This window comes from Geodermatophilus sp. SYSU D00815 (assembly GCF_054050035.1).
Window position 1 is genome coordinate 1 of the sequence record NZ_JBJGYO010000010.1, and the last position, 114,316, is coordinate 114,316.

Sequence of the window (114,316 nt, forward strand, 5' to 3'; positions counted from 1 at the left end):
CGGGCGCGCCGGGGGCCGGGGTGAAGATGCTTCCCCCCGGGGCCCCGCCGGGCGGGGCGGCGGCCCGCCCCGGGGGGGCCCCCCCCCCCCCCCCCCCCCCGCGGCAGGGCGGTGCCGATCGGCTCGCGGACGACGAGGTCGGCGAGGCCGTCGTAGGGCGTGGGCTGGGCGTTGACGACGACGATCCGGGCGCCCGACGCGGCGGCGACGTCGGTGAGGCCGGCCGCGGGGTGCACGGTGAGCGAGGTGCCGACGGTGAGGAAGACGTCGCAGTCACCGGCGGCGCGGGCGGCGGCCTCGACCACGTCGCCGTCCAGCGCCTGGCCGAAGCTGATCGTCGCCGACTTGAGGATGCCGCGGCAGGCCAGGCAGGCCGGGTCGGGCTCGCCCGCCTCGACGCGGTCCAGCGCGCTGCGCATCGACGTCCGGTCGCCGCAGGACAGGCAGCCGACCTCGTGCACCGTGCCGTGCAGCTCCACCACCTTCGCCGGGGACGACCCGGCCTCCTGGTGCAGCCCGTCGATGTTCTGGGTGAGCAGCGCCCGCAGCCGGCCCTGCCGCTCCAGGTCGACCAGCGCCGCGTGCCCGGCGTTCGGCACGGCGGACCACGCGGGGTGCCGCAGCCGCTCCTGCCAGGCCCGGCGGCGGATGCCGGGATCGGCCACGTAGTGCTGCAGGGTCGAGAGCTTCTCCGCCTCGGGGTCGCGGGTCCACACGCCCTGGGGGCCGCGGAAGTCGGGGATGCCGCTGTCGGTCGAGATGCCGGCCCCGCTCAGCACGGTGATCTGGCGAGCGGCGGTCAGCCAGGCGGGGACGTCGTCCACGCCCCCACCGTAGGAGGTGGCCACGAAGGGCCCCCTGGTCCGTGGCCGGCCTCCCGGGAGGTCGTGTCGCAGGTCACGGGTGACCGTCCTCCGGCCCGGAGCCGCGCCCTCGGGCCGGTGCTGGGATGATCGGGGGTGGCAATCAGCGCGAGAACAGTGCGCGTGGACCAGCGAGGGTGAGGCGCAAGCAGTGGCAGCCAGCAAGGACAGCTTCGGAGCGCGGTCGACGCTGAGCGTCGACGGGACCGACTACGACATCTACCGGCTCGACGCGGTGGAGGGCTCCGCGAAGCTGCCCTTCAGCCTGAAGGTCCTGCTCGAGAACCTCCTCCGCACCGAGGACGGCGCCGACATCACCGCCGACCACATCCGGGCCCTGGCGAACTGGGACCCGGAGGCCGAGCCGGACCAGGAGATCCAGTTCACCCCGGCCCGCGTGGTCATGCAGGACTTCACCGGCGTCCCCTGCATCGTCGACCTCGCCACGATGCGCGAGGCCATGGCCGAGATCGGCGGCGACCCGAACAAGATCAACCCGCTGGCGCCCGCCGAGCTGGTCATCGACCACTCGGTGATCGCCGACGTCTTCGGCACCCCCGACTCGTTCCAGCGCAACGTCGAGATCGAGTACCAGCGCAACGGCGAGCGCTACCAGTTCCTCCGCTGGGGCCAGGGCGCCTTCAACGACTTCAAGGTCGTCCCCCCGGGCATGGGCATCGTGCACCAGGTCAACATCGAGCACCTGGCCCGCGTGGTCTTCCCCCGGCAGGAGGGCGACCGCGTCGTCGCCTACCCCGACACCTGCGTCGGCACCGACTCGCACACCACGATGGTCAACGGCCTGGGCGTGCTGGGCTGGGGCGTCGGCGGCATCGAGGCCGAGGCCGCGATGCTCGGCCAGCCCGTCTCGATGCTCATCCCGCGGGTCGTCGGGTTCAAGCTCACCGGCGAGCTGCCGGAGGGCTCCACCGCCACCGACCTCGTGCTCACCATCACCGAGATGCTGCGCCAGCACGGCGTGGTCGGGAAGTTCGTCGAGTTCTACGGCGAGGGCGTCTCCGCCGTCCCGCTGGCCAACCGGGCCACGATCGGCAACATGAGCCCGGAGTTCGGCTCGACCGCGGCGATGTTCCCCATCGACGAGGAGACGATCGGCTACCTGGAGCTGACCGGCCGCTCGGCCGAGCAGGTGGCGCTGGTCGAGGCCTACGCCAAGGAGCAGGGCCTCTGGCACGACCCGTCGCGCGAGCCGGTGTTCTCCGAGTACCTGGAGCTCGACCTCGCCACCGTCGTCCCGTCGATCGCCGGCCCGAAGCGCCCGCAGGACCGCGTCGCCCTCTCCGACGCCAAGGCCTCGTTCCGGACGGCGCTGGGCGACTACGTGCAGGCGGACGTCACCGGCGGCGACGACCGCAAGCCCGGCGTCCCGCAGCAGGAGCAGCCCTACGGAGTGGAGTCGCTCACCGACGAGGCCTCGGCCGAGTCCTTCCCGGCCTCCGACCCGGTGAGCCCGTACAACCACGACGACCACGAGGAGGCCGGGCGGCCGCACCCGTTCCTGCCCGGCGAGGCGCTGCCCGACCGGCAGACCAAGCCGACCGCGGTGGTCCTCGAGGACGGCCGCGAGACCTTCGTCGACCACGGCCACGTGGTGATCGCCGCCATCACCTCCTGCACCAACACCTCCAACCCGCAGGTGATGATCGGCGCGGCGCTGCTGGCCAAGAAGGCCGTCGAGGCGGGGCTGGAGACCAAGCCCTGGGTCAAGACGACGCTCGCCCCCGGCTCGAAGGTGGTCACCGACTACTACGAGAAGGCCGGTCTGACGCCGTACCTGGAGAAGCTCGGCTTCTACCTGGTCGGCTACGGCTGCACCACCTGCATCGGCAACTCCGGCCCGCTGCCGGAGCCGGTGTCCGCGGCGGTCAACGAGGCCGACCTGGCGGTGGTCTCGGTGCTGTCCGGCAACCGCAACTTCGAGGGCCGGATCAACCCCGACGTCAAGATGAACTACCTGGCCAGCCCGCCGCTGGTGATCGCCTACGCGCTGGCCGGCTCGATGGACGTCGACATCACCTCCGAGCCGCTGGGCAAGGGCAAGGACGGGCAGGACGTCTTCCTGCGCGACATCTGGCCGTCGCCGCAGGAGGTCCAGGCGACGATCGACCAGGCCGTCTCCGCCGAGCAGTTCGGCCGCAGCTACGAGGACGTCTTCGCCGGCACCGAGCAGTGGCAGAACCTGCCCACGCCGACCGGTGACACCTTCTCCTGGGACGCGAACAGCACCTACGTGCGCAAGCCCCCGTACTTCGAGGGCATGCCGGAGACCCCGGCCCCGGTCGGCGACATCACCGGCGCCCGCACCCTCGCCGTCCTCGGCGACTCGGTGACCACCGACCACATCTCCCCGGCCGGCTCGATCAAGGCCGACAGCCCGGCCGGGAAGTACCTGCGCGAGCACGGCGTCGAGCGGCGGGACTTCAACTCCTACGGCTCCCGGCGCGGGAACCACGAGGTGATGATCCGCGGCACGTTCGCCAACATCCGGCTGCGCAACCAGCTGGTGCCCGGCACCGAGGGCGGCGTCACCAAGAACCACCTCACCGGCGAGACGACGACGATCTACGACGCGTCGGTCGCCTACGCCGAGGCCGGGATCCCGCTGGTGGTGCTGGCCGGCAAGGAGTACGGCTCCGGGTCCTCCCGCGACTGGGCGGCCAAGGGGACGGCGCTGCTCGGCGTCAAGGCGGTCATCGCCGAGAGCTACGAGCGGATCCACCGCTCCAACCTCATCGGCATGGGCGTGCTGCCGCTGCAGTTCCCCGAGGGCCAGAACCGGGAGTCGCTCGGCCTGACCGGCGACGAGGAGTTCTCCATCACCGGGATCACCGAGCTCAACGAGGGCCGGACCCCGAAGACGGTGAAGGTCAAGGCGGGCGACATCGAGTTCGACGCGCGCGTCCGGATCGACACCCCCGGCGAGGCGAACTACTACCGCAACGGCGGGATCATGCAGTACGTCCTCCGGTCGCTCCGGCAGGGCTGATCCCCGCGTGGACCTGGGCCTGGGCGGTCGCGGCTACCTGCTCACCGGCGCGAGCCGGGGGCTGGGGTTCGCGACCGCCCGGGCCCTGGTCGGCGACGGCGCGCGGGTGCTGGTCAGCTCCCGCAGCGCCGGCACGGTGGAGCGGGCCGTCGCCGAGCTCGGCGGCGCCCCGGCCGCGCACGGCGCGGTGGCCGACCTCGCCGAGCCCGCGGCGGTGCCGCGGCTGGTCGACGAGGCCCGGGAGCGGCTCGGCCGGCTCGACGGCGCGCTGATCTCGGTCGGCGGTCCGGCGCCGGGCACCGTCTTCCAGACCACGGCCGACCAGTGGCGGGACGCCTACGAGAGCGTGGTCCTCGGGCCGCTCGAGCTCGTCCGCGCGCTCGTCCCGCACCTCGGCGAGGGCGCGGCGCTCGGGTTCGTGCTCTCCACGTCGGTGCGCGAGCCGATCCCGCACCTGGCCGTCTCCAACGGCCTGCGCCCCGGCCTGGCCATGACGGCGAAGGCGCTGGCCGACGAGCTCGGACCGCGGGGGATCCGCGTGTTCGGGCTGCTGCCGGGGCGCATCGCCACCGACCGCATCACCGAGATCGACGAGGCCACGGGCGACCCCGAGGCCGCGTACCGGAGGTTCACGGCGGCCATCCCCCTGCGCCGCTACGGGCAGCCGGAGGAGTTCGGCCGCGTCGCCGCCTTCGCCCTCTCCCCCGCCGCCTCCTACCTGACCGGCGTGATGCTCCCCGTGGACGGCGGGATGCTGCGTTCGCCATGACGGGCCGCCGATGACGGCGCCGGTCCTCGTCGCCTGCGCGCACGGCACCCGCAGCCCCACCGGCCGCCGGCTGGTGGCCGAGCTCGCGCTGGCGGCGCGCACGCTGCGCCCCGGCCTGGTGACGACGGCGGCGTTCGTCGACGTCCAGCCACCGACGGTCGTGGACGTCGTCGCCTCCCTCGCCGCCGAGGACCGCCCGGCCGTCGTCGTCCCGCTGCTGCTCTCCGGCGGGTACCACGTGCACGTCGACATCGCCGGCGCGGTCGCCGCGCACCCGACCGCCGTCGCGGCCCGGCCGCTGGGCCCCGACGCGCGGCTGGTCGCCGTGCTGCACGACCGGCTGACCGCCGCCGGCGCCGACCCCGCCGACCCGGGCACCGCCGTCGTCCTGGCCGCCGCCGGGTCAAGTGACCCGCGGTCCGCTGCCGACGTCGAGCGCACCGCCGCGCTGCTGCAGGACCGGTGGGCGGGTCCGGTGACCACCGGCTTCGGGTCGGCCGCGCAGCCGCCGGTGCCCGAGGCCGTGGCCCGCGCCCGCCGGGCCGGCGCGGCGCGCGTGGTCGTGGCGGCGTACCTGCTGGCCCCCGGGCACTTCGCGGGCAGGCTGGCGGAGGCCGGCGCCGACGCGGTGACCGCTCCCCTGCTGCCCGACGAGCGGATCGCCGCCGTGCTGCTCGACCGCTACGACGCCGCGGTGGGCAGCAGCGCCCCGACGGCCGCCACGTAGGCCCGCGGGTCCACGTCGCCGAGCAGCAGCCGCTGCAGCAGGAACCCGAGGACCAGGGAGAACAGCGCCGCCCCGAGCAGCCGGGGATCGGCGTCGGCCGGCAGCCGGCCCGACCGCTGCGCCCGCCCGGCGACCTCGACGAAGTAGCCGCGCATGGTGCCGTACGCGGTGCTCGCGACCCGGCCCACCGACGGGTTGCGCAACGCCTCCGCCCACGCCTGGACCGCCACGCGCGTCATGTCGACCGGACCGGTCGAGGCGACGGTGGCGACGAGGTCGACCGCGGTGGCCACCGCCGCCGCCGGCTCGGGGTCGGCGTCCTCCTCGAGGAAGACCGCGAAGCGCTCGGCGGCACGGCCCAGCACGCGGTCGACGATCGCCTCGATCAGCTCGTCCTTGCTGCGGAAGTAGCGGTACACCGCACCGGCGGACAGGCCCGAGGCCGCGATGACGTCGGCCATGCCGGTCGCCTGGAACCCGTTGGCCGCGAAGCGCGCCGTCGCCGCGTCGAGGATCTGGTCGCGGCGGGCGGTCAGGTGGGCGTCGGTCACGCGAGGCATGCCGCCACTGTAAAACGAACGATCGTTCTTGACAGCACTCGCCCCCTGGAGGAAGGTGGCACGTACAGGAGAACGGTCGTTCGTTTTATCTTGAGGAGACGCCATGGACACGCCCTCCACCGGCCGGGACGCCGCCCGCCTGGTGCCGCTGATCGCCGGGATCGCCGTGCTCGTCGCGGTCGTGCTGACCGCCTTCGCCTGGCCCGCGGTGCGCTCCGCCCCGCGGGACCTGCCCGTGGCCGTGGCCGGGCCGGCACCGGCCGCCGAGCAGGTGACGGCCGCGCTCGACGAGGCGCAGCCCGGCGCCTTCGACGTCGAGGTGCTCGCCGACGAGGCGGCCGCCCGCGAGGCCATCGCCGACCGCGAGGTCTACGGCGCCGTCGTCGTCGGCCCCGACGGACCGCACCTGCTCGTCGCCTCGGCCGCCTCCCCCGTCGTGGCGCAGTCGCTGCGCCAGGTGGCGACCGGGCTGGGCGCCGCCACGGGTACCCAGGTGCCGGTCGAGGACGTCGTCCCCACGCCCGACGGCGACCCGCGCGGCGCGGGGCTGGCCGCGGCGGCCCTGCCGCTGGCGCTCGGCGGCGTCCTCACCGCCGGGCTCACGGCCCGCCTGGTGCGGCGCACCGGCACGCGCGTGGTGGCCGCCGTCGCCATGGCGCTGGCCGGGGGCATGGTGACGGCCACCGTGCTCGGCACCTGGCTGGGTGCCGTCGAGAGCGGCTGGTGGACGACGACCGGTGTGGTGGCGCTCGGCATGGCCGCCACGGCGCTGGTGCTGCTCGGGCTGGAGAAGCTGGCGGGCACGCCGGGGCTCGGCCTCGGCGCGGCCACCGTCGTCCTGCTGGGCAACCCGCTCTCCGGGCTGGCGAGCGCGCCGGAGCTGCTGCCCACCGGCTGGGGCACGCTGGGCCAGGTGCTGCCGCCGGGGGCCACCGGCACCCTGCTGCGCTCGGTGTCGTGGTTCGACGGCGCCGGCGCCGGCGCTCCCCTGCTGGTGCTCACCGGCTGGGTCGTCGCCGGGCTGCTGCTGCTGGGCGCGGGCGCGGCGGTGCAGCGCCGGCGCCGGCCGGTCCCGACGCCCGTGCGCGAGGCGGTCCCGGCCGCGGGGTGAACGCCGGCGCGCGGCCACGCGGGGCGGCGGGAGCCCCGTGCTTGACGGTTCAGGGAGCGGTCCGTACGCGCTCCGCCTGCGGGACGTGGCGGCACGCCCGGACGAGGGTCGTAGGACCTCACCCGTTTTCGTGGGTTCCCGCCCTCGCCGGGCGGTCGGAGGATTCCTGCCGTCGGGGGAGACGACGACCAGCCCGGGATGCCGAGATGGACGCCCACACCCCCGACGCGCGTGCTGCCTGGTCCCTCGACCGGCGGGACCTGCTGAAGCTGACCGCCTTCGGCGCCGCGGCCCTGACCCTGCCGCTCGTCGGGTCGGTCAGCGCGAAGCGCGCCTCCGAGATCGCCGAGAACCTCATCCCGCGGCCGTACACCCGGCGCTTCCGCTGGCCGGCCGCGGCTCAGTACACCGCGCTGCCCGACGGCCGGCGCCGCTACGTCCTGCAGCAGCGCCAGTTCGGCGTGCGGATCCTGGAGGGCGGCGTCACCACCCGGATGATCGGCTACAACGGCTCGTTCCCCGGGCCCACGATCGACGTCCCCCGCGGCCAGCCCGCCGTCGTCCGCCAGATCAACAACCTGGCCGGCACCTTCCTCGGGGACGTGCAGACCTCCACCCACCTGCACGGGGCGCCCTCGCTGCCGCAGTACGACGGGTACGCCAACGACCTGAGCTCCCCGGGGCAGTTCAAGGACTACCTCTACGACAACACCGAGGACGCCCGGACGATCTGGTACCACGACCACGCCGTGCACGTCACCGCCCGCAACGTCTACCACGGGCTCGCCGGGCTCTACGTGATCCGCGGCGAGTTCGACGCCCAGCTGCCGTCCGGGCCGTTCGACGTCCCCCTCGTCATCAGCGACGCGGCGTTCAAGTCGAACGGCGACCTGCTGTTCGACGACCGGGGCCACTCCGGGGTCATGGGCGACGTCATCCTGGTCAACGGCGTCGCCTGGCCGCGCCTGGAGGTGATGCGCCGCAAGTACCGCTTCCACATCCTCGGCGCCTCCACCGCCCGGGCCTACCGCCTCACGCTGACGCACGGGGCGACGTTCCAGGTGATCACCAACGACGGCGGGTTCCTCAGGGCCCCGGTGGAGGTGACCGAGCTGCCGGTCAGCATGGCGGAGCGGTACGGGGTGGTCGTCGACTTCTCCCGGGTCCCCCGCGGCACCCGTGTCGAGCTGCGCAACCTCGGCGTCGAGAACTCGATCGACTACGACCACACCGACAAGGTCATGGCCTTCGACGTCGTCGACAACACCAGCCCGGTGGCCGACCCGCCCCTGCCGACGACGCTGCCCTACGACACCACGCTGCTCAACGCCGATCCGGCGCTCGCGACCCGGACCCGCGACCTCCGCTTCGAGCGCGGCAACGGGGAGTGGCAGATCAACGCGACGACCTGGGCGCAGGTCGAGGGCACCGAGTTCCGCCGGACGCTCTTCGACCGGGACGGCCAGCCGGACACCGGCAACATCACGCCCGGCTCCTGGGAGATCTGGAAGCTGTCCAACCACTCCGGCGGCTGGTTCCACCCCATCCACCTGCACCTCGTCGACTTCCGGATCCTGGACCGCAACGGGAAACAGCCCGGCGCGTTCGAGGCCGGCCCCAAGGACGTCGTCTACCTCAAGGAGAACGAGGACATCCGCATCCTGGCGCGGTTCGGCGGGGACCCGCTCAACCGCACCGGCCGGTACATGATCCACTGCCACAACACCAGCCACGAGGACCACGACATGATGCACCAGTTCCGGGTCGGCCGGGACACGCCGGAGAACGACCCGCTGGGCGCGCCTCCGCAGCCGTGGCCGCCGACCTGACGCGTCGTCAGGCGGTCCAGCCGAGCAGCGCCTCCCCCGCGGCGAGGACGGCGTACCAGGTGGCGAACGCGACCACCGGCACCGCCGGCGTCCACCGGGAGCCGCGCAGCGCCAGCCGGGAGAGGTGGACGGCGAGCAGGAGCCACCACAGGCCGAGGACGACGACCGCCCACAGCGGGGCCACCAGCCCGGACGACAGGTAGAACACGCCGACGACGAGGTGGGCGGCGGCCGCCAGGCCGGCCACGACCCAGGTGCCGGTGGTCGGTCCGCTCATGCCGGGTCGGGGCCGGTCGCCGCGGGGCGGGCGGGGTCGGCCGACCACTGCGACCACGACCCCGGCCAGAGCGCCGCCTCGATGCCCGCCACGGCCAGGGCGGCCACCTCGTGGGCGGCCGTGACGCCCGAGCCGCAGTAGACGCCGACCGACCGGCCCGGCACGGCGCCGAGCGCGGCGAACCGCTCCCTCAGCGCGGGGGCGGGCAGCACGGTGCCGTCGTCGGCGAGGTTGCCGGTGGTGGGCGCGCTCACCGCGCCGGGGACGTGCCCGGCGCGGGGGTCGACCGGCTCGACCTCACCGCGGTAGCGCTCGGGGGCGCGGGCGTCGAGCAGCAGCCCGCCGGCCGCCGGCAGCGCGGCGGCCTCGTCGATGCCGAGCACCGGCATCCCGCCGCCGGCGAGCACCACGTCGCCGGGCTCGGGGACGACCTCGCCCTCCTCCACCGTCCCCCCGGCCCGCCGCCACGCGGCCAGCCCGCCGTCGAGCAGCCGCACGTCGGCCACCCCGCCCCAGCGCAGCAGCCACCACGCGCGGGCCGCCGCGGTGCCGCCGGAGTCGTCGTAGGCGACCACGCGGTCACCGGTGCGGACGCCCCACCGGCGGGCGGCCGACTGCAGCCGCTGCAGCGACGGCAGCGGGTGCCGCCCGGCCGCCGCCGACGGCGGGTCGGCCAGCTCGCGGTCGAGGTCGACGAAGACCGCGCCGGGCAGGTGGCCCGCCAGGTACCGCTCGTGCCCGCGGTCGTCGCCCAGCGCCCAGCGGACGTCGAGCAGCACCACGCGACCGGGCAGGGCCAGCAGCTGCCCGGGGGTGACCAGGACCGTCACTGCACCACCGGTGCGCTCCCGCGGGGCGCTCCGCTCACTGCGGCGCCAGCAGCCCGCGCAGCTCGGCCAGCAGCGCCTCGCGGGCCTCCGGGCGCTCGTGCCACGCCGCCGGCGTGCTCTGGAACAGCGAGATCTTCCAGCGCCCGGGTGCCTCCTCGACCGCCACGAGGGTGTGCACGGTGAGCAGCGCGGGGTCGAGGTCCCCACCGCCCGGCGGGATCATCCCGGCGTGGGCGTGCAGGACGGCGACGCCCTCGGCCATCGGCCGCACCGAGCGGATGAGCCCGACGTAGGCCGGGGTCTGGTGGGTGCCGAAGATCCGCCGGAGGTCGGAGGCGATGGTCAGCCGGCCGCTGTGGTGGCTGCCGTCGAACCCGATGATGTCGCCGTCGTCGGCGAACACCGCCGCGACCGCTGCGCCGCTGCGCCGGTTCCAACCGTCCAGCAACTGGACGTACAGCGTGCGGATGGCGGTGTCGTGCGGGTGGGCAGCGGTCAACTCGTGCTCCTCAGGAATGCAGGGACAGGAGTGACGCTAGTGGTCACGCGGCGTCGACCGTCTGCGGCTCTCCGCCGGTGAACTGGGTGCGGTACAGATCGGCGTAGCGGCCGCCGAGTGCCAGCAACTCCTCGTGCGTGCCCGACTCCGCGATGCGACCGTCGTCGACCACGAGGATGCGGTCGGCCTCGCGGATGGTGGACAGCCGGTGCGCGATCACCAGCGACGTGCGGCCCTCCAGCGCGGCGTCGAGCGCGTGCTGCACGGCCACCTCGCTCTCGCTGTCGAGGTGCGCGGTCGCCTCGTCGAGGATCACGATGCCCGGCGCCTTGAGCAGCACCCGCGCGATCGCCAGCCGCTGCTTCTCACCACCGGAGAGCCGGTAGCCGCGGTCGCCGACGACGGTGTCGAGACCGTCGGGCAGCGAGCGGACGAGCTCGCCGATGCGGGCGCCGGTGAGCGCCGCCCACAGCTGCTCCTCGGTGGCGTCGGGGCGGGCGTAGAGCAGGTTGGCGCGGATGGTGTCGTGGAACAGGTGCGCGTCCTGGCTCACCACGCCGATCGCGTCGCGCAGCGAGGCCAGCGTGGCCCGGCGGACGTCGAGGCCGCCCACCCGCACCGCGCCCCCGGTGACGTCGTACAGCCGCGGCACCAGGTTGGCGATCGTCGACTTGCCGGCGCCCGAGTGCCCGACCAGGGCCACCAGCTGGCCCGGCTCCACCCGGAACGAGACGTCGTGCAGCACCGCCGTCGGCCCGCCGTGCTCGGGCAGCGAGACCTCCTCGAGCGAGGCGAGCGAGACCTCGGCGCCGGAGGGGTAGCTGAAGGAGACCGAGTCGAACTCGATCGACCGGTCGTCGGCCGGGACGGCGACGGCGTCCGGCGCCTCGCGGATCATCGGCGGCAGGTCGAGCACCTCGAAGACGCGGTCGAAGCTGACCATCGCGCTCATGACGTCGACGCGGACGTTGGACAGCGCGGTCAGCGGCCCGTAGAGCCGCGAGAGCAGCAGCGCCAGGGCGACGACGTCACCGGGGCTGAGCGCGCCGTCGAAGGCGAGCCACCCGCCCAGGCCGTAGACCAGCGCGGTGGCCAGCGCCGCCACCAGGGTGAGGGCGGTGAAGAACGTGCGGCCGTACATCGCCGACAGGACGCCGATGTCGCGCACCCGCGCGGCCCGCCCGCGGAAGGACTCCGCCTCGACGTCGGGCCGGCCGAACAGCTTGACCAGCAGCGCGCCGGCGACGTTGAACCGCTCGGTCATCGTCGCGTTCATCGACGCGTTGAGCCCGTAGGACTCCCGGGTGATCTCCTGCAACCGCCGGCCGATCCGCCGGGCGGGCAGCACGAACAGCGGCACCATGACCAGCGACAGCAGGGTGATCTGCCACGACAGCGAGAACATGACACCGGCGGTGAGCACGAGGCCGATGGCGTTGGAGACGACGCCGGACAGCGTCGAGGTGAACGCCTGCTGCGCCCCGATCACGTCGTTGTTCAGCCGGCTGACCAGGGCACCGGTCTGGGTGCGCGTGAAGAACGCGACCGGCATGCGCTGGACGTGCTCGAAGACGCGGCTGCGCAGGTCGTAGATGACGCCCTCGCCGATGCGCGCGGAGTACCACCGCGTGGCCAGCGAGATCGCCGCGTCGAGCACCGCCAGGCCGGCGATGAACAGCGCGATGCGGACGACGTCGCCCGCGGTGCCGTCGAGCCGGGCGATGCGGTTGACGATGTCGCCGGCCAGCAGCGGGGTGAGGACGCCGATCACCGACGAGCCGACGACCAGCGCCAGGAAGAACGCCAGCTCGCGCCGGTAGGGCCTGGCCACCCCGAGAATGCGCTTGACGGTGCCCTTGGGCAGCTCGCGCGCGGTGACCGACGGATCGCGCCGGAACGACCGCATCGCCGCCATGGAGGTCATGGGACCGCTCATGTCCACGCTGCTCCCTCCTCGCGGGCCGACCCGGACGCCCGGCCAACACCGCGCGGCACCGGCGTGTTCCAGAGGAGCCTCTCAGCCCCCACCGACGAGAGCGGAGATCCGGCGCACCTGCGCCGCGCGCTCGGCGGCGTCCTGGGTCTCGTGGTCGTTGTGCACGGCCGACCGGATCAGCGCCGCCGTCTCCCGGCTGGCGCCCACCGGCGGCGCGAGCAGCGCCGCGACCAGGTCGCCGACGGCGGCGTCGAGCTCGGCGTTCGGCACGACGAGGTTCGCGACGCCGATCGCCCGCGCCTCGGTGGCGCCCACCGCGCGGCCGGTCAGGCACATCTCCAGCGCGCGCCCGTAGCCGACCAGGTCGACCAGGTTGCTCGTACCGGTGAGGTCGGGGACCAGCCCGAGCGTCACCTCGGGCAGCCGCAGCTGGGCGTCCTCGGCGAGGATCCGCAGGTCGCAGGCGAGGGCCAGCTGCGCGCCCGCGCCGATGGCGTGGCCCTGCACGGCGGCGACGGAGACGATGCCCGGCGAGCGCAGCCAGCGGAAGGCGCTCTGGTAGCCGCGGATGCGCTCCTGGGCGAGGTCGGCGGGCATGCCCGCCAGCTCGCCCAGCGTGCCGTCCCCCGCCCCGGGGCCGAACAGGCTGCGGTCCAGGCCCGCGGAGAACGCCCGCCCGGCACCGCGCACCACGACCACGCGGACGTCGTCGTCGACCCCGTCGGCCACCCGGCGCAGCGCCGCCCACGTCGCCGGCGTCTGGGCGTTGAGCCGGTCGGGGCGGTCGAGGGTGACGGTCAGGACGGGGCCGTCCCGCTCGGCGCGGACCCAACCCTCAGGACTCGTGTCGGTCACGGGCCCTTTCTAGTTCAGGCCTTCTTCGCACTCCGGTTCGCCCCACCGCGGCTGCGCAGGGTCGCCCCCGACTCCGACAGCAGCCGGTGCACGAAGCCGTACGACCGGTTCGTGGAGGTGGCCAGGGAACGGATGCTCTCGCCGCCGTCGTAGCGCTTGCGCAGCTCGTCGGCGAGCGACGTCCGGTCTCCCCCCGTGATCCGCTTGCCCTTGCCGAGGTCTGCCGTGTTCGAGTCGGCCATGACTCCCCTCCGTGTCGGCGCCGACCGATACCGGCACCCGGCCGGCCCGGTGGTGGCAGCTCGTCCCCTGGTCGCCGGAGCCCTGCTGCCCGGCGTCCCCGAAGCCATGATCACCCAGGAGCGGACCGACGGCGACCGGAAGGAGTGGTGCCGGCCGGAGACCGACGAAGGGTCACGCGAGCTCGACGAGGTCGGCGAGGTCCTCGCTCCAGGCGTCCTCGGTGCCGTCGGGCAGCAGGATCACCTTGTCCGGGGCGAGCGCCCGGACGGCGCCCTCGTCGTGGGTGACCAGCACGATCGCCCCGGTGTAGGTGCGCAGCGCCTGCAGCACCTGCTCGCGGCTGGCCGGGTCGAGGTTGTTGGTGGGCTCGTCGAGCAGCAGCACGTTGGCCCCGGAGACGACGAGCGTGGCCATGGCCAGCCGGGTCTTCTCGCCGCCGGAGAGCGTGCCGGCCCGCTGGTCGACCGCGTCGCCGGAGAAGAGGAACGCGCCGAGGATGCGCCGCAGCTCGGTGTCGGTGCTCTGCGGCGCCGCCGAGCGCATGACCTCCAGGAGGGTGCGGTCGAGGTCGAGGGTCTCGTGCTCCTGCGCGTAGTAGCCGATCCGCAGCCCGTGCCCGGGCTTCACCTCGCCGGTGTCGGGCGCCTCGGTGCCGGCGAGGATGCGCAGCAGCGTCGTCTTCCCGGCACCGTTCAGCCCCAGGACGACGACCCGCGTCCCCCGGTCGACGGCCAGGTCGACGTCGGTGAACACCTCGAGGGAGCCGTAGTTCTTCGACAGCCCCTCGGCCATGAGCGGCGTGCGGCCGCACGCCGCCGGGGTGGGGAACCGCAGCTTGGCCACCTTGTCCTGCACGCGGACCTCGGCCAGGCCGGCGGAGAGCCGCTCGACCCGCTTGTCCATGCTCTTGGCCGCGCGCGCCTTGGTGGCCTTGGCGCGCATCTTGTCCGCCTGCGCCGACAGCGCCTCGATCTTGCGCTCGGTGTTGGCCCGCTCCTGCCTGCGGCGGCGCTCGTCGGTCTCGCGCTGGTCGAGGTAGGCCTTCCAGCCGAGGTTGTAGACGTCGACCGCGGCCCGGTTGGCGTCGAGGTGCCACACCTTGTTGACCACCGCGTCGAGCAGCTCGACGTCGTGGCTGATCACGATCAGCCCGCCCTTGTGCGCGGCGAGGAAGCCCTTGAGCCAGGTGATCGAGTCGGCGTCGAGGTGGTTGGTCGGCTCGTCGAGCAGGAGCGTCTCGGCGTCGGAGAAGAGGATGCGGGCCAGCTCCACGCGGCGGCGCTGGCCGCCGGAGAGGGTGCGCAGGGGCTGGGCCAGCACGCGGTCGGGCAGGCCGAGCGCGGTGCAGATGCGGGCCGCCTCGCTCTCGGCCGCGTACCCGCCGAGCGCGGCGAACTGGTCCTCCAGGCGGCCGTAGCGGCGGACGGCGCGGTCGCGCTCGGCGTCGTCGGCGGGCTCGGCCATGGCGATCTGCGCCTTGACCATCTGGTGGCGGAGCACGTCGAGGCCGCGGCCGGAGAGCACCCGGTCGCTGGCGGTGATGTCGAGGTCGCCGCTGCGCGGGTCCTGGGGCAGGTAGCCGATCTCGCCGGTGACCTCCACCTTGCCCGCGTGCGGCAGCCGCTCGCCGGCGAGGGTGGTGAGCGTCGTCGTCTTGCCCGCGCCGTTGCGCCCGACCAGCCCGATGCGGTCGCCGGGCTGCACGCGGAGGTCCGCGTCGCTGATGAGGATGCGGGCGCCGGCGCGCAGCTCGAGGCCGGTCGTCGTGATCACTGATCCCAGGGTAGGCGCTCGCGGCGCGGAGCCCGACCGGATTTCCCGAGGCGTGGGGCGTGTCACCCGTCCGGTGTGGACAACGCTTCTGCGCAGGCCGCCGACCAGTCACCATGCGCGCATGCACCCGACCCCGGCGTTCCCCTGCCCGGTCTGCGGCACGCCCGCGGCCGGGCCGGCCGGCGCGCCCTGCCCCACCTGCGGGCTGCCGGCCGTGGGCCAGGCCGCGCTCGTCGTCGCCCGCATCGGCGCGACGCTGGCCGAGCTGACCCGCGACCGCGACGCGCTGGTCGCCACGCTGCGCGCGGCCGCGCCCGGCGCCGCGCCCGCGCCCGCACCGGCGCCCGCCCCGGTCGCTCCCCCGCCCCGGCGCGTGCACGCGCCGCTCCCACCACCGCCACCCTCACCGCCCCCCGGGCCGCCGCGCCGCCGGCTGAGCCCGCAGCAGGTGCTGCTCGGGCTCGGCGCGCTGCTGCTGGTCGCGGGCGCGCTCGCCTTCGTCGCGCTCGCCTGGACCCGGCTGGGCCTGGCGTTCCAGGCGACGGTGATGCTGGTGGTCACCGCGGCGACCTGCGGCGCGTCGGCGTGGACCGCCCGGCGCGGCCTGCGCGCCACCGAGGAGACGCTGGCCGCGGCCGGCACCGCGCTGCTCGCCGTCGACCTGGGTGCCGCCTACGCCAAGGGCCTGCTCGGCGTCGACGAGCTGCCGCTGCGTCTGTGGGCGGCGATCGGCTGCGGCGTCGTCGTCGCGGTGGCCGTCGGCCTGGGCCGGGCGACCCGCACCACCGCGGCGTGGCCGCTCGTCGCGCTGCTCGCCGCCCAGCCGGCGCCCTTCCTGCTCCTGCCGCCGGGCGCCCTCGACGGCCCGTCCGGGGTGGCGGTCGCCTTCGCGGTCGCCCTGCTCGACGTCGCGGTGCTCCTCCGGGTGCGGCGGCCGCTGGTCCCGGTCGCCGCGGTGCTCGCCCTGCTGGCGACGGCCGCGGGCGCCGTCGGCGCGATCGTCGTCGCGGAGTCGTCGGGACCGGCCGAGGCGTGGCCGGCGACGGCGGTGCTCGCCGCGGCGGCCCTCGGCGCGGTGCTGCTGCCGCGCCTCCCCGACGCCGGCGGGCTGCTCCCCTCCCCCGTCCTCGTCGCGGGCACCGGCGCGGCGGCGACCGGCCTCGCGCTGGCCGGGTCGCTGCACGGGTCGGGGCGGCCGGGCGCGGTGGTCGCCGCCGGGGTGGGGCTCGCGGCGCTGACCACCGCCGTCCCGCTGGCCCGCGTCCCGGTCGCGGCGGCGGGGCTCGCGGCCGGGGGCGCCGCCACCGCCGTCCTCGGCGCCGGGCACCTGGCCGCCGACGGCCGCTGGCTGCCGCTGGCGCTCGTCGTGCTGGCGGCCACCGCGCCCGCCGCGGTCGCCGCGGTCCTGCTGCCCCGCCTGCGGGTGGCGGCCGCGGGCGCCGCCGTCGCCGCGCCCGCCGGGGCCGTGCTCGTGGCGGTGCACGGCGAGCTGCTCGCGCCGCCGACCGGCGGCCTGCTGCTCGCGCTGGTCGCGGCGGCCGCGTTCGGCCTGGCCGCGCTGCGCGCGGGCGCGCCGGAGGAGGCCGCCCTCGCGGCCCCGGCCGGTGCCGCGGGGCTGCTGGCCGGCGCGGTCAGCACGACCGCCGGCGCCTGGGGGCAGGTGGGGCTGCAGCTGGCCGTCGTCGGCGCGGCGGCCGGCTGCTACGCGCTCGTGGCGCGGCGCGGCTGGATCGCGGTCGTCGCCGTGGCCGACCTGGTGGTCGCCACCTGGGTCGCCGTCGGGGGCGCCGGCGTGACGACGCCCGAGGCGTACACCCTGCCCGCCGCGGCCGGCCTGCTGCTGGTCGGCCTGCCCCGCCTGCTCTCCCGCGGCCCGTCGTGGGCGGCGGAGGGCCCGGCGGTCGCGGTCGGGCTCGCGCCGTCGGCGTTCGTGGTGGTGACCGAGCCGACGGCGCTGCGCCTGGTGCTGGTCGTCTCCGTGGCGGCGGCGCTGGCGGTGGGCGGCGCCCTCGGCCACCGGCAGGCGCCGTTCGTCGTCGGCTCGGCCGTGCTGGCGTTCGTCGTGGTCGGCCGGCTGTGGCCCTACGCGCCGCTGCTGCCGCGGTGGGTCACCCTCACCGCGGCCGGGCTGGTGCTGCTGCTGGTGGGGGCCACCTACGAGCGGCGGCGGCAGCAGGCGCGCGAGGCGGTGGCCTGGGTGGCGCAGATGCGCTGACCGGCTGCCGGGGCGGCCGGTCGCCCCTACGGTGGGACGCGTGGGGCCCTCCCGCGCGCGGTCGCTGCAGGTGCTGCTCGGCGTGGGCGCCGTGCTGGTGGAGGTTGCCGCCCTGGCCGTCCTCGACGAGGGCGGCGCCGCGGCGCGGCTGCCCCTCCTGGCGCTCGCCGTCGCGGCCGCGGGCCTCTCGGTCGGCGCCGCCGCCCGGGGGCTGCGCAGCACCGAGGAGGCGCTCGCCCTGTGCGCCGCGGGCCTCGCCGGCGCCGCGGCGTGGGGCACCGGTCCGGGGGGCGCGGCCCTCCTGGCCTGGCTGGTGGTGCTCTTCCTGTGCCTGCGCGTGCTCGCGCCGACGACGGCGACGTGGTCGCTGGCCGCGTGGGCCGGCGTGCAGCTCGCCGTCCTGCGCGTCCTGGCGGCCGCGCCCGACGCCTTCCGCCCGTCGCTGTTCCTGTCCGTCGCGCTGGTCGGGCTCGGCATCGCGCTCTGGGGTCGCCGGCCGGTGGCCCGCCTGGCGCTGGTCACCACCGTGCCGTGGTGGGTCGCCGGGGTCGTCGGCGGGCTGACCACGGCGTGGACCGGCGAGGGGCCGGCGCGGCACCTGGCCGCCGTGCTGGTGGTCGCCGCGGCCGCCGGGCTGGTCCCGGCGCGGCTGCGCGCCGACCTCGACGCGCTGCTCGGCCCACCCGCCGCGGTCCCGCTGCTGGCGGGGGCGGTCGCCGGGGCGGCCGTCGCGGGGGCGCTGGCCGCGCTGGGCAGCCCCGGGATCACCGCCGCCGGGTACGTCGGCGTGCTGGCGGCCGCCACCCTGCCGGAGTACCTGCACGGGTGGCGGCGGGGCCTGTTCCGGCCGGTGGCGGTCGCGGCCGGCTCGACGATGGCGCTGGCCGCGCTCGTGCAGCTGTCGGCGCGCGGCGACTGGGCCGCCCTCGTGGTGCTGTTCCTGCTCACCGCCCTGCCCGCGGCGCTGGTCTCCGGGTCGCGGGCCGGCGAGCGCGGGTCCGCCCTGCCGTGGGCGGTCGGCTGCCTGGCCGCGGCGGCGGTCGTGGCGGTGCCGGCGGGCTGGCTGGACCCGGTGCCCGCGGCCGTCGCCCTCACCGCCCTCTACGCCGCGGGGCTGCTCGCCGCGGGGAGCCTGAGCGCGGCCGAGCGCCCGGGCACGCTCGGCGCCGCCGCCGCCAGCGCCGCGGCCGCGGTGGTGCTGGTGGCCCTGCAGGCCGACCGGGAGCCGCTGGCCGTGCTCCTGCTCGTGCAGGCGGTGGTCACCGTGGAGTGGGCGGTGTGGACGGCCGGGCCGGTGGACGCCGAGCACCCGCCGTCGCCCGCCTGGCGGGTCGGCGCGGCGCTGGGCACGGTCGCGGTGGGGGTGGCCGTCTCCGGCGGCGACGTGCACGTCCTGGAGGAGTACACGCTGCCCCTGGCGATCGGCCTGCTGGTGGCGCAGGGCCCGCGGCTGGTCCAGGCGCCGTCCTGGTCGTCCTGGGGACCGGGCCTGCTGGTGGCGGCGGCGCCGTCGGCGGTGATGGCGGTGGTGCTGCCGGGGACCACGCGGCCGGTCCTGCTGCTGGTCACGTGCGCCGCGACGATGGTCGTCGCCGCGGCGACGGGGGTGCGCGCGCCGCTGGAGATCGGCGCGGCCACCGCCGTGGGCACGGCGCTGGCGCTCGCGCTGTCGGCGCTGGTGTGGCCGGTCGCCGCGGCGCTGCTGGTCGGTGTCGCCCTGCTGGCCGTGGGCGCGCACCGGGAGCTGTTCCCCGCCCCGTTCTTCACCTCGCGGCTGGCGGAGCTGCGCTGATCCGCCGGGCCGCCGCTCAGGGGCCGAAGAGGACCTCGGCGCAGACGGCGCGGTAGCCGGCGGCGAGGAAGGCCCGCAGCGACGCGGTGTTGGCGGTGGCGACCTGCGCCCACAGCGGCTCGCCGGCGGGCACGAAGGCGGGCGCGGCGGTGACCAGCGCCGTCCCGAGGCCGCGCCCGCGGGCGGCCGGGTCGACCTCCATGCTGACCTCCCAGCGTCCGGCCACCCCGCGGCCGAGGACCAGCACCCCGGCGCCGTCGGGCGTCGCCCGGATCCGCACGTCGGAGCGGTGCTCCAGCGCGCGGCGCACGCGGGGGTGGTCCACCTCCACGGGGACCAGCTCGATCCCCGGGGACTCCGGCGCCGGCGGGGCCACCAGCACCGCGTCGAGCGACCCGGGTTCCACGCCCACCCGGTCGGCGAGCGCGGCGAGGAAGCGGGCGCCCAGCGGGGCGGCGATGGGGTCGTGCGCCACGGCGGCGGCGACCCAGTCGGGGTCGACGTCGGCGGCGACCACGTGCCAGGCCGACCCGCCGACGACGATCGCCTTGGCGCCGACCGGAGCCGGCACCACCGTCACGCTGGCGTCGGCCGCGGGGTCGTCACCGGCGGCGAGGCGGCCCAGCAGGTCCCCGAGGCTCAGACCCGGAACCCCAGCGCGCGCAGCTGCTCGCGGCCGTCGTCGGTGATCTTGTCCGGGCCCCACGGCGGCATCCAGACCCAGTTGATCCGCACGTCGTCGACCAGCCCGGGACCGGGGCCGCCGGTCAGCGCCTGGCGGGCCTGGTCCTCGATGACGTCGGTCAGCGGGCAGGCCGCCGAGGTCAGCGTCATGTCCAGGACGGCGACGTTGTCGTCGTCGACGTCGATGCCGTAGACCAGGCCGAGGTCGACGACGTTGACGCCGAGCTCGGGGTCGACGACGTCGCGCATGGCCTCCTCGACGTCCTCGAGCAGCGCCGACTTGTACGGCGGCAGCTCGGCCGGGGTGTCGTTGTCGATCGTCTCGCTCACTTCGCGCCTCCCCACGCTCGGGCGCTGGCGTCCTTCAAGGCCATCCAGCTCATCAGCGCGCACTTGATCCGCGCCGGGTACTTGGACACACCGGCGAACGCGACGGCGTCCTCGAGCTCGTCCTCGAGCTTCTCGGCCACCGAGGCGTCGCCCTTGCTCTGCATCAGGGTCATGAAGTGCTCACCGGTCTCCAGCGCCTCGGGCACCGTCCGGCCGACGACCAGGTCGTACATCGCCGACACCGACGCCTGGCTGATCGAGCAGCCCATCCCCTCGTAGGAGACGTCGGCGATGGTGTCGCCGTCCAGCTTCACCCGCAGGGTCACCTCGTCACCGCACGTCGGGTTGACGTGGTGCACCTCGGCGTCGAACGGCTCGCGCAGGCCGCGGCCGTGCGGGTTGCGGTAGTGGTCCAGGATGATCTCCTGGTACATCGACTCCAGCTGCAATGCTCAGCCCTCCTGGGAGGGTGCAACGCCGAAGAAGCGCTGGGCTTCCCGCACGCCGTCGGCGAGCGCGTCGATGTCGTCGTAGCCGGTGTGCACGTAGAACGTCGCCCGGGTCGTGGCGGGGACGCCGTAGCGCCGGACCACCGGCCAGGCGCAGTGGTGCCCCACGCGGACGGCGACGCCCAGGTCGTCGAGCACCTGGCCCACGTCGTGCGGGTGGATGCCCTCGACGGTGAAGCTGACCGCGCCGCCGCGGGCGACGGTGTCGGGCGGGCCGATCACCGTGACGCCGGGGATCTCGGCCAGCTTCTCCAGCGCGTAGGCGGTGAGCGCCTTCTCGTGCTCCTCGACCTTGTCCATGCCGAGCGCCGACAGGTAGTCGACGGCCGCGCCGAGGCCGATGACCTGCGCGGTCATCGGGACGCCGGCCTCGAAGCGCTGCGGCGGCGCGGCGAAGGTGCTGCGCTCCATCCGCACGACCTCGATCATCGACCCGCCGGTGAGGAACGGCGGCAGCTTGTCGAGGACGTCGAAGCGGCCCCACAGCACGCCGATGCCCGACGGGCCCAGCATCTTGTGGCCGGAGAAGGCGAGGAAGTCGGCGCCGAGCTCGGTGACGTCGACCGGCTGGTGCGGCACCGACTGCGCGCCGTCGACCAGCACCAGCGCGCCGACGGCGTGGGCGCGCTCCACGATCGGCTTCAGCGGGTTGATCGTGCCGAGGATGTTCGACTGGTGGGTGACCGCCACGAGCTTGGTGCGCTCGTTGACCACCGTCTCCAGGTCGGAGAGGTCCAGCCGGCCGTCGTCGGTGAGGCCGAGCCAGCGCAGGGTGGCGCCGGTCCGCTCGCACAGCTGCTGCCAGGGCACCAGGTTGCCGTGGTGCTCCATCTCGGTCACCACGATCTCGTCGCCCTGGCCGACGGCGTACGTGCGGAACCCCTCCTCCTTCGCCGTGGCGGCGTTGGAGAGGGCGTAGGCGACCAGGTTGATCGACTCGGTCGTGTTGCGGGTGAACACGACCTCGCGCTCGTCGGCGGCGCCGATGAAGCGGGCGATCTTCCGGCGGGCCTCCTCGTAGAGGTCGGTCGCCTCCTCGGCCAGCTGGTGCGCGCCGCGGTGCACGGCGGCGTTGTGGTTCTCGTAGAAGTCGCGCTCGGCGTCGAGGACGGCGCGCGGCTTCTGCGCGGTCGCCCCGGAGTCGAGGTAGACCAGCTTCTTCCCGTTCCGCACGGTGCGCGACAGGATCGGGAAGTCTGCCCGGATCGCCTCGACGTCCAGAGGCAGGGGCGGCTTCTGCGCCCCGGCAACGGGACGCGAGACGGTCTGGGTCATGCCTTGGCGGTCTCCTTCGAGCCGGCCACGTACGCGGCGTAGCCCTCGTTCTCGAGCTTCTCGGCCAGCTCCGGGCCGCCCTCCTCGGCGATCCGGCCGGCGACGAAGACGTGCACGAAGTCGGGCTTGATGTAGCGCAGGATGCGCGTGTAGTGCGTGATCAGCAGGACGCCGACGTCGCTGTCCTCGCGGCTCTTGTTGACGCCCTCGGAGACGACCCGCAGCGCGTCGACGTCGAGGCCGGAGTCGGTCTCGTCGAGGATCGCGATGCGCGGCTTGAGCAGCCGCATCTGCAGGATCTCGTGGCGCTTCTTCTCGCCACCGGAGAAGCCCTCGTTGACGTTGCGCTCGGCGAACGCCGGGTCCATCTCCAGCGCCGACATCTCGGTCTTGACGTCCTTGACCCAGGTGCGCAGCTTCGGCGCCTCGCCCTGCACGGCGGTGGCCGCGGTGCGCAGGAAGTTCGACACCGAGACGCCGGGGACCTCGACCGGGTACTGCATGGCCAGGAACAGCCCGGCGCGGGCGCGCTCGTCGACGCTCATGGCGAGGACGTCCTCGCCGTCGAGGGTCACCGAGCCACCGGTGATCGTGTACTTCGGGTGGCCGGCGATCGAGTACGCCAGGGTCGACTTGCCCGACCCGTTGGGGCCCATGATCGCGTGGGTCTCACCCGACCGGACGGTCAGGTCGACGCCGCGGAGGATCTCCTTGGCGTCGTCGCCCTCGCCCACGCTGACGTGCAGGTCGCGGATCTCCAGCACGGACACTTGTTCGCTCGCTCCTCAGCTGTTGGCCGCGATCGGGAGGGTGCCGTCTGCTTCGGTGTCGACGTACACGTCCTCCCCTTCCACGCGGACCGGGTAGACGGACACCGGCTCGGTGGCCGGGAGGTTGGTGGGTTCACCGGTGCGCAGGTCGAAGCACGACCCGTGCAGCCAGCACTCGATGGTCGGGGCGCCCTTGAACTCCTCGACGTCGCCCTCGGAGAGCGGCACCTCGGCGTGCGAGCACAGGTCCTCGACGGCGTAGACCCGGCCCTCGAAGCGGACGACGGCGACGTCGACGTCGTCGAGCTCGACCCGCAGCGCCCCCGGCTCGGGGACGTCGGACAGCGCGCAGACCCGCTCGAAGGCCACGGTCAGGCCACCTCGACCGGCTGCTCGTCGAGGTCGGGCAGGGCGCCGAGCCGCTTCTCGATGGCGCCCATCAGGCGGTCCTGCAGCTCGGGGACGCCGATGCGCTGGACGACGTCGGCGAAGAAGCCGCGGACGACGAGGCGGCGCGCGGTCTCGGCGTCGATGCCCCGCGAGCAGAGGTAGAACAGCTGCTCGTCGTCGAAGCGGCCGGTGGCGCTGGCGTGGCCGGCGCCGACGATCTCGCCGGTCTCGATCTCGAGGTTCGGCACCGAGTCGGCGCGGGCGCCGTCGGTGAGCACCAGGTTGCGGTTGAGCTCGTAGGTGTCGGTGCCGGTGGCCTGGGGGCGGATGCGGACGTCGCCGATCCACACGGTGCGGGCGCCCTCGCCCTGCAGCGCGCCCTTGTAGAGCACGTTGCTGGTGCAGTTGGGCACGGCGTGGTCGACCCAGAGCCGGTGCTCCTGGTGCTGCGTCTCGTCGGAGAAGTAGACGCCGAACAGCTCCGCCGTCCCGCCGGGGCCGGCGTACTGCACGTTGCTGACCAGCCGCACCAGGTCGCCGCCGAGGGTGACCACCACCTGCGTGAAGGTGGCGTCGCGGCCGACGACGGCGTCGAACTGGCCGGCGTGCAGCGCGCCCGGCGCCCAGTCCTGCACGGACACCAGGGTCACCTGGGCGCCGTCGCCGACGACGACGGCGACCCCGCCGGAGTACCGCGCCAGCCCGGAGTGGTCGAGCACGACCGTCGTCTTGGCGAAGGCGCCGACCTCGACGACCAGCTGGCCCCACACGACGTCGTCGGAGCCGCTGCCGGAGAGCCCCAGGGTCACCGGGCGGTCGAGCTGCGCCTCGGGGCGGACCCGGACGACGGCGGCGCCGCCGGCGCGCTGCCGGGTCTGCGCCGCCAGGAAGTCCACCGGCTCGGGCAGGCCCTTGAGCAGCGGGTCGTCGGCGTCGACGCTGGTCAGCTCGACGCCCTCGGGCAGGTCGGCGTCCCAGGCGAGGTGGGCGTCCGACGGCGCGCCGTCGAGCAGCGGGCGGATCCGGCGCATCGGCGTGAAGCGCCAGTCCTCCTCGCGGCCGGTGGGCCGGCCGAACGCCTCGGGGTCGGTCGAGGTGAACCGCTCGGCCGGCGAACCGGTCGGGGCCGGCCCGCCGTGCGAGTGCGCGCCGGGCGCGGCCGCCGTGCCGGTCGCCGGGGTCGTCGGCGGGCCGGCCTGGGCGCCGACGCCGTCGGCGAACAGCTCGCCGGCGAGGGTGGCCGAGTCGGTGGTGAGTCCAGTCGTGTTGTCGCTCGGCATCAGCCGACGGCACCTTCCATCTGCAGCTCGATCAGGCGGTTCAGCTCGAGGGCGTACTCCATGGGCAGCTCGCGGGCGATCGGCTCGACGAACCCGCGCACGACCATGGCCATCGCCTCGTCCTCGGACAGGCCGCGGCTCATCAGGTAGAACAGCTGGTCCTCGCTGACCCGCGAGACGGTGGCCTCGTGGCCCATCGCGACGTCGTCCTCGCGGACGTCGACGTAGGGGTAGGTGTCGGACCGGCTGATCGTGTCGACCAGCAGGGCGTCGCACTTCACCGTGGACTTCGAGCCGTGCGCGCCCTCGTCGATCTGCACCAGGCCGCGGTAGGAGGTGCGGCCGCCGCCGCGGGCCACCGACTTCGACACGATGGTCGAGGAGGTGTTCGGCGCGGCGTGCACCATCTTGGCGCCGGCGTCCTGGTGCTGGCCCTCGCCGGCGAAGGCGATGGAGAGCACCTCGCCCTTGGCGTGCTCGCCGGTCATCCAGACCGCCGGGTACTTCATGGTGACCTTGGAGCCGAGGTTGCCGTCGATCCACTCCATGGTCGCGCCCTCGTGGGCGATCGCCCGCTTGGTGACCAGGTTGTAGACGTTGTTCGACCAGTTCTGGATGGTCGTGTACCGGCAGCGCGCGTTCTTCTTGACGATGATCTCGACGACCGCCGAGTGCAGCGAGTCCGACTTGTAGATCGGCGCGGTGCAGCCCTCGACGTAGTGCACGTAGGCGCCCTCGTCGACGATGATCAGCGTCCGCTCGAACTGGCCCATGTTCTCGGTGTTGATCCGGAAGTAGGCCTGCAGCGGGATCTCCACGTGCACGCCCTTCGGCACGTAGATGAACGAGCCGCCGGACCACACGGCGGTGTTCAGCGCGGCGAACTTGTTGTCGCCGGACGGGATCACCGAGCCGAAGTACTCGCGGAACAGGTCCTCGTGCTCCTTGAGCGCGGTGTCGGTGTCGAGGAAGACGACACCCTGCTCCTCGAGGTCCTCGCGGATCTTGTGGTAGACGACCTCGGACTCGTACTGGGCCGCGACGCCGGCGATCAGCCGCTGCTTCTCGGCCTCCGGGATGCCCAGCTTGTCGTAGGTGTTCTTGATGTCCTCGGGCAGCTCGTCCCACGAGGTCGCCTGGGCCTCGGTGGAGCGCACGAAGTACTTGATGTTCTGGAAGTCGATGCCGGAGAGGTCCGAGCCCCAGTCGGGCATGGGCTTGCGCTCGAAGAGCTTGAGCGCCTTGAGGCGGCGCTCGAGCATCCACTCGGGCTCGTTCTTGCGGCGCGAGATGTCCCGGACGACGTCCTCGTCCAGGCCGCGGCGCGCGGAAGCCCCGGCGACGTCGGCGTCGGCCCAGCCGTACTGGTAGCGGCCGAGCTGCTCGATCTGCTCGTCCTGCGTCAGCGGCGTGCCCACCGGCTGCTGGGTGCTGGTCATGCGTGCGTCCTCTCCCGGTGCGTCTCAGGGGCGCTGGTCGATGGGGTGGTGCTGCGGGACGTGGCCGGCACACGAACGCTGCGCGCGTGCGCCGACCGCTCCCTCGGTACAGGGCCTGCGGGGGTCGATCTGTTCCCGGCCGCCGGCGCCGCGGGGATGTGTGTGGTGCAGATCCCGTCGCCGTGGGCGATCGTCGCCAGGCGCTGGACGTGCGTGCCCACGAGCCGGGAGATCACCGCGGTCTCCGCCTCGCACAGCTGCGGGAACTCGGCCGCCACGTGCGCCACCGGGCAGTGGTGCTGGCAGAGCTGCCCGCCGCTGGAGATCGCCGAGGCCGTGGCAGCGTAGCCCTCCGCGGTGAGCGCCCGGGCGAGGGCCTGCGCCCGGTCGGCGGGCGCGCCCCCGCTGGTGGCCGCGGCGACCGCGCCGGAGGCGCGGGCCTCCAGCCCCGCCAGCTGCCGCTCGGCGACGGCGCGGACCGCCTCGGGCCCGCCGACCTGCGCCACGTACCGCAGCGCGGTCAGCGCCAGGTCGTCGTAGGCGTGCGGGAACTCGCGGCGGCCGGCCTCGGTGAGCAGGAAGTGCCGGGCCGGGCGTCCGCGCCCGCGGTGGGGCTCGGCCACCATCCGCTCCTCCACCCGGCCGGCGGCCGCCAGCGCGTCGAGGTGCCGGCGGACGGCGGCCGGCGAGATGCCCAGCCGGCCGGCGAGCTCGGAGGCGGTCTGCGGCCCGTGCTCGAGGAGGAGGGCGGTCACCCGCTGGCGGGTCCGGCCGTCGTCGGCGCCGGCCGACGGACGCGCAGGAGCTGCCGCGTTGGTTTCCACAACACGAGTGTGTCCTATTTCGGCGTCCGCGCAAGCAAGGGTCGCCTAACCCTGCGGCGCCCCCACCGGCTCGGCGACCTGCACGTCGAGGTCGCCGTCCCGGACGCCGACCACCACCCGCTGCCCGGAGCGCAGGCCGCCCTCGAGCATCAGCCGGGACAGCCGGTTGTCGACCTCCCGCTGCAGGGCCCGGCGCAGCGGCCGGGCGCCGAACTGCGGCTCGAACCCGCGCTCGGCCAGCCAGTTCACCGCCTCGTCGGTGAACTCCACCTCGATGGCCTGGGCGGCCAGGCGGCGCCGGGTCTCCTCCAGCAGGAGGCGGGTGATCCGCGCCAGCTGGTCGCCGTCGAGCTGGCGGAACACGACGATCTCGTCGATCCGGTTGAGGAACTCGGGGCGGAACGACTCGCGCAGCCGCCGCATGATCGAGTCGCGCAGATCACTGCGGCCGCCGTCGGCGCGGCCGAACCCGAGCGGCTCGCGGTTGCCGACGATCAGCTCCGACCCGAGGTTGCTGGTCATGATCACGACGGTGTTGCGGAAGTCCACCGTCCGGCCCTGCGAGTCGGTGAGCCGGCCGTCGTCGAGGACCTGCAGCAGCGTGTTGAACACGTCGGGGTGCGCCTTCTCGATCTCGTCGAGCAGCACCACCGAGTAGGGCCGGCGGCGCACGGCCTCGGTGAGCTGGCCGGCGTCCTCGTAGCCGACGTAGCCGGGCGGGGAGCCGACCAGCCGGCTCACCGTGTGCCGCTCCTGGAACTCGCTCATGTCCAGCCGGACCATGCGGTCCTCGTCGCCGAAGAGCGCCTCGGCCAGGGCCCGCGCCAGCTCCGTCTTGCCGACGCCGGTGGGACCGAGGAACAGGAAGCTGCCGATCGGGCGGCCGGGGTCGCCCAGCCCGACGCGGGAGCGGCGCACCGCCTCGGCGACCACGGCGACGGCCTCGTCCTGGCCGACCACGCGCTCGTGCAGCCGCTGCTCGAGGTTCAGCAGCCGCTGCATCTCCTCCTCGGTCAGCTGGCTGACCGGGATGCCGGTGGCGCGGGAGACGACCTCGGCGATGTCCTCGACCTCGACGCAGGGGACGCCGCCCTCGCCGCCGCCCCCGCGCGCCTGCTCCAGGCGCTGCTGGGCCTCGGCGAGCTGGTCGCGCAGCTCGGAGGCGCGCTCGTACTGCTCGGCGGCGACCGCCTGGTCCTTCTCGCGCTGCAGCCGGGCGATCTCCTGCTCCAGCCCCCGCAGGTCGGTCGTCGGCGTGTGCACCCGCCGGCGCACCCGGGCCCCGGCCTGGTCGATGAGGTCGATCGCCTTGTCGGGCAGGTGCCGGTCGGGGACGTAGCGGTCGGACAGCTCGACGGCGGCGACCAGCGCCTCGTCGGTGAAGCGCACCTGGTGGTGCGCCTCGTACCGGTCGCGCAGGCCGCGCAGGATCTCGACGGCGTCCTCGACGGTCGGCTCGGGCACGAGGATCGGCTGGAACCGCCGCTCCAGGGCGGCGTCCTTCTCGATGTTGCGGCGGTACTCGTCGAGCGTGGTGGCGCCGATGATGTGCAGCTCGCCGCGGGCCAGCGCCGGCTTGAGCATGTTGCCCGCGCCCTGCGAGCCCTCCGACGCGCCGGCGCCGACGACGGTGTGCAGCTCGTCGATGAAGACGATCACCTCGTCGGAGTGCTCGCGGATCTCGTCGATGATCTTCCTCAGCCGCTCCTCGAAGTCGCCGCGGTAGCGGGTGCCGGCGACCAGGCCGGTCAGGTCCAGCTCCACCACGCGCCGGCCGCGCAGGGTCTCGGGGACGTCGTCCTCGGCGATCTGGGCGGCGATGCCCTCGACGATGGCGGTCTTGCCGACGCCGGCCTCGCCGATGAGCACCGGGTTGTTCTTGCGGCGGCGGGCCAGCACCTCGAGGGTCTGCTCGATCTCCTGCTCGCGGCCGATGACCGGGTCGATGCGGCCGTCGCGGGCCATCTCGGTGAGGTCGCGGCCGAACTCGTCGAGCGTCGGCGTGCTCGACGGCGGCCGGCCGCCGCCGCCCTGCGCGGTCGCGGGCCCGCCGGTGGCGGCCTGCTGCAGCGACTCCGGGGTGACGCCCTGCTCCTGCAGCAGCCGCCCGCCGGGCGACTCGGGGTTGACCGACAGCGCGAACAGCAGGTGCTCCGGCCCGATGTAGGTGGAGCCCAGCGCCCGGGAGATGCGGTGCGCGTCGAGCAGCGCCCGCTTGGCCGCGGGGGTGAGCACCGGCGGCCGGCCGGTCGGCTCGCCGGTCCCGGGCCGGGGCTCCGCCCGCTGCTGCAGGCGGCCGGGGTCGGCGCCGGTGCGGGCGAGCAGCGTCCGGGTGGGCTCGTCGGCGGCCAGCGCCCACACCAGGTGGTCGGTGTCGAGGTCGGCGCTGCCCGTCTCGGCGGCCCGGCGCGCCGCGTCGTTGATCAGCTCGCGGGCCCGTTCGCTGAGGAACTGGGTGATGTCGATCCGCTGCCGCGGCTGGCCGGCCATGCGACCGAAGAACTCGTCGAAGGGACTGCCGAAGGAACCGGGGAAGAAGCCGCTCGTCATGTCGCTCGTCTCGCAGAGGGGGGCCGGCGCCGGGGCTGGGCGGCGGCTCGTCGTGTGCGCCCTACCCCGGTGACCGCACCGCCTAGCATCGGGCCGTGCCGGTTCTCCCTCGGGCCTTCTCCCCCACCGTGATCTCGCGCGTGGCCCTCGCGAACGTCGTCGCCAACGTGCTGATCGTGGTCACCGGTGGCGCCGTGCGGCTGACCGGCTCGGGCCTGGGGTGCCCGACCTGGCCGCGGTGCACCAGCGAGAGCTTCGTCACCACGCCCGAGATGGGCGGCCACGGGGTCATCGAGTTCGGCAACCGGACGCTGACCGGCGTCCTGACCGTGACCGCGGTCGCGACGCTGGTCGTCGTGTGGCGGTCGGCGCGCACCGACCTGCGCCGGCTGGCCGTGCTCAGCTTCCTGGGCATCCCCGTGCAGGCCGCGCTCGGCGGCGTCACGGTGCTCACCGGGCTCAACCCGTGGACCGTCGCCGCGCACTTCCTCCTCTCGATGGCGCTGATCGCGGTCACCACGGTGCTGTGGCTGCGCTCCCGCGAGCCCGGCGTCGGCCAGCTCGTCGTCCGCCGCCCGCTGCCGCTGCTGGTCGCGGGCGTCGCCGCGGTCACCGCCGCCGTCCTGGTGGCCGGCACGATCGTCACCGGCAGCGGGCCGCACAGCGGCGACGTCGACGAGAACGACGTCCCCACCGGCGACCGGATCGGCGTCGACCCCGAGCTCATGAGCCAGCTGCACGCCGACGTCGTCTTCCTGCTGATCGGACTGACCGTCGCGCTGCTCGTGGCCCTGCACGCCACCGACTCCCCCGGCCGGGTCCGCCGGGCGGCCCGCGACCTGCTGGTCGTGCAGCTGGCGCAGGGCGTCGTCGGCTACGTGCAGTACTTCACCGACCTGCCGGTCGTGCTCGTGCTGCTGCACATGCTCGGCGCGGCCCTGATCGCGGCCTGCACCGCGCGCCTGGTGTGGTCGGTCCGCGGCCCGGCCTCCGAGGTCGACGACACCGTCGCCCTCCGGGCGACACCGCGGCCAGGAGCCGTCCCTGAGCTGCGCTGAGCCGCTGCCGTCCCGCCTCGGGGAGGCCTCCGGGCCCCGCTCGCCGGGACCTATGCGCCCGGCAGGTCGCGCCTCGGCGCCTCAGACCAGCGTGTCGATGATGATCGCGGCCGACAGCAGGGCCATGTACGAGATCGAGACGTGGAACAGCTGCATCGGCTTGGTCTCGGCGCCGCGGCGGATGCGCGAGAGCAGCTTGTGCGCCTCGAGCGCGAACCACAGGCCGAGCGCGGCCGCGGCGGCGGTGTAGACCCAGCCGATGCCGTAGCCGGCGGCCACCGGCCACAGCAGCAGCGAGACGGCGACGGTGGCCCACGTCCAGGCGACGGTCTGCCGGCCCACCGACAGCGCCGACGCCACGACCGGCAGCATCGGCACGTCGGCGCGGGCGTAGTCGGAGCGGAAGCGCATGGCCAGCGCCCAGAAGTGCGGCATCTGCCAGCAGAAGACGACGGCGAAGAACACCACCGCCGGCCAGTCCAGCGAGCCCGTGACCGCCGCCCAGCCGATGAGCACCGGCGCCGCGCCCGGCACGCCGCCCAGCTCGGTGCTGCGCCGGGTGTGCCGCTTGAACACCATCGTGTACAGGACGGCGTAGTAGACGATCGCGCCCAGCGCCAGCGCGGCGGCGAGCAGCGTCGTGGCGGCGGCGAGCAGCGCGGTCGACACCACGGTGAGCACCAGGCCGAAGACCAGGGCGCCGCGGGCGCTCACCTCGCCCATCGGCAGCGGGCGCCGCTCGGTGCGGTGCATGAGCCGGTCGATGTCGCGGTCGTACCAGCAGTTGAAGACGTTGGCGGCGCCGGCGGCGAGCGTGCCGCCGACGAGGGTGGCGGCCAGCAGCCCCCACGACGGCCAGCCGCGGGCGGCGATCATCATCGCCGGCACCGTCGTGACCAGCAGCAGCTCGATGATCCGCGGCTTGGTCAGCGCCACGTAGGCGCGCACCACGCCGGACAGCCGCCGGGTCGTGCCGACCTGGGGTCGCTCGGAGACCGCCGTCACCGGGAGACCACGCCGGCGTCGACGCAGGGCCCCTCCGGGCGGGGAGACAGCACGGGGGTCCCTTCGAACCGGGGAATTGGAACGAGAGCCACTGTAGCCCGCGCCCCGTCGGGGAATGGCCTGGGATGACTAGGGTTTCCTCACGTTGACGCTGCACGTGCAGCGGGTAGGGCCGACGTCGACGACGACGGTGCCCCGATCCAGCTTTGCTCCGCGCACCGTCACCCGCCCGGGGCCGGCCCCCCGGTTCCCGGGCGTCCGCAGCACCACCCGAGTGGCCTGACTCCGAGGGAGCACCGAACCGACATGGGAACGCAGAGCACCGAGTCCGAGGCCCCGGCCGAAGCCGCGACCGACGCCCCCACCGGCGAACCGCGCCAGCCGAACCCCACCCTGCCCGAGGGCTTCGGCGACCTCGACCGCCGCGCCATCGACACGGTGCGCGTACTGGCGATGGACGCCGTCCAGAAGGTCGGCAACGGCCACCCCGGGACCGCCATGAGCATGGCGCCCACCGCCTACCTGCTCTTCCAGAAGTGGCTGCGGCACGACCCCACCGACCCGAACTGGGTCGGCCGCGACCGGTTCGTCCTGTCGATGGGCCACTCCAGCCTGACCCTGTACATCCAGCTCTTCCTCTCCGGCTACGGCCTCGAGGTGGAGGACCTGCAGGCGCTGCGCACCTGGGGCTCGAAGACCCCCGGCCACCCCGAGGTCAACCACACCCCCGGCGTGGAGACGACGACCGGCCCGCTGGGCCAGGGCGTGGGCAACGCGGTCGGCATGGCGATGGCCGCCCGCCGCGAGCGCGGCCTGTTCGACCCCGACACCCCCGAGGGCGAGAGCCTGTTCGACCACACCATCTGGGTCTTCGCCTCCGACGGCGACCTGGAGGAGGGCGTGAGCGGCGAGGCGTCGTCCCTGGCCGGCACCCAGGAGCTGGGCAACCTGGTGCTGGTCTACGACGACAACCGGATCTCGATCGAGGACGACACGAACGTCGCCTTCACCGAGGACGTCGGCAAGCGCTACGAGGCCTACGGCTGGCACGTGCAGCACGTGGACGACGGCGAGGACCTCGCCGCGATCGACGCCGCCTTCGCCGCGGCCAAGGCCGAGACGAGCCGGCCGTCGATCGTCGTGCTGCGGACGATCATCGCCTGGCCCGCGCCGAACAAGCAGAACACCGGCGCCGCGCACGGCTCCGCGCTGGGCGACGCCGAGGTGCGGGCCACCAAGGAGGTGCTGGGCTTCGACCCCGAGCGGACCTTCGAGGTCGCGCCGGAGGTCCTCGAGCACGCCCGGAAGGTCGTCGACCGCGGCAGGGAGCAGCACGCCGAGTGGCAGCAGCGCTTCGACGCGTGGGCGGCGGAGAACCCGGACGGCGCGGCGCTGCTCGAGCGGATGACCACCCGCACCCTGCCGGAGGGCTACGCCGAGAAGCTGCCCAGCTGGGACGCCGACCCGAAGGGCGTGGCCACCCGGAAGGCCTCCGGTGAGGTGCTCGCCGCGCTCTACCCGGCGCTGCCTGAGCTGTGGGGCGGCTCCGCCGACCTGGCGGAGAGCAACAACACCGCGGTGAAGGGCGAACCGTCGTTCCTGCCGGCCACCCGGCAGACGAAGATGTGGTCGGGCGGCCCCTACGGCCGCACGCTGCACTTCGGCGTCCGCGAGCACGCGATGGGCGCGATCATGAACGGCATCGCCCTGCACGGCGGGACCCGCGTCTACGGCGGCACGTTCCTGACGTTCTCCGACTACATGCGCGGCGCCGTCCGGCTCGCCGCGCTCATGCAGCTGCCGGTCATCTACGTCTGGACGCACGACTCGATCGGGCTCGGCGAGGACGGCCCCACCCACCAGCCGATCGAGCACTTCGCCGCGCTGCGCGCCATCCCGGGCCTCGACGTCGTCCGCCCGGCCGACGCCAACGAGGTCGCGGTGGCCTGGCGGACGATCCTGGAGCACAACGACCGCCCGGCGGGCCTGCTGCTGTCCCGGCAGAACCTGCCGGTGTTCGACCGCGGCGAGTTCGCCTCCGCCGAGGGCGTGGCCCGGGGCGCGTACGTGCTGGCCGACGCGTCGAACGGCGAGCCCGAGGTGATCCTGGTCGGCACCGGCTCGGAGGTGCAGATCGCGGTGGCCGCCCGCGAGCGGCTGGAGGCCGACGGGGTGCCGACCCGCGTCGTCTCCGTCCCCTGCGTCGAGTGGTTCGCCGACCAGGACCAGGCCTACAAGGACGAGGTCCTGCCCCCGTCGGTGCGCGCCCGCGTCAGCGTCGAGGCCGGCGTGCCCATGGGCTGGCGCGAGTTCGTGGGCGACGCCGGCCGGATCGTCGGCCTCACCCACTACGGCGCCAGCGCCGCGTACGCCGTGCTGTACGAGGAGTTCGGCCTCACCGACGAGGCCGTCGTCGCCGCCGCCCGCGAGAGCATCGAGGCCGCGCGCTCCGGCGACGCCGTCCCGGCCGGTCCGGTGCCGGCCACCGGGGGTCTCCCCCACCCCACCGGCGACCGCTGAAAAAACCCCACCCAGAAAGGCACGAGCACATGGCTCAGAACGAGAGGCTGGCCGAGCTCTCCTCGGCCGGGGTCGCCGTCTGGCTCGACGACCTCTCCCGCGACCGCATCCGCAGCGGCAACCTGCAGTCGCTGGTGGACGAGCACTCGGTCGTCGGGGTGACCACGAACCCCACGATCTTCGCCGCGGCGATCAGCGGCTCCGACTCCTACGACGACCAGCTGCACGCGCTGGCCGTCCGGGGGGTCAGCGTCGAGGAGGCGCTGCGCACCATCACCGCCGCCGACGTCCGCGACGCCTGCGACCTGCTGGCGCCGGTGGCCGAGCGGCAGCCCGGTGACGGGCGGGTCTCCCTCGAGGTGGCCCCGGGGCTGGCCCACGAGACCGACGCCACCGCCGCGGAGGCCGCGCACCTGTGGTGGCTGGTCGACCGGCCGAACCTGTTCATCAAGATCCCGGCGACCCGGGCGGGGCTGCCGGCCATCACCGAGACGATCGCCAACGGCATCAGCGTCAACGTCACCCTCATCTTCAGCCTCGAGCGGTACCGGGCGGTCATGGACGCCTACCTCGCCGGGCTGGAGAAGCGGGTGGAGAAGGGCGGCTCGGTGGAGGGCATCGCCTCGGTGGCGTCGTTCTTCGTCTCCCGCGTCGACACCGAGATCGACAAGCGGCTGGACGAGGCCGGCGCCGACCCGTCGCTCAAGGGCAAGGCAGGCGTGGCCAACGCGCAGCTGGCCTACCAGGCCTACGAGGAGGTCTTCTCCTCCGACCGGTGGCGGGCGCTGGAGGCGAAGGGCGCCGTGCCGCAGCGGCCGCTGTGGGCCTCCACCGGCGTCAAGAACCCCGAGTACTCGGACACGCTCTACATCTCCGAGCTCATCGCGCCCGGCACGGTCAACACCATGCCGGAGAAGACGATGAAGGCCTACGCCGACCACGGCGAGCCCGGCACGCCGGTGCAGAAGTCCTACGACGACGCCGCCGCCGTGATGAAGGCCGTCGCCGACGCCGGCGTCGACCTCGACGACGTCTTCAAGGTCCTCGAGGACGAGGGCGTGCAGAAGTTCGTCGACTCCTGGGACGAGCTGACCGCCTCGGTGAAGAGCGAGCTCGAGGACAAGAAGTAAGAAGGACCCCCCTGCCCCGCCCCTCGCACGCCCGCGGCGGGCCCGGCAGGGGGGCCGACCACCCCTGATCCGCCGTCCGGTCCGCCGTCGGGCCGGGCGGCGGACCCGCCTGCGAGCCGAGGACGGACGATGATCACCAACCCGCTGCGCGATCCGCGGGACCGGCGGCTGCCCCGCGTGCCCGAACCCTGCGCCCTGGTCGTCTTCGGGATCACCGGCGACCTCGCCCGCAAGAAGCTGCTGCCGGCCGTGTACGACCTGGCCAACCGGGGGCTGCTGCCCACCAACTTCGCGCTGCTCGGCTTCGCCCGCCGCGACTGGGGCGACACCGACTTCGCCGAGCTGGCCCGCGACGCCGCCCGCAACGCCGCGCGCACCCCGTGGCGCGAGGAGGTCTGGGACCAGCTGGCCAGCAGCGTGCACTTCGTGCAGGGCTCCTTCGACGACGACAACGCCTTCGACCAGCTCGCCGACACGCTCAACGACCTCGAGGGCAGCCACGGCATCGGCGGCAACGCCGCCTTCTACCTGTCGATCCCGCCGGCGATGTTCCCCGTCGTCCTCAAGCAGATGCAGCGCACCGGGATGGCCGAGAGCACGCCCGACCGCTGGCGGCGGGTGGTCGTGGAGAAGCCGTTCGGGACCGACCTGGAGTCCAGCCGCGAGCTCAACGCCCTCGTCGACTCGGTGTTCACCGCCGAGGACGTCTTCCGCATCGACCACTACCTGGGCAAGGAGACCGTCCAGAACCTGATGGCGCTGCGGTTCGCCAACGAGCTGTTCGAGCCCGTCTGGAACGGCCACCACGTCGACTCGGTGCAGATCACCATGGCCGAGGACGTCGGCATCGGCGGCCGTGCCGGCTTCTACGAGAAGACCGGCGCCGCCCGGGACGTGCTGCAGAACCACCTGCTGCAGCTGCTCGCGCTCACCGCCATGGAGGAGCCGGTCGAGTTCTCCGCCGAGGAGATCCGCACCGAGAAGCTCAAGGTGCTGCGGGCCGTCTCGCTGCCGGAGGACCTGGAGACCTTCGCGATCCGCGGCCAGTACGAGCAGGGCTGGCTGGCCGGCCAGCGGGCGAAGGGCTACCGGCAGGAGGAGGGCGTCGACCCGGCCTCGACGACCGAGACCTACGCCGCCGTCCGGCTCGGGGTGGAGACCCGCCGCTGGGCCGGCGTGCCGTTCTACCTGCGCACCGGCAAGCGGCTGCCCCGCCGGGTCACCGAGATCGCGCTGATGTTCAAGCGCGCGCCGCACCTGCCGTTCGCGCCCACCGACACCGAGGAGCTGGGCAACAACCAGCTCGTCGTGCGCGTCCAGCCGGACGAGGGCGTCACCCTCAAGTTCGGGTCGAAGGTGCCGGGCAGCGTCATGGAGGTCCGCGACGTCGCGATGGACTTCCTCTACGGCGAGCAGTTCACCGAGGCCAGCCCCGAGGCCTACGAGCGGCTGCTGCTCGACGTGCTGCTCGGCGACGCCACGCTGTTCCCCCGCAACGCCGAGGTCGAGGCGTCCTGGCGGGTGATCGACCCGCTGGAGGACTTCTGGGCGGGCAGCACGCCGTACACCTACCGGGCCGGCGAGTGGGGTCCGCGCGCCGCCGACGAGATGCTCGCCGCCGAGGGAAGGAGGTGGCGCCGGCCATGACCACCCTCTGGGACACCACCGGCTCCGCCGTGGTCAAGGAGCTCGCCGCGCAGCGGCGCACGGGCGGCGCGGTGCTCTCCGGGGTCGCGCTCACCCTGGTCGTCGTCGCCGACGAGGGCCGGGTGGCCGAGGCCGAGGAGGCCGCCACCCTCGCCGCCGAGCAGCACCCCTGCCGGCTGCTGGTCGTCGTCCGCCGGCAGATCGAGGCGCCGCAGCCGCGGCTGGACGCCGAGGTGCTCATCGGCGGGCGGCTCGGCCCGGGCGAGGCGGTCGTCATGCGCATGTACGGCCGGCTGGCGCTGCACGCCGAGTCGGTGGTGCTGCCGCTGCTGGCCGCGGACGCGCCGGTGGTGAGCTGGTGGCACGCCGCGGCCCCGGAGCGCATGGCCACCGACCCGCTGGCCGTCATCGCCGACCGGCGGATCACCGACAGCTCGCTGGCCGACGACCCGGTCGCCGCGCTGCGCACGCGAGCCGGGGACTACGCCCCCGGCGACACCGACCTGACGTGGACCCGCAGCACGCCGTGGCGGGCGACCCTGACCTCCACCGTGGACTCGGTCGCCGGCCGCCGCGGCGAGCCGGTGCGGATCCGCGGCGGCCGGGTCGAGGGCCGGCCGGGCAACGCCACCGCCGAGCTGCTGGCCGGCTGGCTGTCCTCCCGCAGCGGCACCCGCGTGGACGTCGTCAAGGCCGAGCGGACGCCGGGGCCCAGCGGGGTGGACGCCGTCGTGCTGGAGCTCGACGAGGACGAGCAGATCCGGGTGCAGGCCGACCGCCGGGGCGGGGCGAGCATCACCCAGCCGTTCCGGCCGGACACCAACGTCGCGCTGCCGGACCGCCCGCTCGGCGACCTGCTGGGCGAGGAGCTGCGCCGGCTCGACCCCGACGAGCCGTACCAGGAGGCGCTCGAGGCGGCCACCGGCGTCACCGGCCTGGCGGAGCGTTCCCCGGTGCGCGAGCACATCTGGTTCGACCCGGCCGACCCCGACGGCAAGGCGCGCCCCGGCACCGCCCGCCCGGCCACCACACCGGCCCCGTCCCGCCGCCGCGGCACCAGGGCGGCGGAGGTGCAGGGCTCGGGCTCCGCCACCGCCGAGTCGCCGGCCGCGGAGGAGGTGACCCGCTGATGCCGCTGCCCCCCGGCGACCGCGTCTCCGCCCGGCTGGCCGCGGAGGGCCGCCCGGCCCCCGACGTCGTCATCGAGCCCGACGCCGACCGGCTGGCCCGGGCGGTCGCCTCCGCGCTGGTGGCGCGGCTGGCCGCCGCGCAGGCGGTGCACGGCACCGCGTCGGTCGTGCTCACCGGGGGCGGCATCGGCACCGCGGTGCTGGAGCGGGTCGCCGGCCTGGCCGAGGAGCCGGAGCGGGAGGTCGTCGACTGGACGGCGGTCGACGTCTGGTGGGGCGACGAGCGGTTCGTGCCCGCCGGCAGCGACGACCGCAACGAGCTCGGCGCGCGCCGGGCGCTGCTCGACCGGGTCGGGGTGCCGCCGGAGCGGGTGCACGCCATGCCGGCCTCCGACGCCGGCTTCGACACCCCCGAGGCCGCCGCGGAGTGGTACGCCGGTCAGCTGGCCGCCGCCGGCGACGACGGGCTGCCCCGGTTCGACGTCCTGCTGCTCGGCGTGGGCCCCGAGGGGCACGTGGCGTCGATCTTCCCCGACTCCCCGGCCGCCACCGACGAGCGCACGGTGGTGCCCGTCCGCGACTGCCCGAAGCCGCCGCCCACCCGGGTCAGCCTCGGGTTCGCGGCGATCAACGCGGCGGAGGAGGTCTGGCTGCTCGTCTCCGGCGAGGGCAAGGCCGACGCGGTCGCCCGGGGGGTCGCCGGCGCCGAGCCCGCGGAGCTGCCCGCGGGCGCCGTCCGGGGCCGGCGGGCCACCAGGTGGTTGCTCGACGCGGCCGCGGCCAGCAAGCTGGGCGCCCCCGCCTGATCCCACCCGGCGGGGAGACCGACGGGGAGGGTGATGGAGGTCCGGGTCCTGGGGCCGGTCGAGGCCCGGCGCGACGGCGTGCCCGTGCACCTCAACGCCCGGATGAACCGAGCCCTGCTGGTGATCCTCGTGCTGGAGCGGGGCGGGGTGGTGGCCGCCGACCGGCTGGTCGACCTGCTGTGGGACGGCGCGCCCCCGCCCAGGGCCACGGCGGCGCTGCACACCAAGATCGCGCACCTGCGGCGGGCGCTGCAGCCCGACCGCGCGCCGCGCAGCGAGGACTCGCTGATCCGCACCTCGCCGGCCGGCTACCGGATCGCCCGCGAGGACGTCGACCTCGACGCCGACCGCTTCGAGCGGTCGGTCGGCGAGGCCCGCGGGCTGGTCGCCGCCGACCCCCGCCGGGCCCTGGCGCTGCTCGACGAGGCGCTCGGACTGTGGCGCGGGCCGGCGCTGGCCGAGTTCGCCGACGAGCCGTTCGCCGAGGCGTTCGTGCAGCGGCTGGAGAGCCTGCGGCTGACCGCGGTGGAGCTGCGCGCGGCCGCCCGGCTGGGTGCCGGGGACACCGACCGCGCCGTCGACGAGCTGCGGCCGCACGTGGCCGCGCACCCGCTGCGCGAGCAGGCGCGGGCGCAGCTCGCCCGGGGGCTCTACCTGGCCGGGCGGCAGGCCGACGCGCTGGCCGTGCTGGCCGAGGGCCGGGCGCTGCTGCGCGAGGAGCTCGGGCTCGATCCCGGGCCGGAGCTGCAGCGGCTGGAGCGGCAGATCCTCGACCACGACCCGGCGCTCGCCCCGGCCGCGCCGCCCGCCGCCGCGCCGGCGCCGGTGCCTGGGCCCTCCGTGCGGCGCCCCCGGCTGGTCGGCCGCGACGCCGAGTGCGCGCTGCTCGACGGCGTGGTCGCCGAGGCCGCCGCGGGCTCGGGCTGCGTCGTCCTGGTCACCGGGGACGCCGGCATGGGCAAGTCGGCGCTGCTGGCCTCCCTGGCCGACGCGGTCGCCGCCGCGGGCGGCCCGGTCCGGTCGGCGACCTGCCGGGACGGTGTCGCCGCCCCGCCGTTCTGGCCGGTGCTGCAGATCGTCCGGGAGGCCGCCGCGGCCGCCGACGAGGCCGGTCGCGCGCGGCTGGCCGAGGCGCTCGGCCCGCTCGCCGGGACGGTGCCCCACCCCGGGGGCCCGGCGCTGCCCGCGACCGGCGGCCTGGACCCCGCCATGGTGCTGGTGCACCTCGCCGACGCCCTCGCCGCGGCGCTGGCCCGCCCGCCCGGCGTCCCCGCCCTGGTGGCCTTCGACGACCTGCACGCGGCCGACCCGGCGACGCTGCGGCTGGTGACCGCGCTGGCGGCGGAGGTGGCGACCGCGCCGACCGTGCTGGCGCTCGCGCTGCGCAGCGGCGAGGAGGGCGACCCGCGCCCGCTGGCCGACGCGCTGGCCGCCATCGGTCGCCTCCCCCGGCTGGTCCGCCTCGACCTGGCGCCGCTGCCGCCGGACGCCGTCGGCACCCTCATCGCCGGCTCGCTCGACGGCGCGGACGCCGACGTCGACGGGCTGGTCGCCCGGGCGGAGGGCAACCCGTTCTTCGCCCTCGAGCTCGCCCGCGCGGCCGCCGCCGGCGCCGGGTCGGCCGGCGCGGTCCGCGGCCGGCCGGTGGGCGGCGTGCCGGCGCCGGTGTACGACGTGCTCCGGCAGCGGTTCCTGCGGTTGCCGCCGGAGGGCCTGGAGCTGCTCACCGCCGCCGCGGTGGCCGGGGAGCCGCTGCCCGCCGACGACCTGGCCGCGATCCGCGGCCTCCCGGTCGACGAGGCCCTCGACCTGCTCGAGGCCGCGCTGGCCGCCCGGCTGCTCGCCGACACCGGCGACGGCGGCTTCGCCGTGGCGCACGCCCTGGTCGGTGAGGCGCTGCGCGCGCCGCTGTCGAGCGCCCGCCTCGCCCGGCTGCACCGGGCCGTGGCCCTGCGGCTGGAGGCCCGGGCCGGCGACGACCCGCAGGCGGCGGCCCGGATCGCCGCCCACCACCTGGCGGCCCGGTCGCTCGACGGCGGCGCGGCGGCGCTGCCCTGGCTGGAGCGGGCGTCGGACGCCGCGCTGCGGGTCTCGGCGCTGGACGCCCTGCGCGAGGTCAACGAGCAGCTGGTGGCCCTCGTCGGCCCGGCCGACCGGCGCCGCGAGCTGCGGGCGCGCAGCCGGATCGCCTACGCCGACGTCTGGTCGAGCGGCTACGACACCCCGGCGATCCGGGAGTACCTGCGGCTGGTGCGCGCCTGGCAGGTGCCCCGGCCGGTGCGGCCCGACGACCTGGAGCTGCTCTGGGTGGCGGCGATGCTGGAGGGGCAGGTCGGCCGGCTCGACGACGCGGCCGGCACGGTGGCGCGGATGGCCGAGGTCGCCGCCGAGGTCGACGACGCCACCGCCCGCTACCTGCACGAGGACATGGCGGCCGTCGTCCGCTGGCGCGAGGCCCGGGTCGCCGAGGCGCTGGCCCACCTCGACCGGGCCGAGCGGCTGGTCGACGGCGGCGGCGTGGACCTGGGCCGCTCCCTGGCCTTCTCCCCGCGCGCCCGGATCGCGGTCGTGCGGGCGCACTGCTTCTGGCTCCAGGGCCGGCGGGACGAGGCGTTCGCGCAGGCGGAGGCGGCCGTGGCCACCGCCGAGGAGACCGAGCTGGGCGCGGCCGGCTTCGCCCGCCGCTGGTCGCTGGTGCTGGCGCTGATGGACGGCGACCGCGACCGCGTTCGGCGGCTGGTGGGCCTGCGGCCCGGCGCGCCGTCGTGGGAGCGGCTGCCCTACCCGGCGGCCGTCGTCGGGTTCGCGCGGGCGTGGCTGCACGCCGCGGACGACCCGGCGGCCGGGCTGCCCGGGATGCGGGCGGCGCACGCCGCGCTGGTCCGGCACGGGCTCGCCGGCGGGCGCTCGGTGCTGCTCGGCCTGCTGGCCGAGGTCGCCCTGCGCGCCGGCGACCCGGTGGCGGCGGAGTCGTTCTGCGAGGCCGGCCTGGCGGTCGCCTCGCTGGCCGAGCGCTACTGGGTGCCGTCGCTGCAACGGATCCGCGGCGCCGCCCGTCAGGTGACCGCAAGCGCGGCGTCAGACGAGGCGGCCACGGTGTCCCCATGAGCGAGCCCCGCCCCGCCCCCCTGACCGACGTGCGCCCCGGCGACCGCTGGCTGGTCGCCGTCGCCCACCCCGACGACGAGACCTTCGGCTGCGGCTCGGTGATCGCCCGCGCCGCCCGGCTCGGGGCACGGGTGACCGTCGCCTGCGCCACCCGCGGCGAGGCCGGCGAGCTGCCGGCCGGGGCGCCCCCGTGCGAGGACCTCGGCGCGGTCCGGGAGGCGGAGCTGCACCGGGCCGCGGCCCTGCTCGGCGCCGACCGGGTCGAGCTGCTCGGCTACCGCGACTCCGGCTTCGACGGCGGGCTGCCCGCCGGTTCGCTGTGCGCCGCGCCGGTCGAGGAGGTGGCCCGCGTGCTCGGGCGCCTGGTGGCCGACCTGCGCCCGACCGTGGTGGTCGTGCTCGACGGCAGCGACGGCCACCGCGACCACCTGCACGTCCGGGCGGCCGCGGCGCAGGCGCTGGCCGGCGTCCCGGGGCCGGCGCTGTACGAGCAGGCGCTGCCGAGCTCCCTGTTGCGCCGGTGGCTGGTCGAGACCGCGCAGGCTCGCGGCGACGACGCCTACCACGCGGCCGACGCCGACGCCCTCGGCCGCCCGGACGAGGAGATCACCGACGTCGTCGACGTCGCCGACCTGCTCGCCGTCCGGGAGGCGGCGATCGCCGAGCACCGGTCGCAGACGTCACCGTTCGAGGGGCTCGGCGACGAGCTGCGGCGGGCGTTCCTGACCCGGGACCACCTCGTGCGCGTGCGGTGACGCCGCGTCGGCGGCGCGGTGCAAGGCCCTTGCAAGTGCGGGGAAAGGGCTCGACCCGACGCTGGGGTGAGGCCACACTGGCCGACCGTCGAAGGAGATCCGCCATGACCGTCCCCGCCGTCCTCGAGGCCCCCGCCCTCATCCCCGCGCCCCGCGGCGCGAGCGAGCCCGTCCGCCGGCAGCGCCGGCAGCGGCCGCGCGACGAGTACTGGGACGTGTTCGAGGCCCGCTGGGTGCGTCCCGGCCGCTGAGCGGCCGGGACGCGGGCCGGGGCGGCTCAGCCGCCGCGGCGGGCCTGCAGGCGGCTGAGCGCCTCCTCGAGCAGCGCGTTGCCGTCGGCGTCGCTGCGCCGCTCCCGCACGTAGGCGAGGTGGGTCTTGTAGGGCTCGGTGCGCGGCGCCGGCGGCGGGTCGTCGCGGTCCTGGCCGGCCGGGAGGCCGCAGCGCGGGCAGTCCCACAGCTCGGGGACCTCGGCCTCGCTCGCGAAGGCGACGCGGGTCTCGTGCCCCTTGGCGCACCAGAACGCGATGCGACGCCGCGGGGCGGCCTCACCGCGCTCGGCCTCACCCATCGGACCTGCTCCGACCCGGGTCCCCCGGATCGCGTTGCCACCAGCCACGAGCGCTCCCCTGATCTGCGATCGGCGCGGCCGACACGGGCCGCGGGCGCAGTCTAGGGCAGCGAGGGGCGATCTCCGGGGCTGTTTTCGCCGACGGTGATCAGACCTTCACCAGGATGCCGAGCGCCACGATGCAGACGGTCCAGATCAGGCCGGTGAAGACGGTGAGCCGGTTGAGGTTCTTCTCGACCACCGAGGAGCCCGAGAGCGACGAGGAGACCGCGCCGCCGAACATCGAGGACAGACCCCCGCCCTTGCCGCGGTGCAGCAGGATCAGCACCACGAGCAGCACGCTGGTGAGCACCAGCAGCACGTTGAGGATCAGCTCGACCATGCCACCGAGGGTAACGGACGCTCAGCGCACGATGCCGTCAGTGCGCTTCCGCGCCCCGGTCCGCTCCTCGCTCGTTCCTCGCTGCGATGCTCCCGGGGCTGTCAGCGCACGATGCCGTCAGTGCGCTTCCGCGCCCCGGTCCGCTCCTCGCTCGTTCCTCGCTGCGATGCTCCCGGGGCTGTCAGCGCACGATGCCGTCAGTGCGCTTCCGCGCCCCGGTCCGCTCCTCGCTCGTTCCTCGCTGCGATGCTCCCGGGGCTGTCAGCGCACGCCGGCGGTGGCGAGGTCGTAGCCGCTGTACGGCTGCATCACCAGCCCGTTGCGCAACCGCTGACCGGCGATGAGCTGGATCCGCGTCTCGGCCAGCGGCACGTACGCCGCGGTCGCGCCGGCGGCGGTGGCCACCTCGGCCCAGGCGGCCCGGGCCGCGGCGGGGTCGGGCGCCTGCCGGGCGGCGTCGACCAGGCCGTTGACCGCCTCGTCGGTCAGCCGCGCGTAGTTGGTGTTGCCGACCGGCCGCACGCTGCGCCCGTCGACCAGCGGCACGAGGAACGAGCTCGGGGTCGGGAAGTCGGCGGTCCAGGTGGCGAGCACGATGCCGTAGCCGCTGGCGGCGACGTTGTCGGGCTTGCCGACGTCGGTGGCGTAGAACGTCGTCGGGTCCAGCGGGCGCACCTCGACCTCGATGCCGATCTCGGCGAGCTGGCCGGCGACGGCCTCGGCGAGGTCCACGCTGCTGGGCACGTCGGCGACGGCCAGGACGGTGGCGAAGCCGTCCGGCTGCCCGCAGGCCTCGAGCGCCGCGCGGGCCGCGTCCAGGTCGGCCCGGGGGTCCGGGTCCTCGGGCCCGCCGGACAGCCCCCGTGGCCAGAGCACCGAGCTGCGGACGGCGTTGCCGGCGCCGCCGAGCACCTGCTGCAGGTCGCGCCGGTCGACCGCGGCCGCGACCGCTCGCCGGCAGTCGGGGTTGTCGAAGGGGGCCACGTTCGTGGGCAGCGCGAGCAGGCGGGTGGCGCCGGTGGTCACGTCGTCGACGCGGTCGCCCAGCGGCGGCTCGGTGTCGGCGCCCTCGGCGATCCGGGCGGTGGTCGCCGGCTGCACCCCGGCGCCGGCGATGTCGACGTCGGCCGAGCCAGCGAGGATCGCCTGGTCGCGCTCGAGGCCGGTCAGGCCGGTGCGGACGACGACGACGTCGGGCAGCGCCGTGCGGACGTCGTCGGTGGCCGGGTCCCACGCGGGGTTGCGCTCGAGCCGGATGCCGGTCTGCGGGTCGACGCCGGTGATCGCGTACGGGCCGGAGGACACCGGGTCGGCCCCGTAGTCGGCGCCGCGGTCGAGCTCGATCGGCACCGGGCTGCTCGAGGGCAGCGCGAGGACGTACGGGAAGTCGGGCGACGGGGTGCGCAGGCGGAAGACGAGCGTCTTGTCGTCGGGGGTCTCGATGGCGGCCAGGCCCAGCTTGTCGGGCGCCTCGTCCTGGTAGGGGCCGGCGTAGGGGTTGGCCGGGTCGTCGAGCAGGTCGACGACGTAGGTGGGGCCGCCGACGACGACGTCGGAGGCGAACGACCGCTCGATGCCGTACTTGACGTCCCGCGAGGTGATCGGCCGCCCGCCCTCGAAGGTCACCCCGTCGCGCAGGGTGAAGGTCCACGTCAGGCCGCCGTCGGGGGTCTGGCCGAGGTCGGTGGCCAGGTCGGGGACGAGCTGGCCGGTGGCGCCGGCCTCGGGCGAGTAGGTGACCAGCGTGCGGACGTAGAGCCGCATCAGGTTCCACACGCCGGGCAGGTAGCTGCGCTGCGGGTCGAGGCTGTCGATCTGGGCGGCGACCACGCGCAGCGTCCCGCCGGTCTCCTCCGACGGGGCGCGGACGCCGTCCACGCCGGCGTCGGCCCCGCCGCCCTGCACGGGGACGTCGACGGTGCCCGCCCCGCCGCTGCAGCCGGCGGCCAGCACCAGCGCCGCGGCGCCGGCGAGCGCCCGCCCGAGGATCCTCCTCACGACCCGCTGCCACTCCCCCTGCGCCGGGGCAGCCGGCGGCGGTCAGCTGCCGTCGGCCGCGATCCGACAGATCGATGCGAACTCGTCGGCGTCCAGGCTGGCGCCGCCGACGAGGGCTCCGTCGATGTCCGGCCCGGCCAGGATCCCGGCCGTGTTCCCGGCCTTGACCGACCCGCCGTAGAGGATACGGACGACGGCGGCCGTCTCCGGGCCGAACCGCTCGGCGAGCCGCGCCCGGAGCGCCCCGCAGACCTCCTGCGCGTCCTCCGGCGTGGCCACCTCGCCGGTGCCGATCGCCCAGACCGGCTCGTAGGCGACGACCACCCCGCGCACCTGCTCGGCGGACAGGCCGTCGAGGGCGGCGTCGAGCTGGCCGGTGCAGTGGGCGACGTGGCCGTCGGCCCGGCGGACCTCCAGCCCCTCCCCCACGCACAGGATCGGGGTGAGGCCGTGGCGGAGCGCGGCCTGCACCTTGCGCGCGACGAGCGCGTCGTCCTCGCCGTGCAGCGCACGCCGCTCGGAGTGGCCGACCACGACGTAGCTGCAGGCCAGGGCGGCGAGCATGGCGCCGCTGACCTCGCCGGTGTAGGCGCCGGAGTCCTGCGCGGAGAGGTCCTGGGCGCCGTAGCCGACCGGCAGCTTGTCGCCGGCCACCAGGGTCTGCACGCTGCGCAGCGCGGTGAACGGCGGCAGCACGACCGCCTCGGTGGTGTCGAGGACCTGCTCGGGCAGGGTGAACACCAGCTTCTGCACCAGGCCGATGGCCTCGAGGTGGGTCAGGTGCATCTTCCAGTTGCCGGCGATGAGCGGGCGGCGGCCCTCCCGCTTCGGCGTCTCCTTCGCGCGCGCCATCAGCCGGCCAGCACCGCGATGCCCGGGAGCTCGCGGCCCTCCAGGAACTCCAGCGACGCGCCGCCGCCGGTGCTGATGTGACCGAAGGAGGACTCGTCGAGGCCCAGCTGGCGCACCGCCGCGGCGGAGTCGCCCCCGCCGACCACCGACAGCCCGTCGACGGCGGCGACGGCGCGGGCGACGCCCGCGGTGCCGGCGGCGAAGGGCGCAAGCTCGAAGACGCCCATGGGACCGTTCCAGAACACGGTGCGCGCCCCGCCCAGCTCGCGGCCGAATAGCTCCACCGACCGCGGGCCGATGTCGAGGCCCATCTGGTCGCCGGGGATGGCGTCGGCCGCGACCGTCGTGGTGGGGGCGTCGGCGCTGAACTCCGGCGCGCAGACCACGTCGACGGGCAGCACGATCCGGTCGCCGGCGTCGGAGAGCAGCTTCCGGCAGGTCTCGACCTGGTCCTCCTCGAGCAGCGACCGGCCGACCCCGTGGCCCTGCGCCGCGAGGAAGGTGAAGCACATGCCGCCGCCGACGAGCAGCCGGTCGACCTTGGGCAGCAGCGCCTCGATGACGGCGAGCTTGTCGCTGACCTTCGAGCCGCCGAGCACGACCACGTAGGGCCGGTCGGGGTCGGTGGTGAGCCGCTGCAGCACCTCGACCTCGCGGGCGACCAGCCGACCGGTGTGGCGCGGCAGCCGCTGCGCGACGTCGTACACGCTGGCGTGCTTGCGGTGCACGGCGCCGAACGCGTCGTCGACGTAGACGTCGGCGAGCGCGGCCATCCGGTCGGCCAGCGCACCGCGCTCGGCGTCGTCCTTGCTGGTCTCGGCCGCCTCGAAGCGGACGTTCTCCAGCAGCAGCACCTGGCCGTCGGCCAGGCCCTCGGCCCGCCGGCGCGCGTCGTCGCCGGCGACGTCCCCGGCCAGCGGCACCTCGGTGCCGAGCAGCTCGCCGAGCCGGGCGGCGACCGGGGCCAGCGAGTACTGCGGGTCGGGCGCGCCCTTGGGCCGGCCGAGGTGCGCGGCGACGACGACCCGCGCGCCGCCGTCGCGCAGCGCCTGCAGCGTGGGCAGGCTGGCGCGGATGCGGCCGTCGTCGGTGATGGCCCGCGTGGTCTTGTCCAGCGGGACGTTCAGGTCGGCGCGCAGGAACACGCGCCGACCCGAGACGCCCTCGGCGAGGAGGTCGTCGAGGGACTTCATCAGAGCGAGTTGCCCACCAGCTCGACGGAGTCGACGAGGCGGTTGGAGTAGCCCCACTCGTTGTCGTACCAGCCGAGCACCTTGGCCATCGGGCCGAACACCTTGGTCAGCTTCGCGTCGTAGATGCACGACGACGGGTCGGTGACGATGTCGGAGGAGACGATCGGCGCGTCGGTGTACTTCAGGTACCCGGCGAGCGGGCCGGCCGCGGCCTCGCGGTAGGCGGCGTCGATCTCGTCGGCCGAGGCCTCGCGGGACAGCTGCACGGTCAGGTCGGTGGCCGAACCGGTGGGCACCGGGACGCGGACGGCGTAGCCGTCGAGCTTGCCGTTGAGCTCGGGGAGGACCAGGCCGATCGCCTTGGCGGCGCCGGTGGAGGTCGGGACCATGTTCAGCGCCGCGGCGCGGGCCCGGCGGAGGTCCTTGTGCGGGCCGTCCTGCAGGTTCTGGTCGGCCGTGTAGGCGTGGATCGTCGTCATCAGGCCGCGCTCGATGCCGAACGCGTCGTTGAGCACCTTGGCCAGCGGCGCCAGGCAGTTCGTGGTGCAGGACGCGTTGCTGATGATCGTCTGCGAGCCGTCGTACTTCTCGTGGTTGACGCCCATGACGATCGTGAGGTCGTCGCCGGTGGCCGGCGCCGAGATGATCACCTTCTTGGCGCCGCCCGCGTCGACGTGCTTGCGGGCGTCGGCGGCCTTGGTGAAGAAGCCGGTCGACTCCACGACGACGTCGACGCCGAGGTCGCCCCACGGCAGGGCGGCCGGGTCGCGCTCGGAGAGCACCTTGACCGTGCTGCCGCCGACCTTGATGCCCTCGCCGTCGGCGCCGACGTCCTCGGGCAGGACCCCGAGGATGCTGTCGTACTTGAGCAGGTGGGCCAGGGTCTCGGGGCTGGTGAGGTCGTTCACCGCCACGATCTCGACGTCCTTGCCGCTGGCCGCGGCGGCCCGCCAGAAGTTGCGGCCGATGCGCCCGAACCCGTTGATGCCCACCCGCACGGTCACGACTTGCTCCTCCACGTCGACGTGGCCGCGAGCACGCGCGGCCGCTTCTGTCGTCGACGACCCTATCTGGCGGGCGCTCGGGCTACTGAGCCAGCATGTCCTCCGTCACGGCGGACTCCGTGTCGGGGATGCCGAGGTCCTTGGCGCGCTTGTCGGCCATCGCCAGCAGGCGGCGGATCCGCCCGGCGACGGCGTCCTTGGTCATCGGCGGGTCGGCGCGCTGGCCGAGCTCCTCCAGCGAGGCCTGGCCGTGCTCGAGGCGCAGCCGGCCGGCCATCAGCAGGTGCTCCGGCGCGTCGCCGTTGAGGATCTCCAGCGCCCGCTCGACCCTGGCGCTGGCCGCCACGGCCGCGCGGGCGGAGCGGCGCAGGTTGGCGTCGTCGAAGTTGGCCAGCCGGTTGGCCGTGGCCCGGACCTCGCGGCGCATCCGCCGCTCCTCCCAGGCCAGGACGGCGTCGTGCGCGCCCATGCGGGTGAGCAGGGCGCTGATCGCGTCGCCGTCGCGGACGACGACCCGGTCGGCGCCGCGGACCTCGCGGGCCTTGGCCGCGATGCCCAGCCGTCGGGCGGCGCCCACGAGCGCCATCGCCGCCTCCGGGCCGGGGCAGGTGACCTCGAGGGAGGAGGACCGGCCGGGCTCGGTCAGCGAGCCGTGCGCGAGGAACGCGCCGCGCCACGCGGCCTCGGCGTCGCCGATGCTGCCCGACACGACCGCCGGCGGCAGGCCCCGGACCGGCCGGCCGCGCTGGTCGACCAGGCCGGTCTGGCGGGCCAGGCCCTCGCCGTGCTTGGCGATGCGCACCAGGTAGCGCACGCCGCGGCGGATGTTGCCGCCGGCGAGCACGCTGACGCCGCTGGTGTAGCCGTACACCTCGCTGATGTCGCGGCGCAGCCGGCGGGCCACCGAGCCGGTGTCGAGCTCGGCCTCGATGACCACCCGGCCGCCGACGATGTGCAGCCCGCCCGAGAACCGCAGGAGCGCCGTCACCTCCGCCTTGCGCTCGGAGGTCTTGCTGCACTCCACCCGCGAGAGCTCGTCCTTGACCATCGCGGTCATCGCCATCTGCGGAGTTCCTTCCCCCTCGCGCTGCTGCCGGGAACCGAGGTTCCGATACCCGGTCGAGCAGCCCTACTCCTAGCGCGCATCGACCACCGTGGCCAGTGCTTCGGACAGCCTGCCCGGATCGTGCCGGGGTGCCCCGTCGGGCTCGGCCACCGGGGCCAGCACGAGCTCGGCGCCGCACGCGCGCACCGCAGTTAGGAGACCACGCCGGTCAACCACCGATTCCTCGTCGGCGATCACCGTGTGCAACGCCACTCCGCCGAGGTGTGCCTGCAGCACCCGCAGGTGCTCCTCGGGGCTGAAACCGTCGGTCTCGCCCGGCTGCGGCTCCAGGTTCAGGACGACGACGACGTGCGCCCGGCAGGTGGCCAGCGCCTTGCGCAGCCGCGGCACCAGCAGGTGCGGGAGCACCGACGTGTACCAGGAGCCCGGGCCGAGGGAGATCACGTCGGCGGCGGCGATCGCGTCGAGGACGGCGTCGGGCACCGGCGGGTCCGGCGGCATGACGCGGATGTCGCGCACCCGGCCGGGGGTGGCCGCGATCGCGACCTGGCCGCGGATCGTGCGGTGCCGGGCCGGGTCGTCGGGGTCGACGCTCTCGACGCGGGCGACGAGGTCGAGCGGCACCGACGCCATGGGCAGGACCCGCCCGCGGACGCCGAGCAGCTGCCCGAGCTCGTCGAGGGCGCGCACGGCGTCGCCGCCGTGGAGCTCGGTGAGGCCGGTGAGCACGAGGTTGCCGACCGAGTGGCCGGCCAGCACGCCGCTGCCGCCGAAGCGGTGCTGCAGCAGCGCGGTCATCGACCGGGTGGGTTCGTCCTGCCCGGCGAGCGCGGCCAGCGCCATGCGCAGGTCCCCCGGGGGCAGGTAGGGCATCTCCCGGCGGATGCGGCCGGAGGAGCCGCCGTCGTCGGCCACGGTGACCACGGCGGTCAGGTGACGGGTGAGCCGCCGCCAGGCGGCCAGCGCGGCGGCGAGCCCGTGCCCGCCGCCGAGGGCCACGACCCGCGGCGGTGGCGGCGCCGTGGGCACCGGGGGCAGCGCGCCCTCGATCCGGCGGACCTCTCCTCCCACGCCCGCTCCCCTACTCGCGGCCGAGGTCGCGGTGGCGGGCCACGGCCGCGACCCCCTCGGCGGTGAGCCGGCGGGCGAACTCCTCGGCGATCGCGACGCTGCGGTGCTTGCCGCCGGTGCAGCCGACGGCGAGGGTCAGGTAGCGCTTGCCCTCCCGCCGGTAGCCGGGGACCAGCACCCGCAGCACGTCGGTGTAGCGGTCGAGGAACTCCCCGGCGCCCTCCTGGCCCAGCACGTAGTCGCGGACGTCGGGGTCTCGGCCGGTGCGCGGCCGCAGCTCCGGGACCCAGTGCGGGTTGGGCAGGAAGCGGGCGTCGACGACGAGGTCGGCGTCCAGCGGCAGGCCGTACTTGAAGCCGAAGGACAGCACGGTGGCCGTGAGCGGCGGGGTCTGCCCGTCGCGGGCGAAGGCGTTCTCCAGCGTGGCGCGCAGCTGGTGCACGTTGAGGTCGCTGGTGTCGACCCACAGGTCGGCGTCGCCGGCGATGCCGGTGAGCAGGGTGCGCTCGGCGGAGATGCCGTCGATGAGCCGGCCCGCGCCCTGCAGCGGGTGCTCCCGGCGGTTGGACTCGTAGCGCCGGACGAGCACCTCGTCGCGGGCGTGGACGTAGACCACCCGCGGCCGGTGACCGGCCTCGGCGAGCACCCGGATGGCCTCCTGCAGGTCGCTGGAGAACGCCCGGCTGCGCACGTCGACGACCGCCGCGAACCGGCGCACGTCGCCGCGGGCGCCGAGCTCCACCATGGGCAGCAGCAGCGCCGGCGGCAGGTTGTCGACGACGTACCAGCCGAGGTCTTCCAGCACGCGGCCGGCGGTGTTCTTGCCGGCGCCGGAGAGCCCCGTCACGACGACGACCTCGAGCGGCGGGGTCTCGGTGGAGGCGGGGTCGAGCGGCGGCCGGACGTCGCTCTGCGGGCCCTGCTGCCCGTCCGTCGTCACCGGGCGGCCCCGACGCGGCCGATCTCGGCGGTGTCCCCGGTGCCCGGCGTGGGCTCGCCGCGCTCGGCCGGCCCGTCGGGGGCCGGCGTGCCGTCCACCGCGGGGTCCGCCGGTTCGGCGATGGCGGCCTGCACCGCCTCCGCCGTCCGCCGCCCGATGCCGGGCACGGTCATGAGCTCCTCGAGGCTCGCCGCGCGCAGCCGCTTGAGCGACCCGAACTTCTTCATCAGCGCCTTCCGCCGCGTGTCCCCCAGTCCCGGGACGTCATCCAACAGGGACACCAGCATGGAGGTCGAGCGCTTCTGCCGGTGGTAGGTGATGGCGAAGCGGTGCGCCTCGTCGCGGACCCGCTGCAGCAGGTACAGCGCCTCGGACGTGCGCGGCAGGATCACCGGGTCGGTCTCGCCTGGCAGCCAGACCTCCTCCATGCGCTTGGCCAGCCCGCAGACGGCGATGTCGACGACGCCGAGCTCGTCGAGCGAGCGGCTCGCCGCGGCCACCTGGGGGGCGGCGCCGTCGACGACGAGCAGGTTCGGCGGGTAGGCGAACTTCCGCGGCCGGCCCTCCTCCGCGGCGATCCCCTGCTCGTCGCGGCGGTCCTGCTCCTCCTTCAGGTGCCGGGCGAAGCGGCGGCGGACGACCTCGGCCATGGCGGCGGTGTCGTCGGTGCCCTGCCGGACGGCGAAGCGGCGGTAGTCGGACTTCTTCGGCAGGCCGTCCTCGAAGACCACCATGCTGGCCACGACGTCGGTCTGCTGGACGTGCGAGATGTCGATGCACTCGATCCGCAGCGGGGCGTCGGGCAGGTCGAGCGCCTCCTGCAGCTCCTGCAGCGCCAGGCTGCGCGCGGTCAGGTCGCTGGCCCGCTTGACCCGGTGCCGGGCGAACGACTCCTTGGCGTTGCGCTCGACCGTCTCGAGCAGGGCCCGCTTGTCCCCCCGCTGCGGCACGCGCAGGCTCACCCGGCTGCCCCGGAGCTCGGACAGCAGCTCCTCGTAGACGTCGGCGTCGTCGGGCAGCTCGGGGACGAGGACCTCGCGCGGGACCGCCTCCCCCGCGGTGCCGGACTCGCCGGTCTCCTCGTCGACGCCGCCGTAGACCTGCAGCAGGAACTGCTCGACCAGCTGCCCGGTGGTGACGTCCTCGACCTTGTCGATGATCCAGCCGCGCTGCCCGCGGACCCGCCCGCCGCGGACGTGGAAGACCTGGACCGCCGCCTCCAGCTCGTCCTGGGCGAAGGCGACGACGTCGGCGTCGGTGCCGTCGCCGAGGACGACGGCCTGCTTCTCCATCGCCCGCTTGAGGGCGCCCAGGTCGTCGCGCAGCCGGGCGGCCTTCTCGTACTCCATGGCCTCGGCGGCCGCGGCCATCTCCCGCTCGAGCCGCTTGACCATCAGGTCGGTGCGGCCGGCCATGAAGTCGACGAAGTCGTCGACGATCGCCCGGTGCTCCTCGGCGCTGACCCGGCCGACGCAGGGGGCCGCGCACTTGCCGATGTAGCCCAGCAGGCACGGGCGGCCGATCTGGCCGGCGCGCTTGAAGACGCCGTTGGAGCAGGTGCGCGCCGGGAAGACGCGGGTGAGCGTGTCGAGGGTCTCGCGGATGGCCCAGGCGTGGGCGTACGGGCCGAAGTAGCGGACGCCCTTGCGCTTGGGGCCGCGCATGACCTGCAGCCGCGGGTACTCCTCGTTCAGCGTCACGGCCAGCGACGGGTAGCTCTTGTCGTCGCGGTAGCGGACGTTGAAGCGCGGGTCGAACTCCTTGATCCAGTTGTACTCGAGCTGGAGGGCCTCGACCTCGGTGCCGACGACGGTCCACTCGACGCTCGCGGCGGTGGTGACCATCTGCCGGGTGCGCGGGTGCAGGCCGGCGACGTCGGCGAAGTAGCTGTTCAGCCGCTGGCGCAGGCTCTTGGCCTTGCCGACGTAGATGACCCGGCCGTTCGGGTCGCGGAACTTGTACACCCCGGGCGACTCGGGGATGGAGCCGACCGCCGGTCGGTACGTGGACGGGTCGGGCACGGGTCCACAGTAGGTCGGTCGTGTGACACGCCGGTAATTCGGTGGACGCCGCCGCGATCCTGGCGGGGTGCGGATCACGTTCGAGCGGATGGCCGACCGGCGCCCGGTCGAGACGCTCGTCGAGCGGGACGACGGCGTGACCTTCGCGATGCGCGGCGCCGGCGGCGGCGCGGCGCTGCCGCACGACCTGGTGCACGCGCTGGTCGAGCGGGAGCTGGGTGTGCCCGACGGCATCTGGGGCTGCGTCGCCGACGGCGTCGTGTGGGGCAGCATGCGGCACGTGTCAGGGCGGCAGCCGCCGCACGCCGCCGACCGGTCGGCGCGGCTGAAGAAGGAGCGGTCCGCCCGCATCGCGGCCGCGGAGGGGCTGGCCGACGTCGTCGCCCGCCTCGCGCGGGGCGAGGAGGTGCTGCCCGCGCAGCTGGCCGCGGCAGGGGTCGGCCGCGCGCAGCTCGACCGGGCCGCGGCCGCGCTGGCCGCGGCGGAGGCGGAGTGGGCGGCGCTCGCGCCGGGCGAGCGGTGGACCGTCAGCTGGCCGCCGGCGGGACGATCGCCGCCAGGTCGCCCTCCAGGAGGACGCGGTCGTCGGGGTCGCTGATGCCCTCGGCGGCGGCCCGGGCGGCGGCGAGGTGGCGGTCGCGGGCCGCCGTGTCACCGGCGACGGCGGCGGCGCGGGCGAGCGCCTCGTGGGCGAACGCGAGGTCGAAGTCACCGATGCCGTGCTCCTGGCACAGCTCCAGGCAGCGGCGGGCGTGGTGCGCGGCCGGCTCGGCGCGGCCGAGGACGGCGTAGACGCGGGAGCACTGCCACTCGCCGCGGGCCCGGTGGACGGCCGTGCCCGCCTGCTCCCAGTGGAAGCGGGAGGCGTGCGCCATGTGCAGCATGCGGTCGTCCTGGGCCGGTGTCCGGTCCTCGGTCTCCATGAGCCGCCAGACGCCGTTGAACAGGTCGGCGGCGAGCCGCCGCTCGTCGGGCACGGCCGGTGGCGGCTCGTCCGGCGGCGGGGCCGGCAGCCCGGCCGCCGGGGGCAGCGGGGCGTCGTCCTGCGCCAGGTGGGCGAGGCGGTGCAGGTCGCCCTGGACGCGGGCCAGGCGGCTCTCCAGGCGGCGCCGGTGCGCGGCGAGGACCCGGTCGACGACGTCGGGGTCGCCACCGGCGGCCCTGTCACCGGCGGCTAGGCAGTCGGCGACGGCGTCGAGGGGGACGCCGACCGAGCGCAGCCGGGCCAGGAGCCGGGCCTGCGGCAGCCGGTCCGCGCGGTACCAGCGGTAACCGGTCGCCTCGTCGACGTCGTCGGGCCGGAACAGCCCGGTGCGGTCGTAGTGCCGCAGCGCCTTGGCGGTGAGGCCGGTCGCGGCGGCCAGCTGCCCGACGCTCAGCCGGGCCGGTCCGTCGTCCACGGCGGGGACGCTAGGACCTTGCCGCGGGGCAGGGTCCAGCGCGCGTCACCGCCCGTCGAGGCGCTGGTCGAGCCAGGCGAGCAGGTCGGCGGTCACCTCCTCGCGGTTGGTCTCGTTGAAGACCTCGTGCCGGGCGTCCGGGTAGAGGTGCTGCTCGACCGGGAGGCCGCGGGCGCGCAGGACGTCGGCCAGCGCCGTGACCTGGCTGCCGTCGATGCCGCCGACCGGGTCGCGCGAACCGGACAGGAGCAGCACGGGCAGGCCGTCGGGGAGGTCGGCGACGGCCTCGGGGCTCGCGGCGCGGACGGCCATGCCGAAGACGCCGGCGGCGTAGGCGTGGGTGAGCGGCATCCGCTCGCCGCACAGCGGGTCGGAGACGTAGGCGTCGACCTCGGCGGGGTCGCGGGAGAGCCAGTCGAACGGGGTGCGGGCCGGCTCGAACGGCTGGTTGAAGGCGCCGAGCGCGTCCAGGACCCGGTCGCCCATGCCGGAGGCGACGGCCGCGTCGAGCGCGGTCACGGCGTCGGTGAGGTGGGGGGCGACCCCGATCGGCCCGGACAGGACGAGCCCGGTGAGGTCGTCGCCGTCCCGCTCGGCGGCGGCGAGGGCGATGATCGAGCCCATCGAGTGGCCGACTAGGACGCGGTGGACGCCGGGGTGCTCGTGGGTCATCACCCGGTGCAGCCCGGCGACGTCGTCGAGGACGCGCTCGACGCCGAGGCCGCCGAACCGGCCGACGCCGGTGCCCTCCGCGGTGCGCCCGTGGCCGCGCAGGTCCATGGCGTAGACGGCGAGGCCGCGCGCGACGAGGGCGTCGGCCAGCCTCCCGTAGCGGGCGGAGTGCTCGGAGGCCCCGTGCACGATCTGCACCGTGCCCCGGACGTCGCCGTCCGGCTGCCAGCGGCGGTAGCAGATCCGCACGGAGTCGACCGCCTGCAGCAGCTTCACGTCCGCGGACGTCCTCATCGACGCTCCCCTTCCCCGGTCATCTCCCGGCGCCGTCCGGCGGGCTCTTCACCGCCAGGATCGGGCAGTCGACCTCGAGGAGGATCCGCTGGGCCGCGCTGCCCATGAGCAGCTTGCCGACGGGCGTGCGCCGGCGCACGCCGATGACGAGGAGCTCGGCGGCGGTCTCGGCGACGACCTCCGACAGCTCCTCGGCGACGTCCCTGCCGCGCACGGGGCGGCGGACCTCGTGCGGCACCCCGGACGCCCCGAGCTCCTCCTCCAGCGCGCGGACCGCGTCGCCCTGGAGGTAGTCCTCGTCGACCAGCGCGTCACCGCGGGAGGTGTTGACGACGACGAGCCGGGCACCGCGCCGCCGGCTCTCGGCCAGCCCGTGCTCCAGCGCCGCCCGCCCCCGCGGGTTGGGGACGTAGCCGACGACGACGGTCCCGTTCACGGCTCCTCCTCGCCGGCGCCGGTGCGCACCCGCGGTTCGTGGTGGCGCAGCACGCCCTCCTGCTGGACCTCCTCGGGCGTCGCGCGGGGACCGCGGACGGCGCGCAGGACGATCGGGCCGACCAGGGCGAGCACGGCCAGCGCCAGGACGATCCGGCTGAACCAGGTGTCGAGGAGGACGCCGAGGTCCCCGCTGCTGATCGCCAGCGCGCGGCGCAGGTTGGTCTCGGCGATCGGCCCGAGGATGAGGCCGATGATCGCCGGGGCCACCGGCCAGCCGTAGCGGCGCATGAAGAAGCCCAGCGCGCCGAGGACCAGCAGCAGCACGAGGTCCAGCGGGTCGGCGTTGACGGCGTAGGAGCCGAGCGAGGCGAACATCAGGATGCCCGCGTACAGGTACGGGCGCGGGATGCGCAGCACCTTCACCCACAGCGGGGCCAGCGGCAGGTTGAGCACGAGGAGCATCAGGTTGCCGATCAGCAGGGCGGCGATCAGCGTCCAGACGAGCGTGGACTCGGTGCTCAGCAGCGTGGGACCGGGCTGGATGCCGTAGCTCTGGAAGGCGGCGAGCAGGATCGCCGCGGTCGCCGATGTGGGCAGGCCGAGCGTGAGCAGCGGGACGAGCACGCCGGCCGCGGCCGCGTTGTTCGCCGCCTCCGGCCCGGCCACCCCCTCGATGGCGCCCTTGCCGAACTCCTCCTTGTGCTTGGAGAGCTTCCGTTCGGTGGCGTAGGAGAGGAAGGTGGGGATCTCGGCGCCACCGGCCGGGAGCGCGCCCAGCGGGAAGCCGTAGGCCGTGCCGCGCAGCCAGGGTTTCCACGAGCGGCGCAGGTCCTGCCCGGTGAACCAGCGGCCGGACGCGCTCAGCACCTGCACCGGTCCGCGGCGCAGGCGGGACGCGACGTAGAGCGCCTCGCCGACGGCGAACAGCGCCACCGCCACGACGACGACGTCGATGCCGTCGGAGAGCTGCGGGATGCCGAGGGTGAAGCGCTCCTGGCCGGTGAGCACGTCGGTGCCGACCAGGCCGAGGTAGAGCCCGACGCCGAGGGAGGCCAGCCCGCGCAGCGGCGAGGAGCCCAGCACCGTGGCGACGGCGACGAAGGCCAGCACGCTGAGGGCGAAGTAGTCGGCGGCGGTGATGCCGATGGCCAGGTCGACCACGGTGGGTGCGACCAGGGCGAGCAGCAGGGTGGCGATGGTGCCGGCGACGAACGACCCGAGGGCCGCCGTGGCGAGCGCCGCCGCGCCGCGGCCGGCCTTGGCCATCCGGTTGCCCTCGAGGGCGGTCATGATCGAGCTCGACTCGCCCGGGGTGTTGAGCAGGATCGACGTCGTCGACCCGCCGTACATGCCGCCGTAGTAGATGCCGGCGAACATGATGAACGCGCTGATCGGCTCGAGGACGTAGGTGATCGGCAGCAGCAGGGCGACGGTCATGGCCGGGCCGATGCCGGGGAGCACGCCGACGGCGGTGCCCAGGACGACGCCGATCAGCGCGAAGAGCAGGTTGAGCGGGGTGAGGGCGTCGGCGAAGCCGCCGGCCAGGTCGGCGAGCCCGCCCATCACAACCACTCCGTGGCGAGCTCGAGGAGGATGCCGCCGGGCAGCGCGACGCCGAGGGCCTTGACGAAGACGATCCAGACGACGACCGAGATGACGCCGCCGGTCAGCAGCGGGCGGACGACGCCGCGCGCCCCCAGGGCCCAGGCGACGGTGGCGAACATCAGGGTGACCGCCAGCGGCCAGCCGACGACGTTGATCAGCAGGGCGTGGGCGAGGAAGGCGACGGCGATGACGCCCACGGCCCGCCACGACGTGCCGGCGGTGGGGTCGACGTCCTCGCTCTCGTCGGCGGGGCCGCGGTCGCCGCGCCAGATGCGGTAGCCCAGCCCCAGCGCGGTGGCGATGACCAGCCCGCCCACCAGGTAGGGGAAGAACCGGGGCCCGACGGTGTTCGCCGAGCCGGGGACGGCGATGCTCGACGCGTCCAGGACGAGGTAGACGCCCAGGGCGCCGAGCAGCGCCGTCATGGCGAGCTCGCCGTTGTCGCGGCCGGTGGGCGGGGCGGTCACTCGACCAGCCCGATCTGCTCGAGGATGGGACGCACGCGCTGCACCTCCTCGGTGAGGAACTCGCCGTAGTCGTCGCCGGTGAGCAGCAGGTCGTCCCAGCCGTTGTTCCGGAGCGCCTCCTGCCACTCGTCGGTGTCGTGGGCGTCGACGACGAGCTGGGTGAGGTCCTCCCGGGCCTCGGCGGACATGCCGGGTCGGGCCATCACCCCGCGCCAGTTCGACACCTCGACGTCGAAGCCGGACTCGACCAGCGTCGGGACGTCGGGGACCTGGTCGCTGCGCTCGGGGGTGGAGACGGCCAGGCCCTTGAGGTCGCCGTTCTGGACCTGGGGCCCGTAGTCGGCGGTGCCCGAGATGCCGGCGGCGACCTGGTTGCCGAGCAGGGCGGCGAGCGACTCCCCGCCGCCGGAGTAGGCGACGTAGTTGATCTGCGCCGGGTCGATGCCGGCGGCCTGCGCGAGCAGGCCGGCGAGGATCTGGTCGGTGCCGCCCGCGGAGCCACCCGCGATCGGGGTGTTCTGCGGATCGGCCGCCCAGACCTCGACGAACCCGGCGATGTCGTCGTACGGGGCGTCGGCCGGGGCGACGATGAGCTCGGTCTCGCCGATCAGCCGCGCGATGGGTGTGACGTCCTCGAGGCGGGTGTCGGCGTCGTTGGTCTCGACCGCGCCGAGCATGACCAGGCCCATCATCATCAGCAGCGCGTCGTCGTTCTCCCGGCCGAGCTGGCCGAGGCCAATCACCCCGCCGGCGCCCTCGACGTTGAAGACCTGGACGTTGCGCGCCAGGCCGCTGCTCTGCAGGACGCGCTGCAGGACGCGGGCCGTGGTGTCCCAGCCGCCGCCGGGGCTGGCCGGGGCCATGATCCGCAGCCGGCTGAGGTCGCCGGGTTGCACGACCGTCCCGGCGCACCCGGCGAGCGCCCCCAGCGCCGGGGCGGCCACCACCCCCGCGAGGAACGAACGGCGCGACACGTGCACGGCTCGGCACCTCCGGCTCGGACACCTCAGCGCACCACAGCCGGGCGGGCGGCGCGAACCGACGGATCCGTTCCGCGAGGAACTCGACGGCTGCTCAGAACGGCGGTGGCCCGGTGGTGGCGACGAGGCCGGAGGGGGTGGTGACGGTGAGGGTGCCGCCGGCGTCGAGGTGGTGGGTGCAGCCGGGGGCCTGGTGCTTGCCGCGGTGGTCGCTCGCGCAGAGGCCGACCAGGTTGGCCGCCGACGTGGCCCCGAGCGGGTACGGCAGGTGGTGGTCCAGCTCGCCGGCGCGGACCCGTCGGCGGCACCCGGGGAAGCGGCAGCGCCGGTCGCGGGCGCGCACGAACCGCTCGAGCCCGGCCCCCGGCCGGTAGCCGTCGCTCGGCGGCGGCGCGCCCAGACCGGGGCGGCCGCTGAGGTCGTGGTCGCACCGGTCGGGACGCCGCCGGCATGCCGGGCGGCCGCAGTGCGCGGCCCGACGCAGCCCGGACAGGTCCGTCAACGACACCAGCGCGCCGGAGAGGGCGTCCACCAACGCCAGGCGCGGCCGGTCCGCCAGCCCACCGCCGGCGGTGCGGGTCAGCAGGTCGACCAGCGCTGCACGGTCGGCGGCGGTTGCCGCTCGCACCGCGGCCACGGCGTCCTCCGCGGCCGCCACCCGGCCGGCGCCCGAGCGCCGCCACGCCTGCTCGTCAGCCGCGTCGGCCCGGGCGGCGACGCGCACCAGCCGACCCGCGTGGGCCAGCGCCTGCTCGGCCGCGAGCTGCGCGGCCGAGGCAGCGCGCACCGCCCGGTCGGCCGCGGCCCACCACTGCGAGGTGGGCAGCGCGTCGTCCGGCGGAGGATCGGTCGGGTCTCCCGGCGGAGACTCGGTCCGGACCTCCGGAGGATCGGGATCGGGGATCCGGCCCGCCTCGAACTCGACCCACCAGCGCTCCTGCGCCTCGCTCAGCAGCCGGTCCAGCTCCAGGTCGATCTCCCCGTCTGCTGCCCGCTGCCCGGCGAGGGCCACCGCGACGTCGTCCGGCATCGGGTCGGGATCGTCGACCAGCCCGGCATCCAGCCGTCGCTGCCAGTCGGCCTCCCACTCCGCCAGGGGCCCCTGCATCTCCGGCTCCCACGGCTCCCAGCCCGGGTCGTCGACGAACCGGTCCCCCGCGGCGGCGCGGGCATCCGGGGGCCCAGCATCCCGGACCTCGGCATCCGGGGGCTCGGCATCCGGGGGCTCGGCATCCGGGGGCTCGGCGTCGAGGACCTGGGCGGCGGAGGACTCGGCGTCGGGATCAGCGGCGCCGGCGAGGCGCTGCAGCTCGGCGAGCGCGCCGGCCCCCAGACCGGCGCCGGCGAGCGCATCGAGCAGCTGCCGCGCGGTCTCGGCCGACACCACGCGGCCGTTCAGCTCCGCCGGGGCATCCCCGCCCAGCGCCGTCTGCACGGCCAGGACGAGCGTGAGCACCACCTGCACCGGCGGCACGTCGTTCTGCCCGGGCCGCAGCACGAGGTCCAGCAGCACGTCGAGCATCTTCTGGTCCCGCGTGCGGGCGTCCGACGGGTCGGCCGGCAGCGCGTCGACGCAGGCGGCCAGGGCGGTGTGCAGCGCCTCGATCTCCGGCACGGTGCCGACCACGACCAGCTCGGCCAGGCCCTCCCCCCGCCCGGCCCGGCGGTACACGCCCCTGTCCCGCAGCGCCTTCAGCGCCCGCTGCGCCGCGTCGCGGGCGTCGCGGCGCTTGACGACCCGCAGCACCCTGTCGGCCAGCTGCGGCGGCGTCGTGATCGTCCGGTCGGCCGCCCGCTCGGCCACCCAGCGCAGCACCTCGGCCTCGATCTTGGCGCGCAGCTGCGGGTCGGCGATCACCGCCACGTGCTCCAGCAGCGGCCGGAGGTGCTCGGGGGTCAGCAGGCCGCCCTCGAGCGCCGCCAGCGCGCCGGGCAGGGTGTGCACCAGCGCGAGCGACTCCTCGAGCAGCCCCTCCGCGCGGACCTGGGTGCGGGTCAGCCCGATCGAGACCTCCGGTGTCGCCCACTCGGACACGTCCCTCAGCACTTCCGGCCGGGCCGACCACCGCTCGGCGCTCATCGCCCCCGGCTCTCCCTGCGCCCGGTCGGCTGCCGCCGGCCGCGAGTCGGCGAACTCCGCCAGCTTGCGGGCACGCAGGGCGTACATGCGGGCGATCTCGCGGTCCGCCGCCTGCGCCTCACCCAGGGGTCCGCTGCCGAGGTGGACCTGCGGGCTGAACTCCGGCCACGCCGCCGACGCCCGCCCGGCCTCGATGCGGCGGTTGCGCGCTCGTGCACGGCGCGCGCTGGCGGCCCTCATGTCCGCCCAGGTCACCGCGCCGCTCATGCGTTCGAACATACATTCGAGTCGGGTGTCCCGCAACGGCTGTGGACAACGTCGATGCAGGTCAGCAGCCTGTGGACAACCCCCCGCGCTCGGGAAGCGGACCGTGCCAGCCTCCCGCAGTGGACTTCTGGAGCCTCCCGGAGGGCATCGGCGCGATCCGCCGGGCAGCACCGGTCCGCCGGGCGCCCCCGATCCGGCGGGTCCGCCGGTCCCGCTGAGTCGCGCCGGGGCCGGCTCGCGCCCACCCCGGCGCGGGGCTCAGCTCGCCTTCTTGCGGGGCCGGCGCTTGGGCGCCGCGGCGGCGTTGACCGCCTCGGGGTCGAGGATGCGGGCCAGGTACCGGCCGGTGTGGCTCTCCGGCACGGTGGCGACGAACTCCGGCGGGCCCTCGGCGACGACCGTGCCGCCGCGGAAGCCGCCCTCGGGGCCCATGTCGATGAGCCAGTCGGCGCTCTTGATGACGTCCAGGTTGTGCTCGATCACCACGACCGAGTTGCCCTTGTCGACCAGGCCCTGCAGCACGAGCAGCAGCTTGCGGATGTCCTCGAAGTGCAGGCCGGTGGTCGGCTCGTCGAGCACGTAGATGGACCGCCCGTTGGAGCGCTTCTGCAGCTCGCTGGCCAGCTTGACCCGCTGCGCCTCGCCGCCGGAGAGCGTGGTGGCCGGCTGGCCGAGCCGGACGTAGCCCAGCCCGACGTCGGTGAGCGTGCGCAGGTACCGGGCGATCGCCGGGATGGCGGCGAAGAAGTCGGCCGCCTCCTCGATCGGCATGTCCAGGACCTCGGCGACCGTCCTGCCCTTGTAGTGCACCTCGAGCGTCTCCCGGTTGAACCGGGCGCCCTTGCAGACCTCGCAGGGGACGTAGACGTCGGGCAGGAAGTTCATCTCGATCTTGAGCGTGCCGTCGCCGGAGCACGCCTCGCAGCGGCCGCCCTTGACGTTGAACGAGAACCGCCCCGGCTGGTAGCCGCGGATCTTGGCCTCGGACGTCTGGGCGAACAGCTTGCGGACGTGGTCCCACACCCCGGTGTAGGTGGCGGGGTTGGACCGCGGGGTGCGGCCGATCGGCGACTGGTCGACGTGCACCACCTTGTCGAGGTGCTCCAGGCCGGTGATCGTACGGTGCCGGCCGGGCACCATCCGCGCGCGGTTCAGCTCGTTGGCCAGGGTCGTGTAGAGGATGTCGTTGACCAGCGACGACTTGCCCGACCCGGAGACGCCGGTCACCGCGACGAACAGGCCCAGCGGGAACGTCACGTCGACGCCCTTGAGGTTGTGCTCGCGCGCGCCCTTGACCACGAGCTCGCGGCCGGGGGTCGGCTGCCGCCGCTTCTCGGGGACGGCGATCTCCTTGCGACCCGACAGGTATGCGCCGGTCAGCGACTTCTCGCTGCCCAGCAGCTCCTCGACGGTCCCGCTGACGACGACCTCGCCGCCGTGCTCGCCGGCGCCCGGGCCGATGTCGACCACCCAGTCGGCGGTCTTGATCGTGTCCTCGTCGTGCTCGACCACGATGAGCGTGTTGCCCATGTCGCGCAGCCGGACCAGCGTCTCGATCAGCCGCGTGTTGTCGCGCTGGTGCAGCCCGATCGACGGCTCGTCCAACACGTAGAGGACGCCGACCAGGCCCGAGCCGATCTGGGTGGCGAGGCGGATGCGCTGCGCCTCGCCGCCGGCCAGGGTCGCCGCCGGCCGGTCCAGCGACAGGTAGTCGAGGCCGACGTCGACGAGGAAGGACAGCCGCGCCTGGATCTCCTTGAGCACGCGGTCGGCGATCGCCCGCTCGCGGTCGCCGAGCTCCAGCGCGCCGAGCCACTGCGCGGCCTCGCCGATCGACAGGTTGGTCACCTCGGCGATCGAGCGCCCGCTGAGCTTGACGGCGAGGATCTCCGGCTTGAGCCGGGTGCCGTGGCACACGGGGCAGGGCACGTCGCGCATGTAGCCCTCGTACTTGTCCCGCATGTAGTCGCTGTCGGTGTCCTCGTGCCGCCGCTCCAGGAACGGCAGCACGCCCTCGAACGCCGCGTAGTAGCTGCGCTGGCGGCCGTAGCGGTTCTTGTAGCGGACGTGCACCTGGTCGGGCGAGCCGTGCAGGACCGCCTTCTGGACCTTGGCCGGCAGCTGCTCCCACGGGGTGTCCATGGAGAACCCCATCTGGTCGGCCAGGCCCGACAGCAGCCGCTGGAAGTACTCGTTGCTCATCGAGCCGGCCCACGGGGCGACCGCGCCGGCGGCGAGGCTCTTCTCCGGGTCGGGGACGACGAGGTCGGGGTCGACCTCCTTGCGCGTGCCGATACCGGTGCACTCGGGGCAGGCGCCGAACGGCGAGTTGAACGAGAACGAGCGCGGCTCGAGCGCCTCGAACGACAACCCGTCGTCGACGCAGGCCAGGTGCTCGGAGAAGGTCCGCTCGCGGTACGGGTCGTCGTCCGGGAGGTCGACGAAGTCGAGGACGACGAGGCCGCCGGCCAGCCCCAGCGCGGTCTCGACCGAGTCGGTCAGCCGGCGCTTGGCGCTCTCCTTGACGGTGAGGCGGTCGACGATGACCTCGATGGAGTGCTTCTCCTGCTTCTTCAGCTTCGGCGGCTCGGTGAGCGGGTGCACCACGCCGTCGACGCGCACGCGGGAGAAGCCCTGGGTCTGCAGCGAGCTGAACAGGTCGACGTACTCGCCCTTGCGCGCCCGCACGACCGGGGCGAGCACTTGGAAGCGGGTGCCCTCCTCCATGGACAGCACCTGGTCGACGATCTGCTGCGGGGTCTGCCGGGAGATCGGCTTGCCGCAGTTGGGGCAGTGCGGCTGGCCGGCGCGGGCGTAGAGCAGCCGCAGGTAGTCGTAGACCTCGGTGATCGTGCCGACCGTCGACCGCGGGTTGCGGTTGGTCGACTTCTGGTCGATCGAGACGGCCGGCGAGAGGCCCTCGATGAAGTCGACGTCGGGCTTGTCCATCTGCCCGAGGAACTGGCGGGCGTAGGCCGACAGGGACTCGACGTAGCGGCGCTGCCCCTCGGCGAAGATCGTGTCGAAGGCCAGGCTGGACTTGCCGGAGCCGGACAGGCCCGTGAACACGATCAGGGCGTCGCGGGGCAGGTCGAGGTGGACGTCCTTGAGGTTGTGCTCGCGGGCGCCGCGGACGACGAGGCGGTCCATGTGTTCCCTGTCGGTCAAGGGGGGCTGGCGGTCGGTGTGGAGCTGTGGCGGTGCTGGGCGCAGCGCACCCCGACGGGCGGCGGGGCCGCTGTCGCGGGTGCTGCTCAGACGGACGCCGCGACCGGTGGCGCGGCGGGGTCGAAGACCGGCGCGTGACGGCGCCACGGCCGCCGGCGTTCCAGCTCTGCGGCTAGCCAGAGTAGTCGCCCTTCGGCGCCCGGGGGGCCGACGAACTGGACCGGCACCGGCAGCCCCTCCGGCCGCGCCCCGGCCGGGAGGACCAGCGCCGGCAGGCCCGCGAGGTTCCACGGCGAGCCCCAGGGAGCCCACCGCGCGTTGGCGGTGATGTTGGCCACGAACCCGCGCTCGTGCCACGGCCGGGCGGGCAGCGGCGGGCCGGCGGTGATCGGCGTGAGCAGCACGTCGACGTCGTCGAAGAAGCGGACCGCCCGCTGCCGGAACCGCTCGGCGGTCGCCGGGCGGACCAGGTGGGCCCGGCGCACCAGGCGGCCGAGGCGGGCGTGGGTGCGGCTGCGCGGCTGCAGCCGCGCGCGGTCGAGCCGGTGGTGCTCGACGTCGGCGTCGGCGCCGGCCAGCCAGCGGGCCACCGCCCCGGCGGCCGCACCGGGCGGGACGACCGGGTCCGCGGGGACGACGGTGTGCCCGGCGTCGCGGAGCGCCGCGGCCGTGGCGTCGAGCACGGCCCGCGTGACGGCGTCGGCGCGGACGCCGGGCAGCGGGGAGCGGGCCGAGACCGCGACGCGCAGCGGGCGCCCCGGGTCGGCCGGCGCGAGGTCGGCCCCGGCCAGGACGGCGGTGGCGAGCGCGAGGTCGGCGACCGTGGTGGCCAGCGCGCCGTTCTCGGCCATGCCCGACCAGTCGTCGAGCCCCACCCCGGCCGGCACCACGTCGCTGCCGGGCTTCAGGGTCACCAGGCCGCACGCGGCCGCGGGCAGCCGCAGCGATCCCATGCCGTCGTTGCCGTGGGCGACCGGGACGCAGCCGGAGGCCACCGCGGCGGCGCTGCCACCGGAGCTGCCGGCCGCCGAGAGGGCGGTGTCCCAGGGGTTGCGGGTGACCGTGCCCGGCCCGTCGGTGGCCGCGTAGAGGCAGAGCTCGGGCACCCGCGTGATGCCGACGACCACGGCGCCGGCCGCGCGCAACCGGGCGACCACCTCGTGGTCGGCGGTCGCCGGGTCGGTCGGGCAGGCGAGCGACCCGTCGGTGCACACCTCGCCGGCCACCTCGACGTTGTCCTTGACCGCCACCGGGACCCCCGCCAGGGGCAGCGTGGCGCGCTCGGGCGCGGCGTCGACGGCGGACGCCTCGGCGAGCGCGGCCTCGGCGCGGACCACGCGGAACGCCCCCACCCGGGCGTCGACGGCGGCGATGTGGTCGAGGTGCGCCCGGACGACGTCGACGGCCGACAGGGCTCCGGAGCGCACGCGCGCCGCGATCTCGGTGGCCGGCAGGCCGACGACCTGAGCAGCGCCCGCAGCTCCGCTAGCGTCCATGACCCAGGAACCTAACCGCGGCCGCTGACACTTTCCGATCGGAGTCCAGATGACCTACACCGGCGACGTCGAGGTGGGCGGGCCGGCCGACGTCCGGGAACTGCCCGGGCTGACGATCACCAAGCTCGCCGTGTCCGAGATGGCCAACAACGTCTACCTGCTGCGCGACGCGGCGACCGGCGAGGCGCTGCTGGTCGACGCGGCGGCCGAGCCGGAGAAGCTGCTCGGGCTCGTCGAGGGCGTCGACCTGCGCACCGTCGTCACCACGCACGGGCACTGGGACCACCACCGCGCGCTGCCCGAGGTGGTCGAGGCGACCGGCGCCGTCACGGTCGCCCACCCGGCCGACGCCGGCGACCTGCCGGTGCCGGTGCGGCGGCCGGTGGAGCACGGCGACACCGTGACCGTGGGCGAGCAGGCGCTCGAGGTCGTGCACCTGCGCGGGCACACGCCGGGCAGCATCGCCCTGGTCTGGCGCGGACCGGAGGGCGCGGGCACCCACGTGTTCACCGGCGACAGCCTCTTCCCCGGCGGCGTCGGCAACACCCAGAAGGACCCGGCGCGCTTCGCCAGCCTGATCGACGACGTCGAGGAGCGGCTGTTCGGCACGCTGCCCGACGGGACGTGGGTCTACCCCGGCCACGGCAAGGACACGACGCTCGGCGCCGAGCGGCCCCACCTCGGGGAGTGGCGCGAGCGCGGCTGGTAGTCGCTGCGCCGGGAACGCGGACGAATCGCCGGGGGGATCGCCGGGTACGGAGGTGCGGGCACGGGGACGTCGACGGACACACCCGGGAGGCGCACGGTGCAGAGCGAGGCGAAGCGGGCGGCGCAGGACGCGCTGTTCGCCGCGATCCAGGACCAGGCCGAGAACAACATGCGGGCCGCGCTGCGGGCGCCGGAGAAGGCCCAGCTGCTGCGGGACCTGGCGGAGGCCTACCGCCTGACCGCCGGCGGCTGGGTGCCGGACGTGCCGCGGCGCAACGGCACGCCCGCGGGGGCCCGGGACGGGAAGCCCGCGGACGACGGGGCGCGCAAGCGGGCGCCCGCCGGCTGAGCCGGCGCCGTCAGCCGCGACCGCGCAGGAAGCGCCTCGCCAGCGGGCACCAGACCGTGCCGCCGGCCGCGATCGCCCGGACCAGCGTGGGCAGGTCCCCCGAGTCCTCGCCCTTGACCAGGTAGCCGGCGACCCCGAGCTCCTCGGCCTCGCTGACCGCGTCGGCGGTGACGGTGCCCGTCAGCATGACCACGCGGGAGCCCGGGCGGGCCGCCAGCAGGTCGCGGGTGGCCTCCAGCCCGTTCCGGCGGGGCATGGCCACGTCCATCAGGACCACGTCGGGATCGGCGCGCAGCGCGGCGTCGACCACCTCCGAGCCGTCGGCGCACTCCCCCACGACGTCGATGTCGTCGGTCTCGGCGAACAGGCTCCCGAGGGCCTCCCGCACGAACGCGTGGTCATCGACGACCAGCACCTTGATCACCGCGCGACCTCCTCGGGGCTCGTCCTCGGGGCACGGCGCACCCGAGGAACGGTCACCCGGGGGAAGACTGCGGCAGCACAGCAGGTGACGGCAGCCGTGGTCGGTGGGCTCTCCCCACCCCGGGGACGTCGTCGGGCGGTCCACCCTCCCCAACGAGCCCCGGGACGAAGGGTTACCCCGCCGCGGACGGGGCGCAACCCGCCGGGGACCGTCCCGGGCCTACTCCCCCTCGAAGAGGGCGACCAGCTCGTCCGCCGTCCCGGCGACGTGCAGGGGGACGACGGACACGGTCCAGGCCGGCCGGCGGTCGTCGAGGGCGACGGCCAGGTCCCACGCCGCGCGGGCGGTCAGCGGGCCGAAGCAGGCGTCGTCCCCGTCGTCACCGACCGCGATCTCGACCAGCCAGGTGTCGGAGAGGTCGGTGGCCAGCTCGGCGAAGTCCGGCTCGGTGCCGTCCTCGGGGTCGGGGGCATCCGCCGGCACGGGGTAGATGAGCGCCATCCGCGGAACGCTACTCAGGCGGTACGGCGCCGCTCAGCCGACGTACCCCTGCCGCACGTCGTCGACGATGCGCGGGCGGTCGAGGGTGGACGGCGGCAGCGACGTCCGCGGCCGGTCGGGCGGGAAGACGCCGGCCGCCTGCAGGGTGGCGTCGTCGAGCGAGCGCAGGGGCGGTGCCGCCGGCGACAGCGCCAGCCCGGGCGCCGGCCCGGCCGCGGCCAGGGTGAAGCCCCAGTCGCCGAAGCTCGGCACGTGCACGTGGTAGGGCGTGGCCGCCAGCCCGGCCGACTCCACCGTGCTCACCGTGCGCCAGTACGCCGTCGGTGTGGAGTACGGGCTGCCGGACTGCACCACCACCAGCCCGTCCGGCGCCAGCACGGTGGACACCAGGCCGTAGAACTCCGTGGAGTACAGCCGCCCGAGCGCCGGGGTGTCGGGGTCGGGCATGTCGACGACGACGGCGTCGAACGGGCCCGCCGGCGAGTCGCGCAGCCAGCGGAAGGCGTCCGCGACGACCACCCGCACCCGCGGGTCGTCCAGCGCGTGCGCGTTCAGCCCGGCCAGACGCGTGCGGGCCAGCTCCAGCACCGCCGGGTCGAGCTCGACCTGCACGACCTCCTCCACCGACGGGTACCGCAGCACCTCCCGCGCGGCCAGCCCGTCGCCCCCGCCCAGCACCAGCACCCGCCGGGGGTCGCGGGCCATCACCGGGTGCACCAGCGCCTCGGTGTAGCGGTGCTCGTCGACGCTGGAGAACTGCAGGTCGCCGTCGAGGTAGAGGCGCAGGTCGGCGCCGCGCTCGGTGAGCACGACCTCCTGGTACCGCGAGCGCTCGGCGGCGACGATCGGGTCGCTGTAGAGCCGCTGCCGCGCGGTGACCTCGATGTCCTCGGCCTGCACGAGCAGCACGCCGAGCGCCGCGGCCGCGGCGACCAGCGCCGTCGCCGCGCCCCGGCGGGCCCACCGCCCCAGCTGCGGGCGGAGCAGGAAGACGGCCACCACCGCCGCGGCCGCCAGGTTGACCATGCCGGTGACGGCGGCGCCGCGCACCTGCCCGGTCAGCGGCAGCAGCAGGAAGGGCCAGGCCAGCCCGCCCAGCAGCGCACCGGCGTAGTCGGCGGCGTTGAGGTCGGCCAGCAGCGAGCCGGAGGTCCGGGCGTCCAGGCCGCTGCGGCCCGACTGCAGCAGCGTCATCAGCAGCGGCACCTCGGCCCCGACCAGCACGCCCAGGACGGCGGTCGCCGCAACCAGCACCGCGCCGCTGGTGCCGTAGAACGAGAACGCGACGTACAGCGTGACGGCGCTGAGCCCGCCGAGGACGCCGAGCAGGATCTCCACGGCCACGAAGGTCGCGGCGGCCCGCCCGAGGAGCGGCTTGACCAGCAGCGCCCCGAGGCCCAGCGCGGCGACGTAGCCGGCGACGATCAGCGACGTCTGGGTGATGCCGCCGCCGGCCAGGCTGGTCGACAGCGTGAGCAGTACCAGCTCGTAGACCAGCCCGCAGGCGGCGCAGACGGCCACCGCGGCCAGCAGCAGCGGCCGCAGCAGCCGGACGCGGGCCGGCGGGCGGGCGACGGTGGCGGCCACGAGCTCGGGGACGGCCTCAGGAGAGCGCGGCGGCGTTCACCGCGCCGATGGCGACCAGGCTCGCGGCGACCGCCCAGCTCGCGCCGCACAGCCTCGGCTCGTTGACCAGGTTGCGCAGGTGGCCGGGCACGAACGCGTCGAGCAGCCGCAGCGCGACCGCCTGCAGGGCGATCCCGACCAGGCCGTAGACCAGCGTGTCGACCAGCCCCTGCGACAGCCCCAGCTCGTCGTCGCTGGTCATGATCGAGGTGACCACGATGATCGCCAGCGCCAGGTGGTTGGCGCCCAGCAGCACCGCCGCGTTGGGGTTGCGGTCGGTGTAGACCTGCGTGCGCAGGTTGCCCGGCGTCAGCAGGTCCAGCACCGCGAAGCCGAGCGCCAGGATCAGGAACCCGACGACGAAGTACAGCAGCGTGGCCACGACGCCGTCGGCCAGGAGCCCCCCGTCCACCGACCCGAAGTCGAGGGCCTGCACGGTCGCGGTCACGCATTCCTCCTAGGAGAGCTGGTCACTTGGCGTCGCCGGGGCCGCCGTCGGAGGCGCCGCCGGCGGGTGAGCCCGGGGTGAAGCCCGGGCCCAGGTAGGCGAAGAAGCCGCTGCGGTAGCGCCGGTCCAGGTCCTCGACCCGGATGCTGCTGCCGTTCGTCGCGGGGCTCACGGTCACGATGTCGTCGTCGTAGCGCAGGTACTCGTTGCCGCCGTCGGCGGCGCGGGCCGCCGGCCGCACCGCGTCGGCGATCCGGGCGGTGACGGTGCCGACCGGGTCCGGCGAGGAGTACGTGCGGGTGTCCCCCGACCCGGTGCCGTTGCCGAACGTGTCGTCGAGGTAGCCGCGCACCTGGGTGTCGCTGCCCCCGCAGCCGGCCAGCACCACGAGGGCGACCAGCAGCGCCCCTGCCCAGCGGCGCGCCCTCACGGCGTCCACCGGCTGCTCGTCGTCACGACCACGCCGTGCTCCTCCCCCGGGTACAGGTGCCAGCTCTCCCACCGCCAGCCGCCCCCGGGCAGGGCGGCGGCGGTGAGGGCGGTGACCGCGCCGTCCCCGCCGGGGAAGGCGCCGCACAGCCAGGCGGGGTCGGTCTCCGCGAGCTCGTGCAGCCGCCGCGCCTGCGCCTCGAGCTCGGCGCGCGGCACCTCGCGGGTCTCCGACATCAGCCGGTGGGCGCCGGAGCGGGCCGAGCGCGGCAGCCGGGTGCCGCCGGCGGCGACCGCGTCGCAGGACACCTGCTCGGTCAGCACGGCGCCGGGCACCGACGCCGTCACCACGTGCGAGGCGCCGAGGACGCCGAGGGTGAGCGAGCCGCCGCGGCCGTCGGACAGGGTGAGCTCCGCCAGCGCGGCCGGGGCGGGGACGTCGAGGACGAGCCCGAGCGCGTCGGCGCGGACGTCGCGGGGGACGACGTCCAGGAGGTGCACGGTCATGCCTCGGGGGTCCGGTGGTAGACGATCAGCTCGCCGAGGGAGACGGCGCGGCCGGTCGAGACCTCCCACGACTGGGTCTCCGCCCAGCGCTCGAAGGCGATCAGGCCGGTGCCGTCGGCGGTCTTGTAGTCGGCGTAGTCCATGACGCCGCTGGGGGCGGTGCCCGTGGTGCCCTCGGCGGTGTAGCGCGCCCGGCCGCGCTCGACCTGGCGGTGCACCCGGTCGTCGAGCACGACGTCGCCGCCCGGGACGAGGTTCGTGCCCTCGCGGCGCATCCACAGGGTCATCTCGAGGTCGCCCTCGTCGTCCTCGACGGTGAGCCAGCGGCGCCCGGTCGACCCGTCGAGCAGGTGCTCGCGCCAGACGACCCCGCCCTCCTCCAGCGTGATCGTGCCCCGCACGACGTGGTCGATCCCCGCGTAGGTGATCACGTCGCCGGGGCCGATCTTGTGCGGGTCGTAGAGCTCGGGCTGGTCGGCCAGCGGGTCGACCCGGCGCGGCGGCGGCGCCGTGCGCGCGCGGCGGGCCCGCAGGACCACCACGACCACGCCGACCACCACGGCCAGCACCAGGACGACGAGCAGCACCTCGGTCATCGAGCGGGGGTCTCCTGCGGTCGTCGGTGGGGAACGGCGGAACCGTATCGCTTCGTGCGGGCGCGCCGGGGCTCCGTCCCCGCGGCGTGTGGATCAGCCGGCGCGCAGCTCGTGCTGCCGGCCGGGCGCGAGGAAGGCGAGCAGCCGGGCCCCCTCCCCGGCCAGCTCCTCGCGCTGCGGCCCGGTCAGCGGCAGCGACGGCCGCACGTGCAGCACGGTGGCGTCGCCGTCGCGCCGGGCCGACCAGGTGGCCGAGACCAGTCCGTCGACGAGCACGGTGCCGGTCCAGCCGCCGGGGCCGCCGTCCAGCCGGACGTGGTCGGCGTCGGCCACCACCCGCGCGCGGTCGGCGTGGGACAGCGTCACGTTGTCGTACTCGGCGAGGAAGCGGACCGGCGCGGGGATGTCGGGGGGAGGCAGCGGGGCGCCGGGCACGTCGACGAGCTCGGCGCCGTCCTCGGTGCGGAACCGGCGCAGCCGCGGGCCCAGGCGGTCGACGACCTCGCGCAGCCGGGTCAGCCCGCACCAGGCCTGCACGTCGCGCACCGTGGCCGGGCCGAACGCGGCCAGGTAGCGCAGCACGACGTCGTCGACCGACGCCGGACCGGGCCCCTCCCCCAGCCAGGCCGCGGTCGGCGCCATCACCGCCGCGCCGGTGCCGGTCCACGTGCCGCGCGGCGGCGGCTGCACCCACGGCACCCGGTAGCTGGCGACGAAGGCGACCGCCTCGGCGTCGACGTCGGGGTGCCGGGCCGCGAGCGCGCGGGTCAGCTCGGCGCGGCCCATCGGCCGCTCGGTGAGCAGGCCGGCGGCCTCGTCCAGCAGCGCGGAGACGTCCTGCCCGCGCAGCCGCTGCCCCCACACGGTGCTCGCCACCGTGCGCTCCAGGACCGGCTGCAGCAGCGGCCGCAGGGCGAGCGCGTCGGCGGCGGTGACCAGGTGGATCGTCGTGCGCATGAGCTGCGTGCGCACCGCCCGGCGGGACACCAGCAGCTCGTCGAGCTCCGCGGGGTCGTAACCGGCCAGCCGGTCCCACAGCGCCAGGTGCGGCACCCGGGGCACCTGCGCCTGCAGCCCGACCAGGTCCTCGAGCACGCGCGCCACCGGCCGCCCGACCCGCTCCAGCAGCAGCTGCCGGGCGAGGGTCGCGCGGCCGAGGGCCCGCCGGCCGAGGACGTCGCTCAGAGCTGGATGCCCCGGGTGACCGCGCCGTCCACCACCAGGTGGGTGCCCGTGGTGAAGCTGGAGACGGGGCTGGAGAGGAACACCACCGCCTTGGCGACCTCGTGCGGCGTGCCCATCCGCCCGGTCGGGTTCGCGGCCAGCACCTGCGCGTACAGGTCGGGCAGGTTCTGCTCGGCGCCGTGCCAGAACCCGCCCTCGAAGTAGGTGTTGCCCGGGGAGACCACGTTGGCCCGCACCCCCCGGCCGGCGAGCTGCAGCGCCAGGCCGGCGATGTAGCCGACGATCGCCGTCTTCATCGTCGCGTAGGGGCCCGCGGCGAAGTCCGCCTCGCGCCCGGAGACGCTGGAGATGGCCACGATCGACCCGCGGCCGCTCGCCTCGAGGTGCGGCAGGGCGGCCCTGCTGAGGCGCACCGTGTGCATCAGGTCCGTCTCGAACCCCGTGTACCAGTTCTCCTCGGTGTCGGGGACGGCGATCGCGCTGACGTTGGCGACGACGGCGTCGAGCCCGCCCAGGCGCCCGGCGGCCTCCTCCACCCAGGCGGTGAGCGCCGCGCCGTCCCGGACGTCGAGCTGCACCCCGCGGGCGCCGGGCACGGCCTTCTCGGTCGCCTCGATCTCGGCCGCGTCGCGGGCGCAGAACTCGACGGTGGCGCCCTCGTCGGCGAACGTCTCGACGATCGCCCGGCCGATGCCGCGGGTGCCCCCGGTGACGAGCACGCGGGAGCCGGTCAGCTGCAGGTCCATGGGTGTCCTCTCAGAGCAGGGATGTGGCGCGGGAGCGGAGCTCGGCGTGCAGGCCGCCGTAGGCGGCGGCGGGCGGGAGCAGCGCCTTGGCCGCCTTGACCACGGCGCTGTAGTTGGCGTCGACGACGTTGGCGATCGGCACCTCGGTGATCTGGGAGAGCAGCTGGTAGGCGTCCATCGGGTGCAGGCCGTAGAGCTCCTCGAACCAGCGCACCAGCTCGACCTGGCCGATCCGCCAGGCGTCCTCGAGCGGCCGGCTGGAGCCGACGGTCATCCAGTGGGTGTCGTCCTCCAGCCGCGGCCAGGCGGGCGCCCCGCCCTTGACCAGCTCGACGACCAGCGTCGTCGTCATGGCGCCCTCGACGGCGGTGCCGCAGGCCTCGCCCTCACCCTGCCGGTAGTGGCCGTCGCCCACGGAGAACAGCGCGCCCTCGACGTTGACGCCGAGGAAGCAGGTGGTGCCGGGGCGCATCTGCGGGGTGTCCATGTTGCCGCCGAACCGCTCGGGGACCAGCGAGCTGCGCACCTCTCCCCCGGGCGGCGCGACGCCGACCGTGCCCAGCATGGGCGCCACCGGCAGCTCGACGGAGAGCTCGCTGTGCCGCGCGGCGAAGGTGACGGTGCCCCGCGCGCGGTCGAGCTCGTAGATCCAGGTGGTGTCGGGCAGCGCGTCCTGCAGGGTCGCCGTCCGGTCGGTGCTGGTCAGGCCGCCGAAGAACGGGATGGCCGCCGAGGCCCCCCAGTCGCGGGCCGGCTCCATGGCGACGAAGTGCAGCGCGAGGGTGTCGCCGGGCTCGGCGCCCTCCACGTAGAAGGGGCCGGTCTGCGGGTTGACGAAGCGCAGGTCGACCTTCTCGCTCGACAGGTCGGTGACCGAGCGCAGCGCGCCGCAGAACGCGTCGTCGGACCACAGGCGCAGCACCGACCCGGGGGTGACCTTCCGCAGCGGGGCGACGCCGCCGAAGGTGAAGGCGTACTGCTCGAACGAGGGCACGATCTCGACGACGTCCATGGCGCACCTTAGAAGGACCCCCTCGCCCCCCGCCGCTCGTTCCTCGCGCCGGGCCCCTGCGAGGGCCGTTCCGGCAGTGCCTCAGGGACGCAGACGGGCCCGCTCCGGGGTCAGCTCCGCCACGCCGACGACGCCGAGCAGCTGCATCGTGCGCGCGACCTCCCGCGCGAGGACGTCGACGGCCCGCTGCACGCCGCGCTCGCCGCCGGCCATGAGCCCGTAGAGGTAGGCCCGCCCGACCAGGCAGGCGCGGGCCCCCAGGGCCACCGCGGCGACGACGTCGGCGCCGTCGAGGACGCCGCCGTCCACGTACACCTCGGCGCGGTCGCCGACCGCCCGCACGACGCCCGGCAGCTGCTCCAGCGGGGTGGGCGCGCGGTCGAGCTGGCGCCCGCCGTGGTTGCTGACGACGACGGCGTCGGCCCCGGCGTCCACCACGGCCCGGGCGTCGTCGGCGCCCATGACCCCCTTGACCACCAGCGGGCCGCCCCAGGACTCCTTGAGCGCGGCGACGTCGGCGAGCGTGGCCGCGGGCTCGAAGACCCGGTCGACCAGCTCGGCGACGGTGCCGCCCCACGAGCGCAGGGAGGCGAACTCCAGCGGCGGGGTGGTGAGCAGGTCGACCCACCAGCGCGGGTGGACGGCGGCGTTGGCGACCGTGCGCAGGGTGAGCGCCGGCGGGATCGAGAAGCCGTTGCGGACGTCGCGCAGCCGCGGTCCGGCGACCGGGGTGTCGACGGTGAGCACCAGCGCCTCGTAGCCCGAGGCCCGGGCCCGCTCGACCAGGGCCCGGCTGGCCTCGCGGTCGCGCCAGAGGTAGAGCTGGAACCACCGGCGGGCACCCGGGGCCGCCGCCGCCAGCGCCTCGACCGACGTCGTCCCCATGGTGGACAGGGCGTAGGGGATGCCGGTCCGCTCGGCGACGCGGCCCACGGCGGCCTCGCCCTCGGTGTGCATCAGCCGGGTGAAGCCGGTGGGCGCGAGCACCAGCGGCAGCGCCGCCGGCGCGCCCAGGACCGTCGTCGACGGGTCGACCACGCTGACGTCGCGCAGCACCCGGGGGCAGAACTCGACGCGCTCGAACGCCTCGCGGGACCGGCGCAGGGAGACCTCGGCACCGGCCGCGCCGTCGGCGTAGTCGAACACCGCGCGCGGCACGCGGCGGCGGGCGATCTCCCGCAGGTCGCCGATCGTCGCCGCCCTCGCCAGCCGCCGGTCGGTGGCGTCGCCCGTCAGCCGCCGCGGCCGGACGAGCTCGCGGAACTCCGACCACCTCGGCACCCGGCGCTCGACCACGGCCCCACCCTGCCGCCGGTCAGCACTCCTCGTCCAGGTGGAGCAGGGCGTAGGCGGCCAGCCAGTGCTCCACCGCGTAGTCGCTGCCGCTCACGTGGGCCAGCTCGGGCTCGGCGTGCGCGCGGGCGGTCTCCAGCAGGAGCCCCGCGGCCTCGGGGACGTGCGCGGCGAGCCGGCGCAGCGCCCACGCCCGGCTGAGGTTGAGCCCGTGCAGGTGGGCGGTCTGGCCGTCGCCGGAGTCGGCGACGACGGCGGGCTCGAACAGCGGCCGCTCCGCCAGACCGGGCAGGAATCCGCGCAGCCAGGCCCGGAACTCCCCGGCCGGCAGCACCTCGGCCATCAGCACGGCCTCGGTGAGCACCGGGGAGAGGAAGTCGGCGCCGGACGGCTCCCACCGGACCGGGGCGTCGGTGTCGGCGAGGAACCAGCGCCGGGCGGCGTCCTCGATCGCCCGCAGCGCGCCGTCGTCGCCGGCGGCGGCCCGCCGCCGGGCGGAGGGCAGCGAGCGGACCAGCCCGAAGGCGCTGTTCGGGTGGACGCCGTGCCGCACCGGGTACGGCGCCCGGGGCAGCCAGACCTCCAGCGCGTCGAGGAAGTGGTCGGCCAGCGGCTGCAGCGCCGCCGCCCAGGGCGCGGCCTCCGGCCAGGCCGCCGCCTCCTCGTGCAGGGTCAGCGCCCAGCCCCAGCCGTACGGCCGCTGGGCGCCGGGGTGCGCGGCGTGGTGGGCGACCTCGGCCGCGACGGCGTCCGGCGTGAGGTGCTCGTCGAGCACGGCCCGGACCGCCGCGCCGTCGACCTCGTCGGGGACGCGGCGCAGCAGGCGGAGGAGCACCCAGTGCATCTCCACGGCGGAGTGCCAGTCGTAGCTGCCGTAGAAGGCGGGGTGGCGGTCCCGCGGCCGCTCCGGAGCCGCGCCGGGCGCCCGGTAGAGCACGCGCAGGTCGTACGGGAACTCGGTCCGGACGGTGCGCAGCGCCGTGGCGGCGAGCTCGGCGGCCGCGGCGCGCAGCCCGGTCACGGCACGCGGGTGGAGCGGACCGACAGCGGCGCCGGGTCCACCGGCTCACCGGTGTCGAGCTCGGGGGTCGCGACCGCCGGCGGCAGCTCCACCGCGCCGCGGTTCTGCGGCGTCGGCAGCCAGCGCGCCCACCACCGCAGCACGTGCTCGAGCCGGGCGAGCCGGTGCTTGGGCCGGCCCGACCGCGACAGCTCGTGCCCCTCGCCCGGGAACAGCAGCAGCTCGGTGGGGACGTCGCGGCGCTTGAGCGCGACGTAGAGCCGCAGCCCCTGCTCCACGGGGCAGCGCCAGTCCTCCTCGGAGTGGATGACCAGCGTGGGCGTCCTGATCTTCTCGACCGTGGTCATCGCGCTCTGCGTCGCGATCCGCTCCGGGTCGGTGCCGAGGTACTGGTCGGGGAAGAACCACCCGATGTCGGAGGAGCCGACGAAGCTCACGGGGTCGACGAACGCCCGCTCGCTGATGCCGGCGACGAACCGCGTCGTGCGGCCGAGCAGCAGCGTCGTCATGTAGCCGCCGTACGAGCCGCCCATGATCCCGACGCGGTCGGCGTCGAGCCGCGGGTCCTCCAGGGCGGCGTCGAGGAAGGCGAGGACGTCGTCGGCGTCGAGGGTGCCCCACCGGCCCTGGATCGCCCGGCCGTGCGCCTGCCCGTAGCCCGACGAGCCGCGCGGGTTGCACTGCACGACCGCGTAGCCGGCGGAGACGTAGGTCTGGGTCTCGTCGAACAGCGTCCAGCCGTACTGCGCGAAGGGCCCGCCGTGGATGGTCAGCAGCACGGGGTGCGGGCCCGGGCCGTCGGGCACGGTGACCCAGCCGTGGACGGGGTAGCCGTCGGGCGCGGTCGCCGTGCGCTCGGTCATGCGGTGCACGCGGCCGGTGGCGCCGAGCTCGCGGCCGAAGGAGGTGAGCAGCCGCCGCCGTCCGGGGGTGATCGCGACGAGCTCGCCGGCCGACCGGTCGTGCGCGACCGTCGCCACCACGACGCCGCCCCCGGCGGCGAACCCGCGGACGGTGAACGGCCCGTCGACCAGGGCCACCGGGTCGCCGCCGTCGAGCGGCACCTGCAGCAGCTCCACCGCGCCGCGGCGCTCCACGCCGAACAGCGCGGCGCCGTCGGCGAGCACCGTCGTCGGCGTCTCGTCGCCGCGCTGGTGCTCCTCGGGGTCCAGCAGCGGCTCCAGCGGCCCGCCGGCGGCGTCGACCCGGCAGAGCGTCGCCTGGCTGCCGACGAAGCCGAGGCCGTCGGGGCCGAGGTCGGGCACGGCGGTCAGGTAGACCGTCCGGCCGGTCCGGTCCCACGCGGGGCGGGAGCAGTCGCCCCGGGACCGCGTGATCCGGCGCAGCTGCGAGCCGTCGGGGCGCACGGCGTACACGTCGGTGACCAGGTCGCGGTCGGCGCGCTCGTGCCGCGCGGAGACGAACGCCAGCTCGGTGCCGTCCGGGCTCCAGGCGACGTCGGTGCAGTCGGCGTCGCCGGTGGTGACCTGCACCGGCGGGGCGGGCGCCGCCGCGTCGTCACCGCCGTCGTCGGGCAGGGCGACGACGAAGACCTGGCTGCGCCGGTCGGCCACGAAGCCGACGGCGTCGCGGCGGAACTGGAACGTGGTGATCAGCCGCGGCGGCTCCGCCTCCGGCCCGACCCCGTCGACGGTGCCGTAGCGGCCCTCCTCGGGCACGCGGGCGACGTAGGCCAGCCGGCGCGAGTCGGGCGACCAGACCGGGGCGCCGGCGCCCAGCGGGCAGTCGGTGAGCCGGCGGGCCGTGCCGCCCGCCGTCGGCAGCACGTGCACCTGGGGCCGGCCGCCGGGCGGCGCGGAGAGGTAGGCCAGCCAGCGGCCGTCCGGCGAGAACGCCGGCGCGCTGTCGCGCCCCCCGGAGGTCAGCGGCCGCGCCGGGGCGGAGCCGTCGGTGGGCACCGCCCACAGCTGGCCGCGGTACTCGTCGGCGTCGAGGTCGAGCCGGGTGACGGCCACCACGGCGATCCGGCCGTCCGGCGAGACGGTGGGGACGCCGGGGATCCGCAACAGCGAGAGGTCGTTCGGCCGCACGACGGCGACGCTAACCCAGCGGCCGGCGCCGGTGGATCCTGAGCACCGCTAACGGGTGAGCCGTAGCCTCTCCCCCGTGACTCGGCGAGTGTTCTCCGGTGGGCAGGTCTTCGACGGCACGGGGAGCCCCGCCGCCCGCGCGGACGTCGTGGTGGAGGACGGCCGCGTGCTCGAGGTCGGCCTCGGCCTGGACGGCGACGAGGCGGTCGACTGCTCCGGCGCGACGCTGTTCCCCGGGTTCTTCGACTGCCACGTGCACGTGATGATGAGCGGCGTCGACGTGCTGCGTCAGCTGCAGACGCCGTTCAGCTACCCGTTCTTCGAGGCGGTGCACAACCTCCGGCGCACCCTGGCGCAGGGGATCACCCACGTCCGCGACGCCGGCGGGGCCGACCTGGGCGTCGCCGAGGCGGTGCGCACCGGGCTGGTCACCGGCCCGCGGATGCAGATCTCGATCAGCATGATCAGCCAGACCGGCGGCCACGGCGACGGCTGGCACGTCTGCGGCGCCGACGTCCCCCACCTGCAGCCGCACCCGGGCCGGCCGCGCACGATCGTCGACGGCCCGGACGAGATGCGGCGGAAGGTCCGCGAGCTGGTGCGCGCGGGCGCCGACGTGCTGAAGGTCGCCACGAGCGGCGGCGTCCTCTCGGCCCGCGACGACCCGCAGCACCCGCACTTCCGCCGGGCCGAGCTCGACGTCCTGGTGGAGGAGGCCGAGGCGGCCGGGATCGCGGTGATGGCGCACGCGCAGAGCACCGCGGGGATCAAGGCCGCCGTCCGCGCCGGGATCCGGTCGATCGAGCACGGCATCTTCCTCGACGAGGAGGCGATCGACCTCATGCTCGAGCGCGGCACGTGGCTGGTGCCGACGCTGGCGGCGCCGCGGGCGGTGCTCGACGCCGTCGCGGCCGGCGCCGCGCTGCCCGAGGCGATGCTGGCCAAGGCCGTGGCCGTGCAGAAGGTGCACGACGCCTCGGTGGCGCGGGCGGCGGAGGCCGGCGTGCGCATCGCGATGGGCACCGACACCGGCGTCGGCCCGCACGGCACCAACCTGGGCGAGCTGGCGCTGATGGCCGCCGTCGGGATGAGCCCCGAGGAGGTGTGGCGGGCCACCACGCTGGAGGCCGCCCGGCTGCTGCGGGTGGACAACGGCTACGGCAGCCTCGAGCCGGGCAAGGTGGCCGACCTGGTGGTGCTCGACGGCGACCCGGGCGACCTGAAGGGGCTGGCCGACCGGGTGCGCGAGGTCTACCGCGACGGGCAGCTGGTCGCCGCGGGCGGGGCGACGGTGGAGACCGGCGTCGCCCCGCCGCGCGACCGGCTCTAGCCCCGCCGTTCCCGGGCCGGGTCGTCGTCGGTGGCGGCGATCCGCGGCTCGGCCTCGGCCAGCGCCTCGGGCCCGCGGGAGGGGATGCGCTCGGCCTCCTCGGGCTCGACGACCGGCTCCTCCCGCGCCACGAACTGGCCGCGGGTCTTCAGCAGGCTGGCGACGGTGGCGATCAGCAGCACGCCGATGATCACCGACAGCGACAGCCAGATCGGGATCGTGGGCACCGCCTCGATGTGCTCGCCGCCGTTGATGAACGGCAGCGTGTTCTCGTGCAGGGCCTCCATCACCAGCTTGACGCCGATGAAGGCGAGGATCACCGCCAGGCCCAGCGACAGGTAGACCAGCCGCTTGAGCAGGCCGCCGAGCAGGAAGTACAGCTGCCGCAGGCCCATGAGCGCGAACACGTTCGCGGTGAAGACGATGAACGCCTCGCGGGTGAGCCCGAAGATCGCCGGGATCGAGTCGAGGGCGAAGATCAGGTCCGTCGTCCCCAGGGCGAGGAAGACGACGATCATCGGCGTCCAGTACTTCTTGCCGTCGCGGGTGACGCGGATCTTCGCGCCCTCGAAGTCCTGGGTGATCGGCAGGATCTTGCGCATCCGCCGGATGAGCGCGTTCTCCTCGTAGTCGTCCTCCTCGCCGCGGTGCCGGACGAGGTTGATCGCCGTGTACACGAGGAAGACGCCGAAGATGTAGAACACCCAGCTGAAGCGGGCGATGATCGCCGCGCCCAGCAGGATGAAGATGCCGCGCAGGACGAGCGCGATGATGATGCCGACCATCAGCGCTTCCTGCTGCAGGTGCCGCGGCACCCGGAAGCGGGCCATGATGATCACGAAGACGAAGAGGTTGTCCACCGAGAGCGAGTACTCGGTGAGCCAGCCGGCGTAGAACTCCGTGGCCCGCGTCGCGTCGGTGACCAGCAGGAACAGCACGCCCCAGAGCAGGGCCAGGGCGACGTAGAAGCTCACCCACAGGCTCGCCTCCTTGATGGAGGGCTCGTGCGGGCGGCGGGCGACGATGGCGAGGTCGGCGAGCAGCAGGACCGTGAGCCCCACGAACGTCGAGATCTCGAACCACACGGGGAGCTGATCCACGGGTCCTCACCTTAGGTGCCGGGCGCTGCGCGTGCCGGGCGCACCCGCAGGCGGTGGTCGGTCGGGTCGGCCGGCGTCGGGGGTCGGGTACCCCCGACGCCGGCCGTTCGATCAGGTGCGCGTGCCGCCCGTCGGCAGCGGCAGGTCCTCGGCCCCGCCCTCCTCGCCGGCGGCCACGGGGGCGGACGGCGCCGGGGCCGACGTGGCCGGGGCCGGCGCGGTCCGGCTCGCGGTCACGGCCCGCGCCCGGTCGCGGCGGTCCTTGGCCAGGCTGGCCACGGTGGTGACCAGCAGGGTCACCAGGATGACCGTCAGCGAGAGCCAGGTGGGCACCTCGGGGATCACCGTCACGTGCTCCCCGCCGTTGAGGAACGGCAGCTCGTTGGTGTGCAGCGCGTGGATGAGCAGCTTGATCCCGATGAAGCCGAGGATCACGGCCAGCCCGTAGTGCAGGTACACCAACCGGTCGAGCAGGCCGTCGATGAGGAAGAACAGCTGCCGCAGACCCAGCAGCGAGAACGCGTTGGCGGCGAAGACCAGGAACGTCTCCTGGGTCAGCCCGAAGATCGCCGGGATCGAGTCGACGGCGAACAGGATGTCGGCGCTGCCGATGGCGACCAGGGCGACGGCGAGCGGGGTGATGAAGCGCTTGCCGTCGATCCGCGTCGTCAGCTTGTCGCCGTGGTACTCGTCGGTCGTGGGCAGGAACCGGCGGGTGAACCGCAGGACGCCGTTCTCGTGGTACTCCTCCTCGCCCTGGTGCCCGCCGCGGGCCTGCGCCACCGCGGTCCAGATGAGGAAGGCGCCGAACAGGTAGAAGACCCAGCTGAACTGCTCGATCGCGGCCGCGCCGACGAAGATGAACAGCGTCCGCAGCGCGAGGGCGAAGACGATGCCGTAGAGCAGCACCTTCTGCTGCAGCGCCCGGGGCACCGCGAAGCTGGACATGATCAGCACGAACACGAACAGGTTGTCGACCGACAGGCTCTTCTCGGTCAGGTACCCGGCGAAGTACTCCCCGCCGTACTGGGCGCCGTAGAAGGCGAGGACGAGCAGGCCGAAGACGATGGCGATCGCGACGTAGGCGATCGACCAGATCGCCGACTCGCGGAGGGTCGGCTCGTGCGGTCGGCGGTGGCCGAGCAGGTCGAAGACGACCATCGCCACGACCGCCCCGACCGTGACGGCCCAGACCCAGAACGGGACATCCATGCGGCAACTACCTCCGGTGACTGGCGTGCGTCAGTGACCGGAGGTCTCTCCCACCGCCCCTCGTCGGGCGGCCGACGGGCCGGGGACCTGCTGGTCCCGTACTGACGACGCCGCCGCGTGGGGATACTCCCCTCCACGTGCGGACCCGCGGCGCCGGGCAGGCGTCATCGCCCGCGCGTTCCCGTGGGTCCACCGCCTGCAACGCGCCGCCCCGGGGAGGAGTTCCCGGCGGTGGCTACGCCGGCGGGCGCCTGCTCCTGGGCAGCGCGGCGACGATCGCCTCGTAGGAGGAGTCGACCAGCTCGCGCACCTCGTCGTCGGGGACGCCGCCGGTCCACTCGACGGCGTTCCAGCCGTAGCGGCCGACGTAGGAGCTCGTGGTGATCGCGCCGGGGTAGCGCTCGCGCCACTCCGCGGCCTCCTCGGCGTCGCGGCCGCACTTGAGCCCGACGGTGCCGCCGTCGAGGCCGATGAAGGCGAACGCCTTGCCGCCGACCTTGGCCACCAGCTCCGCCTCACCCCACGGGTAGGTCTCCTCGGCGCCGGGCTTGGCCAGGCAGTAGGCGACCAGCTCGTCGCGGGTCATCAGGCGTGGGCGGCGTCGAGCTGGCGGAGCTCCTTCTTGAGCTCGGCCAGCTCGTCGCGCAGCCGGGCGGCGACCTCGAACTGCAGCTCCCGCGCCGCGGCGAGCATCTGGTCGTTCATCTGCGTGATGAGGTCGGCCAGCTCGTTGCGCGGCAGCCCCTGCACGTCGATGGCGCCCGCCTTGCCCTTGGCCGCCTTGCTCGACAGCCCCGGCACCGGGGCCTTGCCGCGGGACTGCTGCCGGCCGGACCCGCCGACCAGCTCCGCCCCGCCGTCCTCCGCCTCGCGGTAGATGCCGTCGAGGATGTCGACGATCTTCTTGCGCAGCGGCTGCGGGTCGATGCCGTGCTCGCGGTTGTAGGCGATCTGCTTCTCGCGCCGGCGGTTGGTCTCCTCGATGGCGGTGGCCATCGACGGGGTGACCGTGTCGGCGTACATGTGCACCTGTCCGGAGACGTTGCGGGCCGCGCGGCCGATCGTCTGGATCAGCGAGGTGCCCGACCGGAGGAAGCCCTCCTTGTCGGCGTCGAGGATGGCGACCAGCGACACCTCGGGCAGGTCGAGGCCCTCGCGCAGCAGGTTGATGCCGACGAGCACGTCGTACTCGCCCTGCCGCAGCTCGCGCAGCAGCTCCACCCGGCGCAGGGTGTCGACCTCCGAGTGCAGGTAGCGCACCTTGATGCCGAGCTCGAGCAGGTAGTCGGTGAGGTCCTCGGCCATCTTCTTGGTCAGCGTGGTGACCAGCACCCGCTCGTCCTTCTCGGTGCGCACCCGGATCTCGTGCACCAGGTCGTCGATCTGGCCCTTGGTCGGCTTGACCACGACCTCGGGGTCGACCAGGCCGGTCGGGCGGATGACCTGCTCGACGAACTCGCCGCCGGTGCGGCCCAGCTCGTAGGGGCCGGGGGTGGCGGAGAGGTAGACCGTCTGCCCGATCCGCTCCTGGAACTCCTCCCAGCGCAGCGGGCGGTTGTCCATGGCCGAGGGCAGCCGGAAGCCGTGCTCGACGAGCGTGCGCTTGCGGCTCATGTCGCCCTCGTACATGCCGCCGATCTGCGGCACGGTCACGTGCGACTCGTCGATGACCAGGAGGAAGTCGTCGGGGAAGTAGTCGAGCAGGCAGGAGCCCGCGCTGCCGGCGGCGCGGCCGTCGATGTGCCGCGAGTAGTTCTCGATGCCGGAGCAGAACCCGACCTGGCGCATCATCTCGATGTCGTAGGTGGTGCGCATGCGCAGCCGCTGCGCCTCCAGCAGCTTGCCCTGCCGCTCGAGCTCGGCCAGCCGCTGCTCGAGCTCGGCCTCGATGCCGCGGATGGCCCGCTCCATGCGGTCGGGGCCGGCGACGTAGTGGGTGGCCGGGAAGACGAAGATCTCGTCGACCTCACGGACCACCTCGCCGGTGAGCGGGTGCAGGTAGTACAGCCGCTCCACCTCGTCGCCGAACATCTCGACCCGGACGGCGAGCTCCTCGTAGACCGGGAAGATCTCGATCGTGTCGCCGCGGACCCGGAAGGTGCCGCGGGTGAACGACAGGTCGTTGCGCGTGTACTGCTCGGTGACCAGGGTGCGCAGCAGGTCGTCGCGGTCGCGCTCCTCCCCCACGCGCAGCCGCAGCGCCCGGTCGACGTACTCCTGCGGCGTGCCCAGGCCGTAGATGCAGGAGACGGTGGCGACCACGATCACGTCGCGGCGGGTGAGCAGGCTCATCGTCGCCGAGTGCCGCAGCCGCTCGACCTCCTCGTTGATCGAGGAGTCCTTCTCGATGTAGGTGTCGGTCTGCGGGACGTAGGCCTCGGGCTGGTAGTAGTCGTAGTACGAGACGAAGTACTCGACGGCGTTGTCGGGGAACAGCTCCCGGAACTCGTTGGCCAGCTGGGCGGCGAGGGTCTTGTTCGGCGCCATGACCAGCGTCGGCCGCTGGACCTGCTCGACCAGCCAGGCGGTGGTCGCCGACTTGCCGGTGCCGGTGGCGCCGAGCAGGACGACGTCCTTCTCGCCGGCGTTGACGCGCTCGGCGAGCTCCTTGATGGCCGTCGGCTGGTCGCCCGAGGGCTCGAACTCGCTGACGACGCGGAAACGCCCCTGGGTGGGCCGGATGTCGGTCTTCGCGCGCACGAGCACGACGGTACGTCGCCGGTGTGACAGAACGGGTCGCTGAGCGCCCTGGTGCCCGCGGGACCGGTCGGCCGCGCCCGGCTACTTGTCCTGCCCGCGGCCTCCGCCTAGGTTGCGTGTCGCAGCAGCGGTGCCCGTCGAGGACCAGCGCCACCCGGATGCCGGGCGAGGTCGGACCCCGGCGGGCGCCGCTCTCCCCCTCCCGCGGGTGACCCCGCTCTCCTCTCCCCGATCCAGGTGTGCGGCAGGCTCGCGCCGGGCACAGCGCCCGGCGAGCCCGTACTGACCTCCTCCCCCATCCCCGGGGAGGGAGGCCACTGCCCTCCCCACGGAGGGCCGCCGCAGGAGGATCGACCCGCATGACACAGGTGTGGCCCGGCACCGCCTACCCGCTGGGTGCCACGTACGACGGCACCGGCACCAACTTCGCGATCTTCAGCGAGGTGGCCGAGAGGGTGGAGCTGTGCCTCTTCGACGAGGAGGGCGCCGAGGAGCGCATCCCCCTCGAGGAGATGGACGGCTTCGTCTGGCACGCCTTCCTGCCCGGCGTCCAGCCGGGGCAGCGCTACGGCTTCCGGGTCCACGGCCCGTACGACCCGGAACAGGGGCTGCGCTGCAACCCGAACAAGCTGCTGCTCGACCCGTACGCCAAGGCGATCGACGGCCAGGTCGACTGGGACGAGGCGTGCTTCGGCTACCGGTTCGGCACCGGCGAGCGCAACGACGACGACTCGGCGCCGCACATGCCGAAGTCCGTCGTGGTCAACCCGTACTTCGACTGGGGCGTGGACCGCCCGCCGCGGATCCCGTACCACAAGAGCGTCATCTACGAGGCCCACGTCAAGGGCCTGACGATGACCCACCCGCGCATCCCCGAGGAGATCCGCGGCACCTACTCGGCGGTGGCCCACCCGGCGATCGTCGAGCACCTCCAGGAGCTGGGCGTCACCGCCATCGAGCTGATGCCGGTGCACCAGTTCGTGCAGGACGACACCCTCCTGCAGAAGGGCCTGCGCAACTACTGGGGCTACAACACGATCGGCTTCTTCGCCCCGCACAACGAGTACGCGACGGCGACCGACGGCCAGCAGGTGCAGGAGTTCAAGGGCATGGTCCGCGCCCTGCACGAGGCCGGCATCGAGGTCATCCTCGACGTCGTCTACAACCACACGGCCGAGGGCAACCACATGGGCCCGACGCTGTCGTTCAAGGGCATCGACAACCGGGCCTACTACCGGCTGGTCGAGGACGACCCGCAGTACTACATGGACACCACGGGCACCGGGAACTCGCTCAACGTCCGCACGCCGCAGTCGCTGCAGCTGATCATGGACTCGCTGCGCTACTGGGTCACGGAGATGCACGTCGACGGCTTCCGCTTCGACCTCGCCTCGACCCTGGCCCGCCAGTTCCACGAGGTCGACCGGCTGTCGGCGTTCTTCGACCTGGTGCACCAGGACCCGGTGGTCAGCCAGGTCAAGCTGATCGCCGAGCCGTGGGACGTCGGCGACGGCGGCTACCAGGTGGGCAACTTCCCCTCGCTGTGGACCGAGTGGAACGGCAAGTACCGCGACACCGTCCGCGACTTCTGGCGCGGCGAGGGCGCGACGATCGGCGAGTTCGCCAGCCGGATCACCGGCTCGTCGGACCTGTACCAGCACTCCGGCCGGCGCCCGGTGGCGAGCATCAACTTCGTCACCGCGCACGACGGGTTCACCCTGCGCGACCTGGTCTCCTACAACGAGAAGCACAACGAGGCCAACGGCGAGGGCAACAACGACGGCGAGAGCCACAACCGCAGCTGGAACTGCGGCGTCGAGGGCCCCACCGACGACCCCAAGGTGCTCTCCCTGCGCGCCCGCCAGCAGCGCAACTTCATCGCCTCGCTCATGCTCAGCCAGGGCGTGCCGATGCTGCTGCACGGCGACGAGCTCGGCCGCAGCCAGGACGGCAACAACAACGGCTACTGCCAGGACTCCGAGCTGACCTGGATGGACTGGGACGCCGTCGACGAGGACCTGCTCGAGTTCACCCGGACGGTCATCCGGCTGCGCACCGAGCACCCGGTGTTCCGCCGCCGCCGGTTCCTGTCGGGGCGTCCGGTGCGCCGGGAGGAGGGCGCGCCGCTGCCCGAGGTCGCCTGGCTCACCCCCGACGGCGACCCGATGGGCGACGAGGACTGGGACGTCGGCTTCGCCAAGTCGCTGGCCATGTACCTCAACGGGCACGGCATCCGGGAGACCGACGAGCGCGGCGAGCGGATCGTCGACGACTGCTTCTACCTGGCGTTCAACGCCCACCACGAGCCGATGGAGTTCACCCTGCCCTCCAGCGAGTACGCCGCCGCCTGGACCGTCGTCCTCGACACGGCCGAGCGCGGCCAGCTCGAGCCCGACGACGTCAAGCCCGGTGAGACGGTGACCGTCGGCGCCCGCGCCACCGTGGTCCTGCGGGCCGCGCCGTGACGGCTCCCGACGAGCGCCGCCGCGACGTCCCCACCGCCACCTACCGCCTGCAGGTCCACGCCGGGTTCACCCTCGACGACGCCGCCGCCGTGGCCGGCTACCTCGCCGACCTCGGGGTGACGCACGCCTACGCCTCGCCGCTGCTGCGCTCGGCCGAGGGCAGCAACCACGGCTACGACACCGTCGACCACGCGCACGTCGACGAGTCCCGCGGCGGGCAGGAGGGGTTCGACCGGTTCGTCGCGGCGCTGCACGAGCACGGGCTGGGCCTGGTGCTGGACCTGGTGCCCAACCACATGGGGGTCGCCGACCCGGCCGCCGCGCCGTGGTGGTGGGACGTGCTGCGGCACGGCCGCGACAGCGCGCACGCCGCCGCGTTCGACATCGACTGGGACTTCGGCGGCGGCAGGGTCCGCATCCCCGTCCTGGGGTCGGCGGACGACGTGGAGAAGCTGGAGGTGGTCGACACCCCCGACGGCCCGGAGCTGCGGTACTACGACAACCGGTTCCCGATCGCCCCGGGCACCGGCAGCGGCACGCCGCAGGAGGTGCACGCCCGCCAGCACTACGAGCTGGTCGACTGGCGCCGCGCCGACGACGACCTCAACTACCGCCGGTTCTTCGCGATCAACACCCTCGCCGGCCTCCGGGTGGAGGACCCGGAGATCTTCGACGCGACGCACGAGCTCGTGCTGCGCTTCGTCCGGGAGGGCAAGGTCGACGGGCTGCGCATCGACCACCCCGACGGCCTGGCCGACCCCAAGGGCTACCTCGACCGCCTCGCCGCGGCGTCGGACGGGCGCTGGACCGTCGTCGAGAAGATCCTCGAGCCCGGCGAGGACCTCCCGGAGAGCTGGGCGACGGCCGGCACGACCGGCTACGACGCGCTCGCCGAGGTGGACGACGTCCTGGTCGACCCGGCCGGCGAGGCCGCGCTGACCGCCCTGGACACCGAGCTGGCCGGGCACCCGGTCGACTACGCGCGGCTGGTGCACGACTGCAAGCGCGAGGTCACCGACGGCATGCTCGGCTCGGAGGTCGCCCGCCTCCAGCGGGTGGTCGGCGACCTGGCGGGCGTGGACGGCGCCCAGGTCCGCGAGGCGCTCGCCGAGCTGCTGGCGTCGTTCCCGGTCTACCGCAGCTACCTGCCCGACGGCCGGGAGCACCTCGACACCACCGTGGCCGCGGTGCGCGACCGGCGGCCCGACCTGGTGGCCGCCGTCGATGCGCTGCACCCGGTGCTGTCCCAGGCCGGCACCGAGGCTGCCACCCGGTTCGAGCAGACCAGCGGACCGGTCATGGCCAAGGGCGTGGAGGACTCCGCCTACTACCGGTGGGCGCGGTTCGTGGCGCTCAACGAGGTCGGCGGCGACCCCGCGCGGTTCGGCAGCACCGTGGCGGAGTTCCACGAGGCGCAGCAGCGGCGGCTGGCGCGCCGGCCGGCGTCGATGACCACGCTGTCGACGCACGACACCAAGCGCAGCGAGGACGTCCGCGCGCGGCTGGCCGTGCTCGCCGAGATCCCGACCGAGTGGGCGCAGCTGGTGCGGGGCCTGCTGGCCCGGCACCCGCTCGCCGACCGGGCGCTGGCGCACCTGGTGTGGCAGAACCTGGTGGGCGCCTGGCCGCTGTCGCGGGACCGGGCGCACGCCTACGTCGAGAAGGCGGCCCGCGAGGCCGGCACGTCGACGACGTGGACCAACCCGGTGCAGGCGTTCGAGGAGCAGCTGCACGCGCTGGTCGACGCGGCCTTCGACGACGAGGGCACGCACCGCGAGATCGAGGCCTTCGTCGCCCGGATCACCCCCTACGGCCGGTCGAACTCCCTGGCGCAGAAGCTGCTGCAGCTGACCATGCCCGGCGTCCCCGACGTCTACCAGGGCACCGAGCTGTGGGACCTCTCGCTGGTCGACCCCGACAACCGTCGCCCGGTCGACTACGACCGGCGCCGGCAGCTGCTGGCCGCGCTGGACGGCGGCGAGGTGCCGGCCGTGGACGACGCCGGCGCGGCCAAGCTGCTGGTGGTCTCCCGCACCCTCCGCGCCCGTCGGGACTCCCCCGGGTGGTTCGCCGGTTACGAGCCGGTCGCGGCGACCGGGGCGGCGGCCGACCACGTGGTCGCCTTCGACCGCGGCGGCGCGGTGACGGTGGCGACCCGCCTGCCGGTGGGGCTGGAGGCGGCCGGCGGCTGGGGCGACACCGCGCTGCGGCTGCCCACCGGCGCCTGGCGCGACCTGCTCACCGGTACCCGGGTGGTCTCCGACGCCGCCGGGGCGCCGGTCCGCGAGGCCCTCACCCGTCTTCCCGTGGCCCTGCTCACCCGCGACCCAGGGTGACGTGCCCGGTGCGGATCGCTGCTCCGCGCCTGGCGCGTCGCCGACACGCCGACGACACTCCCGGGAACCGGCGGGTCCGGGAGGCCGCCACCCCGGCGGGCTCCCTACGGTTCGCCGCGTGCCCGGGCCTCCCTCGGCCGGGCTCCAGGCGCCGGCCCGCCCAACCCCGTCCACCGGTCGCCTGTCCCTCGGAACAGCCCACGGACGGGGGCGGGGGAACCACGTTCGACGTCCGCAGCGACGTCTGGGGGTGAAGCCGCCGCGCGCGGCCGGGCACACCGATCGCCCGAACCCGACAGCTCACCTCGTCGGCGGGGATCGGAGGAAACATGTCCCAGCACGTCCTGCCCCGGCACCGCCGTGTCCGCCGCCTGCTGTGCGGTGGTGCGCTGGCCCTGGGCACCGCGGTGGGGAGCATCGCCCTCGCCGCGCCGGCGTCGGCCGCGACGCACGACTGGAGCGGCGTCGCGCAGTGCGAGTCCGGGGGGAACTGGCACATCAACACCGGCAACGGCTACTACGGCGGCCTGCAGTTCGCCCAGGCCACCTGGGAGGGGTACGGGGGCGGGCAGTACGCCCCCCGGGCCGACCTGGCCACACCCGCGGAGCAGATCGCGGTGGCCGAGAAGGTGCTCGTCGGCCAGGGGATCGGCGCCTGGCCCACCTGCGGCAAGTACCTGCGCAGCGGCTCGACCCCGGCGGCGTCCAGCGCGGCGGCGGCGGGGTCGTCGGCGTCCTCGGGCTCGTCGCAGGGGTCGTCGTCCGGCGGCTCGTACGTGGTGCGTGCGGGTGACACGCTCGGGAAGATCGCGGCCAGGCACGGCATGAGCTGGCGCCAGCTCTGGGCCCAGAACAAGGCCTCCGTCCCCGACCCGCACCGGATCTACGTCGGGCAGCGCCTCCACGTCTGAGGCGGCCGCGTCCGGGTGCCCGGCCGGTTCCCGCCGGCCGGGCACCCGGCGTCCCGGCACGGGGACGCCGGAGGCGAGGTCGCGCGGTCAGAACTCTCCCGGGCGCCGCGGTTGGGCCGCCCCGGCGCGGGCATGATCGGCCCGATCCCGTCCCACCGCCCCCTCGGAGGCCCTCCGCGATGTCCGCACCCGTCGAGTTCTCCGTCTGGGCGCCGCTCCCCCAGCGCGTGCGCCTGCAGGTCGACGGCGCCGTCCACGACATGACCCGGGACGACGACGGCTGGTGGCGGGCCGAGGTCGAGGCGGGCCCGGAGGCGGACTACGGGTTCCTGCTGGACGACGACGACACCCCCCGGCCCGACCCCCGGTCGCGGCGCCAGCCCGAGGGCGTGCACGGGCTCTCCCGCCGGTTCGACCCGGCCGCGTACTCGTGGGGCGACGGCGCGTGGACCGGCCGGCCGCTGGCCGGCGGCGTCGTCTACGAGATGCACGTCGGCACCTTCACCCCGGAGGGCACCCTCGACGCCGCTGTCGACAAGCTCGGCCACCTCGTCGACCTCGGCGTCGACTTCGTGGAGCTGCTGCCGGTCAACGCGTTCAACGGCACGCACAACTGGGGCTACGACGGCGTCCTCTGGTACGCCGTGCAGGAGACGTACGGCGGCCCGGCCGCCTACCAGCGCTTCGTCGACGCCTGCCACCAGCGGGGGCTCGGGGTGGTCCAGGACGTCGTCTACAACCACCTCGGCCCGTCCGGGAACTACCTGCCGCTGTTCATGCCGATCTTCGCCGAGGGCGGCGCGAACACCTGGGGCAGCTCGATCAACCTCTCCGGGCCCGACTCCGACGAGGTGCGCCGCTACATCATCGACAACGCGCTGATGTGGCTGCGCGACATGCACGTCGACGGGCTGCGGCTCGACGCCGTCCACGCGCTGGTCGACGAGCGGGCCACGCACGTGCTCGAGGAGATGGCGCAGGAGGTCGACCGGCTCGCGGTCGCCGTCGGGCGACCGCTGACGCTCATCGCCGAGAGCGACCTCAACGACCCCCGCATGGTCACCCCCCGGGTGGCCGGCGGGCTGGGGCTGACCGCGCAGTGGAGCGACGACTTCCACCACGCGCTGCACTCGTCGCTGACCGGCGAGGGGCAGGGCTACTACGCCGACTTCGCCGAGGCCGGCCTGTCCGGCCTGGCCAAGACGCTGACCGGGGCGTACTTCCACGACGGCGCGTGGTCGAGCTTCCGCAGGCGGCACCACGGCCGGCCGGTCGACACCGCCCTGCTGCCGGGCTGGAAGTTCCTCGGCTACCTGCAGGACCACGACCAGATCGGCAACCGGGCGGTCGGCGACCGGATCTCGGCCTCGCTCTCCCCCGACCTGCTCGCCGTCGGCGCGACGATCGTGCTCACCAGCCCGTTCACGCCGATGCTGTTCATGGGCGAGGAGTGGGGCGCCGCGACGCCGTGGCAGTTCTTCACCAGCCACCCCGAGCCGGAGCTCGGCAAGGCCACCGCGGAGGGGCGGATCGGCGAGTTCGCCGAGCACGGGTGGGACGCCGACGTCGTCCCCGACCCGCAGGACCCGGAGACGTTCACCCGCTCCAAGCTGGACTGGTCGGAGCCGGGCAAGGAGCCGCACGCGCGGCTGCTGGAGCTCCACCGCACCCTGCTGGAGCTGCGCCGCACGCACCCCGATCTGGTCGACCCCGACCTCACGGCCGTGGCGGTCGGGTGGGACGACGACGACCGCTGGCTGGTCGTGCACCGCGGCTCGCTGCGGGTGGTGGCCAACCTGGCCGGCGAGCCGCGCGAGGTCGACCTCGACCGGCCGGCGACGGGCGTGCTGTTCAGCACCGGCGAGGCCCCGCGCCTGGACCGCGAGACCGTCACCCTGCCGGCGGAGACCGCCGTGGTGCTGACGACCGCCTGATCGTCAGCGGTGCCGGGCGGCGGCCGCCTCGAACTCCTCCACCGCCGCCCGGGTCAGCTCGTCGTCGAGCAGGGCGCGGGCCAGGGGCCCGCCCACGGTGAAGTCGGGCACGCCCGCGGCGGCCAGGCGGGCGACGTCGTCGGCGCTGCGCAGCGAGGCCGCCAGGATGCGCGTGGGCTCGCTGCCGATGGCCTGCTGCATGGCGATGACCGACCCGACCCCGTCGCGGCCCGCGTCGGTCATGCGGCCCACGTAGGGCGCCACGCCCTGGATCCCGCAGTCGCGGGCCATGAGGGCCTGGACCGGGTGGTAGACCGCCGTGAGCAGCACCTGGGCGCCGTCCTCCACCAGCGCCCGGGCCGCCGCGAAGCCCTCCGCGGTGGCCGGCACCTTGACCGCGACGGAGCCCAGCGCGCGGATCTCCTCCGCGGCGCGCAGCATCTCGTCGCGCGTCCGGCCGAGCACCTGGACGTACACCTGCTTCACGCCCAGCCCGGTGAGCCAGGCGTGGAGCTCCGGCACGTCGCGCTGCCCGAGGCCGGACCGGTCGAGGATGGTCGGGTTGGTGGTCACGCCGGCGAACACCCCGGAGCTCCACAGCTCGGCGATGAGCTCCCGGTCGGCGGAGTCGATGTACAGGGCCACGGTGTCTCGTCCTCTCGGTGGTGCTGTCTGCGGTGGCGTGCTCTGCGGCGGGTCGCTCAGGCCGGGCTCGCGGCCCGCGCGATCCGCTCGACGGTGCGCACGGTGCGCCGGCTCAGCTCGGCGTCGGCCTCGGCGGCCGGCCGGTCGGCCAGGGCGGCGGTGAAGGCGCGGACCTGGGCGGCGTACTGGTCGCCCTCGACCTCGATCCGCTCGGTGCCGCCGCCGCGGTGCACGAGCACCGTGCCGATCCCGCCGGTGAGGTCGGGGCGGAAGGCGTCGGTGAGGGTGAGCACGCCCTCGGTGCCGACGACGGTGGCGGTGTTGAGGAAGGGCGCGTCGAAGCTGCAGTCCAGCGAGGCCACGACGTCCCCGTAGCGCAGGACGGCGGCCAGGCGGGTGTCGACCCCGCTCTCCCGGGAGGCGACGGCGGCCACCTCCTCGGGCTCGCCGCCGAGGAGGGAGCCGAACAGGTCGACCGGGTAGCAGCCGAGGTCCAGCAGGCTCCCCCCGCCCAGGTCGGGCCGCAGGCGGATGTCGGGCTCGCCGGTGCGGTCCAGCGGGAAGTGCAGGCGCGCCGAGACGGCGACCGGCGCCCCGACCGCGCCCGAGCGCAGGAGGTCCCGGACGCGGGCCTGCTGCGGGTGGTGGCGGTACATGAAGGCCTCGGTGAGCTGCACCCCCGCCGCGGCGACGGCGCGCTCCACCTCCTCGAGCTCGCCGGCGCCGAGCACCAGCGGCTTCTCGCACAGGACGTGCTTGCCGGCCTGCGCGGCCCGCACGATCCACGGCGCGTGCAGCGCGTTGGGCAGCGCCAGGTAGACGGCGTCCACGCCGGGGTCGGCCAGCAGCTCCTCGTGCGTGCCGTAGGCGCGCGGGATGCCCAGCTCGTCGGCGTAGGGGCGGGCCCGCCCGCTCGCGCTGCTGACGGCGACGACCTCGCCGCACCCCGAGCGCCGGATGGCGGGGACGACCTGCTCCCGCGCGATGCGGGCCGCGCCGAGGACTCCCCAGCGGACGCTCTCCACCTCTGCTCCTCCTGCTGTCGTCGTGGTCACCTAGCCTGCTCCTGGCCGCGCCTCCCGCCGGCCGCGGGCCGGACGTTCCCGGCCACCGATCGAGAGGACGTGGAATTGGGCAGAGTGATCGTCTTCGGTTCGCTGAGCCAGGACCTGCACCTGCACATGGACCGCCACCCGCTGACCGGCGAGACCGTGATGTCGGGCGACATCGAGTACCGGTTCGGCGGCAAGGGCGCCAACCAGGCCGTGGCCGCGGCGCGTGCCGGCGCGGACTCGGTCTTCGTCGGCAAGGTCGGCGACGACCCGCAGGGCCACCAGTACCTCGAGCGGCTGGCCGCCTTCGGGGTCGACACCTCCCGCATGGAGGTCGTGCCCGACGCGCCGACCGGGACGGCGATCATCTACAACGACCGCGAGGGCGAGAACATGATCGTCGTCGCGCCGGGCGCCAACCACCGGATGGGCACCGCGGACCTCGACAAGCTCGACGACCTCGGCCCCGGGGACGTGCTGCTCATGCCGCTCGAGCTGCCCCACGACGTCGTGTCCGCCGCCGTGGCGCTGGGGGCGTCGCGGGGCGCCCGGGTGATCCTCAACCTGGCGCCGTTCGCCGCCCTGCCGGAGGCGGTGCTGGCGCAGTGCGACCCGGTGGTGGTGAACGAGCACGAGGCCGGCCTGCTCGAGCGGGCGGGGATCGCCGTCCCCTCGGTGCTGCAGACCCTCGGGGTCCGGGGCTCCCGGTGGGGCGAGGTGCAGGTGCCCGCCGTCCCGGTCACGCCGGTCGACACCACAGGGGCCGGGGACGCCTACTGCGGCACGCTGGCCGCGCGGCTGAGCCGGGGCGACTCCCCCGCCGACGCCATGCGGGCCGCCTCCGAGGCCGCCGCGCGCTGCGTGCAGCACCCCGGCGCCCAGCCGCCCCTGCCCTGCGCTACGGGTGAGCCGGGGCTCACTCGTACAGCATCGCCTGGATCTCCTCGGAGTCGACGTTGTTCGCGTCGTACCAGTACGAGCCGGTGTCCTGGACCTCCTCGAGGGAGTCCCCGTTCACCGCGGCCACCGCCGACTCGACGGTGCACCGGCCGATGCCCATCGGGTCCTGCGTGATGGCGCCGGCCATGAGGCCGCTCTTGATGGCGTCGATCTGCGCCTGGCCGGAGTCGAAGCCGACGACGGTCAGCTCGCCCGGCTGCAGGCCCAGCTCCTTGACCGCGTTGACGATGCCGATCGCCGAGCCCTCGTTCGTGCCGTAGAGACCGGCGAGGTCGGGGTTGGCGGCCAGCATGGCCTTGGCGATGTCGGCGGACTTGAGGTGGTCGCCGTCGCCGTACTGGATGTCGACGATCTCGATGTCCGGGTAGTCGGCCTCGATCTTCTCGACGAAGCCGTCCCGCCGCTCGACGCCGGTGCTGTTGATCTGGCTGTGGCCGACGATGGCGACCTTGCCCGCACCGCCGATCAGCTCGGCCATGTGCTCGGCGGCGAGCGCGCCGGCGGCCATGCTGTCGGTCTGGCAGATGGTCACCGGGACGTCGGAGTTGCAGCCGGCGTCGAACTCGACGACCGGGATGTCGGCCTGCTGCGCCTGGTCCAGCAGCGGGACGCAGGCCTCGGGGTCGAGCGCGGCGTAGCCGATCGCGTCCGGCTGGCGCTCGATGGCCGACTGCAGCATCTGCAGCTGGTTGTCGACCTCGGTCTCGCTCGCCGGGCCGTCGAACGTCATGGAGACGCCGAGCTCCTCGGCCTGCTCCTCGGCGCCGGCCTTGACCGCCTGCCAGAACTGGTGCTGGAACCCCTTGGAGACCAGCGCGATGTCGAGGCCGGACCCGCCGCCCTCGCCGCCCGCGTCCTCACCGCGACCGCACGCGCTCAGGGTCAGCACGAGGGCGGCACCAACCGCCCCGACCGCCTTCATGTGGTTCTTCACAGCTTCGTTGCTCCTTCGAGTGACATGGCCCCGGCACCCTGCGTCGGGGGCCGGTCGGTTCCGGACGAACGTCGGCTTCGGGCGCGGCCGGATCCGCGCGGACGGGTCGGGCTACCTATGGGCGCCGCCCTCGGCGCGCCGCTTGCGCAGGTTGTCGGCGAAGACCGCGATCAGGACGACGAGGCCGACGACGACGGTCTGCCACTCGGTCTGGATCGCGAGGATGCGCAGCCCGTTGATGAGCACGCTCATGATCAGGGCGCCGATGATGGTGCCGAGGATCGACCCGCGGCCGCCGAGCAGCGACGTCCCGCCGATGATCACCGCGGCGATGGCCTGGAGCTCGTACCCGACCCCGAGCTGCGGCTGCGCGGAGTTCAGCCGGGCCGCGAGGACGACGCCGGCGATCCCGGTGGCCACGCCGGCCAGGGTGTAGATGGCCAGGATCCAGCGGCGGGTGTTGATGCCGGAGAGGCGGGTCGCCTCCTCGTTGCTGCCGATCGCGTAGGTCATCCGGCCGAGGATCGTCTTGCGCAGGATGACGCCGCCGACGAGGGCGAGCCCGAAGAGGATCAGCACCGCGTTCGGGATCTTGGGGATGATCTCGCCGAGGGCGATCGAGGAGAACCCGGGGACGTCGGTGAAGTAGATCGGCGCGACGCCGGAGAGCACCAGCGCCAGGCCCTGCGCGACCAGCATCATCGACAGCGTCGCGATGAAGGGCGGCAGGCCGAGCACGGCCACGTTGAAGCCGTTGATGAAGCCGATCAGCGCGCCCATCACGACGCCGCCGAGCACGCCGAGCGGCAGCGGCAGGCCGGCGTCGGTGAGCAGCAGTCCGGTGACCACCGAGCAGAGCGTCATCGCGGTGCCCAGCGACAGGTCGATGCCGCCGGTGATGATCACGAACGTGGTGCCGACCGCCAGGATGCCGATGACGGCGGTGGACAGCAGGATGGAGCTGATGTTCGTGATCGTCAGGAACTTCGGGCTCGCGATGAAGAAGATGATCATCAGCGCGATGAGGGTCCCGAAGGCCAGCAGCTGCTGGAGCCCCTGACCGAGGGCGGCGAACCGGCCGGTGCGGCCGGCCGGTGCCGGGGCGACGGCCTCCGCGGGCGGCGACTGCGTGCGGGCGTCGGCCAGGTCTTCTGCGCGTGGAGTGGTCATGCCGCAACTTCCTCGATGTTCTGGGTGGCCAGTTTCATGATCGTTTCCTGATCGGCCCGGTCCGGCGTGAGCACGCCGGTGATGCGGCCCTGGGACATGACGGCGATCCGGTGCGAGAGCCGGAGGACCTCGGGGAGCTCGGAGGAGATCACCACGATGGCCTTGCCCTCGGCGGCCAGCTCGTTGAGGAGCTTGTAGATCTCCTCCTTGGCGCCCACGTCGATGCCCCGCGTCGGCTCGTCGAAGATGAGCACGTCGCAGTTGCGCGCCAGCCACTTGGCGATGACGACCTTCTGCTGGTTGCCACCGGAGAGGGTCTTCACGGTGGTCCGGCTCGACGGCGTCTTGATCCGCAGCGTCTTGATGAAGCGGTCGGTCATCTGGCGGGCCCGGCCCTGGCGCAGGAACCCCAGCGGGCTGCGGTTGTCGCGCAGCGAGGCCATGGCCACGTTGAACGCGACGTCCTGCTCGAGCATGAGGCCGTGCCGCTTGCGGTCCTCGGGGAGGTAGCCGATCCCGTGCCGGACGGCGACCTGGGGGCTGGAGATCCGCACCGGCCGGCCCTTGACCTCGACGGTCCCCGCGGTGGTCGGGTCGGCCCCGATCACCGCCCGGGCGGTCTCGGTGCGGCCGGCGCCGACCAGGCCGGCGAAGCCGAGGATCTCCCCGCGGTGGACCTCGAAGGAGACGTCGCGCAGCAGGTTGCGGGTCGACAGGCCGCGCACCGACAGCGCCACCTCGCCGGTGTGGGTGGGCACCTCCTGCCGGCTGAGGTACACCGCCGAGATGTCGCGGCCGACCATCATCGCGATGATCTCGTCGTCGGTGACCTCGTCCATCCGCCGCGTGCCGACGTAGCGGCCGTCGCGCAGGACCGTCACCCGGTCGGCGATCTGGCGGAGCTCCTCCATCCGGTGGGAGATGTAGACGATGCCCACGCCCCGGTCGCGCAGCGACGTGATGAGCCGGAACAGCACCTGGGTCTCCTGGATGCTGATCGCGGACGTCGGCTCGTCCATGATCAGGATCTTGGTGTGGTCGAAGGACAGCGCCTTGGCGATCTCGACCATCTGCTGCGAGGCGACCGTGAGGTCGCCGACGACCTGGGTGGGCCGCAGGTGGATGCCGAGGTCGTCGAGCAGCCGCTGGGTCCGCCGGTTCAGCTCCGACTCGCGGACCAGGGGTCCGGTGCGGGGCTCGCGGCCGATGTAGATGTTCTGGGCCACCGTCAGGTGGGGCATCAGGTTCATCTCCTGGTGGATGATGCTGATGCCCAGCTTCTGGGCGACCTTCGGGTCGTGGACGTCGACCTCGTCGCCGTCGATGACGATCCGGCCGGCGTCCATGGTGTAGATCCCGGAGAGGATCTTCATCAGGGTCGACTTGCCGGCCCCGTTCTCGCCGACCAGGGCGAGCACCTCACCCCGGTCCAGCTCGAAGTCGACGCCGTCCAGGGCCTGGACGCCGGGGAACCCCTTGCGGATGCCCTCGACCTTGAGGAGCTGACTCATGCATTCACCGCCTGACGCGTTGTCTCTCGGAGCTCGTCGGTCGCCCGGAGCTCGTGGCCGGCCGCGCCGCTCACACGACGCCCTTCTTGAGCAGGTAGCAGCTGTAGGGGACGGTCTCCCCCGTCTGCACGAAGGCGTACGCCCCCTTCGCCAGGTCGTAGAAGGCGAAGCGCTCCACCGACGCGATCCGCACGGGGCGCCCCTCGGCCGCGTCCGCGGCCTGCTGGAGGCTCGCCGTCGCGGCCGTGACCTCCTCCGGGGCCCCGTCGATCTCCATCCGGTGCACCGCCTCGTCCACGAAGCCGTCCAGGGGGAAGACGCTGAGCAGCGCCTCGGCCGCGGCCTGGGTGTCCACCCCTCTGAAATCGATTACAGGGGCACCATAGCGGTAGGCCGGGAAGTTGCGGTCCACCACGCCCAGCACGTCGCCGTGGCCCATCCGGTCGAGCAGCGAGAGCAGCGGACCGGTCAGCAGCGGGTGGACGTTCTTCAGCACGGGGCGCTCTCCTCGGGGTAGCCGACGTGGTCGGGGTTGGGGCGGGTGGTCCAGCCGCCGGCGCCGTCGGCTACGACCAGGGAGGCCATGCCGCCGGCCCGGCGGATGAGCTCGTAGTCCTGACCGGCGTCGGCCCCGTAGCAGAACAGCGTCACGAACGGCTCGTCGCCGACGTTCACGCTGCGGTGCACCCAGTGGCCGGGGACGTGGACGGCCTCGCCCGGCGTCAGCGGCAGCGCCTCGGTGCGGCCGTCGAGGGTCTCGAGGAGCATGACGCCGGTGCCGCCGAGGCAGTAGTACAGCTCCGCCCGGTCGGCCTTGGCGTGCAGGTGCCCGCGGGTGACGGCGAACTCCTCGCCGTACCGCCCGGGCTGCAGGGTGCTGGTGCCGATGATCAGGGCACCCTCGCCCGTCGCGTTGCGGTGCTCCTCGACGCGGTAGACGAGGAAGTCGGGCCCCTTCTCGGCCAGCGCTCGGCGGTACGCCGCGTCGTCCCGGTAGACGCCGGCCATGTCGCCGAGCCGCTTCTCGTAGGCGGACGTGGCACCTGCCATCGCCCCGTCCGCGCCGAGGGCCAGCAGCCCCGGTTCCGGCACCGTCGCCGTCATGCGACCTCCTCCTGCTGTGAGCCGCGCCTCACCGTAGGGGCGCGAACCTGTTATGACAAGTCTTTGACAACTTGTCATAACAGGACGGTAAAGTACCGCCGCGGGATCCCCCGTAGACCCCGGCCACAGGAACGGTTGATGATCGTCGCGCACGACCTCGGCACGTCCGGGAACAAGGCCTCGCTCCACGACGAGTCGGGCACCACGCTGGCCACCCTGACCGTGGACTACCCCACCTCCTTCGCCACCGGGGGCGTCGCCGAGCAGGACCCCGAGCACTGGTGGCACGCGGTCGGCGCCGCCACCCGGCAACTGCTCGAGCGCGCCGGCGTCCCCGGCTCCGCGGTCACCGGCGTCGGCATGTCCGGCCAGATGATGGGCGCCGTCTTCCTCGACGCCGACCACCGGCCGGTCCGGCCCGCGATCATCTGGGCCGACACCCGCAGCACCGCGCAGGCCGACCGGCTGCTCGCCGAGGTCGGCCAGCAGGAGGCCTACCGGCGGCTCGGCCACCGGATCCACCCCACGTACACGCTCGCGAAGACGATGTGGGTGCGCGACGCCGAGCCGGAGACGTGGGCGCGGACCCGGCACGTCTGCGTGGCCAAGGACTTCGTGGTGCACCGGCTGACCGGCACGCTGGTCACCGACCCCTCCGACGCCTCCGGCACCGACGCCTTCGACCAGACGAGCGGCGAGTGGTCCCCGCTGCTGCTCGACGCCGCCGGGATCCCCGCCGAGGTCCTCCCGCCGGTGGTCGCCTCCACCACCGTGGTGGGCGGGCTGACCGCCGAGGCGGCCGCGCACACCGGCCTGCGGCCGGGCACCCCGGTCGTCCTGGGCGGCGGCGACGGGCCGATGGCCGCTGTGGGGGCGGGGGTGCTCACCCCGGACGACGGCGCCTACGTCTGCCTCGGGTCGTCCTCGTGGATCTCGGCCTCGACGACCGAGCCGCTGCACGACCCGGCGATGCGGTCGATGACCTTCAACCACGTCGTCCCCGGCCACTTCGTGCCGACGGCGACGATGCAGGCCGGCGGCGCCAGCCTCAGCTGGGTCATGGAGCTGCTCGGCCGCTCCGGCACCGGCTACGACGAGCTGCTGGCGCAGGCCGCCACGGCCCCCGCGGCCGACGAGGGGCTGTTCTTCCTGCCCTACCTGCTGGGCGAGCGCTCGCCGCACTGGAACGCCGCGGCGGCGGGCACGTTCGCCGGGCTGCAGCGCCACCACGGCCCCGGCCACCTGGTGCGCGCGGTGCTCGAGGGCGTCGCCTTCAACCTGCGCACCTGCATCGCGGCCTTCACGGAGAACGGCATCGCCGTCGACAGCGTCGACGTGATCGGCGGCGGGGCCGGCAGCGACGTGTGGATGCAGGTCCTCGCCGACGTCTGGCAGGTGCCGGTGCGCCGCCGCACGATCGTGGCCGAGGCCAACAGCCTCGGCGCCGCCGTCACGACGGCGGTGGGGCTCGGCCTCGTCGACGGCTTCGGCGTCGCCCGCGGGCTGTCGACGACGACGGCGGAGTTCACGCCCGACGCGTCGCGGGACGGGCTGGTCCGCGCGCAGCACGACGTCTTCCTCGACGCCTACTCCCGGCTCGAGCCGTGGTTCGACCGGCGGACGGTGACCCGGTGAGCGGGACCGTCGTCGTCACCTCGCGGTCGTTCTCCAGCGGCGCCGTCGACCTCGTGGCGCGGCTGGAGGACGCCGGCCTGACGGTGGTGCGCGGCTCGACCACCCACGACCTCGAGGCGCTGCGCCCGGCCCTCGCCGACGCCGTCGCCTGGATCGCCGGCACCGCGCCGGTCACCGCCGAGCACCTGGCGGCGGCGCCCGCGCTGCGGGTGGTCGCGCGCTACGGCGTGGGGGTGGACGCGGTCGACCTCGCGGCGGCCGAGCGGGCCGGCGTCGTCGTCACCAACACCCCCGGGGCCAACAGCGAGGCGGTCGCCGAGCACGCCGTCGCGCTGCTGTTCGCGGTGCTGCGCGGGGTGCCGGCCGGCGACCGGCGCGTGCGCCGCGGGGACTGGAGCGTGCTGCGCGGCCGCCAGGTGGCCGGCTCGGTCGCCGGCGTCGTCGGTTTCGGCCGCATCGGCCGCGGGGTCGTCCGGCGGCTGGTCGCGCTCGGCTGCGACGTGCTGGTGCACGACCCCTACGTCGCCGAGGGCGACGTGCTCGCCGCCGGTGCGAAGCCGGCGACGCTCGAGGAGGTGGGCCGCGCGGCGCAGGTCGTGTCGCTGCACGCCCCCGGGGGCGCGACCGTCGTCGACGCCGCCTGGCTGTCCCGCTGCCCGGCCGAGCAGGTCGTGGTCAACACCGCCCGGGCCGACCTGGTCGACGAGCCGGCCCTCGCCCGCGCGCTGCGCGAGGGACGGCTGGCCGGGTACGCCGCCGACACCCTGGCCGCCGAGGCCGGCGCCGACGCCGCCTCCCCCCTGCTCGCCGACGACCTCGCCGACCGCGTGGTCGTCACCCCCCACCTCGGCGCCCAGACCCGGGAGGCCGTCGACGCCATGGGCGGCCTCGCCGTCGACGGCGTCCTCGCCGTCCTCGCCGGCCGGGCGCCCGCCCATCCCGTGACCCCGCCCCCCGTGACCCCGCCCCCTGGAGCCCGTTCGTGACCCCCAGCCCCCGCCGCATGCGCTTCGTCGGCGTGAGCACCGCGTCGTCGTCGATCATGAAGGTCTTCCCGCTGTGGTCCGGCATCCTCGGCCTGGACGCCGAGCTGGTCGGCCTCGACGTCCCGCTGGGCGCGCCCGCCGAGGCGTACCGGCGGGCGGTCGCGGAGATCCGGGACGACCCGGCGTGCGCGGGCGCCCTGGTCACCACCCACAAGATCGCGGTCTTCGACGCCGCCCGCGACATGTTCGACGACGTCGACGAGTTCGCCGCCAGCGTCGGGGAGATCTCCTCGATCGCGGTGCGCGGCGGCCGCACGCTGGGCGCGGCGAAGGACCCCCTGACGGCCGGCCTCGCGCTGGAGGAGGTCCTCGCCGACGACCACTTCGCCGACGGCGCGCAGGTGCTGTGCCTGGGCGCGGGCGGGGCCGGCACCGCCATCGGCTGGTACCTCGGGCAGCGCAAGGACGCGCCGGTCCGCATGACGTTCGTCGATCCCGAGAGCACCCGGCTCGCGCACCTGCGCGAGGTGCTCGCGGCGCACGCCCCGCACGTCGAGCTGCGCACCCTGACCGTGGGGCAGGCCGACCTCGAGGCCGAGCTCGCCGCGCTGCCCGAGGGCAGCCTCGTGGTCAACGCCACCGGCATGGGCAAGGACCGCCCCGGCTCGCCGCTGCCCGCGGCGGCCCGCTTCCCCCGGCGGTCGGTGGTGTGGGAGCTCAACTACCGCGGCTCGCTGGAGTTCCTGGCGCAGGCGCGGGCCCAGGAGCGGGAGCGGGAGCTGACCGTCGTCGACGGGTGGCGGTACTTCATCCACGGCTGGTCGCAGGTGATCGCCGAGGTGTTCGAGCTCGAGATGGACCCCGCCCTGGTCGCCCGGCTGGCCGAGGCGGCCGAGAGCGTCCGATGAGCGCCCGGGTGCGCACGGTCCTCGGGGACGTCGAGCCGGCGGCCCTCGGGCCCACCGACTACCACGAGCACCTCTTCCAGGTCAGCCCGCTGCTGCGCGGCGACGAGCTGGACGACGAGGCGGCCAGCGGGCGCGAGGCGGAGCTGCTGCGCGCCGCCGGCGCGGGCGCCGTGGTCGAGGCGACGCCCACCGGGCTGGGCCGCCGGCCGGACGCGGTCGCGCGGATCTCGGCGCGGACCGGGCTGGCCGTCGTGCACGTCACCGGCGCCCACCGCGAGGCCCACTACGCCCCCGGCGACCCGCTGCTGGAGGAGACCGCCGAGGCCCTGGAGTCGCGGTTCGCCGCCGACCTGTTCGACGGCATGGACGGCACGGCCGTGCGCGCCGGGGCGGTCAAGGCCGGCGCCGGGTACTGGGCGCTGACCGCGTTCGAGCGCCGCGTGCTGACCGCGGCCGGGCGGCTCGCCGGCCGCACCGGGGCGCCGGTCATGGTGCACCTGGAGCACGGCAGCGCCGGCCACGAGGTGCTCGACCTGCTGGCCGCCGAGGGCTGCCCGGCCGACCGGGTGGCCCTGGCCCACGTCGACCGCAACCCCGACCCGGTGCTGCACGGCGAGCTCGCCGCCCGCGGCGCCTACCTCGGCTACGACGGCGCGGCCCGGCACCAGCGCTGGCCCGACTCGGTGCTGGTGCAGTGCCTCGCGGCGGTGGTCGGGCGCGGCGGGGGCGAGCGGGTCCTGCTCGGCGGCGACGTCGCCCGCCGCACCCGCTACGTCGCCTACGGCGGCATGCCCGGGCTGGCCTACCTCTTCGACCGCTTCGTGCCCCGCCTGCGCGACGCCCTCGGCGCGGCCGCCGTGGAGACGCTGCTCGTGGCCAACCCGGCCCGGTGGCTGGGCTGGGAGCCGGCCCGATGAGCCTGCGCGCCTTCGGGCTGGAGATCGAGGCCGTGGTCTTCGACGTCGACGGCGTCCTCCTGGACACCGCGGCCGGCTGGGCCCGCACCGAGGAGGCGTTCTGCGCCGCCTACTCGGTGGCCTACACCCCCGAGCTCGCCGCGGGCACGCACGGCACCGGGCTGGAGGACAGCGTCGCCGTCCTCACCGCCGGCGCGCCGGGGCGGGTGGAGCCCCGGTCCGCCGCGGCGCTGATGCGCCGCCTCGCCGAGGAGCACGTGCCGGGCACGGCCGAGCCGATGGAGGGCACCCTCGAGGCGATCGAGGTCATCCGCCGGCACGTGCCGGTCGCGATCGCGTCCAACTCCGAGCGGCCGCTGCTGGAGCTCCTGCTCGCCGCCAGCGGCCACGCCGCCCTCGTCGACACCGTCGTCAGCGCCACGGACGTCGCCGCGCCCAAGCCGGCCCCCGACGTGTACCTGCGCGCGACCGAGCGCCTCGGCGTCCGGCCGGGGGCGGCGCTGGTCGTGGAGGACTCCCCCACCGGCGCGGCCGCGGCCTCCGCCGCGGGCTGCTCCGTGGTGCACTTCGCGCCGGAGCCGTCGAGCCCGCCGTTGCCGCAGGCGGTGGCGACGGTCCGCGGCCACCTCGACCTGCTGCGCCGGCTGGGGCTGGACGACCCGCGCCACCGGCCCCGCACGACCCCCGACGGGAAGGGACGCCCATGACCACCGATCCGCAGGCCGTGCTCGACGCCGGCGAGGACCTCCTGGCCCTGAGCCCCGTCGTCCCCGTCGTGGTGATCGACGACGCGGCCGACGCCGTGCCGCTCGCCCGGGCCCTGGCCCGGGGCGGCGTGCCGGTCATGGAGATCACCCTGCGCACCGAGGCCGGCCTGGCGGCGATCGAGCGGGTGGCCGCGGAGGTGCCGGAGACGACCGTCGGCGCCGGCACGGTCACCACGCCGGAGGAGGCGGCGGCCGCCCGGCGGGCCGGCGCCCGCTTCGTCGTCACCCCGGGCGCCACCGACCGGCTGCTGGCCGCGGCCCTGGACACCGGCCTGCCCCTGCTGGCCGGGGCGAGCACCCTCACCGAGATCCTGCGGCTGCGCGAGCACGGGCAGCGGGCCGTCAAGTTCTTCCCGGCCGAGGCCGCGGGCGGGACCGCCTACCTGCGCGCGGTCGCCGGCCCCGTGCCGGACGTGCGGTTCTGCCCCACCGGCGGGATCACGCCGGACAACGCCGCGGAGTACCTGGCGCTGCCGAACGTCGGCTGCGTGGGCGGCTCCTGGCTCACCCCCCGCGCCCTGGTGCGGGCCGGCGACTGGGCGGGCATCGAGCGGCTGGCCGCCGAGGCGGCCGGCCTGGCGGCCGACCGGTGACCGCAGCCGCCGGCCCGGGGACCCGCCCGCTCGACAAGAACTCGCCGGTCCCCTACTACCAGCAGCTCAAGGAGATCCTCCGCGCCGACATCGAGCGGCTGGGGCTGCGCCCCGGCGACCGGCTGCCCGGCGACCACGAGCTGTGCGAGCGCTACGGCGTCTCCCGCCCGGTGGTGCGCCAGGCGCTGTCGGAGCTGCAGTACGAGGGCGTGCTGCAGCGGGTGAAGGGCCGGGGCACCTTCGTGCTGCCGCAGCTGACGTCGCAGAGCCTGGTCCAGTCCCTCACCGGCCTGTTCGACGACGTCGCCGCGCTCGGCCGCACCCTGCGCAGCGAGGTCCGCACCCTGCGGGTGGTCGCCGCCGACGCCGAGGTCGCCGCGCGGCTCGAGGTCGCCGCGGGCACCGCCGTGGTGGAGATCGAGCGGCTCCGGTTCGTCGACGACGAGCCGTGGGTGTACACGGTCAGCCACGTGCCCGCGGCGATGGCGCCCGACCTGGTCGACCAGGACCTGCGCGACCAGTCGCTCTACGCGCTGCTCGAGCGCCGCTACGGCCTGCGGCTGGCCCGCAGCCGCCGCACGGTGGAGGCCCACGGTGCCAGCTCCGCCCTCGCCCGCGACCTGGGGCTGCCCCGCCACGGCGCCGTCCTCAAGCTCACCAACGTCAGCTACGGCGAGGACAACCAGCCGGTGGAGACGTTCGTGGCCTACCACCGCGGCGACCGATCCCGGTTCGAGGTGGAGCTGGAGCGGGCGCCGGCCGGGCGGGCCGTGCCGCCGCTGGTCCGGGTGGTGTGAGTCAGGGCAGCCGGTAGACCCGGCGCGCCGTCGCGCCCGTGAGCGCCCGCTGCTCGTCGGCCGACAGCTCGCCGACCAGCGCGGCGAGCACCTCGTGCGTGGGCCGGTAGCCCTCCGGGCCGTAGGCGTCCTCGGGCACGGTCACCGGCCAGTCGCTGCCGTACATCAGGCGCGCGGGACCGAACAGCTCCAACGCGGCCTCCCACGCCGGGCGCACCGCCGCCACGGTGTAGGGCGTGCCGGGCGCCCGCAGCCCCGACACCTTCGCGACGGTGTTCGGCGCGGCCGCCGCGCGCGCCAGCTGCGCCCGCCACTCCCCCATCTCCGGCCGGCCCAGCGGCGGCTTGGCCAGGTGGTCCACGACGACGACGAGCTCCGGCAGGTCCTCGGCGAGGCGGGCGGTCTGCGTCAGGTGCCGCGGGTAGGCGTCCGGCACGTCGAGCGGCAGGCCGGCCGCGGCCACCAGGCGCAGGGACTCCCGCACCGGGGCGGTGTCGAGGAAGTCGGCCCGGGGGTCGGCGTGCACGAGGTGCCGCACGCCGCGGAACCGCGGGTGCCGGAAGAGCTCCTCCAGGGAGGCGGCCGCGGCCGCCGGGTCGGCCAGCGGCAGCCAGCCGACCACGCCGGCGACCCACGGGTGCGCGTCGGCCACCGCGAGCAGGTAGCGGGTCTCGGCGGTCGAGTCCTCCGCCTGCACGAGCACCGCGGCGCCGAAGCCGCAGCCGGCCAGCGCCTCCCGCGCCTGCTCGGGCGGGAAGCTCGCGTACAGGCCGCCGCGCTCCGGCCCGAGCCACGGGTAGCTGTTGACGGCGAGGTCCCAGACGTGCACGTGCGCGTCGACGGGGGCGAACGCCTCGTCGCCGGTCACGGCAGGAGCCCCCGCTCCCCGAGCGCGCGCCACAGCTCCTCGGGCACCGGGGCGGCCATCCGCGCGGCGTTCTCGCGGACCTGCTCGGGGGTGTCGGCGCCGACCACCACGGAGACGACGGCCGGGGAGCGCAGGCCGAACTGCAGGGCCGCGGCGGGCAGCTCCACGCCCAGCTCCCGGCACACCCGGGCGAGCTCCCGGGCCCGCGCCAGCTTGTCGGCCGGGGCCCTGCGGTACTCGTAGGGCGAGTCCTCCCCCGGCTCCGAGGTGGCGAGCAGCCCGGAGTTGAAGACGGCGACGTTGACGATGCCGACCCCGCGCTCCTCGCACAGCCGGACGACGTCGGCCCCCGGCGTCTCCAGCAGCGTGTAGCGGCCCGGGAGCATGACCAGGTCGACGGCGCCGCTGCGCACGGCGCGCTCGACGGCGCCCAGGTCGGCGGTCCCGACGCCGACGGCGCGCACCAGACCCTCGTCGCGCAGGCGCGCCAGCGCGGCGACGCCGCCGTCGACGACCTCGGCCACGTCGCGCCCGCTGCGCTCGACGTCGTGCAGGTACAGCACGTCGACGCGGTCCAGGCCCAGCCGGGTGAGGGAGTCCTCGAGGCTGCGGCGGATGCCGGCCTCGGAGAAGTCCCAGCGGCGGCGGTGGTCGGCGGGCACCTCGAACAGGTCGTCGTCCCGGCGGCCGGCGCCGTCCGGGTCCGGCTCCAGGATCCGGCCCACCTTGGTGGAGAGGACGAACTCGTCCCGGGGCCGGCGGCGCAGCATCGCGCCCAGCCGGCGCTCCGAGAGCCCCAGCCCGTAGTGCGGGGCGGTGTCGTAGTAGCGGATGCCCGCGTCCCAGGCCGCGTCGAGTATGCGCTGCGCCGCCTCGTCGTCGACGGCGCGGTACAGGTTGCCGACGGCGGCCGCCCCGTACCCGAGACGGCCGAGCCGGATCCGCCCCGGTGAGCTCATCGGCCGGCGAAGAGGTGCCGCTCGACGGAGGCGGCGTGCATCTCGGTGCCGGCCCCCGGCGCCGACGGGGCCCAGTACCGCCCCTGCCGCACGTCGGTGGGGACGACGAAGTGCTCGTGCAGGTGGTCGACGTACTCGAGGTAGCGCCCCTCCACCGAACCGGAGACGGCGACGAAGTCGAACATCGACAGGTGCTGCACCGCCTCGCAGAGGCCGACGCCGCCGGCGTGCGGGCAGACCCGGACGCCGAAGCGCGCGGCCAGCAGCAGGTTGGCGATGTTCTCGTTGACCCCGGCCACGCGGGTGGCGTCGATCTGCAGCACGTCGATCGCCTCCGCCTGGAGCAGCTGCTTGGCGATCACCCGGTTGGCCATGTGCTCGCCGGTGGCCACCGGGACCGGGGCGACCTCGCGCGCGATCCGCGCGTGGCCGAGCACGTCGTCGGGGCTGGTGGGCTCCTCCAGCCAGGCCAGGTCGAACGGCGCCAGCTCCTTGGTCCAGGCGACCGCCTGCTCCACGTCCCACCGCTGGTTGGCGTCGACGGCGATCTTGACGTCCGGGCCGACGGCCTCGCGGGCCAGCCGCAGCCGCCGCACGTCCTCCTCGAGGTCGCTGCCGACCTTGAGCTTGATCTGCTCGAAGCCGTCGGCCACCGCCTCGCGGGCCAGCCGCACGAGCTTCTCGTCGTCGTAGCCCAGCCAGCCCGGCGTCGTGGTGTAGGCCGGGTAGCCGTGCGCCTCGAGCCAGGCCCGGCGCTCCGCCCGGCCCGGCTCGGCGGCCTGGAGGATCTCGAGGGCCTGCTGCGGGGTCAGCGCGTCGGTCAGGTAGCGGAAGTCGACCAGGTCGACGATCTCGGCCGGGGGCAGCTCGCTGAGCAGCAGCCACAGCGGCTTGTCCGCCCGCTTGGCCCGCAGGTCCCACAGGGCGTTGACGACCGCGCCGATCGCCATGTGCATGACGCCCTTCTCCGGGCCCAGCCAGCGCAGCTGCGAGTCGTGCACCAGCCGCCGCCAGGTGCCGCCCATGTCGGCGAGGAGGGGCTCGACCTCCTCGCCGCGCAGCTGCTCGGCCACGGCGCGCACCGCGGCGAGCTGGACGTCGTTGCCGCGGCCGATGGTGAACACGAAGCCGTGCCCGGCGTCCCCGCCGTCGGTGCCCAGCCGCAGGTAGGCGGCCGAGTAGTCGGGGTCGGGGTTCATCGCGTCGGAGCCGTCGAGCATCGTCGACGTCGGGAAGCGGATGTCGAAGGTGTCGATGTCCTGCAGGGAGCTCACGGGGCGTCCTCCGGTCGGGGTCGGGCCGGTCAGTGCGGCAGCTGGAAGCCGGCCATGCCGCCGTCGACCGACAGGGAGGTGCCGGTGACCGAGCCGGTGCGCGGGGAGGCCAGGTAGACGATGGCCTGGGCCACCTCGTCGGCGCTCACCAGCCGCCCGTGCGGCTGGCGCGCCTCGAGCCGGGCCAGCTCGCCCTGCGGGTCGTCGGTCGCGGCGAGCAGCCGCTGCACCCACGGGGTGTCGGCCGTCCCGGGGCTGACGCAGTTGACCCGGATGCCCTCGCGGACGTGGTCGGCGGCCATGGCGCGGGTCAGCCCGAGCACCGCCGACTTGCTGGCGCAGTACGCCGCGCGCTTCGGCAGGCCGATCAGCGCGGCGATGGAGGCGGTGTTGACGACGGCGGCGGCGCGGGACCGGCGCAGGTGCGGCAGCGCGGCGGCCGACATGCGCGCGATGCCGACGACGTTGACGTCGAGCACCCGCAGCCACTCCTCGGCGGCGGTGTCGGCCACCGTGCCCTGCGCGCCGATGCCGGCGTTGTTGACCAGGACGTCGATGCCGCCGAGGTCGGCGGCGATGCGCTCCACGGTGGCGGTCACCCCGGCGTCGTCGGTGACGTCGCACCGGTAGGCGTGCAGCGGCGCCGGCACCCCGGTGGTGTCCCGGTCGACCGCGGCGACCGTCGCGCCCCGGCGGGCCAGCTCCTGGGCGACCGCCAGGCCGATCCCCGAGCCCGCGCCCGTCACCACCGCGACCAGCCCGTCGAACTCCCCCTGCGGACCCGCTGCCTCGCTCATGCCTGCCCCACCGTCTGCCGCTGACGGCCGAGGCCGTCGATCTCCAGCTCCACCACGTCGCCCGCCGCCAGGAACGGCGTGCCGGGGCGGCCGAGGGCGACGCCTGCCGGCGTGCCCGTGTTCACCAGGTCGCCCGGCCGCAGCACCATGAACCGGCTCAGGTACCGGACCACCTCGAGCACCGGGAAGATCATGTCCGCGGTGCTGCCGTCCTGCCGCTGCTCGCCGTTCACCCACAGCCGCAGGCCCAGCTGCTGCGGGTCGTCGACCTCGTCGGCCGTCACGAGGTACGGGCCGGCCGGGTTGAAGGTCTCGCAGCTCTTGCCCTTGTCCCACTGGCCGCCCCGCTCGAGCTGGAACTCGCGCTCGGAGACGTCGTGGGAGACGAGGTAGCCGGCGATCACCTCGCGCGCGGCGTCGGCGTCGGCCAGGTAGCGGGCCGGCGCGCCGATGACGACGCCGAGCTCCACCTCCCAGTCGGTCTTCGTCGACCCGCGGGGCACGAGCACCTCGTCGCACGGCCCGATGACCGTGCTGGGGTCCTTCATGAACACCACCGGCTCCGCCGGGACGGGGGCGCCGGTCTCCGCCGCGTGGTCGCGGTAGTTCAGCCCGATGCAGACCACCTTGCCGGGCGTCGCCACGGGGGCGCCGATCCGGACGCCGTCGCGCGCGACCTCGGGCAGCCGCCCCTCCTCGAGGGCCGCGCGCAGGCGGGCGAGGCCACCGCCGGCGAAGAAGGCGCCGTCGTAGTCCTCGGTCACCGAGCCGGCGTCGAGCCAGCGCCCGCCCGCCTCGACGGCCGGGCGCTCGGCGCCCGGCTCCCCGATCCGCAGCAGCCGCATGCGCACGCCTCCCTGGACGACCGTGGTGGTGGAATCGATTTCACCGTACCGGTCCCCCCCGTGACCTCGACCGCTAGGTTCGGCGCATGGCGACGATCTACGACGTTGCGGCGCTCGCGGGGGTCTCACCCGCCACCGTCTCGCGGGTGCTCAACGGCCGGTCGGTCTCGCCCGACAAGGAGCGCCTCGTCCTGGAGGCGGCCGAGCGGCTCAGCTACAAGCCCAACCGCGTGGCCCGGACCCTGCGCCGCCAGCTCTCCGAGGTCGTCGCGCTGGTGATCCCCGACATCGAGAACCCGTTCTTCACGTCGCTGGCCCGCGGCGTCGCCGACACGGCCCAGCAGGCCGGCTTCAGCGTCGTCCTCTGCAACACCGACGGGGACCCGGGCAAGGAGCGCCACTTCCTGGACATCGCCCTGTCCGAGCACATGGCCGGCGTCGTGCTCGCCGCGGCCGGGACGACGAGCGACGTGCGCCCGCTGCTCGAGCGGGGCCGCGCGGTGGTGGCGGTGGACCGCCCGGTCCCCGACGCCGAGGTCGACGAGGTCGTCATCGACAACGTCGGCGCCGGGCGGCTGGCCACCCGCGCGCTCTGGGACGCCGGGTTCCGGGACATCGCCTGCATCACCGGGCCGGCGGGCCTGGTCACCGCCGCCGGCCGCGCCCGGGGGTGGCGGGAGGCCCTCGCGGAGGTCTCCCCCACCCCGGTCGCCGACGGCCGGCTGGTGCACGCCGACTTCCGCGTCGGCGGCGGCCGGGCGCGTATGAGCGAGCTGCTCGCGAGGGCCGACCGGCCCGACGCCGTGGTGGCCGGCAACAACCTGGTCGGCGTCGGCGCCCTCCAGGTGCTGCACGAGCGGGGCCTGTCGGTGGCCGACTTCGGCATCGCGGTGATCGGCGACCTGCCCTTCTCCGGGCACGCGCAGGACGTCCCCGTCGTGCACCTCCCCACCCGCGCGATGGGGACCACCGCCGGCGCGCTGCTGGTCGAGCGCATCCAGGGCGACGAGGGCCCCGCCCGCCGGGTGGTCATCCCCGGCGAGCTGCGCCCCGCCTCGCGGGCGGCGGCCGCCGACGCCTCGCCGTCCCTCCCCCGGCCTTGAGTCTGAAATCGATTTCTGACAGGCTCCCGGTGCCGTGGAGGACGGGCCCGTGCCGCGCAGGGCCACCCGGGAGCACACCGGCGACCGCCCGCACCCCGGCCGGGGGTGGGAGGAGTTCGCGCCCCCACCGTCCACGCCTCGCGGCCCGCGAGCAGCGCACCACCCGCACGACACCTGAGGAGCTCCGATGACCTACACCCTGCCCCGGCTGCGCGAGGCCACCGAGGCCCCGCCGCGGACCGCCTACCTGGTCACCAGCGGTGACTCCCGGGAGGCGGCGAACACCGCCAGCTGGCCGACCCAGGTCGAGCTGGAGTCGATCGTCACCGCGGAGCTGGAGAAGAACGGCTGGCGGGTCGTCCGCGCCGAGCCGGTCGCCGAGGACGCCCCGCACGGTTTCGTGCGCAGCCAGCGGCACGGCATCGAGGTCTTCAAGTCCGTCCCGCCGGAGGCCCCGCTGGTCGTGGCGATCGCCAACTGGCAGTACAGCCACCACGTCCTGCCGGGCCTGCGCACGCACCGCGGGCCGATCCTGACCGTGGCCAACTTCTCCGGGCGCTGGCCGGGCCTGGTCGGGCTGCTCAACCTCAACGCCGGGCTGACCAAGATGGACAAGCCCTACTCCACGCTGTGGACCGTCGACGGCACCGACGACTGGTTCCGCGACGGGATCCGCTCGTGGGTGGAGACCGGCACCGTGGCGCAGGACGAGTCGCACGTCCGCCCGCTGCCGGAGCTGCCGGCGGGCCCCGAGACCGAGCTGGGCCGCGCGCTCGCCACCGAGCTGCTCACCGAGAAGGCCATCGTCGGCGTCTTCGACGAGGGCTGCATGGGCATGTACAACGCGATCTTCGACGACGAGCTGCTGCAGCCGATCGGCATCTACAAGGAGCGGCTCTCCCAGAGCGCGCTGTGGGCCGAGATGCAGCGGGTGAGCGACGAGGAGGCGGCCGAGATCGGCCGCTGGCTCACCGACCAGGGCATGACGTTCCGGCTGGGCACCGACGAGGCCACCGAGCTGACCGAGCGCCAGCTCCTGCTGCAGTACAAGATGTACATCGCCGCCGTCCGGATGGCCGACGACTTCGGCCTGGACTCCGTCGGCATCCAGTACCAGCAGGGCCTCAAGGACCTCAGCCCGGCGTC

At 74.8% G+C, this 114,316-nt stretch carries 101 protein-coding genes, 1 pseudogene and 1 riboswitch (1 of these 103 cut by a window edge); of the genes and pseudogenes, 34 read left to right on the plus strand and 68 right to left on the minus strand.

Features of this window, described 5'->3' with window-relative positions; all coding sequences use genetic code 11:
- Positions 1-824 (minus strand): SIR2 family NAD-dependent protein deacylase (locus ACI78S_RS13150; RefSeq protein ID WP_456973917.1); only part of this gene is annotated, 824 nt, incomplete at its 3' end.
- 190 nt (positions 825-1,014) lie between these two features.
- Here ACI78S_RS13150 and ACI78S_RS13155 point away from each other — a divergent pair.
- Genes ACI78S_RS13155 through ACI78S_RS13165 form a run of 3 tightly spaced genes read left to right on the plus strand, consistent with a single transcriptional unit; the run spans position 1,015 to position 5,366 of the window.
- Complete coding sequence (locus ACI78S_RS13155) at positions 1,015-3,870, plus strand: aconitate hydratase (protein WP_456973919.1); 2,856 nt, start codon at positions 1,015-1,017, stop codon at positions 3,868-3,870.
- Between the two features lie 7 nt (positions 3,871-3,877).
- Positions 3,878-4,639, plus strand: coding sequence for an SDR family oxidoreductase (locus ACI78S_RS13160; RefSeq protein WP_456973921.1), 762 nt, complete (start codon positions 3,878-3,880; stop codon positions 4,637-4,639).
- A gap of 10 nt (positions 4,640-4,649) precedes the next feature.
- Complete coding sequence (locus ACI78S_RS13165; protein WP_456973923.1) at positions 4,650-5,366, plus strand: sirohydrochlorin chelatase; 717 nt, start codon at positions 4,650-4,652, stop codon at positions 5,364-5,366.
- Here ACI78S_RS13165 and ACI78S_RS13170 read toward each other — a convergent pair.
- The gene (locus ACI78S_RS13170) at positions 5,321-5,926 is read right to left on the minus strand and encodes a TetR/AcrR family transcriptional regulator (protein ID WP_456973925.1); all 606 of its coding nucleotides are present in this window, start codon (positions 5,924-5,926) and stop codon (positions 5,321-5,323) included. The two genes, ACI78S_RS13165 and ACI78S_RS13170, sit on opposite strands and share 46 nt — an antisense overlap.
- Before the next feature lie 103 nt (positions 5,927-6,029).
- On the opposite strand from ACI78S_RS13170, the gene ACI78S_RS13175 reads away from it, so the two are divergent.
- Both ACI78S_RS13175 and ACI78S_RS13180 read left to right on the plus strand, forming a co-directional pair.
- On the plus strand, positions 6,030-7,037 hold the full coding sequence (locus ACI78S_RS13175) for a hypothetical protein (protein ID WP_456973927.1): 1,008 nt from the start codon (positions 6,030-6,032) through the stop codon (positions 7,035-7,037).
- Positions 7,038-7,243: 206 nt separating this feature from the next.
- Positions 7,244-8,866, plus strand: a complete 1,623-nt coding sequence (locus tag ACI78S_RS13180) for a multicopper oxidase family protein (RefSeq protein WP_456973929.1) — start codon at positions 7,244-7,246, stop codon at positions 8,864-8,866.
- A 7-nt stretch (positions 8,867-8,873) separates the two neighbouring features.
- Here ACI78S_RS13180 and ACI78S_RS13185 read toward each other — a convergent pair whose 3' ends face one another.
- The 7 genes from ACI78S_RS13185 to ACI78S_RS13215 all read right to left on the minus strand — a co-directional run bounded on the left by ACI78S_RS13185 (position 8,874) and on the right by ACI78S_RS13215 (position 15,279).
- Positions 8,874-9,143, minus strand: coding sequence for a hypothetical protein (locus ACI78S_RS13185; protein WP_456973931.1), 270 nt, complete (start codon positions 9,141-9,143; stop codon positions 8,874-8,876).
- A complete protein-coding gene (locus tag ACI78S_RS13190) occupies positions 9,140-9,973 on the minus strand; it encodes a sulfurtransferase (protein WP_456973933.1) in 834 nt (277 codons plus the stop codon). The genes ACI78S_RS13185 and ACI78S_RS13190 overlap by 4 nt, the downstream gene beginning before the upstream one ends.
- 34 nt (positions 9,974-10,007) lie before the next feature.
- Positions 10,008-10,472, minus strand: a complete 465-nt coding sequence (locus ACI78S_RS13195; RefSeq protein WP_456973935.1) for an SgcJ/EcaC family oxidoreductase — start codon at positions 10,470-10,472, stop codon at positions 10,008-10,010.
- A 43-nt stretch (positions 10,473-10,515) separates the two neighbouring features.
- Complete coding sequence (locus tag ACI78S_RS13200; protein WP_456973937.1) at positions 10,516-12,408, minus strand: ABC transporter ATP-binding protein; 1,893 nt, start codon at positions 12,406-12,408, stop codon at positions 10,516-10,518.
- Positions 12,409-12,489: 81 nt separating this feature from the next.
- Positions 12,490-13,263, minus strand: coding sequence for an enoyl-CoA hydratase/isomerase family protein (locus tag ACI78S_RS13205; protein WP_456973939.1), 774 nt, complete (start codon positions 13,261-13,263; stop codon positions 12,490-12,492).
- Between the two features lie 14 nt (positions 13,264-13,277).
- The gene (locus ACI78S_RS13210; protein WP_456542506.1) at positions 13,278-13,505 is read right to left on the minus strand and encodes a helix-turn-helix domain-containing protein; all 228 of its coding nucleotides are present in this window, start codon (positions 13,503-13,505) and stop codon (positions 13,278-13,280) included.
- A gap of 172 nt (positions 13,506-13,677) precedes the next feature.
- On the minus strand, positions 13,678-15,279 hold the full coding sequence (locus ACI78S_RS13215; protein ID WP_456973941.1) for an ABC-F family ATP-binding cassette domain-containing protein: 1,602 nt from the start codon (positions 15,277-15,279) through the stop codon (positions 13,678-13,680).
- Positions 15,280-15,400: 121 nt separating this feature from the next.
- On the opposite strand from ACI78S_RS13215, the gene ACI78S_RS13220 reads away from it, so the two are divergent.
- Both ACI78S_RS13220 and ACI78S_RS13225 read left to right on the plus strand, forming a co-directional pair.
- Positions 15,401-17,494: an SCO7613 C-terminal domain-containing membrane protein gene (locus ACI78S_RS13220; RefSeq protein WP_456973943.1), complete on the plus strand. Its 2,094-nt coding sequence runs from the start codon at positions 15,401-15,403 to the stop codon at positions 17,492-17,494.
- Between the two features lie 40 nt (positions 17,495-17,534).
- On the plus strand, positions 17,535-19,286 hold the full coding sequence (locus ACI78S_RS13225) for an SCO7613 C-terminal domain-containing membrane protein (RefSeq protein ID WP_456973945.1): 1,752 nt from the start codon (positions 17,535-17,537) through the stop codon (positions 19,284-19,286).
- A gap of 16 nt (positions 19,287-19,302) precedes the next feature.
- On the opposite strand, the gene ACI78S_RS13230 is transcribed toward ACI78S_RS13225, so the two are convergent.
- The 10 genes from ACI78S_RS13230 to ACI78S_RS13275 all read right to left on the minus strand — a co-directional run bounded on the left by ACI78S_RS13230 (position 19,303) and on the right by ACI78S_RS13275 (position 29,337).
- Positions 19,303-19,857, minus strand: a complete 555-nt coding sequence (locus ACI78S_RS13230) for a GNAT family N-acetyltransferase (RefSeq protein WP_456973947.1) — start codon at positions 19,855-19,857, stop codon at positions 19,303-19,305.
- A gap of 68 nt (positions 19,858-19,925) precedes the next feature.
- Entirely contained in the window at positions 19,926-20,300 is a 375-nt protein-coding gene (locus ACI78S_RS13235) for a metal-sulfur cluster assembly factor (protein WP_456973949.1), read from the minus strand.
- On the minus strand, positions 20,297-20,749 hold the full coding sequence (gene sufU / locus ACI78S_RS13240; protein WP_456973951.1) for a Fe-S cluster assembly sulfur transfer protein SufU: 453 nt from the start codon (positions 20,747-20,749) through the stop codon (positions 20,297-20,299). Before sufU ends, ACI78S_RS13235 begins: the two co-directional genes overlap by 4 nt.
- A 3-nt stretch (positions 20,750-20,752) precedes the next feature.
- On the minus strand, positions 20,753-22,084 hold the full coding sequence (locus ACI78S_RS13245; protein WP_456973953.1) for a cysteine desulfurase: 1,332 nt from the start codon (positions 22,082-22,084) through the stop codon (positions 20,753-20,755).
- Positions 22,081-22,854: a Fe-S cluster assembly ATPase SufC gene (gene sufC / locus ACI78S_RS13250; protein WP_456973955.1), complete on the minus strand. Its 774-nt coding sequence runs from the start codon at positions 22,852-22,854 to the stop codon at positions 22,081-22,083. The genes ACI78S_RS13245 and sufC overlap by 4 nt, the downstream gene beginning before the upstream one ends.
- A 15-nt stretch (positions 22,855-22,869) precedes the next feature.
- Positions 22,870-23,223 (minus strand): non-heme iron oxygenase ferredoxin subunit, encoded by a 354-nt coding sequence (locus ACI78S_RS13255; RefSeq protein WP_456973957.1) that lies wholly within the window; start codon positions 23,221-23,223, stop codon positions 22,870-22,872.
- Between the two features lie 2 nt (positions 23,224-23,225).
- On the minus strand, positions 23,226-24,524 hold the full coding sequence (gene sufD, locus ACI78S_RS13260; RefSeq protein ID WP_456973959.1) for a Fe-S cluster assembly protein SufD: 1,299 nt from the start codon (positions 24,522-24,524) through the stop codon (positions 23,226-23,228).
- Complete coding sequence (gene sufB / locus ACI78S_RS13265; protein WP_456973961.1) at positions 24,524-25,963, minus strand: Fe-S cluster assembly protein SufB; 1,440 nt, start codon at positions 25,961-25,963, stop codon at positions 24,524-24,526. The genes sufD and sufB overlap by 1 nt, the downstream gene beginning before the upstream one ends.
- A complete protein-coding gene (locus tag ACI78S_RS13270; RefSeq protein WP_456973963.1) occupies positions 25,960-26,787 on the minus strand; it encodes a helix-turn-helix transcriptional regulator in 828 nt (275 codons plus the stop codon). Before ACI78S_RS13270 ends, sufB begins: the two co-directional genes overlap by 4 nt.
- A 45-nt stretch (positions 26,788-26,832) precedes the next feature.
- On the minus strand, positions 26,833-29,337 hold the full coding sequence (locus ACI78S_RS13275; protein WP_456973965.1) for an ATP-dependent Clp protease ATP-binding subunit: 2,505 nt from the start codon (positions 29,335-29,337) through the stop codon (positions 26,833-26,835).
- A gap of 95 nt (positions 29,338-29,432) precedes the next feature.
- Between ACI78S_RS13275 and ACI78S_RS13280 the strand changes: the two genes are divergently transcribed.
- The gene (locus ACI78S_RS13280) at positions 29,433-30,395 is read left to right on the plus strand and encodes a COX15/CtaA family protein (RefSeq protein ID WP_456973967.1); all 963 of its coding nucleotides are present in this window, start codon (positions 29,433-29,435) and stop codon (positions 30,393-30,395) included.
- An 81-nt stretch (positions 30,396-30,476) separates the two neighbouring features.
- Here the strand turns inward: ACI78S_RS13280 and ACI78S_RS13285 are convergent, their stop codons facing one another.
- Entirely contained in the window at positions 30,477-31,400 is a 924-nt protein-coding gene (locus ACI78S_RS13285; protein WP_456973969.1) for a heme o synthase, read from the minus strand.
- A 306-nt stretch (positions 31,401-31,706) separates the two neighbouring features.
- Here ACI78S_RS13285 and tkt point away from each other — a divergent pair, with 306 nt between their 5' ends.
- The 8 genes from tkt to ACI78S_RS13325 all read left to right on the plus strand — a co-directional run bounded on the left by tkt (position 31,707) and on the right by ACI78S_RS13325 (position 42,747).
- Positions 31,707-33,920: a transketolase gene (gene tkt / locus ACI78S_RS13290; RefSeq protein ID WP_456973971.1), complete on the plus strand. Its 2,214-nt coding sequence runs from the start codon at positions 31,707-31,709 to the stop codon at positions 33,918-33,920.
- Positions 33,921-33,949: 29 nt separating this feature from the next.
- Complete coding sequence (gene tal / locus ACI78S_RS13295; RefSeq protein WP_456973973.1) at positions 33,950-35,050, plus strand: transaldolase; 1,101 nt, start codon at positions 33,950-33,952, stop codon at positions 35,048-35,050.
- A 129-nt stretch (positions 35,051-35,179) separates the two neighbouring features.
- On the plus strand, positions 35,180-36,697 hold the full coding sequence (gene zwf, locus ACI78S_RS13300; RefSeq protein ID WP_456973975.1) for a glucose-6-phosphate dehydrogenase: 1,518 nt from the start codon (positions 35,180-35,182) through the stop codon (positions 36,695-36,697).
- Complete coding sequence (locus tag ACI78S_RS13305) at positions 36,694-37,827, plus strand: glucose-6-phosphate dehydrogenase assembly protein OpcA (RefSeq protein WP_456973977.1); 1,134 nt, start codon at positions 36,694-36,696, stop codon at positions 37,825-37,827. The genes zwf and ACI78S_RS13305 overlap by 4 nt, the downstream gene beginning before the upstream one ends.
- Positions 37,827-38,633, plus strand: coding sequence for a 6-phosphogluconolactonase (gene pgl / locus ACI78S_RS13310; protein WP_456973979.1), 807 nt, complete (start codon positions 37,827-37,829; stop codon positions 38,631-38,633). Before ACI78S_RS13305 ends, pgl begins: the two co-directional genes overlap by 1 nt.
- A gap of 33 nt (positions 38,634-38,666) precedes the next feature.
- Positions 38,667-41,741 (plus strand): BTAD domain-containing putative transcriptional regulator, encoded by a 3,075-nt coding sequence (locus ACI78S_RS13315; protein WP_456973981.1) that lies wholly within the window; start codon positions 38,667-38,669, stop codon positions 41,739-41,741.
- Positions 41,738-42,496 (plus strand): PIG-L deacetylase family protein, encoded by a 759-nt coding sequence (locus tag ACI78S_RS13320; protein ID WP_456973983.1) that lies wholly within the window; start codon positions 41,738-41,740, stop codon positions 42,494-42,496. The genes ACI78S_RS13315 and ACI78S_RS13320 overlap by 4 nt, the downstream gene beginning before the upstream one ends.
- A gap of 104 nt (positions 42,497-42,600) precedes the next feature.
- A complete protein-coding gene (locus tag ACI78S_RS13325; RefSeq protein WP_456973985.1) occupies positions 42,601-42,747 on the plus strand; it encodes a hypothetical protein in 147 nt (48 codons plus the stop codon).
- A 26-nt stretch (positions 42,748-42,773) separates the two neighbouring features.
- Here the strand turns inward: ACI78S_RS13325 and ACI78S_RS13330 are convergent, their stop codons facing one another.
- From ACI78S_RS13330 to uvrC, 10 genes are all read right to left on the minus strand, one after another.
- Positions 42,774-43,115, minus strand: coding sequence for an RNA polymerase-binding protein RbpA (locus ACI78S_RS13330; protein ID WP_456973987.1), 342 nt, complete (start codon positions 43,113-43,115; stop codon positions 42,774-42,776).
- A gap of 100 nt (positions 43,116-43,215) precedes the next feature.
- Complete coding sequence (gene secG / locus ACI78S_RS13335; protein WP_456973989.1) at positions 43,216-43,449, minus strand: preprotein translocase subunit SecG; 234 nt, start codon at positions 43,447-43,449, stop codon at positions 43,216-43,218.
- A 261-nt stretch (positions 43,450-43,710) separates the two neighbouring features.
- Positions 43,711-45,447, minus strand: a complete 1,737-nt coding sequence (locus ACI78S_RS13340) for an ABC transporter substrate-binding protein (RefSeq protein WP_456973991.1) — start codon at positions 45,445-45,447, stop codon at positions 43,711-43,713.
- A gap of 42 nt (positions 45,448-45,489) precedes the next feature.
- Positions 45,490-46,299: a triose-phosphate isomerase gene (gene tpiA, locus ACI78S_RS13345; protein WP_456973993.1), complete on the minus strand. Its 810-nt coding sequence runs from the start codon at positions 46,297-46,299 to the stop codon at positions 45,490-45,492.
- Entirely contained in the window at positions 46,299-47,492 is a 1,194-nt protein-coding gene (locus tag ACI78S_RS13350; RefSeq protein WP_456973995.1) for a phosphoglycerate kinase, read from the minus strand. The genes tpiA and ACI78S_RS13350 overlap by 1 nt, the downstream gene beginning before the upstream one ends.
- Positions 47,492-48,496: a type I glyceraldehyde-3-phosphate dehydrogenase gene (gene gap, locus ACI78S_RS13355; protein WP_456973997.1), complete on the minus strand. Its 1,005-nt coding sequence runs from the start codon at positions 48,494-48,496 to the stop codon at positions 47,492-47,494. The genes ACI78S_RS13350 and gap overlap by 1 nt, the downstream gene beginning before the upstream one ends.
- A gap of 82 nt (positions 48,497-48,578) precedes the next feature.
- Positions 48,579-49,559: a DNA-binding protein WhiA gene (whiA, locus tag ACI78S_RS13360; protein ID WP_456973999.1), complete on the minus strand. Its 981-nt coding sequence runs from the start codon at positions 49,557-49,559 to the stop codon at positions 48,579-48,581.
- Positions 49,560-49,631: 72 nt separating this feature from the next.
- Complete coding sequence (locus ACI78S_RS13365; RefSeq protein WP_456974001.1) at positions 49,632-50,633, minus strand: gluconeogenesis factor YvcK family protein; 1,002 nt, start codon at positions 50,631-50,633, stop codon at positions 49,632-49,634.
- Between the two features lie 10 nt (positions 50,634-50,643).
- Positions 50,644-51,573, minus strand: coding sequence for an RNase adapter RapZ (gene rapZ, locus ACI78S_RS13370; RefSeq protein WP_456974003.1), 930 nt, complete (start codon positions 51,571-51,573; stop codon positions 50,644-50,646).
- Entirely contained in the window at positions 51,570-53,594 is a 2,025-nt protein-coding gene (gene uvrC / locus ACI78S_RS13375) for an excinuclease ABC subunit UvrC (RefSeq protein WP_456974005.1), read from the minus strand. Before uvrC ends, rapZ begins: the two co-directional genes overlap by 4 nt.
- A gap of 67 nt (positions 53,595-53,661) precedes the next feature.
- On the opposite strand from uvrC, the gene ACI78S_RS13380 reads away from it, so the two are divergent.
- The gene (locus ACI78S_RS13380) at positions 53,662-54,192 is read left to right on the plus strand and encodes a hypothetical protein (RefSeq protein WP_456974007.1); all 531 of its coding nucleotides are present in this window, start codon (positions 53,662-53,664) and stop codon (positions 54,190-54,192) included.
- Here the strand turns inward: ACI78S_RS13380 and ACI78S_RS13385 are convergent.
- The 9 genes from ACI78S_RS13385 to ACI78S_RS13425 all read right to left on the minus strand — a co-directional run bounded on the left by ACI78S_RS13385 (position 54,122) and on the right by ACI78S_RS13425 (position 66,461).
- Positions 54,122-54,994 carry a MerR family transcriptional regulator gene (locus tag ACI78S_RS13385; protein WP_456974009.1) on the minus strand — a complete coding sequence of 291 codons (873 nt, stop codon included), beginning with the start codon at positions 54,992-54,994 and terminating at the stop codon, positions 54,122-54,124. The two genes, ACI78S_RS13380 and ACI78S_RS13385, sit on opposite strands and share 71 nt — an antisense overlap.
- Before the next feature lie 45 nt (positions 54,995-55,039).
- Positions 55,040-55,960 carry an alpha/beta fold hydrolase gene (locus ACI78S_RS13390; protein WP_456974011.1) on the minus strand — a complete coding sequence of 307 codons (921 nt, stop codon included), beginning with the start codon at positions 55,958-55,960 and terminating at the stop codon, positions 55,040-55,042.
- 19 nt (positions 55,961-55,979) lie between these two features.
- The gene (locus ACI78S_RS13395; RefSeq protein ID WP_456974013.1) at positions 55,980-56,396 is read right to left on the minus strand and encodes a universal stress protein; all 417 of its coding nucleotides are present in this window, start codon (positions 56,394-56,396) and stop codon (positions 55,980-55,982) included.
- Positions 56,393-57,961: a tripartite tricarboxylate transporter permease gene (locus tag ACI78S_RS13400; protein ID WP_456974015.1), complete on the minus strand. Its 1,569-nt coding sequence runs from the start codon at positions 57,959-57,961 to the stop codon at positions 56,393-56,395. Before ACI78S_RS13400 ends, ACI78S_RS13395 begins: the two co-directional genes overlap by 4 nt.
- Positions 57,961-58,470, minus strand: coding sequence for a tripartite tricarboxylate transporter TctB family protein (locus tag ACI78S_RS13405; RefSeq protein WP_456974017.1), 510 nt, complete (start codon positions 58,468-58,470; stop codon positions 57,961-57,963). The genes ACI78S_RS13400 and ACI78S_RS13405 overlap by 1 nt, the downstream gene beginning before the upstream one ends.
- Entirely contained in the window at positions 58,467-59,450 is a 984-nt protein-coding gene (locus ACI78S_RS13410; RefSeq protein ID WP_456974019.1) for a Bug family tripartite tricarboxylate transporter substrate binding protein, read from the minus strand. The genes ACI78S_RS13405 and ACI78S_RS13410 overlap by 4 nt, the downstream gene beginning before the upstream one ends.
- A gap of 94 nt (positions 59,451-59,544) precedes the next feature.
- Positions 59,545-61,797: an HNH endonuclease gene (locus ACI78S_RS13415; protein ID WP_456974021.1), complete on the minus strand. Its 2,253-nt coding sequence runs from the start codon at positions 61,795-61,797 to the stop codon at positions 59,545-59,547.
- A 258-nt stretch (positions 61,798-62,055) separates the two neighbouring features.
- On the minus strand, positions 62,056-64,947 hold the full coding sequence (gene uvrA / locus ACI78S_RS13420; RefSeq protein WP_456974023.1) for an excinuclease ABC subunit UvrA: 2,892 nt from the start codon (positions 64,945-64,947) through the stop codon (positions 62,056-62,058).
- A gap of 104 nt (positions 64,948-65,051) precedes the next feature.
- Positions 65,052-66,461 (minus strand): amidase, encoded by a 1,410-nt coding sequence (locus ACI78S_RS13425; protein ID WP_456974025.1) that lies wholly within the window; start codon positions 66,459-66,461, stop codon positions 65,052-65,054.
- 49 nt (positions 66,462-66,510) lie between these two features.
- Between ACI78S_RS13425 and ACI78S_RS13430 the strand changes: the two genes are divergently transcribed.
- Together ACI78S_RS13430 and ACI78S_RS13435 are read left to right on the plus strand one after the other, a co-directional pair.
- Positions 66,511-67,170: an MBL fold metallo-hydrolase gene (locus tag ACI78S_RS13430; protein ID WP_456974027.1), complete on the plus strand. Its 660-nt coding sequence runs from the start codon at positions 66,511-66,513 to the stop codon at positions 67,168-67,170.
- 96 nt (positions 67,171-67,266) lie between these two features.
- Positions 67,267-67,518: a hypothetical protein gene (locus tag ACI78S_RS13435; protein ID WP_456974029.1), complete on the plus strand. Its 252-nt coding sequence runs from the start codon at positions 67,267-67,269 to the stop codon at positions 67,516-67,518.
- Positions 67,519-67,528: 10 nt separating this feature from the next.
- On the opposite strand, the gene ACI78S_RS13440 is transcribed toward ACI78S_RS13435, so the two are convergent.
- The 13 genes from ACI78S_RS13440 to ACI78S_RS13500 form a co-directional block, all read right to left on the minus strand.
- The gene (locus tag ACI78S_RS13440; RefSeq protein ID WP_456974031.1) at positions 67,529-67,942 is read right to left on the minus strand and encodes a response regulator; all 414 of its coding nucleotides are present in this window, start codon (positions 67,940-67,942) and stop codon (positions 67,529-67,531) included.
- A gap of 219 nt (positions 67,943-68,161) precedes the next feature.
- Positions 68,162-68,443 (minus strand): hypothetical protein, encoded by a 282-nt coding sequence (locus ACI78S_RS13445; protein ID WP_456974033.1) that lies wholly within the window; start codon positions 68,441-68,443, stop codon positions 68,162-68,164.
- 33 nt (positions 68,444-68,476) lie between these two features.
- Complete coding sequence (locus ACI78S_RS13450) at positions 68,477-70,030, minus strand: polyamine aminopropyltransferase (RefSeq protein WP_456974035.1); 1,554 nt, start codon at positions 70,028-70,030, stop codon at positions 68,477-68,479.
- A gap of 16 nt (positions 70,031-70,046) precedes the next feature.
- Complete coding sequence (locus ACI78S_RS13455) at positions 70,047-70,517, minus strand: DUF350 domain-containing protein (RefSeq protein WP_456974037.1); 471 nt, start codon at positions 70,515-70,517, stop codon at positions 70,047-70,049.
- A gap of 22 nt (positions 70,518-70,539) precedes the next feature.
- Positions 70,540-70,956 (minus strand): DUF4247 domain-containing protein, encoded by a 417-nt coding sequence (locus tag ACI78S_RS13460; protein ID WP_456974039.1) that lies wholly within the window; start codon positions 70,954-70,956, stop codon positions 70,540-70,542.
- Positions 70,944-71,453: a DUF2617 family protein gene (locus tag ACI78S_RS13465; protein WP_456974041.1), complete on the minus strand. Its 510-nt coding sequence runs from the start codon at positions 71,451-71,453 to the stop codon at positions 70,944-70,946. The genes ACI78S_RS13460 and ACI78S_RS13465 overlap by 13 nt, the downstream gene beginning before the upstream one ends.
- On the minus strand, positions 71,450-72,049 hold the full coding sequence (locus ACI78S_RS13470) for a DUF4178 domain-containing protein (protein WP_456974043.1): 600 nt from the start codon (positions 72,047-72,049) through the stop codon (positions 71,450-71,452). Before ACI78S_RS13470 ends, ACI78S_RS13465 begins: the two co-directional genes overlap by 4 nt.
- 93 nt (positions 72,050-72,142) lie before the next feature.
- Complete coding sequence (locus ACI78S_RS13475) at positions 72,143-73,144, minus strand: winged helix DNA-binding domain-containing protein (RefSeq protein ID WP_456974045.1); 1,002 nt, start codon at positions 73,142-73,144, stop codon at positions 72,143-72,145.
- Between the two features lie 86 nt (positions 73,145-73,230).
- Positions 73,231-73,980, minus strand: a complete 750-nt coding sequence (locus tag ACI78S_RS13480) for an SDR family NAD(P)-dependent oxidoreductase (RefSeq protein WP_456974047.1) — start codon at positions 73,978-73,980, stop codon at positions 73,231-73,233.
- Positions 73,981-73,990: 10 nt separating this feature from the next.
- The gene (locus tag ACI78S_RS13485; protein WP_456974049.1) at positions 73,991-74,992 is read right to left on the minus strand and encodes an acetamidase/formamidase family protein; all 1,002 of its coding nucleotides are present in this window, start codon (positions 74,990-74,992) and stop codon (positions 73,991-73,993) included.
- Between the two features lie 81 nt (positions 74,993-75,073).
- On the minus strand, positions 75,074-76,288 hold the full coding sequence (locus tag ACI78S_RS13490) for an alpha-hydroxy acid oxidase (protein WP_456974051.1): 1,215 nt from the start codon (positions 76,286-76,288) through the stop codon (positions 75,074-75,076).
- 19 nt (positions 76,289-76,307) lie between these two features.
- Entirely contained in the window at positions 76,308-77,306 is a 999-nt protein-coding gene (locus tag ACI78S_RS13495) for a DUF2891 family protein (RefSeq protein ID WP_456974053.1), read from the minus strand.
- Positions 77,303-79,357: a S9 family peptidase gene (locus ACI78S_RS13500; protein ID WP_456974055.1), complete on the minus strand. Its 2,055-nt coding sequence runs from the start codon at positions 79,355-79,357 to the stop codon at positions 77,303-77,305. Before ACI78S_RS13500 ends, ACI78S_RS13495 begins: the two co-directional genes overlap by 4 nt.
- Before the next feature lie 76 nt (positions 79,358-79,433).
- On the opposite strand from ACI78S_RS13500, the gene ACI78S_RS13505 reads away from it, so the two are divergent.
- Positions 79,434-80,687, plus strand: a complete 1,254-nt coding sequence (locus ACI78S_RS13505) for an amidohydrolase family protein (protein WP_456974057.1) — start codon at positions 79,434-79,436, stop codon at positions 80,685-80,687.
- Here ACI78S_RS13505 and ACI78S_RS13510 read toward each other — a convergent pair.
- The 4 genes from ACI78S_RS13510 to uvrB form a co-directional block, all read right to left on the minus strand.
- The gene (locus ACI78S_RS13510; protein ID WP_456974059.1) at positions 80,684-81,787 is read right to left on the minus strand and encodes a TerC family protein; all 1,104 of its coding nucleotides are present in this window, start codon (positions 81,785-81,787) and stop codon (positions 80,684-80,686) included. The genes ACI78S_RS13505 and ACI78S_RS13510 overlap by 4 nt on opposite strands.
- A gap of 111 nt (positions 81,788-81,898) precedes the next feature.
- Positions 81,899-82,999: a TerC family protein gene (locus ACI78S_RS13515; protein WP_456974061.1), complete on the minus strand. Its 1,101-nt coding sequence runs from the start codon at positions 82,997-82,999 to the stop codon at positions 81,899-81,901.
- Positions 83,000-83,234: 235 nt separating this feature from the next.
- The gene (locus ACI78S_RS13520) at positions 83,235-83,585 is read right to left on the minus strand and encodes an MmcQ/YjbR family DNA-binding protein (protein WP_456974063.1); all 351 of its coding nucleotides are present in this window, start codon (positions 83,583-83,585) and stop codon (positions 83,235-83,237) included.
- Positions 83,585-85,699, minus strand: coding sequence for an excinuclease ABC subunit UvrB (gene uvrB / locus ACI78S_RS13525; RefSeq protein ID WP_456974065.1), 2,115 nt, complete (start codon positions 85,697-85,699; stop codon positions 83,585-83,587). The genes ACI78S_RS13520 and uvrB overlap by 1 nt, the downstream gene beginning before the upstream one ends.
- Positions 85,700-86,058: 359 nt before the next feature.
- Here uvrB and glgX point away from each other — a divergent pair, with 359 nt between their 5' ends.
- The 4 genes from glgX (at position 86,059) to treZ (ending at position 93,345) form a co-directional block, all read left to right on the plus strand.
- The gene (gene glgX, locus ACI78S_RS13530; protein ID WP_456974067.1) at positions 86,059-88,164 is read left to right on the plus strand and encodes a glycogen debranching protein GlgX; all 2,106 of its coding nucleotides are present in this window, start codon (positions 86,059-86,061) and stop codon (positions 88,162-88,164) included.
- The gene (gene treY / locus ACI78S_RS13535) at positions 88,161-90,500 is read left to right on the plus strand and encodes a malto-oligosyltrehalose synthase (RefSeq protein WP_456974069.1); all 2,340 of its coding nucleotides are present in this window, start codon (positions 88,161-88,163) and stop codon (positions 90,498-90,500) included. Before glgX ends, treY begins: the two co-directional genes overlap by 4 nt.
- A 168-nt stretch (positions 90,501-90,668) precedes the next feature.
- Positions 90,669-90,829, plus strand: a riboswitch (cyclic di-AMP (ydaO/yuaA leader).
- Positions 90,830-91,411 carry a transglycosylase family protein gene (locus ACI78S_RS13540; RefSeq protein WP_456974071.1) on the plus strand — a complete coding sequence of 194 codons (582 nt, stop codon included), beginning with the start codon at positions 90,830-90,832 and terminating at the stop codon, positions 91,409-91,411. It abuts the riboswitch before it with no gap.
- Between the two features lie 179 nt (positions 91,412-91,590).
- Complete coding sequence (gene treZ, locus ACI78S_RS13545) at positions 91,591-93,345, plus strand: malto-oligosyltrehalose trehalohydrolase (protein WP_456974073.1); 1,755 nt, start codon at positions 91,591-91,593, stop codon at positions 93,343-93,345.
- Between the two features lie 3 nt (positions 93,346-93,348).
- Here the strand turns inward: treZ and ACI78S_RS13550 are convergent, their stop codons facing one another.
- Positions 93,349-93,990, minus strand: coding sequence for a transaldolase family protein (locus ACI78S_RS13550; protein ID WP_456974076.1), 642 nt, complete (start codon positions 93,988-93,990; stop codon positions 93,349-93,351).
- A 56-nt stretch (positions 93,991-94,046) separates the two neighbouring features.
- Positions 94,047-95,045 carry a Gfo/Idh/MocA family protein gene (locus ACI78S_RS13555; RefSeq protein WP_456974078.1) on the minus strand — a complete coding sequence of 333 codons (999 nt, stop codon included), beginning with the start codon at positions 95,043-95,045 and terminating at the stop codon, positions 94,047-94,049.
- Positions 95,046-95,129: 84 nt separating this feature from the next.
- On the opposite strand from ACI78S_RS13555, the pseudogene ACI78S_RS13560 reads away from it, so the two are divergent.
- A pseudogene (locus tag ACI78S_RS13560) lies at positions 95,130-95,924 on the plus strand (ribokinase); the annotation flags it as partial.
- A gap of 34 nt (positions 95,925-95,958) precedes the next feature.
- On the opposite strand, the gene ACI78S_RS13565 reads toward ACI78S_RS13560, so the two are convergent.
- From ACI78S_RS13565 to ACI78S_RS13585, 5 genes are all read right to left on the minus strand, one after another.
- Entirely contained in the window at positions 95,959-96,936 is a 978-nt protein-coding gene (locus tag ACI78S_RS13565; protein WP_456974080.1) for a substrate-binding domain-containing protein, read from the minus strand.
- Positions 96,937-97,047: 111 nt separating this feature from the next.
- Entirely contained in the window at positions 97,048-98,106 is a 1,059-nt protein-coding gene (locus ACI78S_RS13570) for an ABC transporter permease (protein WP_456974082.1), read from the minus strand.
- Complete coding sequence (locus ACI78S_RS13575) at positions 98,103-99,617, minus strand: sugar ABC transporter ATP-binding protein (protein WP_456974084.1); 1,515 nt, start codon at positions 99,615-99,617, stop codon at positions 98,103-98,105. Before ACI78S_RS13575 ends, ACI78S_RS13570 begins: the two co-directional genes overlap by 4 nt.
- A 70-nt stretch (positions 99,618-99,687) precedes the next feature.
- On the minus strand, positions 99,688-100,113 hold the full coding sequence (locus ACI78S_RS13580) for an RbsD/FucU family protein (protein ID WP_456974086.1): 426 nt from the start codon (positions 100,111-100,113) through the stop codon (positions 99,688-99,690).
- Positions 100,107-100,721, minus strand: coding sequence for a glucose-6-phosphate isomerase family protein (locus tag ACI78S_RS13585; protein WP_456974089.1), 615 nt, complete (start codon positions 100,719-100,721; stop codon positions 100,107-100,109). Before ACI78S_RS13585 ends, ACI78S_RS13580 begins: the two co-directional genes overlap by 7 nt.
- Before the next feature lie 138 nt (positions 100,722-100,859).
- Here ACI78S_RS13585 and xylB point away from each other — a divergent pair, with 138 nt between their 5' ends.
- The 7 genes from xylB to ACI78S_RS13620 are packed head-to-tail and all read left to right on the plus strand — an operon-like array spanning position 100,860 to position 107,324.
- Complete coding sequence (gene xylB, locus ACI78S_RS13590; RefSeq protein ID WP_456974091.1) at positions 100,860-102,356, plus strand: xylulokinase; 1,497 nt, start codon at positions 100,860-100,862, stop codon at positions 102,354-102,356.
- The gene (locus ACI78S_RS13595; protein ID WP_456974094.1) at positions 102,353-103,342 is read left to right on the plus strand and encodes an NAD(P)-dependent oxidoreductase; all 990 of its coding nucleotides are present in this window, start codon (positions 102,353-102,355) and stop codon (positions 103,340-103,342) included. Before xylB ends, ACI78S_RS13595 begins: the two co-directional genes overlap by 4 nt.
- Complete coding sequence (locus tag ACI78S_RS13600; RefSeq protein WP_456974096.1) at positions 103,339-104,250, plus strand: saccharopine dehydrogenase NADP-binding domain-containing protein; 912 nt, start codon at positions 103,339-103,341, stop codon at positions 104,248-104,250. The genes ACI78S_RS13595 and ACI78S_RS13600 overlap by 4 nt, the downstream gene beginning before the upstream one ends.
- Positions 104,247-105,167, plus strand: a complete 921-nt coding sequence (locus ACI78S_RS13605) for a phosphotriesterase family protein (RefSeq protein ID WP_456974098.1) — start codon at positions 104,247-104,249, stop codon at positions 105,165-105,167. The genes ACI78S_RS13600 and ACI78S_RS13605 overlap by 4 nt, the downstream gene beginning before the upstream one ends.
- Positions 105,164-105,874, plus strand: coding sequence for an HAD family hydrolase (locus ACI78S_RS13610; protein WP_456974100.1), 711 nt, complete (start codon positions 105,164-105,166; stop codon positions 105,872-105,874). Before ACI78S_RS13605 ends, ACI78S_RS13610 begins: the two co-directional genes overlap by 4 nt.
- Positions 105,871-106,527, plus strand: coding sequence for a bifunctional 4-hydroxy-2-oxoglutarate aldolase/2-dehydro-3-deoxy-phosphogluconate aldolase (gene eda / locus ACI78S_RS13615; protein WP_456974102.1), 657 nt, complete (start codon positions 105,871-105,873; stop codon positions 106,525-106,527). Before ACI78S_RS13610 ends, eda begins: the two co-directional genes overlap by 4 nt.
- Positions 106,524-107,324 carry a GntR family transcriptional regulator gene (locus tag ACI78S_RS13620; protein WP_456974104.1) on the plus strand — a complete coding sequence of 267 codons (801 nt, stop codon included), beginning with the start codon at positions 106,524-106,526 and terminating at the stop codon, positions 107,322-107,324. Before eda ends, ACI78S_RS13620 begins: the two co-directional genes overlap by 4 nt.
- A 1-nt stretch (position 107,325) precedes the next feature.
- On the opposite strand, the gene ACI78S_RS13625 is transcribed toward ACI78S_RS13620, so the two are convergent.
- From ACI78S_RS13625 to ACI78S_RS13645, 5 genes are read right to left on the minus strand one after another with little or no spacing between them, the layout of a single operon-like run.
- Positions 107,326-108,192 carry an amidohydrolase family protein gene (locus tag ACI78S_RS13625; protein ID WP_456974106.1) on the minus strand — a complete coding sequence of 289 codons (867 nt, stop codon included), beginning with the start codon at positions 108,190-108,192 and terminating at the stop codon, positions 107,326-107,328.
- Positions 108,189-109,151, minus strand: coding sequence for an aldo/keto reductase (locus ACI78S_RS13630; protein ID WP_456974108.1), 963 nt, complete (start codon positions 109,149-109,151; stop codon positions 108,189-108,191). The genes ACI78S_RS13625 and ACI78S_RS13630 overlap by 4 nt, the downstream gene beginning before the upstream one ends.
- Complete coding sequence (locus ACI78S_RS13635) at positions 109,148-110,425, minus strand: enolase C-terminal domain-like protein (RefSeq protein ID WP_456974110.1); 1,278 nt, start codon at positions 110,423-110,425, stop codon at positions 109,148-109,150. Before ACI78S_RS13635 ends, ACI78S_RS13630 begins: the two co-directional genes overlap by 4 nt.
- A 29-nt stretch (positions 110,426-110,454) precedes the next feature.
- Complete coding sequence (locus tag ACI78S_RS13640; RefSeq protein ID WP_456974112.1) at positions 110,455-111,222, minus strand: SDR family NAD(P)-dependent oxidoreductase; 768 nt, start codon at positions 111,220-111,222, stop codon at positions 110,455-110,457.
- Entirely contained in the window at positions 111,219-112,067 is an 849-nt protein-coding gene (locus ACI78S_RS13645) for a fumarylacetoacetate hydrolase family protein (RefSeq protein ID WP_456974114.1), read from the minus strand. The genes ACI78S_RS13640 and ACI78S_RS13645 overlap by 4 nt, the downstream gene beginning before the upstream one ends.
- Positions 112,068-112,153: 86 nt before the next feature.
- Between ACI78S_RS13645 and ACI78S_RS13650 the strand changes: the two genes are divergently transcribed.
- Positions 112,154-113,170 (plus strand): LacI family DNA-binding transcriptional regulator, encoded by a 1,017-nt coding sequence (locus tag ACI78S_RS13650; RefSeq protein WP_456974116.1) that lies wholly within the window; start codon positions 112,154-112,156, stop codon positions 113,168-113,170.
- A 187-nt stretch (positions 113,171-113,357) separates the two neighbouring features.
- A protein-coding gene (locus ACI78S_RS13655; protein ID WP_456974118.1) for a hypothetical protein crosses the window boundary here: on the plus strand, positions 113,358-114,316 show its 5' portion. It continues 691 nt past the right edge of the window; only the first 959 of its 1,650 coding nucleotides appear in the window; it begins with the start codon at positions 113,358-113,360; its stop codon lies off the right edge, out of view.

What these genes read in the sequence shown, in the direction of transcription:
- ACI78S_RS13165 (WP_456973923.1), top strand. Translation starts at nt 4,650, where the DNA reads ATGACGGCGCCGGTCCTCGTCGCCTGCGCGCACGGCACCCGCAGCCCC.
- ACI78S_RS13170 (WP_456973925.1), bottom strand. Translation starts at nt 5,926, where the DNA reads ATGCCTCGCGTGACCGACGCCCACCTGACCGCCCGCCGCGACCAGATC.
- ACI78S_RS13175 (WP_456973927.1), top strand. Translation starts at nt 6,030, where the DNA reads ATGGACACGCCCTCCACCGGCCGGGACGCCGCCCGCCTGGTGCCGCTG.
- ACI78S_RS13180 (WP_456973929.1), top strand. Translation starts at nt 7,244, where the DNA reads ATGGACGCCCACACCCCCGACGCGCGTGCTGCCTGGTCCCTCGACCGG.
- ACI78S_RS13185 (WP_456973931.1), bottom strand. Translation starts at nt 9,143, where the DNA reads ATGAGCGGACCGACCACCGGCACCTGGGTCGTGGCCGGCCTGGCGGCC.
- ACI78S_RS13200 (WP_456973937.1), bottom strand. Translation starts at nt 12,408, where the DNA reads ATGAGCGGTCCCATGACCTCCATGGCGGCGATGCGGTCGTTCCGGCGC.
- ACI78S_RS13210 (WP_456542506.1), bottom strand. Translation starts at nt 13,505, where the DNA reads ATGGCCGACTCGAACACGGCAGACCTCGGCAAGGGCAAGCGGATCACG.
- ACI78S_RS13220 (WP_456973943.1), top strand. Translation starts at nt 15,401, where the DNA reads ATGCACCCGACCCCGGCGTTCCCCTGCCCGGTCTGCGGCACGCCCGCG.
- ACI78S_RS13245 (WP_456973953.1), bottom strand. Translation starts at nt 22,084, where the DNA reads ATGACCCAGACCGTCTCGCGTCCCGTTGCCGGGGCGCAGAAGCCGCCC.
- sufD (WP_456973959.1), bottom strand. Translation starts at nt 24,524, where the DNA reads ATGCCGAGCGACAACACGACTGGACTCACCACCGACTCGGCCACCCTC.
- sufB (WP_456973961.1), bottom strand. Translation starts at nt 25,963, where the DNA reads ATGACCAGCACCCAGCAGCCGGTGGGCACGCCGCTGACGCAGGACGAG.
- ACI78S_RS13275 (WP_456973965.1), bottom strand. Translation starts at nt 29,337, where the DNA reads ATGACGAGCGGCTTCTTCCCCGGTTCCTTCGGCAGTCCCTTCGACGAG.
- tkt (WP_456973971.1), top strand. Translation starts at nt 31,707, where the DNA reads ATGGGAACGCAGAGCACCGAGTCCGAGGCCCCGGCCGAAGCCGCGACC.
- tal (WP_456973973.1), top strand. Translation starts at nt 33,950, where the DNA reads ATGGCTCAGAACGAGAGGCTGGCCGAGCTCTCCTCGGCCGGGGTCGCC.
- zwf (WP_456973975.1), top strand. Translation starts at nt 35,180, where the DNA reads ATGATCACCAACCCGCTGCGCGATCCGCGGGACCGGCGGCTGCCCCGC.
- ACI78S_RS13305 (WP_456973977.1), top strand. Translation starts at nt 36,694, where the DNA reads ATGACCACCCTCTGGGACACCACCGGCTCCGCCGTGGTCAAGGAGCTC.
- pgl (WP_456973979.1), top strand. Translation starts at nt 37,827, where the DNA reads ATGCCGCTGCCCCCCGGCGACCGCGTCTCCGCCCGGCTGGCCGCGGAG.
- ACI78S_RS13315 (WP_456973981.1), top strand. Translation starts at nt 38,667, where the DNA reads ATGGAGGTCCGGGTCCTGGGGCCGGTCGAGGCCCGGCGCGACGGCGTG.
- ACI78S_RS13320 (WP_456973983.1), top strand. Translation starts at nt 41,738, where the DNA reads ATGAGCGAGCCCCGCCCCGCCCCCCTGACCGACGTGCGCCCCGGCGAC.
- ACI78S_RS13325 (WP_456973985.1), top strand. Translation starts at nt 42,601, where the DNA reads ATGACCGTCCCCGCCGTCCTCGAGGCCCCCGCCCTCATCCCCGCGCCC.
- secG (WP_456973989.1), bottom strand. Translation starts at nt 43,449, where the DNA reads ATGGTCGAGCTGATCCTCAACGTGCTGCTGGTGCTCACCAGCGTGCTG.
- tpiA (WP_456973993.1), bottom strand. Translation starts at nt 46,299, where the DNA reads ATGGCGCGCGCGAAGGAGACGCCGAAGCGGGAGGGCCGCCGCCCGCTC.
- ACI78S_RS13350 (WP_456973995.1), bottom strand. Translation starts at nt 47,492, where the DNA reads ATGAAGTCCCTCGACGACCTCCTCGCCGAGGGCGTCTCGGGTCGGCGC.
- whiA (WP_456973999.1), bottom strand. Translation starts at nt 49,559, where the DNA reads ATGGCGATGACCGCGATGGTCAAGGACGAGCTCTCGCGGGTGGAGTGC.
- ACI78S_RS13390 (WP_456974011.1), bottom strand. Translation starts at nt 55,960, where the DNA reads ATGAGGACGTCCGCGGACGTGAAGCTGCTGCAGGCGGTCGACTCCGTG.
- ACI78S_RS13400 (WP_456974015.1), bottom strand. Translation starts at nt 57,961, where the DNA reads ATGGGCGGGCTCGCCGACCTGGCCGGCGGCTTCGCCGACGCCCTCACC.
- ACI78S_RS13415 (WP_456974021.1), bottom strand. Translation starts at nt 61,797, where the DNA reads ATGAGCGGCGCGGTGACCTGGGCGGACATGAGGGCCGCCAGCGCGCGC.
- uvrA (WP_456974023.1), bottom strand. Translation starts at nt 64,947, where the DNA reads ATGGACCGCCTCGTCGTCCGCGGCGCCCGCGAGCACAACCTCAAGGAC.
- ACI78S_RS13425 (WP_456974025.1), bottom strand. Translation starts at nt 66,461, where the DNA reads ATGGACGCTAGCGGAGCTGCGGGCGCTGCTCAGGTCGTCGGCCTGCCG.
- ACI78S_RS13430 (WP_456974027.1), top strand. Translation starts at nt 66,511, where the DNA reads ATGACCTACACCGGCGACGTCGAGGTGGGCGGGCCGGCCGACGTCCGG.
- ACI78S_RS13445 (WP_456974033.1), bottom strand. Translation starts at nt 68,443, where the DNA reads ATGGCGCTCATCTACCCCGTGCCGGCGGATGCCCCCGACCCCGAGGAC.
- ACI78S_RS13465 (WP_456974041.1), bottom strand. Translation starts at nt 71,453, where the DNA reads ATGACCGTGCACCTCCTGGACGTCGTCCCCCGCGACGTCCGCGCCGAC.
- ACI78S_RS13470 (WP_456974043.1), bottom strand. Translation starts at nt 72,049, where the DNA reads ATGACCGAGGTGCTGCTCGTCGTCCTGGTGCTGGCCGTGGTGGTCGGC.
- ACI78S_RS13480 (WP_456974047.1), bottom strand. Translation starts at nt 73,980, where the DNA reads ATGGACCTGCAGCTGACCGGCTCCCGCGTGCTCGTCACCGGGGGCACC.
- ACI78S_RS13485 (WP_456974049.1), bottom strand. Translation starts at nt 74,992, where the DNA reads ATGGACGTCGTCGAGATCGTGCCCTCGTTCGAGCAGTACGCCTTCACC.
- ACI78S_RS13515 (WP_456974061.1), bottom strand. Translation starts at nt 82,999, where the DNA reads ATGGATGTCCCGTTCTGGGTCTGGGCCGTCACGGTCGGGGCGGTCGTG.
- ACI78S_RS13520 (WP_456974063.1), bottom strand. Translation starts at nt 83,585, where the DNA reads ATGACCCGCGACGAGCTGGTCGCCTACTGCCTGGCCAAGCCCGGCGCC.
- glgX (WP_456974067.1), top strand. Translation starts at nt 86,059, where the DNA reads ATGACACAGGTGTGGCCCGGCACCGCCTACCCGCTGGGTGCCACGTAC.
- ACI78S_RS13540 (WP_456974071.1), top strand. Translation starts at nt 90,830, where the DNA reads ATGTCCCAGCACGTCCTGCCCCGGCACCGCCGTGTCCGCCGCCTGCTG.
- treZ (WP_456974073.1), top strand. Translation starts at nt 91,591, where the DNA reads ATGTCCGCACCCGTCGAGTTCTCCGTCTGGGCGCCGCTCCCCCAGCGC.
- ACI78S_RS13570 (WP_456974082.1), bottom strand. Translation starts at nt 98,106, where the DNA reads ATGACCACTCCACGCGCAGAAGACCTGGCCGACGCCCGCACGCAGTCG.
- ACI78S_RS13575 (WP_456974084.1), bottom strand. Translation starts at nt 99,617, where the DNA reads ATGAGTCAGCTCCTCAAGGTCGAGGGCATCCGCAAGGGGTTCCCCGGC.
- ACI78S_RS13585 (WP_456974089.1), bottom strand. Translation starts at nt 100,721, where the DNA reads ATGACGGCGACGGTGCCGGAACCGGGGCTGCTGGCCCTCGGCGCGGAC.
- xylB (WP_456974091.1), top strand. Translation starts at nt 100,860, where the DNA reads ATGATCGTCGCGCACGACCTCGGCACGTCCGGGAACAAGGCCTCGCTC.
- ACI78S_RS13605 (WP_456974098.1), top strand. Translation starts at nt 104,247, where the DNA reads ATGAGCGCCCGGGTGCGCACGGTCCTCGGGGACGTCGAGCCGGCGGCC.
- ACI78S_RS13610 (WP_456974100.1), top strand. Translation starts at nt 105,164, where the DNA reads ATGAGCCTGCGCGCCTTCGGGCTGGAGATCGAGGCCGTGGTCTTCGAC.
- eda (WP_456974102.1), top strand. Translation starts at nt 105,871, where the DNA reads ATGACCACCGATCCGCAGGCCGTGCTCGACGCCGGCGAGGACCTCCTG.
- ACI78S_RS13630 (WP_456974108.1), bottom strand. Translation starts at nt 109,151, where the DNA reads ATGAGCTCACCGGGGCGGATCCGGCTCGGCCGTCTCGGGTACGGGGCG.
- ACI78S_RS13640 (WP_456974112.1), bottom strand. Translation starts at nt 111,222, where the DNA reads ATGAGCGAGGCAGCGGGTCCGCAGGGGGAGTTCGACGGGCTGGTCGCG.
- ACI78S_RS13645 (WP_456974114.1), bottom strand. Translation starts at nt 112,067, where the DNA reads ATGCGGCTGCTGCGGATCGGGGAGCCGGGCGCCGAGCGCCCGGCCGTC.
- ACI78S_RS13650 (WP_456974116.1), top strand. Translation starts at nt 112,154, where the DNA reads ATGGCGACGATCTACGACGTTGCGGCGCTCGCGGGGGTCTCACCCGCC.